This window comes from Microbacterium sp. LWH13-1.2 (genome assembly GCF_038397735.1).
GTDB lineage: Bacteria > Actinomycetota > Actinomycetes > Actinomycetales > Microbacteriaceae > Microbacterium.
In genome coordinates, this window is the sequence record NZ_CP151635.1 from 907840 (window position 1) to 1018873 (window position 111034).

The 111034-nt window shown below is 68.4% G+C and carries 104 protein-coding genes and 1 tRNA gene (2 of these 105 running past the window's edge); 58 read left to right on the plus strand and 47 right to left on the minus strand.

The annotated features are described in order from the left end of the window. The 4 genes from manA to MRBLWH13_RS04120 all read left to right on the plus strand — a co-directional run. A protein-coding gene (gene manA, locus MRBLWH13_RS04105; protein ID WP_341957039.1) for a mannose-6-phosphate isomerase, class I crosses the window boundary here: on the plus strand, positions 1-766 show its 3' portion. Its footprint begins 371 nt before the window's first position; the window shows 766 of its 1137 coding nt (coding positions 372-1137); the start codon falls outside the window, past its left edge; its stop codon occupies positions 764-766. A gap of 161 nt (positions 767-927) precedes the next feature. After that, positions 928-1245, plus strand: coding sequence for a WhiB family transcriptional regulator (locus MRBLWH13_RS04110; protein WP_341957040.1), 318 nt, complete (start codon positions 928-930; stop codon positions 1243-1245). Positions 1246-1392: 147 nt separating this feature from the next. Further along, complete coding sequence (locus MRBLWH13_RS04115) at positions 1393-4464, plus strand: glycosyltransferase (protein ID WP_341957041.1); 3072 nt, start codon at positions 1393-1395, stop codon at positions 4462-4464. Next, a complete protein-coding gene (locus MRBLWH13_RS04120) occupies positions 4461-5843 on the plus strand; it encodes a DUF5719 family protein (RefSeq protein ID WP_341957042.1) in 1383 nt (460 codons plus the stop codon). Before MRBLWH13_RS04115 ends, MRBLWH13_RS04120 begins: the two co-directional genes overlap by 4 nt. Positions 5844-5881: 38 nt before the next feature. Here MRBLWH13_RS04120 and MRBLWH13_RS04125 read toward each other — a convergent pair whose 3' ends face one another. Further along, positions 5882-6223 (minus strand): metallopeptidase family protein, encoded by a 342-nt coding sequence (locus MRBLWH13_RS04125; RefSeq protein ID WP_056308476.1) that lies wholly within the window; start codon positions 6221-6223, stop codon positions 5882-5884. Between the two features lie 165 nt (positions 6224-6388). Here MRBLWH13_RS04125 and MRBLWH13_RS04130 point away from each other — a divergent pair, with 165 nt between their 5' ends. From MRBLWH13_RS04130 to MRBLWH13_RS04145, 4 genes are all read left to right on the plus strand, one after another. Further along, positions 6389-6595 carry a DUF3499 family protein gene (locus tag MRBLWH13_RS04130; RefSeq protein WP_311243201.1) on the plus strand — a complete coding sequence of 69 codons (207 nt, stop codon included), beginning with the start codon at positions 6389-6391 and terminating at the stop codon, positions 6593-6595. A gap of 82 nt (positions 6596-6677) precedes the next feature. After that, on the plus strand, positions 6678-7637 hold the full coding sequence (locus MRBLWH13_RS04135) for an efflux RND transporter periplasmic adaptor subunit (RefSeq protein ID WP_341957043.1): 960 nt from the start codon (positions 6678-6680) through the stop codon (positions 7635-7637). After that, a complete protein-coding gene (locus MRBLWH13_RS04140) occupies positions 7634-8422 on the plus strand; it encodes an ABC transporter ATP-binding protein (protein ID WP_341957044.1) in 789 nt (262 codons plus the stop codon). The genes MRBLWH13_RS04135 and MRBLWH13_RS04140 overlap by 4 nt, the downstream gene beginning before the upstream one ends. After that, positions 8419-9633 (plus strand): ABC transporter permease, encoded by a 1215-nt coding sequence (locus MRBLWH13_RS04145; RefSeq protein ID WP_341957045.1) that lies wholly within the window; start codon positions 8419-8421, stop codon positions 9631-9633. Before MRBLWH13_RS04140 ends, MRBLWH13_RS04145 begins: the two co-directional genes overlap by 4 nt. Positions 9634-9663: 30 nt before the next feature. Here MRBLWH13_RS04145 and MRBLWH13_RS04150 read toward each other — a convergent pair whose 3' ends face one another. Then, positions 9664-10473 carry an RDD family protein gene (locus tag MRBLWH13_RS04150; RefSeq protein WP_341957046.1) on the minus strand — a complete coding sequence of 270 codons (810 nt, stop codon included), beginning with the start codon at positions 10471-10473 and terminating at the stop codon, positions 9664-9666. Positions 10474-10489: 16 nt separating this feature from the next. Between MRBLWH13_RS04150 and MRBLWH13_RS04155 the strand changes: the two genes are divergently transcribed. Then, positions 10490-11482, plus strand: coding sequence for a stage II sporulation protein M (locus MRBLWH13_RS04155; protein WP_341958212.1), 993 nt, complete (start codon positions 10490-10492; stop codon positions 11480-11482). A gap of 26 nt (positions 11483-11508) precedes the next feature. Here the strand turns inward: MRBLWH13_RS04155 and MRBLWH13_RS04160 are convergent, their stop codons facing one another. From MRBLWH13_RS04160 to MRBLWH13_RS04185, 6 genes are all read right to left on the minus strand, one after another. After that, complete coding sequence (locus MRBLWH13_RS04160) at positions 11509-12264, minus strand: aquaporin (protein ID WP_341957047.1); 756 nt, start codon at positions 12262-12264, stop codon at positions 11509-11511. A 65-nt stretch (positions 12265-12329) separates the two neighbouring features. Further along, on the minus strand, positions 12330-13637 hold the full coding sequence (locus tag MRBLWH13_RS04165; RefSeq protein ID WP_341957048.1) for a DUF58 domain-containing protein: 1308 nt from the start codon (positions 13635-13637) through the stop codon (positions 12330-12332). Beyond that, on the minus strand, positions 13638-14561 hold the full coding sequence (locus tag MRBLWH13_RS04170) for a MoxR family ATPase (protein WP_311243464.1): 924 nt from the start codon (positions 14559-14561) through the stop codon (positions 13638-13640). It lies immediately after the preceding gene. Positions 14562-14663: 102 nt separating this feature from the next. Beyond that, entirely contained in the window at positions 14664-15857 is a 1194-nt protein-coding gene (locus MRBLWH13_RS04175; protein WP_341957049.1) for a DUF4350 domain-containing protein, read from the minus strand. Then, positions 15854-16495, minus strand: coding sequence for a DUF4129 domain-containing protein (locus MRBLWH13_RS04180; protein ID WP_341957050.1), 642 nt, complete (start codon positions 16493-16495; stop codon positions 15854-15856). Before MRBLWH13_RS04180 ends, MRBLWH13_RS04175 begins: the two co-directional genes overlap by 4 nt. Continuing rightward, entirely contained in the window at positions 16492-17970 is a 1479-nt protein-coding gene (locus MRBLWH13_RS04185) for a hypothetical protein (protein ID WP_341957051.1), read from the minus strand. Before MRBLWH13_RS04185 ends, MRBLWH13_RS04180 begins: the two co-directional genes overlap by 4 nt. 96 nt (positions 17971-18066) lie before the next feature. Here MRBLWH13_RS04185 and mtrA point away from each other — a divergent pair, with 96 nt between their 5' ends. From mtrA to raiA, 5 genes are all read left to right on the plus strand, one after another. Further along, positions 18067-18747 (plus strand): MtrAB system response regulator MtrA, encoded by a 681-nt coding sequence (mtrA, locus tag MRBLWH13_RS04190; RefSeq protein ID WP_056308458.1) that lies wholly within the window; start codon positions 18067-18069, stop codon positions 18745-18747. Between the two features lie 6 nt (positions 18748-18753). Continuing rightward, positions 18754-20433: an MtrAB system histidine kinase MtrB gene (gene mtrB / locus MRBLWH13_RS04195; RefSeq protein WP_341957052.1), complete on the plus strand. Its 1680-nt coding sequence runs from the start codon at positions 18754-18756 to the stop codon at positions 20431-20433. After that, the gene (locus MRBLWH13_RS04200) at positions 20430-22148 is read left to right on the plus strand and encodes an LpqB family beta-propeller domain-containing protein (protein WP_341957053.1); all 1719 of its coding nucleotides are present in this window, start codon (positions 20430-20432) and stop codon (positions 22146-22148) included. Before mtrB ends, MRBLWH13_RS04200 begins: the two co-directional genes overlap by 4 nt. 136 nt (positions 22149-22284) lie before the next feature. Further along, entirely contained in the window at positions 22285-22968 is a 684-nt protein-coding gene (locus MRBLWH13_RS04205) for a phosphoribosyltransferase family protein (protein WP_341957054.1), read from the plus strand. A gap of 94 nt (positions 22969-23062) precedes the next feature. Then, a complete protein-coding gene (gene raiA / locus MRBLWH13_RS04210) occupies positions 23063-23719 on the plus strand; it encodes a ribosome-associated translation inhibitor RaiA (RefSeq protein ID WP_341957055.1) in 657 nt (218 codons plus the stop codon). A gap of 67 nt (positions 23720-23786) precedes the next feature. On the opposite strand, the gene MRBLWH13_RS04215 is transcribed toward raiA, so the two are convergent. Next, positions 23787-25127: a hypothetical protein gene (locus tag MRBLWH13_RS04215; RefSeq protein WP_341957056.1), complete on the minus strand. Its 1341-nt coding sequence runs from the start codon at positions 25125-25127 to the stop codon at positions 23787-23789. Positions 25128-25190: 63 nt separating this feature from the next. Beyond that, positions 25191-25793 carry a PadR family transcriptional regulator gene (locus MRBLWH13_RS04220; protein WP_341957057.1) on the minus strand — a complete coding sequence of 201 codons (603 nt, stop codon included), beginning with the start codon at positions 25791-25793 and terminating at the stop codon, positions 25191-25193. 164 nt (positions 25794-25957) lie between these two features. Here MRBLWH13_RS04220 and secA point away from each other — a divergent pair, with 164 nt between their 5' ends. Both secA and MRBLWH13_RS04230 read left to right on the plus strand, forming a co-directional pair. Further along, the gene (secA, locus tag MRBLWH13_RS04225) at positions 25958-28768 is read left to right on the plus strand and encodes a preprotein translocase subunit SecA (protein WP_341958215.1); all 2811 of its coding nucleotides are present in this window, start codon (positions 25958-25960) and stop codon (positions 28766-28768) included. A gap of 70 nt (positions 28769-28838) precedes the next feature. After that, on the plus strand, positions 28839-30065 hold the full coding sequence (locus MRBLWH13_RS04230) for a pyridoxal phosphate-dependent aminotransferase (protein ID WP_341957058.1): 1227 nt from the start codon (positions 28839-28841) through the stop codon (positions 30063-30065). Here the strand turns inward: MRBLWH13_RS04230 and MRBLWH13_RS04235 are convergent. Beyond that, positions 29989-31230: a P-loop NTPase gene (locus MRBLWH13_RS04235; RefSeq protein WP_341957059.1), complete on the minus strand. Its 1242-nt coding sequence runs from the start codon at positions 31228-31230 to the stop codon at positions 29989-29991. The genes MRBLWH13_RS04230 and MRBLWH13_RS04235 overlap by 77 nt on opposite strands. Beyond that, on the minus strand, positions 31227-31850 hold the full coding sequence (locus MRBLWH13_RS04240) for a hypothetical protein (RefSeq protein ID WP_341957060.1): 624 nt from the start codon (positions 31848-31850) through the stop codon (positions 31227-31229). Before MRBLWH13_RS04240 ends, MRBLWH13_RS04235 begins: the two co-directional genes overlap by 4 nt. A 97-nt stretch (positions 31851-31947) precedes the next feature. Here MRBLWH13_RS04240 and MRBLWH13_RS04245 point away from each other — a divergent pair, with 97 nt between their 5' ends. After that, positions 31948-32226, plus strand: a complete 279-nt coding sequence (locus tag MRBLWH13_RS04245; RefSeq protein ID WP_056509054.1) for a helix-turn-helix domain-containing protein — start codon at positions 31948-31950, stop codon at positions 32224-32226. On the opposite strand, the gene MRBLWH13_RS04250 is transcribed toward MRBLWH13_RS04245, so the two are convergent. Beyond that, a complete protein-coding gene (locus MRBLWH13_RS04250) occupies positions 32214-32882 on the minus strand; it encodes a hypothetical protein (protein ID WP_341957062.1) in 669 nt (222 codons plus the stop codon). The genes MRBLWH13_RS04245 and MRBLWH13_RS04250 overlap by 13 nt on opposite strands. A 71-nt stretch (positions 32883-32953) precedes the next feature. Here MRBLWH13_RS04250 and MRBLWH13_RS04255 point away from each other — a divergent pair, with 71 nt between their 5' ends. Further along, positions 32954-33340, plus strand: a complete 387-nt coding sequence (locus MRBLWH13_RS04255) for an Rv3235 family protein (RefSeq protein ID WP_056509056.1) — start codon at positions 32954-32956, stop codon at positions 33338-33340. Positions 33341-33364: 24 nt separating this feature from the next. Next, positions 33365-34849 carry a histidine kinase N-terminal domain-containing protein gene (locus MRBLWH13_RS04260; RefSeq protein ID WP_341957063.1) on the plus strand — a complete coding sequence of 495 codons (1485 nt, stop codon included), beginning with the start codon at positions 33365-33367 and terminating at the stop codon, positions 34847-34849. A gap of 71 nt (positions 34850-34920) precedes the next feature. On the opposite strand, the gene MRBLWH13_RS04265 is transcribed toward MRBLWH13_RS04260, so the two are convergent. Next, positions 34921-35169, minus strand: coding sequence for a WhiB family transcriptional regulator (locus MRBLWH13_RS04265; protein ID WP_028503730.1), 249 nt, complete (start codon positions 35167-35169; stop codon positions 34921-34923). Positions 35170-35404: 235 nt separating this feature from the next. Here MRBLWH13_RS04265 and MRBLWH13_RS04270 point away from each other — a divergent pair, with 235 nt between their 5' ends. Then, positions 35405-35788 carry a hypothetical protein gene (locus tag MRBLWH13_RS04270; protein WP_341957064.1) on the plus strand — a complete coding sequence of 128 codons (384 nt, stop codon included), beginning with the start codon at positions 35405-35407 and terminating at the stop codon, positions 35786-35788. A gap of 25 nt (positions 35789-35813) precedes the next feature. On the opposite strand, the gene bcp is transcribed toward MRBLWH13_RS04270, so the two are convergent. The 3 genes from bcp to aroA are packed head-to-tail and all read right to left on the minus strand — an operon-like array spanning position 35814 to position 38689. Further along, positions 35814-36287: a thioredoxin-dependent thiol peroxidase gene (bcp, locus tag MRBLWH13_RS04275; protein ID WP_056308432.1), complete on the minus strand. Its 474-nt coding sequence runs from the start codon at positions 36285-36287 to the stop codon at positions 35814-35816. 9 nt (positions 36288-36296) lie between these two features. Next, positions 36297-37367 (minus strand): ribosome small subunit-dependent GTPase A, encoded by a 1071-nt coding sequence (gene rsgA / locus MRBLWH13_RS04280; RefSeq protein WP_341957065.1) that lies wholly within the window; start codon positions 37365-37367, stop codon positions 36297-36299. Then, positions 37364-38689, minus strand: coding sequence for a 3-phosphoshikimate 1-carboxyvinyltransferase (aroA, locus tag MRBLWH13_RS04285; RefSeq protein ID WP_341957066.1), 1326 nt, complete (start codon positions 38687-38689; stop codon positions 37364-37366). The genes rsgA and aroA overlap by 4 nt, the downstream gene beginning before the upstream one ends. 127 nt (positions 38690-38816) lie before the next feature. Here aroA and MRBLWH13_RS04290 point away from each other — a divergent pair, with 127 nt between their 5' ends. The 3 genes from MRBLWH13_RS04290 to MRBLWH13_RS04300 are packed head-to-tail and all read left to right on the plus strand — an operon-like array spanning position 38817 to position 41010. Continuing rightward, a complete protein-coding gene (locus MRBLWH13_RS04290) occupies positions 38817-39422 on the plus strand; it encodes a sigma-70 family RNA polymerase sigma factor (protein ID WP_341957067.1) in 606 nt (201 codons plus the stop codon). Further along, positions 39419-39664 (plus strand): zf-HC2 domain-containing protein, encoded by a 246-nt coding sequence (locus MRBLWH13_RS04295; RefSeq protein ID WP_053095677.1) that lies wholly within the window; start codon positions 39419-39421, stop codon positions 39662-39664. The genes MRBLWH13_RS04290 and MRBLWH13_RS04295 overlap by 4 nt, the downstream gene beginning before the upstream one ends. A gap of 41 nt (positions 39665-39705) precedes the next feature. Further along, positions 39706-41010: a GNAT family N-acetyltransferase gene (locus tag MRBLWH13_RS04300; RefSeq protein WP_341957068.1), complete on the plus strand. Its 1305-nt coding sequence runs from the start codon at positions 39706-39708 to the stop codon at positions 41008-41010. 87 nt (positions 41011-41097) lie between these two features. On the opposite strand, the gene MRBLWH13_RS04305 is transcribed toward MRBLWH13_RS04300, so the two are convergent. Further along, positions 41098-44781, minus strand: coding sequence for a multifunctional oxoglutarate decarboxylase/oxoglutarate dehydrogenase thiamine pyrophosphate-binding subunit/dihydrolipoyllysine-residue succinyltransferase subunit (locus tag MRBLWH13_RS04305; RefSeq protein WP_341957069.1), 3684 nt, complete (start codon positions 44779-44781; stop codon positions 41098-41100). Positions 44782-44939: 158 nt separating this feature from the next. On the opposite strand from MRBLWH13_RS04305, the gene MRBLWH13_RS04310 reads away from it, so the two are divergent. Both MRBLWH13_RS04310 and MRBLWH13_RS04315 read left to right on the plus strand, forming a co-directional pair. Further along, positions 44940-46394, plus strand: a complete 1455-nt coding sequence (locus tag MRBLWH13_RS04310) for a GuaB1 family IMP dehydrogenase-related protein (protein WP_341957070.1) — start codon at positions 44940-44942, stop codon at positions 46392-46394. Between the two features lie 75 nt (positions 46395-46469). Further along, the gene (locus MRBLWH13_RS04315) at positions 46470-46892 is read left to right on the plus strand and encodes a hypothetical protein (RefSeq protein ID WP_341957072.1); all 423 of its coding nucleotides are present in this window, start codon (positions 46470-46472) and stop codon (positions 46890-46892) included. A gap of 26 nt (positions 46893-46918) precedes the next feature. Here MRBLWH13_RS04315 and MRBLWH13_RS04320 read toward each other — a convergent pair whose 3' ends face one another. Next, positions 46919-47164, minus strand: coding sequence for a hypothetical protein (locus MRBLWH13_RS04320; protein ID WP_341957073.1), 246 nt, complete (start codon positions 47162-47164; stop codon positions 46919-46921). Between the two features lie 231 nt (positions 47165-47395). Between MRBLWH13_RS04320 and MRBLWH13_RS04325 the strand changes: the two genes are divergently transcribed. Together MRBLWH13_RS04325 and MRBLWH13_RS04330 are read left to right on the plus strand one after the other, a co-directional pair. Next, on the plus strand, positions 47396-48712 hold the full coding sequence (locus tag MRBLWH13_RS04325; RefSeq protein WP_341957074.1) for a hemolysin family protein: 1317 nt from the start codon (positions 47396-47398) through the stop codon (positions 48710-48712). After that, on the plus strand, positions 48709-49770 hold the full coding sequence (locus tag MRBLWH13_RS04330; protein WP_056509089.1) for a hemolysin family protein: 1062 nt from the start codon (positions 48709-48711) through the stop codon (positions 49768-49770). The genes MRBLWH13_RS04325 and MRBLWH13_RS04330 overlap by 4 nt, the downstream gene beginning before the upstream one ends. 84 nt (positions 49771-49854) lie before the next feature. Here MRBLWH13_RS04330 and MRBLWH13_RS04335 read toward each other — a convergent pair whose 3' ends face one another. Then, on the minus strand, positions 49855-50922 hold the full coding sequence (locus MRBLWH13_RS04335; protein ID WP_341957075.1) for an NADH:flavin oxidoreductase/NADH oxidase: 1068 nt from the start codon (positions 50920-50922) through the stop codon (positions 49855-49857). Between the two features lie 56 nt (positions 50923-50978). Here MRBLWH13_RS04335 and MRBLWH13_RS04340 point away from each other — a divergent pair, with 56 nt between their 5' ends. The 5 genes from MRBLWH13_RS04340 to MRBLWH13_RS04360 are packed head-to-tail and all read left to right on the plus strand — an operon-like array spanning position 50979 to position 55264. Next, positions 50979-51815, plus strand: a complete 837-nt coding sequence (locus MRBLWH13_RS04340; protein WP_341957076.1) for an NAD(P)H-hydrate dehydratase — start codon at positions 50979-50981, stop codon at positions 51813-51815. Then, positions 51812-53050, plus strand: a complete 1239-nt coding sequence (locus MRBLWH13_RS04345; protein WP_341957077.1) for a glycosyltransferase 87 family protein — start codon at positions 51812-51814, stop codon at positions 53048-53050. Before MRBLWH13_RS04340 ends, MRBLWH13_RS04345 begins: the two co-directional genes overlap by 4 nt. Positions 53051-53055: 5 nt before the next feature. After that, complete coding sequence (locus MRBLWH13_RS04350) at positions 53056-53388, plus strand: thiamine-binding protein (RefSeq protein WP_056509100.1); 333 nt, start codon at positions 53056-53058, stop codon at positions 53386-53388. Between the two features lie 9 nt (positions 53389-53397). Continuing rightward, positions 53398-54618: an MFS transporter gene (locus MRBLWH13_RS04355; RefSeq protein ID WP_341957078.1), complete on the plus strand. Its 1221-nt coding sequence runs from the start codon at positions 53398-53400 to the stop codon at positions 54616-54618. 28 nt (positions 54619-54646) lie between these two features. Next, on the plus strand, positions 54647-55264 hold the full coding sequence (locus tag MRBLWH13_RS04360) for an NUDIX hydrolase (RefSeq protein ID WP_341957079.1): 618 nt from the start codon (positions 54647-54649) through the stop codon (positions 55262-55264). Here the strand turns inward: MRBLWH13_RS04360 and MRBLWH13_RS04365 are convergent. The 4 genes from MRBLWH13_RS04365 to MRBLWH13_RS04380 all read right to left on the minus strand — a co-directional run bounded on the left by MRBLWH13_RS04365 (position 55261) and on the right by MRBLWH13_RS04380 (position 59706). Continuing rightward, positions 55261-56469: a homoserine O-acetyltransferase gene (locus MRBLWH13_RS04365; protein WP_341957080.1), complete on the minus strand. Its 1209-nt coding sequence runs from the start codon at positions 56467-56469 to the stop codon at positions 55261-55263. The two genes, MRBLWH13_RS04360 and MRBLWH13_RS04365, sit on opposite strands and share 4 nt — an antisense overlap. A gap of 86 nt (positions 56470-56555) precedes the next feature. Beyond that, positions 56556-57494 (minus strand): endonuclease/exonuclease/phosphatase family protein, encoded by a 939-nt coding sequence (locus MRBLWH13_RS04370; RefSeq protein WP_341957081.1) that lies wholly within the window; start codon positions 57492-57494, stop codon positions 56556-56558. Positions 57495-57651: 157 nt separating this feature from the next. After that, positions 57652-58974 (minus strand): bifunctional o-acetylhomoserine/o-acetylserine sulfhydrylase, encoded by a 1323-nt coding sequence (locus tag MRBLWH13_RS04375; protein WP_341957082.1) that lies wholly within the window; start codon positions 58972-58974, stop codon positions 57652-57654. Positions 58975-59115: 141 nt separating this feature from the next. Beyond that, complete coding sequence (locus tag MRBLWH13_RS04380; RefSeq protein WP_341957083.1) at positions 59116-59706, minus strand: helix-turn-helix domain-containing protein; 591 nt, start codon at positions 59704-59706, stop codon at positions 59116-59118. 34 nt (positions 59707-59740) lie between these two features. Between MRBLWH13_RS04380 and MRBLWH13_RS04385 the strand changes: the two genes are divergently transcribed. Genes MRBLWH13_RS04385 through MRBLWH13_RS04400 form a run of 4 tightly spaced genes read left to right on the plus strand, consistent with a single transcriptional unit; the run spans position 59741 to position 62827 of the window. Continuing rightward, positions 59741-60715 (plus strand): DMT family transporter, encoded by a 975-nt coding sequence (locus MRBLWH13_RS04385; RefSeq protein ID WP_341957084.1) that lies wholly within the window; start codon positions 59741-59743, stop codon positions 60713-60715. Next, positions 60709-61491: an SDR family oxidoreductase gene (locus MRBLWH13_RS04390; protein WP_341957085.1), complete on the plus strand. Its 783-nt coding sequence runs from the start codon at positions 60709-60711 to the stop codon at positions 61489-61491. Before MRBLWH13_RS04385 ends, MRBLWH13_RS04390 begins: the two co-directional genes overlap by 7 nt. Positions 61492-61494: 3 nt before the next feature. Further along, a complete protein-coding gene (locus MRBLWH13_RS04395; RefSeq protein ID WP_341957086.1) occupies positions 61495-62205 on the plus strand; it encodes a uracil-DNA glycosylase in 711 nt (236 codons plus the stop codon). Between the two features lie 4 nt (positions 62206-62209). Continuing rightward, the gene (locus MRBLWH13_RS04400; protein ID WP_341957087.1) at positions 62210-62827 is read left to right on the plus strand and encodes an N-acetyltransferase family protein; all 618 of its coding nucleotides are present in this window, start codon (positions 62210-62212) and stop codon (positions 62825-62827) included. Positions 62828-62836: 9 nt separating this feature from the next. Here the strand turns inward: MRBLWH13_RS04400 and MRBLWH13_RS04405 are convergent, their stop codons facing one another. The 6 genes from MRBLWH13_RS04405 to MRBLWH13_RS04430 form a co-directional block, all read right to left on the minus strand. Beyond that, positions 62837-63631 carry an ABC transporter ATP-binding protein gene (locus MRBLWH13_RS04405; protein ID WP_341957088.1) on the minus strand — a complete coding sequence of 265 codons (795 nt, stop codon included), beginning with the start codon at positions 63629-63631 and terminating at the stop codon, positions 62837-62839. Continuing rightward, positions 63628-64419, minus strand: a complete 792-nt coding sequence (locus MRBLWH13_RS04410) for an ABC transporter ATP-binding protein (protein WP_341957089.1) — start codon at positions 64417-64419, stop codon at positions 63628-63630. Before MRBLWH13_RS04410 ends, MRBLWH13_RS04405 begins: the two co-directional genes overlap by 4 nt. Continuing rightward, a complete protein-coding gene (locus MRBLWH13_RS04415; protein ID WP_341957090.1) occupies positions 64416-65285 on the minus strand; it encodes an ABC transporter permease in 870 nt (289 codons plus the stop codon). Before MRBLWH13_RS04415 ends, MRBLWH13_RS04410 begins: the two co-directional genes overlap by 4 nt. After that, positions 65282-66229, minus strand: a complete 948-nt coding sequence (locus MRBLWH13_RS04420) for an ABC transporter permease (RefSeq protein WP_341957091.1) — start codon at positions 66227-66229, stop codon at positions 65282-65284. Before MRBLWH13_RS04420 ends, MRBLWH13_RS04415 begins: the two co-directional genes overlap by 4 nt. Positions 66230-66242: 13 nt before the next feature. Next, positions 66243-67757, minus strand: coding sequence for an ABC transporter substrate-binding protein (locus MRBLWH13_RS04425; protein ID WP_341957092.1), 1515 nt, complete (start codon positions 67755-67757; stop codon positions 66243-66245). Between the two features lie 94 nt (positions 67758-67851). Then, the gene (locus MRBLWH13_RS04430) at positions 67852-68778 is read right to left on the minus strand and encodes an alpha/beta hydrolase (protein ID WP_341957093.1); all 927 of its coding nucleotides are present in this window, start codon (positions 68776-68778) and stop codon (positions 67852-67854) included. Positions 68779-68949: 171 nt separating this feature from the next. Here MRBLWH13_RS04430 and MRBLWH13_RS04435 point away from each other — a divergent pair, with 171 nt between their 5' ends. Genes MRBLWH13_RS04435 through MRBLWH13_RS04445 form a run of 3 tightly spaced genes read left to right on the plus strand, consistent with a single transcriptional unit; the run spans position 68950 to position 70649 of the window. Beyond that, positions 68950-69426: a carboxymuconolactone decarboxylase family protein gene (locus MRBLWH13_RS04435; RefSeq protein WP_341957094.1), complete on the plus strand. Its 477-nt coding sequence runs from the start codon at positions 68950-68952 to the stop codon at positions 69424-69426. Next, a complete protein-coding gene (locus MRBLWH13_RS04440) occupies positions 69423-70145 on the plus strand; it encodes a tyrosine-protein phosphatase (protein WP_341957095.1) in 723 nt (240 codons plus the stop codon). Before MRBLWH13_RS04435 ends, MRBLWH13_RS04440 begins: the two co-directional genes overlap by 4 nt. 33 nt (positions 70146-70178) lie before the next feature. After that, positions 70179-70649 (plus strand): SIP domain-containing protein, encoded by a 471-nt coding sequence (locus tag MRBLWH13_RS04445; protein ID WP_341957096.1) that lies wholly within the window; start codon positions 70179-70181, stop codon positions 70647-70649. Here the strand turns inward: MRBLWH13_RS04445 and MRBLWH13_RS04450 are convergent. From MRBLWH13_RS04450 to MRBLWH13_RS04465, 4 genes are all read right to left on the minus strand, one after another. Beyond that, the gene (locus MRBLWH13_RS04450) at positions 70607-71089 is read right to left on the minus strand and encodes a Fe-S oxidoreductase (protein WP_341957097.1); all 483 of its coding nucleotides are present in this window, start codon (positions 71087-71089) and stop codon (positions 70607-70609) included. The two genes, MRBLWH13_RS04445 and MRBLWH13_RS04450, sit on opposite strands and share 43 nt — an antisense overlap. After that, positions 71086-71889, minus strand: a complete 804-nt coding sequence (locus tag MRBLWH13_RS04455; RefSeq protein WP_341957098.1) for an arginase family protein — start codon at positions 71887-71889, stop codon at positions 71086-71088. Before MRBLWH13_RS04455 ends, MRBLWH13_RS04450 begins: the two co-directional genes overlap by 4 nt. A 66-nt stretch (positions 71890-71955) precedes the next feature. Next, positions 71956-72699, minus strand: coding sequence for a PspA/IM30 family protein (locus MRBLWH13_RS04460; RefSeq protein WP_341957099.1), 744 nt, complete (start codon positions 72697-72699; stop codon positions 71956-71958). Between the two features lie 56 nt (positions 72700-72755). Next, complete coding sequence (locus tag MRBLWH13_RS04465) at positions 72756-74804, minus strand: TPM domain-containing protein (protein WP_341957100.1); 2049 nt, start codon at positions 74802-74804, stop codon at positions 72756-72758. 122 nt (positions 74805-74926) lie between these two features. Here MRBLWH13_RS04465 and MRBLWH13_RS04470 point away from each other — a divergent pair, with 122 nt between their 5' ends. The 5 genes from MRBLWH13_RS04470 (at position 74927) to MRBLWH13_RS04490 (ending at position 79016) form a co-directional block, all read left to right on the plus strand. Further along, the gene (locus tag MRBLWH13_RS04470) at positions 74927-75766 is read left to right on the plus strand and encodes a DUF3097 domain-containing protein (protein ID WP_341957101.1); all 840 of its coding nucleotides are present in this window, start codon (positions 74927-74929) and stop codon (positions 75764-75766) included. Positions 75767-75808: 42 nt separating this feature from the next. Further along, positions 75809-76534, plus strand: coding sequence for a tRNA (guanosine(46)-N7)-methyltransferase TrmB (gene trmB / locus MRBLWH13_RS04475; RefSeq protein ID WP_341957103.1), 726 nt, complete (start codon positions 75809-75811; stop codon positions 76532-76534). After that, a complete protein-coding gene (locus tag MRBLWH13_RS04480; RefSeq protein WP_341957104.1) occupies positions 76531-77424 on the plus strand; it encodes a CPBP family intramembrane glutamic endopeptidase in 894 nt (297 codons plus the stop codon). Before trmB ends, MRBLWH13_RS04480 begins: the two co-directional genes overlap by 4 nt. Before the next feature lie 27 nt (positions 77425-77451). Further along, a complete protein-coding gene (locus tag MRBLWH13_RS04485; RefSeq protein WP_341957105.1) occupies positions 77452-77844 on the plus strand; it encodes a DUF1304 domain-containing protein in 393 nt (130 codons plus the stop codon). A 95-nt stretch (positions 77845-77939) separates the two neighbouring features. Further along, entirely contained in the window at positions 77940-79016 is a 1077-nt protein-coding gene (locus tag MRBLWH13_RS04490) for a DNA polymerase IV (protein ID WP_341957106.1), read from the plus strand. Between the two features lie 18 nt (positions 79017-79034). Here the strand turns inward: MRBLWH13_RS04490 and MRBLWH13_RS04495 are convergent, their stop codons facing one another. The 3 genes from MRBLWH13_RS04495 to MRBLWH13_RS04505 form a co-directional block, all read right to left on the minus strand. After that, positions 79035-79436 (minus strand): RidA family protein, encoded by a 402-nt coding sequence (locus MRBLWH13_RS04495; protein WP_341957107.1) that lies wholly within the window; start codon positions 79434-79436, stop codon positions 79035-79037. A gap of 86 nt (positions 79437-79522) precedes the next feature. Next, positions 79523-82123 carry a X2-like carbohydrate binding domain-containing protein gene (locus MRBLWH13_RS04500; RefSeq protein WP_341957108.1) on the minus strand — a complete coding sequence of 867 codons (2601 nt, stop codon included), beginning with the start codon at positions 82121-82123 and terminating at the stop codon, positions 79523-79525. A 58-nt stretch (positions 82124-82181) separates the two neighbouring features. After that, positions 82182-84389 (minus strand): alpha-galactosidase, encoded by a 2208-nt coding sequence (locus MRBLWH13_RS04505; protein ID WP_341957109.1) that lies wholly within the window; start codon positions 84387-84389, stop codon positions 82182-82184. A 166-nt stretch (positions 84390-84555) separates the two neighbouring features. On the opposite strand from MRBLWH13_RS04505, the gene MRBLWH13_RS04510 reads away from it, so the two are divergent. The 3 genes from MRBLWH13_RS04510 to MRBLWH13_RS04520 all read left to right on the plus strand — a co-directional run bounded on the left by MRBLWH13_RS04510 (position 84556) and on the right by MRBLWH13_RS04520 (position 88222). Beyond that, on the plus strand, positions 84556-85545 hold the full coding sequence (locus MRBLWH13_RS04510) for an ABC transporter permease subunit (RefSeq protein ID WP_341957110.1): 990 nt from the start codon (positions 84556-84558) through the stop codon (positions 85543-85545). Beyond that, entirely contained in the window at positions 85542-86519 is a 978-nt protein-coding gene (locus MRBLWH13_RS04515; protein WP_056510167.1) for a carbohydrate ABC transporter permease, read from the plus strand. The genes MRBLWH13_RS04510 and MRBLWH13_RS04515 overlap by 4 nt, the downstream gene beginning before the upstream one ends. 74 nt (positions 86520-86593) lie before the next feature. Continuing rightward, complete coding sequence (locus MRBLWH13_RS04520) at positions 86594-88222, plus strand: extracellular solute-binding protein (RefSeq protein WP_341957111.1); 1629 nt, start codon at positions 86594-86596, stop codon at positions 88220-88222. A 151-nt stretch (positions 88223-88373) separates the two neighbouring features. Here MRBLWH13_RS04520 and MRBLWH13_RS04525 read toward each other — a convergent pair whose 3' ends face one another. The 6 genes from MRBLWH13_RS04525 to MRBLWH13_RS04550 all read right to left on the minus strand — a co-directional run bounded on the left by MRBLWH13_RS04525 (position 88374) and on the right by MRBLWH13_RS04550 (position 95003). After that, positions 88374-89540 carry an ROK family transcriptional regulator gene (locus tag MRBLWH13_RS04525; protein WP_341957112.1) on the minus strand — a complete coding sequence of 389 codons (1167 nt, stop codon included), beginning with the start codon at positions 89538-89540 and terminating at the stop codon, positions 88374-88376. A 22-nt stretch (positions 89541-89562) separates the two neighbouring features. Beyond that, a complete protein-coding gene (locus tag MRBLWH13_RS04530; RefSeq protein ID WP_341957113.1) occupies positions 89563-90555 on the minus strand; it encodes an acetylxylan esterase in 993 nt (330 codons plus the stop codon). Further along, positions 90536-92962: a glycoside hydrolase N-terminal domain-containing protein gene (locus MRBLWH13_RS04535; protein ID WP_341957114.1), complete on the minus strand. Its 2427-nt coding sequence runs from the start codon at positions 92960-92962 to the stop codon at positions 90536-90538. Before MRBLWH13_RS04535 ends, MRBLWH13_RS04530 begins: the two co-directional genes overlap by 20 nt. A 100-nt stretch (positions 92963-93062) precedes the next feature. Beyond that, entirely contained in the window at positions 93063-94040 is a 978-nt protein-coding gene (locus MRBLWH13_RS04540) for a zinc-binding dehydrogenase (protein ID WP_341957115.1), read from the minus strand. Between the two features lie 46 nt (positions 94041-94086). Then, positions 94087-94509 carry an organic hydroperoxide resistance protein gene (locus tag MRBLWH13_RS04545; RefSeq protein ID WP_056308348.1) on the minus strand — a complete coding sequence of 141 codons (423 nt, stop codon included), beginning with the start codon at positions 94507-94509 and terminating at the stop codon, positions 94087-94089. 26 nt (positions 94510-94535) lie between these two features. After that, entirely contained in the window at positions 94536-95003 is a 468-nt protein-coding gene (locus MRBLWH13_RS04550) for a MarR family transcriptional regulator (protein WP_341957116.1), read from the minus strand. A 133-nt stretch (positions 95004-95136) separates the two neighbouring features. Here MRBLWH13_RS04550 and MRBLWH13_RS04555 point away from each other — a divergent pair, with 133 nt between their 5' ends. After that, positions 95137-95538: a hypothetical protein gene (locus tag MRBLWH13_RS04555; RefSeq protein ID WP_341957117.1), complete on the plus strand. Its 402-nt coding sequence runs from the start codon at positions 95137-95139 to the stop codon at positions 95536-95538. A gap of 50 nt (positions 95539-95588) precedes the next feature. Continuing rightward, the gene (locus tag MRBLWH13_RS04560; RefSeq protein WP_341957118.1) at positions 95589-97220 is read left to right on the plus strand and encodes a DHA2 family efflux MFS transporter permease subunit; all 1632 of its coding nucleotides are present in this window, start codon (positions 95589-95591) and stop codon (positions 97218-97220) included. On the opposite strand, the gene MRBLWH13_RS04565 is transcribed toward MRBLWH13_RS04560, so the two are convergent. Beyond that, the gene (locus MRBLWH13_RS04565) at positions 97206-98042 is read right to left on the minus strand and encodes a LuxR C-terminal-related transcriptional regulator (RefSeq protein WP_341957119.1); all 837 of its coding nucleotides are present in this window, start codon (positions 98040-98042) and stop codon (positions 97206-97208) included. The genes MRBLWH13_RS04560 and MRBLWH13_RS04565 overlap by 15 nt on opposite strands. A 91-nt stretch (positions 98043-98133) precedes the next feature. Here MRBLWH13_RS04565 and hxlB point away from each other — a divergent pair, with 91 nt between their 5' ends. Next, entirely contained in the window at positions 98134-98715 is a 582-nt protein-coding gene (hxlB, locus tag MRBLWH13_RS04570; RefSeq protein ID WP_341957120.1) for a 6-phospho-3-hexuloisomerase, read from the plus strand. A gap of 22 nt (positions 98716-98737) precedes the next feature. Continuing rightward, complete coding sequence (hxlA, locus tag MRBLWH13_RS04575; protein WP_341958219.1) at positions 98738-99361, plus strand: 3-hexulose-6-phosphate synthase; 624 nt, start codon at positions 98738-98740, stop codon at positions 99359-99361. A 70-nt stretch (positions 99362-99431) separates the two neighbouring features. On the opposite strand, the gene MRBLWH13_RS04580 is transcribed toward hxlA, so the two are convergent. After that, a tRNA-Arg gene (locus MRBLWH13_RS04580) sits at positions 99432-99504 on the minus strand. Between the two features lie 16 nt (positions 99505-99520). After that, positions 99521-100330, minus strand: coding sequence for an SGNH/GDSL hydrolase family protein (locus tag MRBLWH13_RS04585; RefSeq protein ID WP_341957121.1), 810 nt, complete (start codon positions 100328-100330; stop codon positions 99521-99523). Between the two features lie 70 nt (positions 100331-100400). On the opposite strand from MRBLWH13_RS04585, the gene argS reads away from it, so the two are divergent. Together argS and MRBLWH13_RS04595 are read left to right on the plus strand one after the other, a co-directional pair. Further along, a complete protein-coding gene (gene argS, locus MRBLWH13_RS04590; protein ID WP_341957122.1) occupies positions 100401-102065 on the plus strand; it encodes an arginine--tRNA ligase in 1665 nt (554 codons plus the stop codon). A 37-nt stretch (positions 102066-102102) separates the two neighbouring features. Next, the gene (locus tag MRBLWH13_RS04595; protein WP_341957124.1) at positions 102103-102954 is read left to right on the plus strand and encodes a DUF2993 domain-containing protein; all 852 of its coding nucleotides are present in this window, start codon (positions 102103-102105) and stop codon (positions 102952-102954) included. 2 nt (positions 102955-102956) lie between these two features. On the opposite strand, the gene MRBLWH13_RS04600 is transcribed toward MRBLWH13_RS04595, so the two are convergent. Next, positions 102957-104012 (minus strand): YihY/virulence factor BrkB family protein, encoded by a 1056-nt coding sequence (locus tag MRBLWH13_RS04600; protein ID WP_341957125.1) that lies wholly within the window; start codon positions 104010-104012, stop codon positions 102957-102959. Positions 104013-104161: 149 nt separating this feature from the next. Between MRBLWH13_RS04600 and lysA the strand changes: the two genes are divergently transcribed. The 5 genes from lysA to prfA all read left to right on the plus strand — a co-directional run. Then, positions 104162-105571, plus strand: coding sequence for a diaminopimelate decarboxylase (gene lysA, locus MRBLWH13_RS04605; protein ID WP_341957126.1), 1410 nt, complete (start codon positions 104162-104164; stop codon positions 105569-105571). A gap of 64 nt (positions 105572-105635) precedes the next feature. Then, positions 105636-106943 carry a homoserine dehydrogenase gene (locus MRBLWH13_RS04610; protein ID WP_056308286.1) on the plus strand — a complete coding sequence of 436 codons (1308 nt, stop codon included), beginning with the start codon at positions 105636-105638 and terminating at the stop codon, positions 106941-106943. Then, complete coding sequence (gene thrB / locus MRBLWH13_RS04615) at positions 106940-107875, plus strand: homoserine kinase (RefSeq protein WP_341957127.1); 936 nt, start codon at positions 106940-106942, stop codon at positions 107873-107875. Before MRBLWH13_RS04610 ends, thrB begins: the two co-directional genes overlap by 4 nt. A 196-nt stretch (positions 107876-108071) precedes the next feature. After that, the gene (gene rho, locus MRBLWH13_RS04620; protein ID WP_341957128.1) at positions 108072-110045 is read left to right on the plus strand and encodes a transcription termination factor Rho; all 1974 of its coding nucleotides are present in this window, start codon (positions 108072-108074) and stop codon (positions 110043-110045) included. An 11-nt stretch (positions 110046-110056) separates the two neighbouring features. Next, positions 110057-111034, plus strand: partial view of a peptide chain release factor 1 gene (gene prfA / locus MRBLWH13_RS04625; protein ID WP_341957129.1) — the 5' portion only. It continues 102 nt past the right edge of the window; only the first 978 of its 1080 coding nucleotides appear in the window; its start codon is at positions 110057-110059; the stop codon falls past the right edge of the window.

The following is a 111034-nucleotide window of genomic DNA, read 5'->3' on the forward strand; positions in this document are numbered from 1 at the left end:
CCTGAGCGGACTGCGTCCTCTCGCCGGCACCCGGCGCCTGCTGTCCGCTCTGGGGGAGAGCGCGGGCGTCGTCGAGCTGTCCTCTCGACTCGATGCCGGCGGAGACGTGCTTCGCGACACGATCGGCTGGCTGCTGTCCGGCGAGGCGCAGCCCGTGGTCGACGACGTCGTCGCCGCGGTGCGTGCGGCGGTCGGCACGGATTCGGGGGAGTGGGGCACCACCCTGGAGGCGGTCGCGGCGATCGCGGACACCTACCCGGGCGACCCCGGCGTGGTGGTCGCTCTGCTCATGAACCACGTGGTGCTCCGTCGCGGCGAGGGGGTCTTCCTCCGCGCGGGTCTTCTGCACGCCTACATCTCGGGCCTCGGCGTCGAGATCATGGCGGCGAGCGACAACGTGCTGCGCGGCGGGCTGACTCCGAAGCGGATCGATGTGCCCGAACTGCTCTCGATCCTCGACACGACGACCGGCGAGGTGCCGGTGCTGCGCCCGGCGGAGGTCGGCGCGATCACCGAATACCCGGTGCCCGTGGCGGACTTCGCGCTGAGTCGCGTCGCTCTGAAGGGCGACGAGGTGTCGGTCGATGTCAGCGGGCCCACCATGGTGCTCGTCACGGCCGGTCGAGTGGAGGTCCGCGGGCATGACGGCGAGTCGCTCGTCGTCCCGATCGGGACGACGGCTTTCGCGACGCCCGACGAGGGTCGGTTGGCCCTCTCGGGGCAGGGGGAGGCGTTCATCGCGTCTCCGGGTGCAGCCACCAGCTGAGCGGGTGCCGGATGCCGACACGACACGCCGTACGAGGCTCAAGAACCTTCAAGACCTGATTGAGGGTTTACGATCCGCGACTTGACCGATGGGAATGACACGGGTGTAATTAGTTGAGCACGGCCCGCCGAGGGGGCGGAATACAGGGGTTGGAGAGCGAGATGACGGGTTACCGTTCAGACGTACCGGAGAACTGGTTCGTCGATCCGATCAACCTCGGTGTTCCCGGGGTCCGGAAGGCCGAGGTCGACGAAGAGAACGCTCTCGCCTGGCAGAGCGACGCTCTCTGCTCGCAGACCGACCCCGAGGCCTTCTTCCCGGAGAAGGGCGGCTCGACCCGCGACGCCAAGCGCATCTGCACCTCGTGCGATGTCCGCGGTGAATGCCTCGAGTACGCGCTCAACAACGACGAGCGTTTCGGAATCTGGGGCGGGCTGTCGGAGCGCGAGCGCCGCAAGCTCAAGCGCCGCGCAAGCTGACGATCTTCATCGGCGCCGCATCCTGACCACGGTCAAGATGCGGCGCCGTTGCCGTCTCCGGCGGACTGTGCCGTCGCTCATGGCTTCGCGGCCACGCCGGGGCCGCTGGTCCGCGGAATACCGCGGCGCGCATAGGCTGACCAGGTCATGCCAGCCCGAGTTCATGCAATCATCGTCGCGCGCCCCGGTTCCTCCGCCCGCGCGCAGCTGCTCCGCACACTGGACGCTCTGCGCTCCCAGACCACACCGGCGGCGGCGATCACCCTGGTGGTGTGCGGCGATGCCACATCGGCGCGTGAGAGCGAGGCGGTGGCGGCCGCGGTCGAGGGGATCATCCAGGCCCGCAGCGGCACATCCTTCGCCGACGCGGTGGAGCTCGCCCGACCCCGCATCCTCGAGGGGAGTGCGGTCTGGCTGCTCGCCCACGATACGGCGCCGCACGAGCGCGCACTCGAAAGACTCGTCGGAACGCTCGAACGCTCGCCGTCCGCAGCGATCGTCGCTCCCAAACTCGTGCAGACCGACAACGAGCGGGAGATCGTCTCGTTGGGCGTGAGCATGACAACCCTCGGACGAACGGTCGAACTGGCCGCCGGCGAACTCGATCAGGGTCAGCATGACGGCACGGATGACGCGCTCGGCGCGGACATCCGCGGAATGCTGATCCGCGGCGAGGTGCGCGATGCGCTGCGACCCGACCCGGCACTCGCCGGAGCTGATCAGGGACTGGATCTCGGCGTCCGTGCGCGACTCGGTGGTGGACGCGTCGTGCTCGCGCCGTCGGCTCGGGTCTCGGTCTCGCCGGGCGGCCCCGGCACGCTGCCGCACGGTCGCAGCAAGCGCGCGTTCGCGACGAGGCTCGCCCAGCTGCATCGTCGCCTCGCCTACGCACCCGCCGTCGCCGTGCCGCTGCACTGGCTCACACTTCTTCCGCTCGCGCTCTGGCGATCGGTGACGCACCTCGTGGGCAAGCGCCCGGAGGCGGTCGCCCCGGAATGGGGCGCCGCTGTGACTGCGATGTTCCGTTTCGCGGCGATCGCCCGCTCGCGGGGCAGCATCCGCGCGTTCCGCACCTCCAGCTGGTCGAGCATCGCGCCGCTCCGAGTGAGCAGCTCCGATCTGCGGCGGCGCCTCGACGACGGGCACGGCAGTGAGGGCGGAGCCGTCAGCGAGCTCCGGTTCTTCTCGGGTGGCGGTGCCTGGGCCGTGCTCGCAGCACTCGTGGTGAGCATCGCCACGTTCACCACCATCCTCGCGTGGCCTGTCCTGGGTGGGGGCGCGCTCCTGCCTCTGCGTGCGACCGTCGAAGCGCTGTGGAGTGACGCGGCCTGGGGGCTGCGCGGCCTCGGCGCCGGAGTGGTCGGCCCTGCCGATCCCTTCGCCGCGGTGATCGCCGTTCTCGGATCGCTGTGGCCGGGAGCCCCCTCGTTCTCTCTCGTGCTCCTCTGGGTGCTCGCGCTTCCGCTCGCCGTGCTCGGCGGATGGTTCGCGGCCACGAGAGTGACGGACCGCGCGGGTCTCCGCATCTTCGCCGGAATCGTCTGGGCGCTGGCCCCCACCTTCCTCACCGCCCTGGTCGACGGTCGTCCCACGGGTGTGCTGGTGCACCTGCTCCTCCCATGGCTCTTCCACGCTGCCGTCGTGGCGCATCGCTCGTGGGGCGCGGCCGGTGCAGCATCGCTCCTGTTCGCCGCCGTGACCGCCTGCGCCCCCTCACTCGCGCCTGCGCTCCTGCTGCTGTGGGTCGTCGCACTAGGCATCACCCTCGCCGGTGCGCGCATCCGCGGAGCGATCCGCCTGCTCTGGGTACCGGTGCCCGCCGTCGCTCTCTTCGCACCTCTCGTGCTCTGGCAGCTGCGTCACGGCAGCCTCGTCGCCGTGCTCGCCGACCCCGGGTCCATCTGGGCCGGTCCCCAGGCGACAGCGGATGCCGCAGGTCGGCTCGCGCTGGCCACGGGCTTCCCCACAGGGGACATGGCCGGCTGGGGCTGGGCATCGTGGCTCGGGCCGGAGATGGCACCCTGGGTCGCCCTGCTGCTCGCGCCACTCGCACTGCTGGCTCTCGTGTCTGCGGTCGCGCCTCGCTGGCGCGCCGGCATCACCCTCCTCGTCGTCGCCCTCTCCGGCCTCGCCACCGCATTCCTCGCCGTGGGCGTCACCGTCTCCTTCGCGCAGGGAGTGCCGGTCGCCATCTGGCCGGGCGCCGGGTTGAGCCTTGCGTGGATCGGCGTGACGGGGGCGGCGCTCGTGACCCTCGACACTGCGCTCACGATCCCTCGTCTGCGCGTTCTGAGTGCCGCCGTCGCGGGGCTCGCGATCGCGGTGTGCGCGGTTCCGTCGCTCGCCGCGTTCCACTCGGATTCCTCGGCGCTCCGCGACGGTCCCGCCTCGACTCTGCCCGCGTACGTCGCCGCGCAGGCTGGTGCGGATCGGCCCGTCGGCACGCTCGTGCTCACGCCGCAGAACGACGGCGGCCTCGCGACCGAGGTGGCCTGGGGTGGAAGCGAGACGTTGAGCGCTCAAACGACCATCCTGTCGACGGCGACTGAGCTGCGAGGCACGGACCTCACCACCCTCGCGGTCGACCTTCTCTCCGCGCGCGACTTCGACGCCGCGGCGGAACTCGGGGAGCAGGGCATCTCCTACGTCCTCCTGGCGAAGGTGTCCGACGACGAGTCGGATCGCGCGCGCACGCTGCGTACCGTCGCGGTGACGTCTCTCGATCAGCGTGCAGGCTTCGTCCAGGCGGGTACCACCGATCGCGGCGTGCTGTACCGGCTCGAGGCGGACGCCTCACCCCGTGCTCCGCTCTCCGCCGGGCAGGAGGCGACCGCTCGACTCGTGATCACGCTTCAGCTGGTCCTCGTGTTCGCCGCGCTCCTGCTGTCGGTCCCGACCCGTGCGTCTCGACGCGCTGCCCGCGCCAAGTCGCGCATCGTCGGGCGCGCGGCGGAAGAGCCGCTCGTGCTGCCCAGACACCCGGAGGATCACGACGAGCATGATTCGCCCGTGGTCGCGGCCGCGGTGCCGGAGAGTCCGTCCGAACCGGATGAGGCTGGGGATGCCGCCCACTCCGCCGCGCCCGCCGAACCGGCCGGTGCGGCGGGCGCTGCCGACGGAGAGTCCGCAGAGGACGCGCCCGCTGCGGAACCCGCCGCGGATGGATCAGAGGGGGACCCCGACGAGGGATCCCACCACGACGAGGAGGCGCGACGATGAGCACCAACCGTGCATTCCGGGTGGCCGCCACCGGCGCTCGGGTCCTGACCGGCGCCGTCGTCGCTGCAGCATGCGTCATCGGCGCCGTGGTCGCGGTCACCGCGCCCTGGCCCACCGTCACACACGAACCCGCCCAGGCCGACGTCACGCCCCTTCCCGGTGACACGGTGCTCGTCTGCAACGGCGACTTCCGCGCCATCGGGCGCACCCCCTCGAAATCGCTCGAGATGGTCTCCGCAGCTCAGCTGCGCCTGACCGCGGAGGGGTCGTCCGGGCGTCCGGAGTCGAGTCCGCTGTCCGCGAAGGACCTCGCCGACGGCGGTTCAGCCCAGCGTCTGGTCGGAGCGGTCGACGGCCGCGTGGCACCGCTGCTCGGCGCGACCGAATCGGTCACGCTCGCCGAGGACGACCTGTTCGGGCTCGCCGCCGCGCCGTGTCGGCCTGCCGGGCTCGAGTCCTGGCTCGTCGGCGGCACTGTGGCCACAGGCACGGAGGATCTCATCGTCCTCACCAACCCCGGTGTCGTGCCCTCGACTGTGACTCTCGGCGTCTTCGGGTCGGTCCGTGCATCGAGCACCGTGATCGTTCCCGCCGAGTCTCAGATCGCGCTTCCCCTGACATCGATCGCCGTCGGGTCCGATTATCCGGTCGTCCAGGTGACCGCCACCGGTTCGCCGGTGCGGGCCGTGCTGCAGTCGTCGCTCACTCGGACGCTCGACCCCGCAGGTGTCGACCTGCAGGATGCGGTGGCGGCACCGCAGCGCAATCCCGTGATCCCGGGAATCCAGGTGTTCGAGAACGAGGGCGACAACTCCGACATGGCGGTCGTGCGGTTGCTCTCGCCGGATGTGGATGCCGAGGCGGTCGTGACCCTCAGCAAGCTCGGTTCTGCCGCGACCGCTGCAGAACTCACCGTTCCGCTCACCGCCGACGTGCCGACCGAGCTCTCGCTCTCGACTCTCGCGCCGGGAGAGTACACCGCGCGGGTCGAGTCCGATGCTCCCGTGCTGGCAGCCGTGCGGCAGCAGGACGGTGCGGGTCCGCAGACAGACTTCGCCTGGGCGTTGCCGGCACCGGAGGTCGAGGACGACGTCTATATGTCGATCCCGGCCGGTCCGTCGCCCCAGGTCGTGCTCGTGAACAGCGAGGACTCGGATTCCACCGTGCAGCTGACCGCCGTCGACGGCGGAGAGCCCATTGACGTGACGGTTCCCGCGGGATCGTCGGCGGCGGTGCCGGTGAAGGAACGCACCGTGTACGCCCTGTCGACGTCGGGTCCTGTGCACGCGTCCGTGGCGATGACGGCCACCGGGGCGCTCGCGGTCTGGCCGGTGTGGCCTTCGGCGGGAGCCCAGCAGAGCATCACCGTCTATCCCTGACGCGAGGGTCGGGCGGAGGCGGCTCTGGCTCTGCGACCTCAGTGGTCGTGGCCGCCGAGATCCCAGGGCTCGCGTCCGACGTACTCAGCAGCGGCCCGGAACACGGCGCTCTCGATGGCCATCCGTCGGTGGGCGCCGTCGTCGTGCCCAGGCGGGAGCAGCCGCTCGATCGGGAGACGGAAGAGCACGATTCGCTGCTTCTCGTGATCGAGGTGCCACCGCGGAACCTCATCCGTCGCCTCGAACGCCGGCATCGCGCCGATCTCGAACCGCACCTCCTGCAGTTCCGGCCAGGTTCCTCGGAGGAACTCCACGGCCGTGCCCACGGTGAGGTCGAACCGGTCGATACGACCGTCGAGCGGCGCCAGGGGAGGACGCACGACCTCGCTGCGTCCCAGACGGCCATGACGCCCGTGTCGAGCACCGCGACGCGGAGCGGCGGAGGTGCGGGGACGACGAGGCATAGCGAAAGTCTAGGCCGAGTCTGCGGGCCCGGGCGGCGCGGCGTCCTTCCCTCGCGGGAAGGGGCCCGTAACCTGGCGGGAATGGACGCAAGACTCTGCTCGAAGGTCGGCTGCGCGCGAGAAGCCGTGGCGACGCTCACCTACGACTACGGCGATCAGATGGCTGCCCTGGGCCCACTCGGCCTGGCGAATCATCCGCACGCGCACGATCTCTGCGCGCAGCACGCGGATCGCCTGTCGGTACCCGCCGGTTGGCTCGTGGTGCGGCATGAGGCGCTGCGCGCCTGAACCGATCCGACCGGAACAGCGCTCGGGACACGCCGCCGACCGGGCCGGTGTCCCTTCGGCATCCCGGCTACGCTGACCGCGGATGCGCCAAGGCGGCGCGGCCGGAAAGGCAGCCGTGATCGTCTGGCGACGCTGGATCTTCCCTCTTCTTCTCGTGCTCGTTTTCGGGGCATGCGCAGCGGCACTGGTGAAGATCGCGTTCTTCCCCGACCGCACCGAGGCGACGGTCAGCCCGGAGTCGTCGATCAGCGATCCGGTCGTTCCGGTCGAGCGCGGCTCCGTGGTGAACGCGCTCACACTGAGCGGCAACGTCGCGCGAGATGATTCGTTCCCCGTGCGCAACGAGATCGCAGGAACCGTCCTCGCGGTCCACGTCGCGGAGGGGGCGTCCGTCGCCGCCGGACAGAAGCTCTTCACGATCAGGCAGGACGAGCCGAAGAAGGACATCGACATCGTCGCGGCCGAGGCAGGCGACATATCGGAGATCGCCCTCGTGAAGGGCCAGGTCACCTCGGCAGGGACCGAGAGCTACACACTCACCCCTGCGCGTTACCACCTGCTCGCGACGGTGGAGCCCGCGCAGCTGTACCGTCTGGTGAACGCGCCCGCCGAGGCATCCGTGAGCATCACCGGGGGGCCTGCGCCGTTCACGTGCACCGGGGTGCGTGTGCAGGTGAGCCAGGAGGGCACCGCGAGTGTGCGCTGCGCGGTCCCGGCCGCTCAGGTCGTGTTCGCCGGGCTCCCCGCGACGATGGACCTCGCGCTCGGTCAGGTCGACGACGCACTCGTCGTTCCGGTCACCGCGGTTCAGGGCGGTGCGGGCACGGGGAACGTCTGGGTGGATGCGGGTGACGGAAGTGAGCCCGAGGAGCGGCCGGTGACCCTCGGAGTCAACGACGGCACCATGGTCGAGGTCGTCTCCGGGCTCGAAGAGGGCGAGTCGATCAGGCAGTTCGTGCCCGGCTTCGTCGCTCCGGTGGAGGAGTTCTGCTACGAGGTCGCACCGGGCGTCGAGCAGTGCGACAGCGGGACGAGCTGGTGACGCTCGTCGCTCTGGCCGACGTGACCAAGAGTGTGCGGCTGCCCAACGACTCGGAGCTGGAGATCCTCCGGGGCATCACGCTCGAGGTGCGTGCCGGTGATCACGTCTCGATCGTCGGCCGGTCGGGCTCCGGAAAGTCGACGCTGCTGAACATCCTCGGGATGCTCGATGCTCCCACGAGCGGTTCCGTCTCCTTCGAAGGCCGAGAGGTGCGACGCATGCGCTCGGGACGGCTGGATCGCCTGCGCGGCGACAACGTCGGTTTCGTGTTCCAGCAGTTCAACCTGCTCCCCGGGCGCACCGCGCTCGACAACGTCATGATGCCGCTCGGTCATGCCAAGGGGCGACTCTTCTGGAATCGACGACAGATCGCGGCCGACATGCTGGAGCGGGTCGGCCTCGGTCACCGCATCGAGCAGGTCGCCGACCGGCTCTCCGGCGGCGAGCAGCAGCGTGTGGCGATCGCCAGAGCGCTCGTGCGTCGCCCTGTGCTGATCCTCGCCGATGAGCCTACCGGTGCCCTCGACATCGACACGGGGGCAACCGTCATGTCGCTTCTCGACGAGGTCGCGACCGAGACGGACGCGGCGCTCGTGACGATCACCCACGACCTGCATGTCGCCGCCCGCGCACGCAGACACTATCGTCTCGATGCCGGCGTGCTCGAGACCGCCGACCTCAGCCGCGCCTTTGAAGCGTCGACACTGGCGGCATCCGTGCCGTCGGGTCTGGCGGCGGTACCGTCGGCTTCGGTGCCGGCGACGCGCCGGGAGGCCTCATCATGACCGGGATCCTCGGCGCGCTCTCCGACGCGTGGGCGGAGATCCGGGTGCACAAGCTGCGGGTGCTGCTCAGTCTGATCGGCATCGCGGTCTCGGTGGCAGCGCTCACGGGAGTCGTCGCACTCTCGGAGTACCAGAGGCAGTTCCAGGCAGAGCAATCGGACCGATGGGGCGGACGTGCGGCGACGCTCGTCATCGGCATGAGCACCGCCGACGGTCTGCCCGTCGACGTCGACGCCTTCGACGAGCGGTTCACACGGGTCGCGGAACGCTTCGGATTCAGCCACACCGCGCGCATCGCGCAAGGGATGGCCGTTCCCGTTCAGCTGCCGGACGGCATCGTCGACGTCAACGCGCGCCTGATCGATCCGCTGTACTCCCAGATCCACCGGGAGCAGCTGTTGGAAGGCCGCTGGCTGCGCGATGACGATGTCGAAGCCCTCGCGCCGCCGGTCGTGATCACGGAGGCGCTCTGGGATCGGATCGGTCGGGTGCCGGTCGCACAGCATCCGACCCTCACTCTCTCAGGAGCGGCTGGCGGCACCTATCAGGTCGTCGGCGTCGTGCCGCGACAGGGTTTCGGCGACGAGGAACTACGCGTCGACATCCTCTACGACGCGTATCGCGCTCGGGTCGATGCCCTCCCGGAAGGAGCATGGCCGCAATACGAGGTGTGGCTCGGGCAGACGGAGGTCGATGCCGTCGCCCCCGTGCTCGCGATGGACCTTCGGGCAGGGCTGCCGGAGGGCCAGACAGTCTCGGTGAGCCGTTCCGATTGGGCGGCGCAGCCGGGAGCCCTCGACGCGCAGGCGACGTTCGAGATGGTCACGGGCGGCATCGCCGCAGTCATCCTCGCGCTGGGCGCTCTGAGCCTGATCAATATCCAGCTGGTGGCGATGCGCCAGCGGGTGCGTGAGATCGGTGTCCGGCGCGCGTTCGGGGCGACATCCGGTCGAGTCTTCTTCTCTGTCTTCCTCGAGAGCCTCGTCGCGACCACCGTCGCCGGGCTCGTCGGCATCGCGATCGTCGTCGCCGTGCTGCGTTCGGAGTGGGTGGTGACCTCGCTGTTCTACGGCATCCAGGACATCCCGCCGTTCCCGATGCGGGCCGCGTTCGTCGGTCTCGCGGCGTCGATCATCGTGGGCGCGGTCTCGGGATTCATCCCGGCGCTCGTCGCGCTGCGGGTGAAGGTCATCGACGCGATCCGGTTCTGACAGGCACAGGGTGGCCCCGACGGGAGGGGATCAGACCCCGACGCGCCGCCCCGTGAGCTTCTCCGCGCGACGATCGGCGTTCTGCAGCGCTCGGCGTTCCCGCTCGCGGCGCAGGACCGTGATCCCGACCAGCACGACCTCGGGCGCCGCCGCGGGCATCGGCGATACGAAGGGAGAAGCCTCGGTGAGGAGATCCTGCGCGACCCGCGCGCGGGCTGCGGGCACCATTCGCGGTGCGCTCTGCAGGAACTGCGAGATCCGGCGGGCGAGACGATCAGGCAGGCGGGCGACGTCCGCGATCTGAGCCCAGCCCGCGAGCATAGGCGGGAGGACGGGGACCTGCGGGATCAGCTTCGGAGCCCGCACGCGCTGACTGTACGTGCCGGCGACCATATCGCCGAGGCGCTGGGAGCGGGCGCTGAATGCGCCGGCGAGCACCGCGACGCTGCCGAGCGTCATATAGATCTCCAGCACCCCGAGGAGGGCGCGGATGAACGCATGGCGGAAGCCGGTCGCCCCTCCATCGATGCGAACGATGCGTCCGCCGACCGCGAGCTTGCCGAGGCTTCGCCCCTTGAGTGCGACCTCCATCGTGATCGGGAGCACGACGAAGCTGACGACGATCGATGCGATCGTCGCGATCGTGTCGGTCGCCTCGTCGAGAACGCCGAGGTCCAGCAACCAGAGCCGCAGGAACAGCGTCAGGAGGAAGACGGCGAAACCGACCAGAAGATCGATGATCGCGCCAGCGGCTCGAAGTATGAAACCGATCGGCTGCACGTCGATCGCCACGGCTTCACCGGAGAGCACCTCGTCGGATGTATCGAGCGGGGCAGACATGAGTACAGTAAATCAGGTGGATGCCGATGCGCTGACAGATGCACGCCGCGCCGAGTGGGAGCGGTTGGAGCAGTTGAGTCGCGCCCGGCTCGACGGCGAGGGAGTCGACGAGATGATCGTCCGCTACCGCGCGGCATCCGCGGATCTCGCCGAGCTCAAGACCTCGGTCGGTGAATCGCCGCAGGGAGCGTACCTGTCGACCATCCTCGTGCGAGCGCGGCTGCGTCTGACGGGCGCATCCGACAGCATCCTCACCCAGACGGCGCGCTTCTTCTCCCGGCAGCTTCCCGCCGCGCTCTACCGTCTGCGCTGGACGACTCTCATCATCGCCGTCTCGTTCATCGCGATCGTCGTCGGGACCGCCGCCTGGATCTCGTTGGATCCGGCGCTGCTCGCGACCCTCGGGCCACCGGATGCGCTCGAGCAGTACGCCGACGAGAGCTTCACCGGCTACTACACCGAGAACCCCGCCGCGGTGTTCATGGGGATGGTCTGGTGGAACAACGCCTGGATCGCGCTGCAGTGCGTGCTGTTCGGCATCACGGGGCTCTGGCCGATCAACGTGCTGGTGCAGAACGCGATGGGACTGGGCGTATCGGCTGCGGTGATGACCGCACACGACCAGGCCGACGTCATGATCCTCTACATCCTTCCCCACGGTCTTCTCGAGATGACGTCGATCTTCGTCGCCGCCGCAGGAGGGCTGCACCTGTTCTGGTCGTGGGTCGCGCCGGGCAACCGGTCACGCGGTGAGTCCCTCGCAGCGGAGGGCCGGTCGCTCGCGACCGTTGCGATCGGACTCGTCTTCGCGCTGTTCGTCTCCGGACTGATCGAGGGATTCGTCACCGGCTGGGCGCTGCCCTGGCCCGTCAAGATCGGCATCGGAGTGGCGGCGCTCGCCGCCTTCCTGATCTACATGCTCGTGATCGGCGGACGTGCATACCGCCGAGGCGAGACCGGAGATCTCGTCGAGTACGAAGCGGGGACGCCGCGACTCCTGGCGGGTTGACCGGGGTTCGTCCGACTTCTTTCCCGTCAGCGGGCTCGGTCAGCCGCGCTCGCGCTGCTGCGGTCCGGTACGTCGAACAGCCCTCGATACGCGAACCCTGCGAGCAGCGCACCGACGACGGGGAAGACGATGAACACCCACAGCTGGGTGAGCGCCTCCGTGTTCCCGTACAAGGCAGTGGCGATGGATCGGGCGGGGTTCACCGAGGCGTAGTCGATCGGCAGGATCACCAGGTGGATGACCGCGAGAGTGAGGCCCGCGACGACACCGCCGAAGGGGGTGCCGCGCACCGGGTGCGTCACCCCGAGGATCACGAGGACGAGCACCGCGGCGAAGAGCGCCTCGACGATGATCGCGGCGCCGAGGCCGAACCCCGCGGGAGAGGCGGCGGCGAAACCGTTGCTGGCGAATCCCTCGACGCGTTGCGCCTCGAGCCAGCCGTCGGGACCGAACAGGCCGATCAGGAATACCAGGGTCGAGGCGATCAGGCCTCCGACGCACTGGGCGACGATGTATGCGGGGACCTCGCGCCACGGCATCCGACCGGCCGCGGCGACCCCGATGGTCACCGCGGGGTTGAAATGCCCCCCGGAGATCGGTCCGAACGCATAGAACGCGGCGGTGAGAGCGAAACCCGCCGCGAGTGCGATGCCGACGAATCCGATGCCTTGATCGCCCGTCTCGGTACCTGCACCGAAGCGGGCCGCGAACATCGCGGCTCCCACGATGGCGAGGACGAGTGCGGAGGATCCGAACGCCTCGGCGGTCAGTCGGACCGTCATCGTGGAGGTTCGTCTGCTCGCGTCGCTCATGATCTTCGTCATTCCTTGCGTCCGGTCCGGTGTGCTCACAGCCGTCCGGCTGCCTTCAGCTCGAGGTACCTGTCGGCGATCCGCGGGGGCAGGGTCTCGGGGTCGGCTGCGATCGCTTCGCCGCCGGCACGTCTGACCGCATCCGCCACGTTCTCGGCGTCTCGCATCGTCCGCTCCGCAGCAGCCGCGAGATAGATCTCCTCGCGTGATCCGCGCTGCCGTGCGAGATCGGCGATACCGTCGTCGGTCACCGACCCCACGAGGATCGATGTCGCCCGCGAGGCATCCGGGAAGGCTCCGAGGAACCCTCGGGCGGACTCCGCCGCATCCTGTGCGGTCAACACGACGATCAGCGCGGGGCGCGTCGTGAGTGTGCGCACGGCAGCGAAAGCGCCGTGCCAGTCGGTGTCGACGAGACGGGCATGCACAGGCGCCATCGCGTCGGTCAGTGCGGGGAGGAGGGCGTTGCCCTCGACGCCGGTGACGCGTGCGCGCACGACACGGTCGTACATGAGCAGATGCACATGATCGCCCGCGCGGGCGGCGAGAGCGGCGAGCAGCAGAGATGCCTCGAGTGCGGCGTCCACTCTGGTGCCGTCGCCGACGCGTGCGGCTGCCGTGCGGCCGGTGTCGATGATGATCACGACGTGACGGTCGCGTTCAGGGCGCCATGTGCGCAGCATCGTGGTGCCGGCGCGAGCCGTGGCGCGCCAGTCGATCGAGCGCACGTCGTCGCCTCGGACGTACTCGCGCAGCGAGTCGAACTCCGTGCCCTGACCGCGGACCTGGATGCTGGTGTTCCCGTCGAGCTCACGCAGGCGCGCGAGTCGGGAAGGCAGATGCTTTCGCGACGAGAACGCGGGAAGAACGCGGATGGTTCCGCGCACCCGGTGGCGCGCCTGTCGACCGGCGATCCCGAGGGGGCCCTGGGATCGGATCATCACGAACTCGCTCGACAGCTCGCCGCGGCGACGGGGGAGAAGGGGGATGGAGACGCGGCGACGCTCGCCCGGAGGCACGCTGAGGCGCTGACGGTCTCGCGTCGCGCCTGCCGTCGGCTGCCAGGCATCACGGATCAGCGCGTGCAGTGTGCGGGATCCCTGGTTCTGGAGTGCGACGCTCACCGGCACGAGCTCACCGAGCCGAGTGCGTGCCGGCACCCGTCTGGTGACGACGACCGAGCGCGGGCTGGGCGCCAGCAGCACGTCGAGCACGATCAGGAGAACGCAGAGTCCCACCCAAATGCCGAGCGCGGCGTACGGCGGATAGCCCGCGAGGCCTGTGAGGACGAGCGGGACGATGCCGACGGCGACGGCGAGGGCGAGACGGCCGGTGACGAACACCTAGATCGGCACCCTGGTCTGCTGCACGACCGAGGTGAGGACGGCATCGGCCGAGACGCCCTCCATCTGGGCATCCGGCCGCAGCTGCAGGCGGTGGCGCCAGACCGGCACGAGCATCGTCTGCACGTGGTCGGGCGTGACGGCCGACGAGGCGTTGAGCCAGGCCCAGGCCTTCGCTGCGGCCAGTAGACCGGTCGATGCGCGGGGGCTCGCGCCGAGCTCGACGGAGGGCGACTGCCTCGTGGCTCTGGCGAGATCGACGACGTAGCCGAGTACGTCATCCGTGACATCGACGCGGCCGGCCGCGGCCTGAGCCGCTCGGATCTCGTCCGCCGTCACCGTGGCCTCGACGCCTGTGAGCTCGCGCGGTGAGAAGCCCGACGCGTGCTTGCGGAGCACAGAGACCTCAGCGTCGCGCTCGGGCATGCCGACGACCAGCTTCATCAGGAAGCGATCCAGCTGCGCCTCGGGCAGCGAATATGTGCCCTCGTGCTCGATCGGGTTCTGCGTGGCGGCGACGAGGAACGGATCGGGGAGCGCGCGGCTGACCCCGTCAGCCGACACCTGACGCTCTTCCATGGCCTCCAGCAGAGCGGCCTGGGTCTTCGGGGGTGTGCGGTTGATCTCGTCGGCGAGCAGGATGTTCGTGAACACGGGCCCCGCGCGGAAGTCGAACTCTCCCGTGCGCGCATCGTAGACGAGCGATCCCGTCACGTCGCCCGGCATCAGGTCGGGGGTGAACTGCACTCGCTTGGTGTCCAGGCCCAACGCGCGAGCGAAGGAGCGGACCACAAGGGTCTTCGCGACACCCGGCACGCCCTCGAGCAGCACGTGCCCTCGTGCGAGCAGCGACACCAGCAGACCGGTCACCGTGCCCGCCTGGCCGACGACGGCCTTGTCGACCTCGGTGCGCACGCGGTGCATGGCCTGACGCAGCTCGGCGTCGTTGAAGTTCTCAGCGGTCACGTGGTGTCCTCGGCTTCCGTTCGGATGGATGGACGGCGGGTGGATGGGACGGTCGCCGGATCATTCCGGTCTCCGTTCGACGGTGGTCGAGGCGTCGACGGCGCTCTCCAGTTCCTGCAGCCGACGGGCCAGGTCGATCAGCGACGGATCGTCGGTGGGCGAGGGTCCGGCGAGCAGGTCGTGCAGAGTCCCGCGCGGGATCCGGAGCCGGTCCGATGCGGCATCCGCTATCTCCTCCGCCGTCGCGTTCACGGCGAGTCCGAGTCGGCGCGCCAACCTGCGCCTGCTCCCGTCGCGGATGGCCTCCGACGCATGCGCGGCGTCCCCCGCTTTCGCCGTCAGACGGGCGCGCCCGTGCATCGTCTCCGACGCGCGGACGGTCACGGGGAGGGTCTCGGCGACGAGCGGGCCGAAGCGCTGGCCTCGCCATAGCGCGGCCGCGAGCCCGGCGATCATCAGCAGCAGGATCGCGGGCGTCACCCAGCCCGGAGTGAGCGAACCCAGGCTGTCCGGCATCTCGCCTTCGATGTCCGTGTCGCCGAAGCTCGGGATGTACCAGACGACGCGGTCGGTCTGGCCGAGAAGGGCGAGTCCGAGTGCAGCGTTGCCGTCGTCCGCGAGGTAGGCGTTGCTGAACAGGCGGGCGCCTTCGACGACGATGCGAGTCGTACCGTCGTCCTCGTCGACGAGCACGGCAGAGGCGTCTTCGGTGCCGAAGCATCCTTCGACGCCGTCAGCCGGGGCGAACATCCGGTCGGGACGGATCGTGCCGACGTCGGCGAACTCCGGGATGGAGCAGTCGGCCTCCACCGGACTCGGGTTCGCTGCGGCGTTGTCGCCCGCGCGCAGGAGGGTGAGAAGGTGCGTGCTGCTGGAGAGGAAGACGACCCGGTCGGCAGGGGCGATCAGCTCGGTGATCCCGTCGTCGGTCAGGGTGTACGGGTTCGCCATGACGAGTGTGGAGTTCTCGTCGAGTGCTGCCCGGGCCTCGGCGCGGGAGCGGAAGACCGAGACCTCGACCCCTTGCTCCTCGAGGATCTGGGCGAGCGCCATCGCCCCGGAGTCGCTGACGCTCTCAGGATCGAGCGAGCCTCGTTGATCGGGCATGCGGACGGCGACCTGGGTTGCCACGAACACGCCGCCGAGCACGAGCGCGGCGACGATCGCCCACCCGAGAAGAGACTTCAGGCGTCGCCCGCGTGGGGCACGCTCTGCCGTGGATGCCGGTGCATCGCGCTGCTCGATGACGGTCACGCGTTCGCCGTCTCCGGTCGCAGGGCACTCAGACGATCATCGGTCGCGGCGAGCTCGGCATAACTCGACTCGGTAGCGGGGCGCCGCAGATAGCGCACGTCGTCGAATGAGACCGCCGCATCACGGACGGGCGTCGTCTCAGCGGGGAACACGACGGCGACCACTCGGGCGATCGCCTGTGCGGTCGCGCCGGGGGAGGGATCGATGAGGTCTCGCTCCAGAAGCCCTCTGGCGAGCGCTCGGAAGCGCAGGATCGTGGCCTCATCCCAGTCGCCTGCGCGCGCGCAGCGATCGGCGTCGGCGCGCAGCTGCGTCGCGGATCGGTCATCGTCGGCGCCGAGGAGGTCACCTCGTGCGCGCCGGATCGACTGCGCACGTCGCGGGCGTCCCCAGATGATGAGCGCGGCGACGAGCGCTCCGAAGACGATGATGCACACGATGATCAATGCGGAGGGACCGACGTTCGCGCTGTTGTCGGAGTTGAACAGATCGGCGAGGAATCGTCCGATGTCGCGCGCGAGCATGTCGAACCACGTCGGCTTCGCATCGGCGTAGCGCGGGTCGGCGAGTTCCTGCTCCGCCCACTTCCGTGCTTCCTCCCCGTCAGGGATGAGCACGTCGTCGAGAGGACGGATCATGCCGACCCTTCGCCGCCCGCACCGGGCGCGGCCCACGTCGAGTCATCGGACTCGGCAGGGCGCGTTGCGGGCGGGGAGTATGGGGGCGGAGGCGTGAATGCGGCCTGCACCTGGGGCGCGGCCGGTGGCTGGGATGCTGCCGGCCGCTGAGCATAGGGCGGCAGGGGAGCGGGCTGCTGCGGGGCGGGAGCTGGCTGTCCCTGGTACGGCTGCCCCTGGTACGGCTGTCCCTGGTACTGCGGTGCGGCAGGCGGCTGTCCCTGGTACGGCTGTCCCTGGTACGGCGGCGCTGCGGGGTACTGCCCCGGATACGGCTGTCCTGGGTACTGCTGGGCCGGGTACGACTGCATCTCGTAGCCCGTCGTCATCATCGCCCACTCCGGGACCTGCTGCGGCGGCGGGGCGCTCGACACAGCGCGCTCGGGGTCGACGATGAACGGGTCGCCGAGCTGCTCGTCGGTCCATCCGAGGTCGCGACGCTCGACATGACTGATGAGCGACTGGTCGAGGCCCTCGTAGCGCATCCGACTGTCGAGGTACACGAGAGTGCCCGCGCTGCTCTGCACGACGAGGGTGATGGCCTGCAGCACGAGAAGCAGGATCTGCGGCGCGAGGAGGGCGAAGACGAACGCCATGATCCCTGCGGTGTCGGACGAGCCCGTCGGCGCGATCACCGAACCGAGCATCGAGCCGACCAGCGAGACGGGCAGGTTCACCACCTGCATCGCGACACCCATGATGGCGCCGATGAGGAACGTGACGCCCCAGGCCACCCAGAACCGGCCTCGCGTCAGGCGCCACGACCGCACGAGCGCGTCGCGGAACTTCGCCCTCTCGAGAACGAGGATCGACGGGACGAGGAGCAGCTTCGTCGTCAGCCAGACGACGAGCGGGATGGTCGCCAGTACGAGCAGCACGACGAGGATCACGATCCCGCCTATGGCCTCGGCTGAGGCTCCGAGCCCGCCGGCGATGAAGCCGGCGATCACGAGGAAGACGATCACGATGATGCCGAAGATGAAGATGATCGAGAGCGAGGCGAATCCGGCCAAGCGCCAGAACGACGGGATCATCTTGCGCCAGAGAGTCCCGAGGGTGGCCTTCACCCCGATCGCTGCGAAGCCGATCTCGGCCGCGACGACGCCCTGCATCAGCGCGGTGAACGCGATGGATGCCAGGCCCACCGCGATGCCGGCCACGATGTTCATCGCGATGGTGCCGGCGAAGATGGCCTCGAAGTCCGGCGAAGCGGCAGACAGCGATTCGAGTCGCGTGAACGTCGTGACGAACACGAAACCCATCACCGTCGCACTGAGCACCACCACGGCCAGCTGGATCACGACGCCGAAACCGAAGAGCACCTTGGGGTTGTGACGCAGCGCCGCGAACGACCTCGTCAACAGCATCCCGAACGTCATGGGATGCAGGGGGATGATGCCCTTCTTGGGGGCAGGGGTCCACGTCTGGCCGCTCACCGGCACTCCCTCCGTCGTGCGCTCCCATCGTGTCACAACACCGGTCGGGCGCGTAGACATGAGGGTCGTGGTACTGAGTGCCATAAGGTAACAGTTATGACCTCACGCATTCTTGTGGTCGACGACGACACCGCGCTCGCCGAGATGATCGGCATCGTGCTGCGCACGGAGGGCTTCGAGCCGGTGTTCTGCGCCGACGGCGCACGGGCCGTCGAGGAGTGGCGCACGCAGCGTCCCGATCTCGTGCTGCTCGACCTGATGCTCCCGGGCATGGACGGAATCGAGATCTGCGCGCGGATCCGTGCCGAGTCGGGAGTCCCCGTCATCATGCTCACCGCCCGCAGCGACACCGCCGATGTCGTCCGCGGCCTCGAGGTGGGGGCGGACGACTACATCGTCAAGCCCTTCAACCCGAAGGAGCTCGTCGCCCGCATCCGCACCCGACTGCGCCCCTCGCCTCAGACGGTGGGGGAACAGCTCCGTGTCGGTGACCTCACCGTCGACGTCGATGCGCATGAGGTGCGAAGGGGCACGGCTCCCATCGCTCTCACGCCCCTCGAGTTCCAGCTGCTCGTCGCCCTCGCCTCGAAGCCGCAGCAGGTGTTCTCGCGGGAGATGCTGCTCGAGCAGGTCTGGGGCTACCACTACAAGGCGGACACCCGCCTGGTGAACGTGCATGTCCAACGCCTCCGTGCGAAGGTCGAGCTCGACCCGGACAACCCCAAGATCGTCATGACGGTGCGTGGCGTCGGCTACCGTGCCGGGAGCGCGGGCTAAAGCGCCATGGCCGCCACCGCAGCGACCACCACGGCGGTCGCTGTCATCCGCGACTGGCGCGGTTGGCCCACCGTCACCCGGGCCCTGTGGCGACGGTCCCTGCGGTTCCGGACGCTGACGATCACGCTGCTGCTCACCTCGACCGCGATCCTGATCACCTGCGTGACGATGGCGCTCGTCATTCAGAACGACCTGTTCGAATCGCGCAAGAACGAGGCGCTGGAAGATGCGGCGCGTTCGGTGAATCAGGCGCAGACGACGCTCGATGCCACAGCCCTCGGTGACGACCCCGCAGCACTTCGCGAGCTGTGGGACAGCGTGCAGGAAGACCTGGGGCGCAACTCCACAGCGGAGGGGTTGGCCGGATTCCGGGTCGACGGCGGCGCGGCCCCCGTCTCGCTGAACGGCTTCACCGCGGGCCTCAGCGCCAACAGCATCAGCCCCGCCCTCCGGAACCGGGTGGTCAAGTTCGACGACTGGCAATCCTGGCAGTCCGCGTCGCTCGACGTCGACGGCAGAACGGTGCCCGGCGTCATCGTCGGACAGCAGCTGCAGGTGCCCGAAGCAGGCCCGTTCGAGGTGTACTTCGCATACGACCTCGCCGATGCCGACAACACCCTCACCTTCGTGCAGCGGACGCTCTGGATAGCCGGCATCGGGCTCGTCGCGATCGTCGCCGCGATCTCGTTCGTCGTGCTGCGCACCGTCTCGACCCCGATCGTCGAGGCAGCGGAGACCAGTGCCCGCCTGGCGTCGGGTGATCTCGCCGTGCGTATCGACGTGCACGGCGAAGACGAGATCGCCACGCTCGGGCGTTCCTTCAACGCCATGGCAGACAGCATCGAGTCCCAGATCAAGGAGCTCGGCGAACTCTCGCTCGTGCAGCAGCGGTTCGTCTCCGATGTCTCGCACGAGCTGAGGACGCCCCTCACCACCATCCGGCTCGCGGCCGACATGTTGAATGATCAGCGGGGGGAGTTCGACCCGACCACCGCACGGACCACGGAGCTCCTGCACGCTCAGGTGCAGCGGTTCGAGACTCTCCTGTCCGATCTGCTCGAGATCAGCCGTTACGATGCCGGGTCCGTGCAACTCGAGCTCGAGGCGACGAGCCTCGCTCACCTCGCCGAGGACATCATCGAGCAGATGCAGCCGCTCGCCGACGGGCGGGGCAGCGAACTGCGCCTCGTCGCGCCCGGCGGATACTCTCCTGTCGATATGGATCCACGGCGGGTGAGGCGGGTCCTCCGCAACCTGATCGGAAACGCGATCGAGCATGGCGAGGGGCGCCCCATAATCGTGACAGTGGACAGCAATCAGCACTCGGTGGCTGCGGGCGTCCGCGACTTCGGACTCGGGATGGACCCGGCGGATGCCGAGCGCGTGTTCGACCGGTTCTGGCGAGCCGACCCGTCACGCCAACGCACGATCGGAGGCACCGGTCTCGGGCTCTCCATCGCCCTCGGCGACGCGACCCTGCACGGCGGCACGCTCGGTGTGTGGTCGGAGCTCGGCGTCGGCACCAACTTCGTGCTCACCCTCCCGCGCCGCGGCGATGCCTCGGACGGACCGTCGCCGATCCCCCTCGAGCCGCAGGAGTCGCTGGGCGAGATCGGCGATGCGACGCAGCCCATCCAGCTCGCCGATCTTCCGGCCGAGCTGTTCGACCGAGGGAGCCTCGAATGATCTCGCGGACTCGACGCGCACTGCGCGGGGTGGCCGTCGCCACGGCCGCGCTGCTCCTGTCGGCCTGCTCGGGGCTTCCGACGACGGGCGACGTGCAACCGGGGCTCGCACTCGGAGCATCGCCCGAGGACCAGGATTTCCTCCCGCTCGCCTCCGGGCCCGCTGAGGGGGCAGGACCCGCGGCGATCGTCGAGGGCTTCATGGAGGCTGCGATCACGCCGGCCGACAACTGGGACACCGCACGCAAGTTCCTCACCCCGGATCTCGCATCGACCTGGCGCCCGAACACCGGGGTCTCGATCGACATCAGCGGCGCGACCCGCTCTTTCACCGCGAGCGTCGACGACGATGTGGATGCCCGAGACGGGGACTCGGCCGAGGTGAGGGTCAGATTCGACCAGGTGGCGAGCGTCGACGCGACCGGAGCCTACTCCGAGGCCTTCGGGGCATCGAACTCCGCATTCGTCGTCGTGTTCGATGATGGGCAATGGCGCATCGCGGAAGCTCCCGATGGCGTCGTGATCGACGAGTCCCGGTTCTCCCGGGTCTACGACGATTACGCGCTGCAGTATTACGACCAGACCTGGGAGCGACTGGTGCCGGACGTGCGGTGGTTCCCGCGACGCGCCACGGTCGCGACCACGATCGCGCAGTCGCTGATCGGCGGGGCACCGAGCCCGTGGCTCGACCCCGCGGTCCAGAGCGCATTCCCGCAGGGTGTGCAGCTCGCGCGGGACGCCGTGCCGATCGATCCCGATCAGGTGGCCGACGTGGCGCTGAACCGCGCGGCGCTCGGGCTCGATGCGACGACGCTCGCGCGCATGCGCACGCAGCTGCAGGAGACCCTGAATGCTGCGGGAGTGCAGGTCGATCAGGTGCGCTTCAGCGTCGATGGACGCACGCTCGACGCCGGCGTCGTCAGAGTGATCGAGGATCCGGCCGACGCGGGCAGCCTCGTGTTGAAAGACGGGGAGTTCGGCGCGCTCGTCGGCAGCGAGATCACGCCGATCCCGGGTGTGTCCGAGGAGATCCTCGGCGTCACGCAGCCCATCAGCGCGATCGATGTCGCGATCGACGGCTCGCACGCAGCGGTGCTGCTCGCCGACGGGCACGTGTACGTCACGGGCGAAGACGGGTTCAACGAGCTCGACGCCAGGGCGTCGCTGATCCGCCCGTCCATGGATCCGTACGACTACACGTGGTCCGTGCCGTCGAACGCGCCGTCGGCGCTCCAGGCGATCGGCAGCGACGTGTCTCCGCATTCGATCGCGGGTGCATGGCCGGATGCATCGTCCGTCTCCGCAGTGCGCGTCTCGGCCGACGGCGCTCGCATCGCAGCGGTCGTCGTCATCGGAGGCGAGCGCTGGGTGGTCGTGTCCGCGATCGTCAGAGACGAGGCGGGGGTGCCGACCGAGCTCGGTCCCGCAGAACCTCTGGCGCAGCTCGACGCCGGTGTCAGCGGGCTCGTCTGGCTGGGCGCCGACCGTCTCGGCCTGCTGACGGACCCCGATGATCGGATGGTCCTCACTCAGATCGTGGGAGGGCCCGGTGCATCCGAGGTCGCCCCGACCGGGGCCGTGTCGATCGCGGGATCCCGTGCTCCGGCGGGCGTGCGAGTGCTCAGCGTCGACGGCGGGGTGTTCGCGCGGAGCGGCTCCGCATGGAGCGAGTCGATCGACGGGGTCACGCTGCTGGCGACCCGGGCGGGTCACTGAGTCTTCTGCACCGTCTGGCTCTTCTGCACGGTCTGCCTCTTCTGCACTGTTCGCCGAAGTAGGCGGATGCTGACAGCGCCCGGGCCGCAGCGCGGTGGAGGGCTCTGCAGCGTCCGTGTGTCGACAGGATCGACGGATGTGCTCGCTCGCTTCCTTCCACGGCGTCGGCGCGGAGTTGCTGGCCCTCCTGCTCGCGGCGACGTGCGCGGGCTGCGACGAGCCGGAGACGATGCTGTGCGCGTCGTGCCGTGATGCGATCCGGCCGGCACAGCGAGAGTGGATCTCGCCCGGCGGCCTGCGGGTTCGGGTCGCGATGGCTTTCGATTCGGTCGCAGCCAGATGCATCCGCCGGCTGAAGGACGACGGCGAGACGATGCTCGCCCGTCCGCTGGGGGAGTCGCTCGGTGCGGTGCTGCGCGGAGTGCTGGCGGAGTCGCCGCGCGAGTCCGTCATCGTGCCCGTGCCGACGATGCGTGGTGCCTACCGAAGGCGTGGCTACCGGGTGCCCGACCTCCTGATCCGGCGGGCAGGAGCCGTACCTCGCAGCCTGGTGAGCACGCGCGGTCGGCGCACGGATCAGCGGGGGCTCGACGTCGCTGACAGGGCGAAGAACGTTCGAGGCACCATGCATGTGCGGCGGGCGGGTCACGGGCGAGCCGTCGTGCTCGTCGACGACGTCGTCACAACGGGGGCGACCTTCGACGAGGCCGCGCGTGCGCTCCGCGACGCCGGCTACGACGTCGTCGCGGCGGTCGCTCTGGCGGCCACGCCACGTCACAGCGAACGGATCGCGAACGCATCGGGGACACGCAGGAAATGACCCGTGACATCCGACCTCAGGCCGACTACCGTTGGGGGTCACAAGGCGACCACGGTCCGCCCTTGGCCGGGAGGACCGGGACAAGGAGGCAGCAATGGAAACGAGCATCGTTGGCGTCGGGGTGGGTATCACCGACCGATTCCGCACCGTTGTCGAGGAGAAGATCGCCAAGATCCAGACGTTCGCGTCGCGGGCGCAACGACTGGACGTCAAGGTCACCCATCGGGTGTATCGAAACGGGCATGTGCCTGATGAGACGGTCGAGCTGACTCTGGTCAGCAAGGGGCCGGTCGTCCGGGCAGAGGCCACCGACGGCGACAAGTTCGTCGCCCTCGACCTCGCGGTCGACAAGATGGCCGAGCAGCTGCGCCGGGCCAAGGAGAAGCGAGTCGACGGCCGACAGCATCCCCGCGGGGCGCACTTCGAGAAGGAGAGCGGAGCGCTGGAGGGCATCGACGTCCAGCCGGCCTCCGTCGACGTGCTTCGCGCAGTCGCGACGGGCGCAGTGCCCATCCAGAACGACGAGGACGAGGTCTACTCGCCCGTCGTCATCCGCACCAAGAACTTCGGTGCCGAGTGGATGACCGTCGAAGAGGCGGTCGACCGGATGGAACTCGTCGGACACGACTTCTTCCTGTTCGTCGACGTGCGCACCGACCACCCGAGCGTCGTCTACCGGCGCAAGGGCTGGGACTACGGAGTGATCGCTCTCGAGACGACGGCGCCGCCGTCCGAGGCTCTCGCCTCCTGAGACTGACATGCGAGAACGGCCCGGCTCCCGAAGGAGCCGGGCCGTTCTCGCGTCTGCGCCGTGCGCGTCAGTCGAAGATGCCGTCCAGGATGCTGCCGATCACAAGGCCGCCGAGGATGCCCGAGGCGATGTCGCCACCGCCGCCTCGTCGGCCGCCACCGCTCCAGCCGCCGCCACCCCACCCGTCGCCTCCGCCACCCCAGCCCTGGTCCTGCGGGCGGGACGAGTCGATGTCCCGCTGCGCGAGCTGGAGCGCCTCAGCGGCGAGGTGCGCGACGCGTCGGGCGCTCGCGAGTGCCTCGTCGCGGGTCTCCTCGGCGGGCAGCAGGTCGGAGAGATCCACGCGAAGACGCTCGGCCTCGGCGAGGCGGGTGCGGGCGTCCGCACCGATCCACCCGCGATGCCCGGCGATGAGTCCGCGGGCGACACCCAGTTGGCGGTCTGCGTCGTCGATGGCATGCTGCACCTGCTGAACACTGGGAAGCGGGTGCTCAGCGCGGTGCCGCGCCGTGGCGATCGCATCGTCGAGGGCGGTGTTCGCCTCGCGGAGCTGCGACAGCTCGGCGAACGGGTCACCGGGGGACCCGGCGGGGGAGAGGGCGCTGAGAGCGTCCTGCAGGGCGGTCACCGCGGTGGCGACGGCGGGGGTCTGCGGCGCTGTGCGCGCGGCGATCAGATCGCTGCGCGAGTCGGCGACGACCTCGGCGAGTGTCGACTCCGCACGCAGCGCCTCGATCTCGAAGTCCTCGACCGCGTCGAGCAGTGCGGATGCGCGCCGAGTCGCTTCGGTCGCCGTCTCGAGCGCGACGTTGGCCTCCTCGTTCTGCTTGGCCGCTCGGCGTCGCTCGGAGACTGCGGCGCCGTGTGTGGCGAAAGCGATGAGCTGCTCGGCTTCGGCGGCGCTGGCGGTGATCTGATGCATCGCCGAGTCCGCGTAGCGCGCGGAGAGACGGGCGACCGTCTCGTTCGTGTGAGGGATGCGCGAGCTCAGCTCGGCGGCGTCCTTGCGCACCTGGGCGATGACCTCCGGCGCACGGCGGACCTTCGCGACGGAGGCGGCGAGGTCGGTCGTCTTCTCGTCGAGCAGATCCTGCGCCCAGTCGCAGAGCTGGACGATGCGTGCGTTGCGGGCACGCAGCTCCTCCGCGGTGTCAGGGATCTCGTCGTGATTGAGCTGGTGCATCTGGAACGCCTCGCGCAGATGCGTGCGCACCGCGCTCAGTGCCTTCTTCAAGTCTCCGGTGAGCTGCCCTCCGAGCTCGGCCTCAGCGAACGCCAGCTCATCGGAGGTGCTTCGGATCCGCTCGTCGGCTGCGACGAGCGCCTGCTCGGCACGACGCGCCAGATCGGCATCCTGTGCGGCCAGTTCTTCCTGCTCGCGCTTGCGTCTGCCCCATATTCCAGCCATAGGACTGATCCTAGTTTCCCGAACGAGAGCGCTGGCTGTGCATCCGCTCCAGGCGAACGTCGATCAGACGAGGGCGGCGACGGATGGACGCGCCGGTCGCCCGCGTTTGGGGCGGTCGGATGTCAGTTCGAGCGCGAGCGCGTGCTCAGGATGCGCGGCGAGCCGATCGCGCACGTGATCGAGCCAGCGCAGCTCGGCATCGGCCGCGAAGATCATCGAATCGACGACGAGCGACCAGGCGAGGCCTTCAGGTGTGCGGTCCTCCCGTGAATCTCTGACTTCGCGGAGTGTCCCGAGATGACGTCGAGAGGCCCCGCGCTGCGTTGCGATCACGTCCGTGGCATCCGCGCCGGGAAGCGTCGCCGCGACGGCCAGCTTGATCGCGAGCTCGTCCCTGGTCGCCAGACCCCGCTCCACGGGTGCCGCGAGCCATCGGTCGACCTCGGTCATCCCGGCCTCGGTGATCTCCCAGTAGACGTGTCCCTGTGCATCAGCGTCGCCACGGTCCACGAGCCCGTCGCGTTCGAGACGCTCGAGCGTGTTGTAGATCTGTCCGACGTTGAGCGGCCAGACCGACCCCGTGCGCCGATCGAACTCATGCCGCAGCTGATAGCCGTAACAGGGACCCTGAGCGAGGATCGCGAGCAGGCTCTGGCGTACCGACATGTGTACCTCCGTGTGTCGTGGATCAATATATACATACTCGGAAACGCGAAGCGGGTGCGCCATGCAGACCACGTGCAGGTCACGGACAGGTAACATGGCAAAGTATGCCTGGCATGCGCCCGACCAGCGGCGCCGCCGGAACCATCGACAGGGAGATGACATCTGTGGCCAATCCTCTTGAGAAGCTGCTGCGCGCGGGTGAAGGGCGGGTCATCCGTCGTCTGAACCAGGTCGTGAAGGCCGTCAACGCGCTGGAAGAGGACATCTCCAAGCTCACCGACGACGAGCTGCGCAACGAGACCGTCGAGCTGCGCGAGCGCTTCGCCAAAGGCGAGTCCCTCGATCAGCTGATGCCCGAGGCCTTCGCCGCGGTCCGCGAGGCCGCCAAGCGCACGCTCGGCATGCGCGCGTACGACGTGCAGATCATGGGTGGTGCTGCTCTCCACCTCGGCAACATCGCCGAGATGAAGACCGGTGAGGGAAAGACGCTCGTCGCGACCTTCCCGGCGTACCTCAACGCGATCGCGGGGGAGGGCGTCCATGTCATCACCGTCAACGACTTCCTCGCCAGCTACCAGGCCGAGCTCATGGGCCGCGTGTACCGCGCCCTGGGCATGTCGACGGGCATCATCGTGTCCGGCCAGACTCCGGCCGTGCGCCGGGAGCAGTACGCGGCGGACATCACCTACGGCACGAACAACGAGTTCGGCTTCGACTACCTCCGCGACAACATGGCGTGGCGCAAGGACGACCTCGTCCAGCGCGAGCACTACTTCGCGATCGTCGACGAGGTCGACTCGATCCTCATCGACGAGGCGCGTACGCCGCTCATCATCTCCGGCCCGTCATCGGGTGAGGCCAACCGCTGGTTCGCCGAGTTCGCGAAGATCGCGCGCACTCTCGAGGCCGGAGTCGACTACGAGGTCGACGAGAAGAAGCGCACGGTCGGCGTGCTCGAGCCGGGTATCGAGAAGGTAGAGGACTACCTCGGAATCGACAACCTCTACGAGTCGGCGAACACCCCTTTGATCTCGTTCCTCAACAACTCGATCAAGGCCCTGGCGCTGTTCAAGAAGGACACCGACTACGTCGTCATGAACGACGAGGTCATGATCGTCGACGAACACACCGGTCGCATCCTCGTCGGACGCCGCTACAACGAAGGCATCCACCAGGCGATCGAGGCGAAGGAAGCCGTGCCCGTCAAGGCCGAGAATCAGACGCTCGCCACGGTCACGCTGCAGAACTACTTCCGCCTGTACGACAAGCTGGCCGGCATGACGGGTACCGCCGAGACCGAGGCGGCCGAGTTCATGTCGACCTACAAGCTCGGGGTGATCCCGATCCCGACGAACCGGCCGATGGTCCGCAAGGACCAGTCGGACCTCGTCTACAAGAACGAGACCGCCAAGTTCGCCCAGGTCGTCGAGGACATCGCCGAGCGCCACTCGAAGGGGCAGCCGGTCCTCGTGGGCACGGTGAGCGTCGAGAAGAGCGAGTACCTCTCGCGACTCCTCGCCAAGAAGGGCGTCAAGCACGAGGTCCTCAACGCGAAGAACCACGCGCGCGAGGCTGAGATCGTGGCTCGCGCGGGTCGCCTCGGTGCCGTGACCGTGGCGACGAACATGGCCGGTCGTGGAACCGACATCATGCTCGGCGGAAACGCCGAGTTCCTCGCCGTGCAGGAGCTCAAGGGCAAGGGGCTCGACCCCGTCGAGACGCCTGAAGAATACGAGATCGCGTGGGATGAGACGTACGAGGCCATGAAGGCCGTCGTCACCGAGGAGGCCGAGAAGGTCATCGAGGCCGGCGGGCTGTACGTGCTCGGCACCGAGCGCCACGAGTCGCGTCGCATCGACAACCAGCTGCGCGGTCGCTCCGGCCGTCAGGGAGACCCCGGCGAGAGCCGCTTCTACCTGAGCCTCACCGACGATCTGATGCGGCTGTTCCAGTCGGGAGCCGCCGAGGCGATCCTCGCGCGCACCAACTTCCCCGACGACGTCCCGATCGAATCCGGTCTCGTCTCGCGCGCAATCCGCAGTGCGCAGTCGCAGGTAGAGTCCCGCAACGCGGAGATGCGCAAGAACGTCCTCAAGTACGACGACGTCCTGAACCGCCAGCGTGAGGCGATCTACGCCGACCGCCGTCACATCCTTCAGGGCGACGACATCGCCGACCGTGTCCAGCACTTCATCGAGGATGCCATCAGTGGGGTCGTCCGCGACCACACCGGCGAGGGGCACAACGAGAGCTGGGACTTCGATGCGCTGTGGACCGAGCTCAAGACGCTCTATCCCGTCAGCGTGACGATCGACGAGGTCGTCTCCGAGGCCGCTGGCCGCAAGGGCGGGATCACTGCCGACGGCCTGACCCGCGAGCTGCTCTCCGATGCGAAGATCGCCTACGAGACCCGCGAGGAGTCGCTCGGTGACGCGGCCACCCGTGAGCTCGAGCGTCGAGTCGTGCTGCAGGTCCTCGACCGTCGCTGGCGCGACCACCTCTACGAGATGGACTACCTCAAGGACGGCATCGGCCTGCGTGCCATGGCACAGCGCGATCCGCTCATCGAGTATCAGCGCGAGGGCTACGCGATGTTCCAGTCGATGATGGGCCAGATCAAGGAGGAGTCGGTCGGCTACCTCTACAACCTCGAGGTCGAGGTCCGTCGTGCAGGCGACGCGCAGACCGCAGAGGTCGAGGCCAAGGGGCTGGCGGACGGCGGAGGAGAGCAGCGTCTCGAGTACTCTGCGGCGAACGACGCCGGCGAGGTCGAGGTCCGAGACGATCGAGGCCGGGTTCAGCAGGCCGCGACCGACAAGCTGCGTCAGGCCGCCGCCGCTCGACAGGCGCCGACCGAGGCAGCCGAGCCCGCGCAGGAGGCCGCCCGTGGTGCTTTCGGTCAGCGCACCGAGGCCCCCGCGCCGGCAGCGGGGAACCGCGAACAGCGCCGCGCTCAGGGCAAGAAGAAGAAGTAGGCGCGACGCGTCGAGAGGGGCCGGATCCGAGTGGATCCGGCCCCTCTTCCTGTCGCTGTAGGCTTGCGCAATGAGACCAACGCGCCACTTCGACCAGTCGTCGAAGCTCAAGAACGTCCTGTACGAGATCCGTGGAAACACGCTCGTCGAGGCGGCGCGGCTCGAGGCAGAAGGCCACCGGATCCTCAAGCTCAACACGGGGAACCCCGCGATCTTCGGGTTCGAGGCGCCCCACCAGATCGTGCACGACATGCTCGCCGCGCTCCCCACTGCGCACGGGTACAGCGACAGCAAAGGCATCATCTCCGCTCGTCGTGCCGTCGTCAGCAGGTACGAGGAGATCGAGGGATTCCCGCGCTTCGACCCCGAGGACGTCTTTCTCGGAAACGGGGTGTCCGAGCTCATCACAATGACGATGCAGGCGCTTCTGGACGAGGGCGACGAAGTGCTGATCCCCGCACCCGACTACCCGCTGTGGACTGCCATGACGAGCCTCGCCGACGGCACCCCGGTGCATTACCTGTGCGATGAGGACAACGGCTGGCAGCCCGATCTCGAAGACATCCGCTCGAAGATCACCCCGCGGACCAAGGCGCTCGTGATCATCAACCCCAATAACCCGACGGGCGTCGTGTACTCACGTGAGGTGCTCGAGGGGATGGTGCAGATCGCGCGAGAGAACCAGCTGCTGCTTCTCTCGGATGAGATCTACGATCGGATCCTGTTCGACGGCGCCATGCACATCCCGACGGCGACACTGGCCCCCGACCTGCTGTGCTTGACCTTCAACGGGCTCTCGAAGACCTATCGCGTCGCCGGGTACCGTTCCGGTTGGGTCGTGATCACCGGGCCGCAGTCGCACGCGAAGGGGTTCCTCGAGGGGATCAATCTTCTCGCCTCGACTCGTCTGTGCCCCAATGTGCCTGCGCAGTACGCCGTGCAGGCAGCGCTCGGAGGGGTGCAGTCGATCGACTCGCTCATCGCTCCGACCGGTCGTCTGCATGAACAGCGCGACATCGCCTGGGAAGGGCTCGAGTCGATTCCCGGCGTGTCCTGCGTCAAACCGGAGGGCGCGCTCTACGCGTTCCCTCGTCTCGATCCGAACGTGCACGAGATCAGGGACGACGCGAAGCTCGTCTACGACCTGCTCGTCTCGGAGCACATCCTGCTGGTGCAGGGGACAGGGTTCAACTGGCCGACCCCCGATCACCTCAGACTCGTCACTCTTCCCGAGCCACGCGTGCTCGCAGAAGCCGTCGAGCGCCTCGGGAACTTCCTCTCGAGCTATCGGCAGTAGCGGTCTCCGACGCCACCGGGGTGCGCGCAGACGCGAAACGTCGCACCCCGGCGACGAGGCTGGAACGCGGCGTGAGGTCTGCCATCGGCTGCGCATGGAGCAGGGCGGCATCGGCGGCGCGCTGATCGAAGGGCAGGAACGTGACCTCGGTGATCCCGGCGAACCGTTCGAGGGTGCGTCGGACCTGTCCACGAGCATCGATGCCGAGGGGGCCAGGGCGCACCCGGTTGACCATGACCCTGATCGGCGTCGGTGAGGTGAGGCGGCGCAACTCGGAGTATTCCCGGATGAATCGGCTGATGCCGAGCGGGTCGGCCGCCGCGACGGCGATTATCTCGTCGGCCTCCTGCAGCGCGGCGACGGTCGCGGCGTGCCTGCGTGGGCCCGTGAGGTCGTACGTGGCCTCGTCGTCGGCGTCGAAAGCGCTCGACACATCGACGACGGTCTCCTCGGCCCAGACACGGCAGGCGCGCAATGTTGCCTGCAGGCGCTGAGCGCCGAGCTCTGGCCAGCGCCCCGGGCGGTTGATGCCGCCGAGCACCTCGATCTCACCCGCGCTCGTTGCGAGGATGCTCGCCAGGCGGGTGAGCTCTGCGGAGTCCAGGGCGCCCAGATCGGCACGTCTGCAGGCGGCCGCGACACCGGGAGCATCGTCGGCGAGGCCCAGGAGCAGCGCGAGTGACGGCGCCACGGTGTCAGCATCCACCAGAGCGGTCCGTCGGCCGATCCGGGTGAGTTCGACGGCGAGCTGGATCGCTATGGTCGAGCGCCCGGGCGCCCCTGACGGCCCCCAGACGACGGATACGCGATGCGGGGCGGAATGAGCGCCGACGGCGGCATCAGGGACCTCGGCGGCCAGCACTCCCGCGACCTCCCATCCGCTCGCATCCGCCGGCAACGCGGCAGCGAGGCCGAAGCGGGCGAGCGCCCTGCTGTCTCCGTCTCCGAGCGAAACTATTCGAACCCCCGCCCGATCGCACGCCGCGACCAGGTCGGGGGTCAGTACGGCGCGAGTTGCCGCGACGATCACGGCATCGACGCCGCTCGGAAGCGGCAGGAGCCCGCTCGGCGGGACGACGGAGACCACCTGCACGCCCTCGATCTCGAGTTCGGCGGCCAGGTCCGTCGCGCGTGACTCGGTGATCGCCACGACGACCGAGGTCATGGGCGCGCCCCTATCGGGACCACCGACAGCACGGATCCCCCTGTGATCGCTCCGAGCACCTCTGCCACCTCAGCGCGATCGACGACGACCTCCACCATGGTGGCGTCGGTGGCGAGCATTCCGTCGGTCCGGGTGACCGATGCGACGATGGCCTCCGATACGAGGATGCGTGGGGTGGCTTGAGCGTTGTTCTCGTCGCCGGCGGGACGCGCGTGCCACAGCTCGACGACGCTGCCCGTGGCGACGTCTGCAGGGACGCCGGTGCTGCTGTCGACGACGATCGTGGTGGTTCTGCTGGCGTCCGCATCCTCTGCAGCGGTCTCGGACATGAGCTCGCCCGCGGCGACGGTGCGCGAAGCCACCTGCCCGGGATGAAGATCCTGCGGAGCGAGATACCGATCGGTGATCGCGCCGAGACCGACTTCGACGATCTGGAAGTCGCCGGAGACGAGCGCTTCACCGCGGACGATCGTGCGGTTCGCCTGAAGCACGGGTGTGGTCGCTCCCGCCGAGGAGACGACGGCCCAGACACCGCCGATCGACAGGACGACGAGCGCGATGCCGATCAGGAAACGGACATCGCCCCAGACGGCTCGACGAGTACGGGCGAACTTGTGCATGCCGACATGGTCACAGAATTCGCGCCGGCTGGTCGAGACTTATCCACAGCGCGGTCCCGGTGGTGGCGGATCCGCGCGGTGGGGGGACAATGGGAGGATGCATGACTCGTCCCCGACCGCGCAGCGCTACCTCGCGCCTGCGCAGGTGGCTGAGCTGCTGAGCATCGACGTGGACGAGGTCATCGAGCTCGTCTACCAAGGGCGTCTTCGTGGTTCCCAGCTCGGCTCTCCGGCACGGTGGCGGATCGAGGAGCCGAGCCTCTCGGAGTACCTCGCGGAGCAGTCCGAAGAGGCGCGACGTATGGCGCTGTGGCGCCAGGCGAACGAGGCGAGCTTTCCTGAGGTGTGGGGCACCTCACACAGTCAGGGCATGTGATCCCCGACCGTCTGCACTGACGTCACGGCTGTGAACGGGACGATGCGGAAGCCCCGCACTGCCTGCGTGGTGCGCGCTTCACCCGGATCGTGAAGGGCGATGTCCAGATGATCCGCGCCCGCCCTGTCGACGGTGCCGTGGAAGTCGGAGCCGTCGACGCTGATGATCCGGACCGGCACTCGACGACGACCGAGGTCGCGGAGGACGAATCCCAGCGACATGCGCTCTCGGAGCACCGGGGCCGCGGCTTCTGAGTCGTCGAGGCTGGCCAGCAGCAAGCCATGGTCGACGCTCAGGCCTCGGACCGCGTGCAGGGGGAGGATGCGCGTCGAGCGGGCGATGCTCGTCTCCGCCGCCTCGACGATCGTGGCCGCGACCCAGTCGGAACCCAGAGAATGCAGTCGCGCGCGAATGCGTGTGCCGCCAGGCAGATCGATGGTCGCCGGAGCAGCTGCCGCGCACAGCACCCGGAGTCGACTGCGGAGTTCGAGGCGGGAGACCCGCAAACGCTCCGACTCGGCGTCGAGCGCTGCGCGCTCGCTTTCCCATTCGGCCGCGAGCTGGCCTTCGAGGTCTTCGAACAGTCGATCCCAGTGCACGCGCCCCACCGTAAATGATGTGCACACGAGCATGTACGAGTTATCCACATAGATCACGGAATCGGCAGGATCGCTCTGTGGGTGCGTGCTCTACTTGGCGCAGTCTTCCCCGATCGAGAGTGCCACAGATGACGCTTCACGAGTATTTCGCGCCCCAGCCCACCTCGAGTGCGGAGCTTCCGGATCCGCAACCACTGCTGCGGAGTCTCACGCAGGGTGTGCTCGAGGTTCTCGCCGGGGTCAGAGAAGTCGATCAGCTCGCACGCTGGTTCAACGAAGACGCGTACCGGAGTCTGGTGACGCGTGCGAACCTGTCGGCAAGGGCGCGCAGCGCGAGGGGGGTCTCGCCTGCGCGCCCGACATTCGAGATACTGTCCATCCGCGCGACCCAGCCGGTGGATGGCAAGGTCGAGGCCGTCGTGGTCGTCGCAGGACCTGGGCGCACACGCGCGGTGGCGATCCGGTTGGAGGGACTGGACCGTCGGTGGCGGGCGACGTCGTTGGCCGTTCTCTGAGCACACGCACTCTAGGCTGGTGAGGTGTCAACCCTCAGTGATCTCGCCCATGCCCAGGGCCGTCTGACCGACAACGACGTCGAGTGGCTGCATCGTCTCGCCGGCGATGGTCAGCTCCTCGCAGACCTCTCCTCGGCCGACATCGTCGTCTGGATCCAGACGGAGGACGGCTCGTTCATCGCCGTCGCGCACGCGCGTCCGAGTGGTGCGGCGACACTGTTCTACCGCGACATCGTCGGGGAACGGGTGCGTCCGCAGTGGCGCACGCAGGTCCAGGGCGCGTTCGAGTCGGCGGAGATCGTGGACTCCTCGTCTCCGGACTGGTTCGAGGAGACGCCCACGCGTGTGCGAGCCGTGCCGATCGTCAATGAGCGTCACGGTCGAGAGCATCCGACCGTCGTCATCGGAGTGGTCACACGCCATACGAACCTCGGCGAGGCGCGCACGCCGTCGCGGCAGCAGATCACGTTCGACGAATGCGCGAACGACATCTTCCGAATGATCGCCGACGGCAGCTTCCCCGATCCGGCAGCTCCGACCTCGCCGCGCCGCGGCGCCCCTCGCGCATCCGACGGTCTGATCCGCATCGATGTCGACGGCATCACGACATTCGCGAGCCCCAATGCCCTTTCGGCATTCAATCGCATGGGATTCGACGACGAACTCGAGGGGGAGTCCCTCGCCGAGGTCACCACCCGGCTCGTGCCCCCGTCTCGTCAGGTGGACGAGTCGCTGCCGGTCGTCGTGACAGGGCGCGCCCCCTGGCGCACCGACATCGAGGCGCGAGGCGTCACGGTGTCGCTGCGCGCGATTCCCCTCAAGGATCACGGCACGCGCATCGGCGCGATCGTCCTGTGCAGGGATGTCTCGGAGCTCCGCCACCAGGAGCAGGAGCTCATCACGAAGGATGCGACGATCCGCGAGATCCACCATCGCGTGAAGAACAACCTGCAGACCGTGGCATCGCTGCTGCGCATCCAGGCTCGGCGCACGCACTCCGACGAGGCGCGCGACGCCCTGACCCAGGCCATGCGCCGCGTCGACTCGATCGCCGTCGTGCATGACACCCTGGCACAGGGGCTGACGCAGAAGGTCGACTTCGACGAGGTCTTCCACCGTGTGCTGAAGCTGGTGGCGGAGGTCGCGTCGGCTCCGAACACCCGCGCACGCACGCAGTCGACCGGACGCTTCGGGGTGCTGCCGAGCGAGTACGCGACACCGCTGGCGCTCGCGCTGACAGAGGTCGTCACGAACGCGGTCGAACACGGTCTCGCGGGGCAGGAGGGCATGGTCACGATCGATGCGCACCGCACCGAGGAGAACCTCCGGGTCACTGTGCGCGACACCGGCAAGGGTCTGCCCGAAGGGCGGATCGGCCAGGGGCTCGGAACGCAGATCATCCGGACGCTCATCCAGGGCGAGCTCAGCGGTTCCATCGAGTGGCGGGGGAGTGATGGCGGGGGCACCGAGGTCGTCATCGACATCCCGCTCCGCTGGCTGACCAAGTAGACGAGCCGGTCCACGCCACCGGGTACGAAAAAGCGGCCCGAGACGAATCGTCTCGGGCCGCTTCTCTCTGCTCAGGAAGCGCGGCGGGCGCGAGCGGCGCGGCGTTTGAGAGCGCGGCGCTCGTCTTCGGAGAGGCCGCCCCACACGCCCGAATCCTGGCTGGACTCGAGGGCGTACTGCAGGCAGATCTCAGTCACCGTGCAGGTGGCGCAGACGGTCTTCGCCTTCTCGATCTGGTCGACGGCCGGACCGGTGTTCCCGACAGGGAAGAACAGCTCGGGGTCGACAGTCAAGCAGGCGGCCTTGTCGCGCCAGTCCATGGGGGCTCCTCGGTGTGGATTGCGTAGATCATCGCGAAGCGACGACTCGGATTTCGGGTGCAGATCGGGTTCGGCTACCCTGTATGAGATACGGACGGATGCCCGCATTCTGTGATGCGAGCACGAAGCCCGCCCCACGCCGCTGTGGGAGCACATGACGCTGTCTATTCTGTTACATGAAACCGGCGAAATCAAGGGTTTCGCCGGTTCTCATTCGATTCTCAGGAGACACATCGTGCGCTCACCCGGCCTTGCTCTGGCAGCTGCGGCAGTCCTCGCGGCGGAGGGTGCCGCTCTGATCGTCTTCGCTCTGATCGAACTCGTCGGCCTCGGTGCCGGCGATGCAGCATCCCTGCCGACAGCGCTCGCGCTGATCGTGCTCACGCTGATCGGGGCCGGTGCTCTCGTGGCGTTCGCGATCGGCACTCGGTCCGGTCGCTCCTGGGCGCGTTCCGGCGGCATCGTCTTCCAAGTACTGGCGCTCGCGCTCGCGCTCGCATCGCTGACGCTCCAGCCGATCGCGTGGGTGTTCACCTTCGCGGTCGGAATCCCCGCGCTGCTGGGATTCGTTCTTCTCCTCGCGAGCACGCGCGCCGAGAATCAGCGCCCTGTCGACTGAGTACCGGTCTCAGGCCGAATAGGGCTCAGGCGTCGATGCCGAGCAGCTTGCGCAGACGCGCGACGTGCCCGGTGGCCTTGACGTTGTACTGGGCGAGAGTGATCGTGCCCTCTTCGTCGAGGACGAAGGTCGAGCGCAGCACGCCCTCGACGACCTTTCCGTAGTTCATCTTCTCGCCCCATGCGCCGTAGGCCACGTGCACGGCGTGGTCAGGGTCGCTCAGCAGCGTGAACGTGAGTCCGTCGCGCTCGCGGAACTCTGCGAGCTTCGCCGGCTCGTCGCGCGACACACCGACGACTCGGTACCCGGCGCCCTGCAGCGAGGAGATGCTGTCCCGGAAGTCGCAGGCCTGAGTCGTGCAGCCGGGAGTCATCGCGGCCGGGTAGAAGTACAGCACGGTCTTCTGTCCGCGCAGGTCCTCGAGTCGGACGGTTTCGCCGTCCTGGTCGAGGAGGGCGAAGTCGGGGGCAGCGGTTCCGGGTTCGAGGCGCACAGTCACGTCCCCAGCCTAGCGGCCGGGTGCCTGCTCGGCCTTGTCAGCGAAGGTCTGCAGCAGCCGCTGCAGCGAGTCGAGGCGCGCGCGCCCCGTCTCGTTGAGTTCGCCGCTCTCGGCCGCTTCGATGAGGGCGCAGTCGGGAGCATCCGCGAGATGGGTGCAGCCTCGGGGACAGTCCCGGGCGATGAGCGCCAGCTCGGTGAAGGCGGCGAGGATGTTCGCCGGATCGACGTGGCCGAGGCCGAAGGAGCGGACTCCGGGGGTGTCGATGACCCACCCTGTGCCTTCAGGTCCTTCGTAGCGCAGCGAGACGGTCGAGGAGGACGTGTGACGCCCTCGTCCGGTCACCTGGTTGACGTGGCCGGTGGCGCGCAGCGCGCTCGGCACGAGGGCGTTCACGAGCGTGGATTTGCCCACACCGGAGTGTCCGACGAACACCGTCGAGTGGCCGACCAGGGCCGCGCCGATCTCGTCGACTGGCATCTCCTCCTGTGCGCTGGTGAAGACACGCAGGTCGAGTCCATCGAAGTGCGACAGGAAGGCGGTGGGATCGGCGAGGTCGGTCTTGGTGACGACCAGGAGGGGGCGGATGCCGGCATCCAGCGCAGCCACGAGGTAGCGGTCGACGAGTCGTGCTCTCGGCTCGGGGTCGGCGGCGGCGACCACGACGAGCATCTGATCCGCGTTCGCGACGATCACCCGCTCGACCTGGTCGGTGTCGTCGGCGCTGCGCCTCAGCAGAGAAGTGCGATCCGCGATGCCGATGATCCGCCCCAGCGTCCCGTCTTCGCCGGAGATGTCACCGACGACCTTCGCGTGATCTCCCGTGACGATCGGGTTGCGACGGAGCTCTCTCGCACGTGCCGCCGTGATCATGCGCTCTTCGGAGGTGTCCTCGTCGATCAGCACGGAGTACCGGCCGCGGTCGACGCCCAGGACGCGTCCGATCTGCGCATCGTCGTGTGCGGGGCGACGTTTGGTACGAGGCCTGTTCGCCTTGGGATTGGGGCGCGTGCGGATGGTGCTCTCGTCGTACTCCTCGAAGCCGTCTTCGAGGTCGTCGGAGTCGTCGAGCCAGCTCACGCGGATGCGCCCCGCAGCATCCGCTCCCAGAGAAGGGTGAACTCGGGAAGCGTCTTCGACGTCGTGCCGATGTCGTCGATCTCGACACCGGGCACACGGAGACCGATGAGGGCTCCTGTCGTCGCCATCCGGTGATCGTGATGCGCCGCCCATCCGCCGCCGTGCAGCGAGCGCGGAATGATGCGGAGGCCGTCGGAGAGCTCTTCCGCCTCGCCGCCGAGGGCGCGGATGTTGCCGATGAGGGCGGCGATCCGATCGGTCTCGTGCAGCCGGATGTGGCCGATGCCGCGGATAGTCGTGGGGCTCGAGGCGAACGCGGCCAGCCCGACCAGCGTCGGGGTCAGCTCGCTCGCCGCGGAGAGGTCCATGTCGAGTCCATGGATCTCTGAACCGGCCTTGACCGTCAGCGTGCCGCTGTGGCGGCCCACGTGCGCGCCCATGGCCTGCAGGATCTCGGGAAGAAGCGCTCCGGGCTGCGTGGAGTGCACGGGCCACCCGGGTACCGACACCGAGCCCCCTGTGACGAGTGCCGCGGCGAGGAACGGTGCCGCGTTCGAGAGATCGGGCTCGATCGCGATCTCCTTGGCACGGGGGACACCGGCCTCGACGAGCCACTCTCCGGTCGCGGGACGTTCGATGCGGATGCCGCGCCGGCTGAGCGCCTCGATCGTCATGTCGATGTGGGGGAGGCTCGGAAGGTGCGACCCGGTGTGGACGAGATGGAGTCCGACGTCGAAACGCGGGGCGGCGAGCAGCAGCCCCGAGACGAACTGGCTCGAGGCCGAGGCGTCGATCTCGACGCGCCCGCCGCGGATGCGACCGTGGCCGCGGATGGTGAACGGCAGCGCCCAGGTGCCCTCGTCGTCGATGTCGACCCCGAGGTCGCGCAGTGCGCTGATCAGCCCGCCCATGGGCCGGTGCAGCGCCGTCTCATGGGCGGTGATATGCACGTCGTGCTGCGAGAGCCCTGCGAGCGGGGTGATGAAGCGCATCACCGTGCCTGCCTGACCGCAGTCGACCGTCGTGCCGCCGACGAGCTTCGCGGGCGTGATGACGAGGTCCGGTCCGAACTCCCCGTCGCCCTCGACCTCTTCGATCCCCACGCCGAGAGCGCGCAGAGCGTCGACCATGCGACGGGAGTCGTCGGAGTGCAGAGGAGCGATCAGGCGGCCCGGGCCGTCGGCGATCGCGGCGATGATGAGCTCGCGATTCGTGAGGGACTTCGACCCCGGAATCGTCACGGTGGCACGGACCGCATCAGTGGTGGATGGCGCGACATAGACGCCCTGGACAGGGGAGGGGGAATACCTGTTGGCGCTCATCGGTTCCCACCTTAGTAAACGCGAGTGTCCGCCAGAGAGAATGGCGTCCGCTCGATGAGAAGGAGAGAGCATGCTCGCAACGCTGGAACGCGAGTCCGTGGACCTCAGCGGCCTAGACTGGCCGGTGATGGATGACACGGCAACCGCAGAAACGGTCAGCGACCCTCGGCGCGAATTCGAGGAGCAGGCGATCCCTTTCATGGATCAGCTCTACGCCGCGGCCATGCGCATGACCAGGAACCCCGCCGATGCAGCGGATCTCGTGCAGGAGACGTTCGTGAAGGCGTACGGCTCGTGGGCGACGTTCTCGCAGGGAACGAATCTCAAGGCGTGGCTCTACCGGATCCTCACCAACACGTACATCAACATCTATCGCAAGAAGCAGCGCGAGCCGTTCCAGGGCACGATCGACGAGCTCGAGGACTGGCAGCTGGGTGGTGCGGAGTCGACCACGGCGTCGCACGGCCGATCGGCCGAGGCTGAGGCGATCGACCACATGCCGGCATCCGTCGTGAAGGACGCGTTGCAGGCTGTACCCGAGGACTTCCGGTTGGCGGTGTACCTCGCTGACGTCGAGGGGTTCGCCTACCAGGAGATCGCGGACATCATGAAGACACCCATCGGCACCGTGATGAGCCGCCTGCATCGTGGCAGGCGGATGCTGCGGGAGCTGCTGGCTGAGTACGCCGCGGAGCGGGGAATCTCCGCGGCCGACCCGAGGAGCAAGAAATGACCGACTGCGGCTGCGACAAAGCCCGCAAGGATCTCGAGGAGTACCTCCGCAACGAGGTGTGCAACACCGAGCACACCGAGATCCGTGAGCATCTCGAGAACTGCCCGTCCTGCCGGGACGAGGCGCTCGTCGCGACGACCCTCACGGAGGTCGTGGCCCGAGCATGCAAGGAGACGGCCCCCGAGGAGCTGCGCGACCAGGTGTTCGCGCGACTGCGAGAGGTCCAGTCGGCTCAGCACTGAGGGCAGTCCGCCCGAGCCATGGCTGCCCGTAGGGTGGTTGTATGACGGTCATCGACTCACGAGACATCCCGGCTGACACCGAATCCACCGAGCGTCTCGCGGCTGGTTCGCTCACGTATCGCGTCGTCGACTCGTCCGACGAGACTCGCGCTGAGCTCTTCCAGCGAGCGACCACGCGAGGGTTCCTCGGTGCAGAGCCGTCGGCGGAGGAGCTGGCCTTCGGAGGGGAGACCTTCGACGCCCGTCGCAACACGGGCGTCTACGAGACCGCCGCGGCCGACACGATGCCGGTCGCGACCATCGACTCATGGGTGACTCCGGTGACGCTCCCCGGCGGCGGAGAGCTGCCGATGTGGGCGATCAGCGGCGTCACCGTCTCCGCCACGCATCGACGCCGGGGGATCGCCAGGGCTCTTCTCGAGGGCGAACTGCGCTCCGCAGCGGCCGCGGGAGTGCCGATCGCCGGTCTCACCGTCTCCGAAGCGACGATCTACGGCAGGTACGGCTTCGGCTCGGCGCTGCCGATGGCGAAGTTCACCGTGGACACGCGCCGCGCCGGGTGGGCAGGGCCCGCCGTCGAGGGGCGTGTCGAGTATGTCGATCGGGAAGCCCTCGCCGAGGCGCTGGGCACAGTGCACGACCGCGCACGGAGCGCGCGCTCCGGACAGATTCCCGGCTGGCCGTCGCGGTGGACGGGGATCGCGGGGCTCGCGCCGGGCAACACCGACGGCGCGAAGGTTCGCGGAGTCCGCTTCGTCGATCGGGACGGCGAGGTGCGCGGAGCGATGGCGATCGCACTGCGCGACGGCAGCGGATCGTTCCGGTTCGCCCTCGACGTCCGGCTGCTAGTGGCGGAGACCCCGGAGGCGACGGCAGCCCTCTGGCAGTTCGCTCTGCAGCACGACCTCGTCGACGAGGTCACCGCGGATCTCCGTCCGCTGGACGACGCTCTTCCCTGGCTCGTGCGCGACCCGCGCGGTGTGACGCAGACCGTTCACGACCACGGCTGGCTGCGGATCCTCGACATCTCGAGCGCGCTCATGGCGAGGACATACTCCGCGCCGCTCGACGTGGTCATCCGCGTCGGCGACCCGCTCGGCTTCACCGCGGGCGACTGGCGACTGCGTGTGGATGCTCAGGGCGCTGCGTCCATCGAGGCGGTCGACGACGCGGACACGGTGGATGCCGAGCTCGACATCTCCGCGCTCTCGATCCTGTACGCCGGCGGTGTCCGCGCCGCATCGCTGCACGGCGCAGGACGCATCGTCGCTCACCGCGATGTCGTCGAGGCTCTCGACCGGGCGTTCGTCTCGTTCCCCGCGCCGGCGCTCGACATCTGGTACTGACGCGGCGTCATACCGGCATCCGCCGCGCTTACGAAGAAGGAGCCTCGACGGTGTCGTCGAGGCTCCTTCTTCGTGCGGTGGGGTCGTTCAGCCCAGGGTGAGGGCGTCGCGGAGCAGCTTCGCCTGCTCTGCGGCGTGCACCTTCGACGACCCGGTGGCAGGAGATGCGGATGCCGGACGCGACACCGGACGGAAGGTCCGGTCGCCGGGCACGTCGGCGAAGGCGAGCGCGAGGAACGGCCACGCTCCCTGGTTCTCCGGCTCCTCCTGAACCCAGACCAGTTCCGCGTTCGGGTAGGAGTCGGTGATCGCCTTGAGTCCTTCGATCGGCGTCGGGTACAGCTGCTCGAGCCGGACGAGGGCGATCTCGGGGTTCGGGTTCTTCTCGAGTTCTGCGCGCAGATCCCAGTGCACCTTGCCCGAGTGCACGAGCACGCGCCTGACCGCAGTGCGATCGAGATCGCGCGAATCGTCGAGGACGGGCTCGAAGCGTCCTTGCGTGAAGGCCTCGACCGGGCTCGTCGCACCGCGCAGACGCAGCATCGCCTTCGGGGTGAACACGATCAGCGGCTTGCGCGGACGAGCATAGGCCTGACGACGCAGCAGATGGAAGTACGAGGCAGGCGTCGACGGACGCGCGACGATCATGTTGTCCTGCGCGCACATCTGCAGGAATCGTTCGATGCGCGACGACGAGTGATCCGGGCCCTGACCCTCGTAGCCGTGGGGAAGGAGCAGCGTGACGCTGGACTGCTGGCCCCACTTCTGCTCGGCCGCCGAGATGTACTCGTCGATCACCGACTGCGCGCCGTTGACGAAGTCGCCGAACTGCGCTTCCCACAGCACCAGTGCCTCGGGCGCTTCGACCGAGTAGCCGTACTCGAATCCGAGCGCCGCGTACTCGCTCAGGAGGGAGTCGTAGACGAAGAAGCGACCCTGCGAATCGGAGAGGTTCGACAGCGGCAGCCACTCCTGGCCGTTGGCGCGGTCGTGCAGAGTCGCGTGACGCTGCACGAACGTGCCACGGCGCGAGTCCTGACCGGCAAGGCGCACGGGGGTTCCCTCGACGAGAAGCGAGCCGAAGGCGAGCAGCTCTCCGAAGCCCCAGTCGATGTTGCCGTTGCGGCTCATGTCGAGACGCTTCTCCAACTGCTGCTGCAGCTTGGGGTGCACCGTGAAGCCCTCGGGCTTGTTCACGAACGCGTCGCCGATGAGCTGGATGACCTCGTTCGAGACGCCGGTGATCTCGGGGGCGCCTACCTGCTCGTCGGCAGGCGGAGCATCCTGGACGACAGGCGTCGTACCGGTCTCGGCGGCGTGCGTCTCGGCGAACGCGATCTCCAGACGATTCTGGAAGTCGGCCTTCGCCTCGTCGTACTCCTCCTCGGTGATGTCGCCTCGACCGACGAGCGACTCGGTGTACAGCTTGCGTACGGAGCGCTTGGCCTGGATCAGGTCGGTCATCAGCGGCTGGGTCATCGAGGGGTCGTCGCCCTCGTTGTGGCCGCGGCGGCGGTAGCAGACGAGGTCGATGACGACATCGCGGTGGAAGCGCTCACGGTACTCGAAGGCCAGCTGTGCGACGTGGATGACGGCTTCAGGGTCGTCTCCGTTCACGTGGAACACCGGAGCCTGAATCGTCTTCGCGACGTCGGTGGAGTACACCGAGGTACGAGAGTCGTTCGGGAGGGTCGTGAAACCGACCTGGTTGTTCACGACGACGTGGATCGTGCCACCCGTGCGGTATCCGCGAAGCTGCGACATCTGCAGCGTCTCGACGACCACGCCCTGGCCAGCGAAGGCGGCGTCGCCGTGCACGAGGATCGGCAGCCAGGCGAAGGTTCCGATCGGCTTGCGGTCCTGCTTGGCGCGCACGATGCCCTCGAGGACTCCGTCGACGGTCTCGAGATGAGAGGGGTTCGCAGCCAGGTACACCGGCAGCTCGGACCCGTCGTCGGCGACGAACGTGCCCTCGGTGCCGAGGTGGTACTTCACGTCACCGGATCCGCGCTGGTTGCCCGGCGTCTGCGTGCCCTCGAACTCCTGGAAGACGTGACCGTACGTCTTGCCGGCGATGTTCGTCAGGACGTTCAGACGTCCACGGTGCGCCATGCCGATCGCCGCACCCTCGAGGCCTGCGGTGGCCGCACCCTGGAGGATCTCGTCGAGCAGCGGGACGAGCGATTCGCCGCCCTCGAGAGAGAAGCGCTTCTGACCCACGAACTTGGTCTGCAGGAAGGTCTCGAAAGCCTCGGCCTCGTTGAGCTTGCGGAGGACGCGGAGCTGCTCGTCATGACCGGGCTTCTGGTACTTGACCTCGACCTTCTCCTGGAACCAGCGACGCTGCTCGGGGTCCTGGATGTGCATGTACTCGATGCCGAGCGTGCGGCAGTACGAGTCGCGCAGGACACCGAGGATGTCGCGGAGCTTCGCGATGCGTCGTCCACCGAATCCACCCGTCACGAACTCGCGGTCGAGGTCCCAGAAGGTGAGGCCGTGGCTCTCGATCTCGAGGTCGGGGTGCGAGCGCTGCACGTACTCGAGCGGGTCGATGTCGGCCATCAGGTGGCCGCGCACGCGGAAGGAGTTGATGAGCTCCTGCACGCGGGACTGCTTGTCGACGCGCTCGGCGAGGTCCACCGCGATGTCGGGGTTCCAGCGGATCGGAGCGTACGGGATGCGGAGGGCTGCGAAGATGTCGTCGTAGAAGCCGCGCTGGCCGATGAGCAGCTCGTGCACCTTCTTGAGGAACTCGCCCGAGCCCGCGCCCTGGATGACGCGGTGGTCATAGGTGCTCGTCAGCGTGATCGTCTTGCCGATAGCCAGCTCGTTGAGCGTGCGCTCACTCGCTCCCTGGAACTCCGCCGGGTATTCGAGGGCGCCGGCGCCGATGATGCAGCCCTGGCCCTTCATGAGACGAGGCACGGAGTGCACGGTGCCGATGCCACCCGGGTTCGTCAGCGAGACCGTGGTGCCCTGGAAGTCCGCCGCGGTGAGCTTGTTGTTGCGGGCGCGGGTGACCAGGTCTTCGTAGGCGACGAGGTACTCGCTGAACGAGAGGGTGTCAGCGCGCTTGATGCTCGGGACCATGAGCGCGCGCGTGCCGTCGGGCTTGGGCAGATCGATCGCGATGCCGAGGTTGACGTGCGCGGGTGCCACCACCGACGGCTTGCCGTCGATCTCGGCGTAGAACACGTTCTGGCTGCGGAACTCGTCGAGGGTGCGGATGAGCGCCCACCCGATCAGATGGGTGAAGCTGATCTTGCCGCCCCGGGTGCGAGCCATGTGGTTGTTGATGACGATGCGGTTGTCGATCATCAGCTTCGCAGGCACGGTGCGGACGCTGGTCGCGGTCGGGACGGTCAGGGACTCGTCCATGTTCGCGGCGAGAGTCTTGGGGAGGCCGCGGAGCGGCGTGACCTTGTCTTCCTCGACGGGCTCGGCGGACTCCGGTGCCTCGGCCTTGGGGGCGGGCTTCGGCGCCTGCGCCGGGATGGGCGCCGCCGCAGCGGGCTTCGTCGTCGTGCGTGCGACGGGCTGTGCGCCGATGACGGGGATCGGGGCGGTCACAGGGTGCGCGGGCTGCTCTGCAGCGGGTGCGGGAGCTGAGGTACCGGTCGCGGCATCGGACTGGTACTTCTCGAGGATCGGCCACCACTCCTTGTCGACGGAGTCGCGGTTCACCTTGAACTGCTCATAGAGCTCTTCGACGAGCCAGGAATTGGCTCCGAACCCCCCGTCGCCCCCGACGCCGGTCACCTGGTTCGACACGCTGGATCGCCCTCTTTCATCGCTGAATCCCATATGTGCACGCCACGACGCAGGATGCGTTCGGGCCCGCACACTCTCGATCTCCAAGCCTAACGTGTTTCCACACGCAATCGTCGAAGGCGTGCGCCTTCGACGCCCGATCTGAGTAGCGTGGAGATATGGAATTCTCCGGCGAGTCGCCCACAGTCGATCTGACCTATTCCGACGTGTTCCTCGTGCCGCGCCGATCGGCCGTCACCAGCCGTCTGCAGGTCGACCTCGCGCCGCAGGACGGCACCCCCGCGACGCTTCCGCTGGTGGCATCCAACATGAACTCCGTCACGGGTCCACGTCTCGCGGCCGTCCTCGCACGGCGGGGCGGGCTCGGAGTGCTGCCGCAGGACATGCCCCTGCAGGATCTCGATGCCGCGATCCGCGACGTCAAGGCGCAGCCGGTGCTGTGGGACACGCCTGTCGTGCTTCCCCCTGCGGCGTCGGTGTCGGACGCCCTGCGCCTGATGCCGCCGACAGCCGGGCACGGGATCGTGGTCGCATCGGGGTCGGCTCCGCACCACGTGGATCAGATCCTCGGAGTCCTCCCCGCCACACGGCTTGCGACGGCGCTGCCGGATGCGCAGCTGGGCGATCTCGTGCACACCGGAACTCCGTCGCTCGACGCGGATGACATCGGGTCCGAGCGCCATGCGTTCGATGTGATCACCGACGCGGGCGTCGAGATGGTGACGATCGCGCACCACGGGCATCTCGTCGGTACGCTCAGCGCCCGCAGTGCGCTGCGCTCGACCCTGTATCGTCCCGCGGTCGACCGCGACGGCCGACTCGCGGTCGCCGCAGCCGTGGGGATCAACGGCGATGTGGCCGCGAAGGCCGAGGCGCTCGCCGCCGCGGGGGTCGACGTGCTCGTGGTCGACACCGCGCACGGGCACCAGGAGGGCATGCTCCGCGCTCTGAGTGCCGTGTCGGAACTCGGGCTCGGGATCCCGATCGTGGCGGGGAACATCGTCACCGCCGACGGGGTCAAGGACCTGGTCGAGGCGGGTGCCTCCATTCTCAAGGTCGGAGTGGGTCCCGGTGCGATGTGCACCACCCGCATGATGACGGCAGTCGGACGCCCGCAGTTCTCCGCGGTGCTCGAAACGGCTGAGGCGGCACGCGAACTCGGTGCGCACGTCTGGGCCGACGGGGGAGTGCGCTACCCGCGCGACGTCGCTCTCGCGCTCGCCGCCGGCGCCGCATCCGTCATGGTCGGGTCGTGGTTCGCGGGCACGATCGAGGCCCCTGGCGAACTGCAGAGCGACGCCGAGGGTCGTGTCTTCAAGGAGTCGTGGGGCATGGCATCCACGAAAGCCGTGCAAGCGCGGTTCGGACGCCTCGACGCATACGAGCGGGCTCGCAAGGAGCTCTTCGCGGAGGGGATCTCCTCATCGAAGATCTACCTCGATCCGCTTCGTCCCGGCCTCGAGGACCTGCTCGACATGATCACGTCCGGCGTGCGCTCGTCGTTCACCTACGCCGGGGCGTCGTCCGTTGCGGAGTTCCACGAGCGGGCGCTGGTCGGTCTGCAGTCCGCCGCCGGGTACGAAGAGGGCAAGGCCCTGCCCATGATGTTCTAGTAACACGAGGAATGTGGCGGGCACGCTCCGAGATGCGTCGGCGCGCATCGTCGGGTTCCGGCAGAGTTGGAGATCATGGACGAGGCAGCGTACGTACCGAATGAGCTGCTTTCACGGCTTGTCGGTGAACGGATGTACTCCGTCGAGTTCGTCGTCAACGACTATGTGCAGTTGAGATTTGAAGGCGCAGAAGCCATGCCTGTTGTGCTCAACTGTTACGTCTGGCCAGTCATCGAGTTTGCTGGCCAGGTTTGGCGTGAAACAGATCTTGGGTATGCCGACGCACTAAGAAAATTGACGCCCGGCATTGTCAGGTCTACTTCAGAGGGGTCTGGCTCGGGTATCCGAATCATTCTTGACACGGGCACCGTGGTGATTGATCCCGCATTGGGCGACGTCTACGTCGAGATTGCGGAGATCATGGGGTTCAGCGACGGATCGTGGATGGTCTGGCGACCGGGCGAAGACAGCTTTGAGGACTTGGTGTCAACCGCGTAGCGGTCGGCTGCCGCTAAGGAAGCCGACTACTCCTTCGGAGGCATCACGCCGAGTGTGACGAGGACAAGAAACAGGAGCCCCACTGCGACGAAAAGCACACCCCCGACGCGGTTGAGGTGTACTTGGAAGCGGCGCATCCTCTGCGTCATCATGCGTCGCTGTCCCCGCCTCTCTGCGAACGCTTCGATTGCGTCCGGTCGTAACGCGAACAGAAGCCCCATCAGGATGGCGAGGACGCTCCAGACGAGGATGAAGAGGGCAGGTCCGGACATGAGCCGAGCGTATCGGTCAAAAGGCAGCAGACCCGATCGTCCTCACGCGCCGACACGCGTATGTTCCCGCACGCGTGTCGCTCCCGCGTAGTTGGGCAAGGCCCTGCCGGTCAGCTGGTAGCCGCCCTCGCCCGCAGAGCGATCCCGTAGAATCGTGCTCACTATGGACGACCCTCCCAGTTGTAGTACATCGCCCCACTGCCCGCCCCTCGCCCGCGAGGGGAATCGTTGATGGATTACATCCTGCTGGGCGTGGGGCTTCTGCTCACTGTCGGCACCGGATTGTTCGTCGCGAGCGAGTTCGCTCTGGTCAATCTCGACCGTGCCGATCTCGAGGCCCGGCAGGCTCGGGGCGAATCCCGTCTCTCCCTGACGATCAGCGCCCTCAAGCACACGTCGACCCACCTGTCGTCGGCGCAGCTGGGTATCACGCTGACGACGCTGCTGACCGGTTACACGATGGAGCCGGCACTCTCGAACCTGCTCGGTCCCACACTCGTCGCCTGGAGCATCCCCGAGGCGGCCGTCGGCCCGATCGCGACGATCGTCGCGATGCTGGTCGCCACCGTGCTCTCGATGATCCTCGGCGAGCTCGTGCCCAAGAACTTCGCGCTCGCGCTTCCGCTCGCGACGGCGAAGCTCGTGATCCCGTTCCAGGTCGCCTTCACGACGATCTTCAAGCCGGCCGTGGTCGTGCTCAACGGCAGTGCCAACGGAGTGCTCCGCAGCATGGGGATCGAGCCGAAGGAAGAGCTCTCGGGCGCCCGCAGCGCCGAGGAGCTGTCCTCCCTGGTGCGGCGTTCCGCGAGCGCCGGCCTGCTCGAGGCCGACACCGCGAGCCTCCTCGACCGGACGCTCACCTTCTCGCGGCTGACGGCCGCCGACGTGATGACCGCTCGCCCCAGCATGCATGCGCTCGCCGCGGGCGATTCAGCGGACGACGTCATCCAGCTCGCCCGGCGCACAGGACACAGCCGGTTCCCGGTCTACGACGACGATCTCGACGACATCACGGGCGTCGTGCACCTGAAGGCGGCGATCTCGGTTCCCCGCGACCGACGGGCGGAGGTGCCGGTCGGTGCGATCTCCACCGATCCGCTGCGGGTGCCGGAGACGGTGCATGTGGATGCGCTGATCTCGGAACTCCGAGCCCGCGGATACCAGCTCGCGGTCGTCGTCGACGAGTACGGCGGCACTGCCGGACTCGTGACTCTCGAGGACCTGGTCGAGGAGCTGGTGGGAGAGGTGTCCGATGAGCACGATCGGACGAGAGCCGGCGTCGTCCGGGGCCGCGACGGCATCACCTTCCCCGGAGAGCTGCGACCGGACGAGCTGCGCCATCGTGCGGGCGTCGAGGTGCCGGAAGGCGACGTGTACGACACTGTGGCCGGGTACGTCATGAGCGTGCTCGAGCGCGTGCCGTCGGTCGGCGACGAGGTCGCCCTCGACACCGGAAAGCTGCAGGTGGTGCGCATGGACGGACGCCGCGTCGACCGCATCCGATACGTTCCGAGTCCCGGCGAACCAGGAGAGGTGGTCTCCCGATGAACGACTGGGGAGGACTGGCCTGGCTGGTCGTGCTGCTCGTCGCGAACGCGTTCTTCGTGGGCGCCGAGTTCGCGGTGATCTCCGCGCGCCGTTCGCAGATCGAGCCGAAGGCCGATCGAGGATCGCGCGCCGCGAAGACCGCTCTGTACGCGATGGAGCACGCGACCCTGATGCTCGCGACGTCGCAGCTCGGCATCACGATCTGCTCGCTGCTGATCCTGAACGTCTCGGAGCCGGCGATCCACCACCTGCTCGCCGTGCCGCTGCACGCGATCGGCTGGTCGGATGGCGTCGTCGATGCGGTGTCGTTCACGATCGCACTGCTGATCGTGTCGTTCCTGCACGTCGTGTTCGGCGAGATGGTGCCGAAGAACCTCGCGTTCTCGATCCCGGATCGCGCCGTGCTGATCCTCGCGCCGCCGCTGGTGCTGGTGTCGAAGATCTTCATGCCGGTGATCTGGGTGCTCAACGCGGCTGCCAACGGCGTGCTGCGGCTGTTCCGGGTCGAGCCCAAGAACGAGGCGGCGTCGACGTTCACCCTCGACGAGGTGGCGACGATCGTGGATCAGTCGCGCCGCGAGGGCGTTCTCACCGACACGGCGGGCACGGTCGCGGCGGCCGTCGAGTTCACCGACAAGAAGGCCAGCGATGTGGCCGTGCCGCTCAGTGATCTCGTGACGCTGCCGCAGTCGACCACGCCTGATGACATCGAGAAGGCCGTCGCCCGCTACGGCTTCTCGCGCTATGTGATCGTCGACGGTGACGACGTACCCGTGGGGTACGTCCACCTCAAGGACATCCTGCGCGCTTCTGATGGCCCGGATGCCGCCGAGAAGCTCGTCGAGCCGCTGCCGTCCAAGCGCATCCACCACATGGTGCCCGTGCAGGAGGACACCGATCTCGAGGATGCTCTGGCGGTCATGCGCCGTGCGGGCCGGCATCTGGCGAAGGTGCGGGATTCCCAGGGGCGCACCACCGCCGTGCTGTTCCTCGAGGACATCCTCGAAGAGCTCGTCGGAGAGGTGCAGGACGCGACCCGTCGCATCCGCGGTCACTAGCCACCGCATCACGACATCGCGACATCACGATGAGGCCCTCCGATCTCGTACGGATCGGAGGGCTTCATCGTCTTCCCGGAGCAGTCAGCGCCAGAGCGCGCGCTCGTACTGCGGAGGCCACGACACGTCGGCGCCGAGCTCGTGGGCCGCGCGCAGCGCGAAGTGAGGGTCGCGCAGCCATTCTCGGCCCGCGAAGATCGCGTCTGCTGCGCCATCGGCGAGCACTTTCTCGGCCTGCTCGGCGGCGGTGATCAGCCCGACTGCGGATACCGGGATGCGTCCGCCCTGGCGGACGGTCTCGGCGAGCGGCACCTGGTAACCGGGGAACACACTGATCTGCTGATGTGCGACCAGGCCTCCGCTGGAGACGTCGATCAGGTCGGCCCCACGCGCGGACGCCCACTCGCCGACGGTCGCGGCCTCGTCTGGCGTGAAGCCGCCGTCGGCGTGATCGGTCGCGGAGATGCGCACGAACAGGGGCACATCGTCGCCGGCGACGCCGCGCACGGTCTCCACCACGCGCAGGAGGAGGCGCGCCCTGTTCTCGAGAGTCCCTCCGTACTCGTCCTCTCGGAGGTTCGACAGGGGGGAGAGGAACTGGTGCAGGAGATAACCGTGCGCCCCATGGATCTCGAGGACGTCGAAGCCGGCGTCCAATGCCCTGCGCGACGCAGTGGCGAAGCCGTCGACCACGGCCTCGATGCCGTCGGAGTCGAGCGCGACCGGGGAGGCGAAGCCCTCGTAGGCGACGGCGGACGGTGCGGTCGTGGTCCAGCCGCCCTCGCTCTCGGGCACGGACCCGCGCTCGTCGGCCCACGGCCACCACGTCGACGCCTTGCGTCCGGCGTGCGCGAGCTGGATCCCGGCGGACGCGCCGCGCGCGTGGATCGCCTCGACGATCGGCTTCCACGCATCACGCTGCTCGTCGTTCCAGAGCCCGACATCGCGCGGGGAGATTCGGCCCTCCGGCACCACGGCGGTCGCCTCGGCAACGATGAGGCCGGCGCCGCCGGACGCGAACTGGGCGAGGTGCGTGTGGTGCCACTCCTGCACGACGCCGTCGACGGCGCTGTACATGCACATGGGTGATACCCAGAGACGGTTGCGGAACGTGGCAGATCGGATGCTGACGGGGGAGAAGAGAATGCTCACCCTCCGACGCTACTGCGCAGATGAGGTGGGGAGGGTCGTCGCACTAACGTGGAGTCATGTCCGATGTGCGCGAATGGTCCCGTCACGACTCCGTGCGGTGCGTGCGGGTTCCGGGGCCGGAGGACGACAAGTACTCGCGCGGTGTCGTGGGATTGCGTACCGGCTCATCGACCTACCCCGGCGCCGCGGTGCTGGGCGTCGAAGCCGCGTGGCGCACGGGCGCGGGTTTCGTGCGGTACATCGGAGACGGGCGTGCGGCGGACGCCGTGATGGCGCGTCGCCCAGAGACCGTCGTCAGCCCCCAGGCGGCCGGCGCGCGTGTCGGAGCGTGGGTCATCGGATCGGGGACGGACCCGGCGATGCGGACGGCCGACGATGAGCGTGAGCTGCGGGGCATCCTCGACGGCGAGGGGCCGGTGGTGGTCGATGCCGGTGCATTGGATCTTGCCGCAGGATCGCGAGCGCCGCTGCTGCTGACCCCGCACGGGCGCGAGTTCGCCCGGCTGCAGGAGCGGATCGGATCGGCTCCGCAAGAGGACCGTGCGCGCGCGGCGGCGGATGTCGCGATACGGCTCGGCGCGGTCGTGCTTCTCAAGGGCGCGCAGACGCTCATCGCGGACCCCGACGGCTCGGTGATCCGCGTGGATGCGGGCACCGGGTGGATGGCGACGGCGGGCACCGGCGACGTGCTCGGCGGCGTGCTCGGCGCGCTGCTCGCCGCGAACCCTGATGCTCCGCGCGCGGAGGTCGCGGCATCCGGAGCCTGGCTGCACGGGCACGCGGGGCGGATCGCCGCAGGCATCGGTGCACACGGCGGCGGGCACGGGCATCCGATCGTCGCCCTCGATGTGGCGGAGGCGCTTCCTCTCGCGATCGCGGACGTCCTCGCGTGAGCCGCAGCAGGGCCATGCGCCCCCTCGCGCTCTGGAGCGCCTTCGTGCTCGTGCACGTCGTCGTCGCGGTGGCGGGATGGTTCTACCCGAGCCAGCCGATGGGCGATGTCGTGCTGGTGTACGAGCCCTGGTCATCGGCGGCGCTCTCGGGCGGTCCGATCGTCGGGATCACCGAGACGTGGGTGTATCCCCAGCTCGCGCTCGTGCCGATGCTTCTGGCGAAGATCCTCTCCGTGCCGCTGATCACGGTGCTCGGCGTCTCCGAGGCGTACCTGATCGCCTGGGCCGTCCTCGTCACCGTGTTCGACGCGATCGCATTCGCCGCGCTGATCGGGCGTTCGCACTCTCAGCCGCGAGAGACAGCCGCGTGGTTCTGGACCGCCGCACTGCTGCTCCTCGGACCGATCGCGCTCTACCGGATCGATGCGATCACGGTGCCCCTCGCGGTGATCGCGGGGCTCTGGCTCACCCGTCGACCGGCTGCCGCGGCCGCGCTGCTCGCGATCGGCGCCTGGATCAAGATCTGGCCCGGAGCGCTGCTGCTCGCGGCACTCGTGGCGGCGAGAAGCCGCATGCGGATCCTGCTCACCGCTGCGGCCGTGACGGCCGGCGTCGTCGCGCTTCTGTTCCTGCTCGGTGCCGACACCGAGATCCTCGGATTCCTGACCCAGCAGACCGGACGCGGCCTGCAGATCGAGGCGGTCGCAGCCACGCCGTTCCTGTGGCTCGCGGCGGTCGGTTCCGCTCGCATCGAGTACAGCTTCGAGATCCTCACGTTCCAGATCGACGCGCAGGGAGCGGATGCCGTCGGCGCGGCGCTCACACCTCTGATGGCGGTTCTCGTCGTCGTCGTCACGGTCGTCGGCGCGGTCAAGGCGATGCGAGGAGCATCCTTCCCTCGCCTCTTCCCGCCGCTCGCGCTGTCACTCGTCACTGCGCTGATCGTGATGAACAAGGTCGGCTCGCCGCAGTTCCAGACCTGGCTGATCCCGCCGGTGATCCTCTGGCTCGTGCTCGACCGCGCGCGAGCCGCCGTTCCTGCCGTCCTCGTGCTCACTCTCTGCGCGCTCACGTGCCTCGTCTACCCGCTGAACTACGACGCACTGCTGCGAGCCGAGATGCTCCCCGTCGCGATCCTGACTCTGCGGAACATCCTGCTCGTCGTGGCCCTGGTCGTCGGCATCCGCGCCGTCGTCCGAGTGCCCGCACACCGACCCTCAACGAACCGGGAGTGAAACCCATGCTGATCGCCTTCTCCGTCGCCCCGAGCGGCACCCCCTCCGACGGATCGGAGCGCTCGGACGCCTCCGTGCACGACGCGGTCGCCGCCGCAGTCCGCGTCGTAAGGGAATCGGGCCTTCCGCACCGCACGACAAGCATGTTCACCGAGATCGAAGGACCGGACTGGGACAGCGTGATGGACGTGGTCAAGCGTGCGACGGAAGCCGTGATGCCGTTCGGCTCGCGGGTGTCGCTGGTGCTCAAAGCCGACATCCGCCCCGGTTACTCCGGAGAGCTCGATGCGAAGATCGAGCGACTCGAAGCGGCGATCGACGAGTCCGACACCCCGTAGACTCGACGGGTGAATCCCTCGACTGAATCGAGGGGTGCGGCGAAGTGGGCGCTCCTCTCCCTCGCCATCGGCAGTTTCGGCATCGGCATGACCGAGTTCGTCGTCATGGGCCTGCTGCCCAACATCGCAAGCGAGCTCCTGCCCACCCTGTGGGCCAGCAGCCCCGAGGACGCGCTGAGCCAGGCCGGCTGGCTGATCTCGCTCTACGCCCTCGGCGTCGTGGTCGGCGCGCCGACCATCGCGGGCTTCGTCGCGCGATACCCGCGGCACCGCGTGATGATCGGCCTCGCGGTGGCGCTGACCGTCTTCAACGCGCTCACGGTGGTCCTGCCGACGTTCGAGCTCGTCGGCGCGTCTCGCTTTCTCGCAGGTCTGCCGCACGGTGCCTACTTCGGCATCGGGGCCCTCGTCGCCGCCGAGGTCATGGGACCGGGAAACCGCGCGAAGGGTGTCGCCTTCATCCTCACCGGTCTCACCGTGGCGAACGTCGTCGGGGTGCCGCTGGGAACCTTCCTCGGCCAGATGTGGGGATGGCGGGCGGCTTTCGCCGTCGTCACTCTCGTGTTCGCGTTCGCGACGGTCTGCATCGTCTTCTTCGTGCCGGAGCACCCCGGTTCGCCCGGGCGGACGATGCGTGAGGAGCTCGGTGTCTTCCGCATCCCGCAGGTCTGGTTCACCCTCGGGGTGGGGGCGATCGGCTTCGGCGGATTCTTCGCGGTCTACAGCTACATCGCCCCGCTCGTGACGGATGTCGCCGGCTCACCCGAGTGGGCGGTTCCGATCATCCTGGTGCTGATGGGGCTGGGGATGACGCCCGGAAACCTCGTGGGCGGACATCTCGCCGACATCGACCTCCGCCGCACGCTGCTGTTCGGGCTCGCTGCGATGGCGGTGGTGTTCGCGCTTCTCGCCGTGTTCTCGTTCTGGATCATCACGCTCGCGCTGCTCGTGTTCGTCGTCGGCTTCGTGTCGTCGGTGCTGAGCCCGACCATCCAGACCCGGCTGATGGACGTGGCGGGAGACACCCAGTCGATCGCGGCAGCCATGAACCACTCGGCGCTCAACATCGGCAACAGCCTCGGTGCCTTCCTCGGCGGTGTCGTGATCGCTGGCGGATGGGGCTTCACCGCCCCCTCGTGGACCGGCGCGGCGCTCGCGGTGGCAGGGCTGCTGATCGCGCTCCTGTCGTATCGGGCGGAGGCCCGCAGGCCCGCGTTCGCTCCTGCCTGAACCGGTGTCGCGGTCGTAGAGTGAGCGTGTGAGCGAGCCTGACGACCTCCCCGTGGCAGGGACGGCTGTACTGCTGCGCGCCGCTGAACGAGGCTTCGAGGTGCTGATGATGCGCCGACCCGACCGCGGATCGTTCCCCGGTGCCTGGGTCTTCCCGGGAGGCAAGGTCGAGCAGCACGATCGCCGGGACGGCGATGATGAGCAGGACCACGCGCGTCGCGCTGCCGTCCGCGAGACGTTCGAAGAGGTCGGCCTCGTCATCACCGATCCTGTCGTCGTATCCCGGTGGCAGCCGCCAGTCGAGGCGCCGGTCCGCATCAGGACCTGGTTCTTCCTTGCAGACGCCCCGGACGCCCAGGACAGCGCGCTGCGGATCTCTGCCGATGAGGTGGTGGATGCGGCGTGGGTCACGCCCGCTGACGCGCTGCGGAAGCACTCCGCCGGAGAATGGATGCTCTTTCCCCCGACCTGGGTGACGCTGCATCAGCTCACTCGGTTCGAGAGCACCGAAGAAGCGCTCTCTGCGGGTGGCGTCGCGAGGCACTTCTCGACGAGGGTCGTCGAGTCGGACCTGGGCACCGCCTTCGAGTGGGAGGGGCTGCGTCTCGAGACCGGCTCGCTGCCGTGGCGGATCGTTCCGAGCTAGCTGTCGAGCAGTCGGCGCAGATGCCTGCCGACCGCTTCGGTCTCGATGAGGAACCCGTCGTGACCGAAGTCGCTGCTGAGGACGACCGCCTCGTCGCCGTCGAGGGTGTTCGGGATGCTCCGCGCGATGCGGTGCTGTCCGTCGACGGGGAACAGCCTGTCGCTGTCGATCCCGAGCACGAGGGTGGTGGCGGTCACGGTGCGGAGCGCCTCCTCGACCCCTCCGCGGTCGCGTCCGACGTCGTGCGAGTTCATCGCCTCGACGACCGTGACGTAGCTGTTCGCGTCGAAACGCCGGGTGAACTTGTTGCCGTGGAAGTCGAGGTACGACTCGACCGCGAATCGTCCGCCGTGCCCGAGAGGCGACACACCTGACTGCCACGAGCGCTGGAACCGCTGATTGAGTTCGATGGGGCTGCGATAGCTCAGCAGCGCCATGCGTCGAGCGAGAGCGAGGCCACGGTGCGGACCGTCTCCGTCCGCCAAGTCGTAGTACTCGCCGCCCTGGAAGCGCGGATCCATGCGGATCGTCTCGAGCTGCACCGTGTTGAGGGCGATCTGGTCGGCGGTCGTCACCGGGGGCGACGAGAGCACGGCGAGGCGTTCGACGCGCTCGGGGTGGGAGACCGCCCATTCGAGTGCGTGCATGCCGCCCATCGAACCGCCGACGACGGCTGCCCAGACGTCGATGCCGAGAGCGTCTGCGAGCCGCACCTGGGCTGCGACCTGGTCGCGGATCGTCAGGTACGGGAAGCGCGATGCCCACTCGTATCCGGACGGCGCGATGCTCGCGGGTCCCGTGGACCCCTGGCATCCGCCGAGCATGTTCGGAGCGATGACGAACCAACGGTCGGTGTCGATCGGCGCACCGGGTCCGACGATGTCGTCCCACCAGCCGGTCGTGGGGTGCCCGGCCCCGGCTGCGCCGCGCACGTGGCTGTCGCCGGTGAGAGCGTGCAGGATCAGGACCGCGTTGTCGCGCGCCGCATTGAGCTCTCCCCAGGTCTCGTAGGCGAGGCGGATGCCGGGGAGCTCCGAGCCGCTCTCAGTGGGGAAGGCACCGAAGGAGGCGAAGCGGCGTCCGCCGGCGGGGTCTCCGTCGCGCCAGGCGCCGGTCGCGGGTGGTCGCGCGCGGAGCAGACGTACGTCGGCCTCCGTCACGGGCGCCGAGGGCACCGTGTCTTCAGAGGTCGTCTGCCAGTCCATGCTTCCATTCTCGCCCGGCAGGCGATGCGTCGGACGAACGTTACGGTTCCCGGGTGCGTCGTGTGGAGGCCGCGGCGCGATGGCTCTCAGCCGGCCACCGTCGTGACCGTGGCGAGGTGATCGCTGTTCCCGACGCGGGCCGTCGTCGATTCGAGCACCGTCAGTCCTCGCACGAAGACATGATCGATGCGGGCGAGGGGAAGCGCTGCGGGCCAGGTGAGGCCGAGGGTGCCATCGGTCGGTCTGACCCACTCCAGCCGCGAGCGGACGGCGCCGAGAGCGGGGTCGGCTGATGCGGCGTTGAAGTCGCCCACAACCACGATCGACTCCGCGGGGTCGGAGGCGACGGCGTCGGCGATTCCCGAGAGCATCGTGTCGCGCTCCTGCTGCACGCCGGGACGCACGGACGCCGCGTGCATGACGTACACGGCGACGTCGGCATCCGGCGCGTTCACGACGACTCGGAGTGCACGCTTCCAGTCGAGCCCGAGGGTCAGCGGCTGCGCGTCCGCGATCGGATAGCGGCTCCAGACGGCCACCGTGCCGATCGCGTACGAGTGCGGATAGGTGGAGGCGAGAGTCTCGCGCGCGGCCTGGAGGCTGTCGCCGTCGAGCTCGGTCAGGGCGATCACGTCGGCGGACATGTCGGCGAGCTCCGCTGCCGAGGCCGCCGCTCCACCCGAGTGGGCGCGCACGTTCTGGCTGACGATCTCGATCGGCGCGCTCTGCGGAGGCGCGGCTGCGGCGAGCCCGGGAGCCGACGGCAGCATCGCGAGGGTCCACACGAGGACGGGTGCGAGCAGGACCAGCGTGACGCGATGCGCCAGGATCAGCGCGAAGACGACGAGCACGGCGAGGGCGAGCCCGCACCACGGCAGGGCAGCGGCGGCAGCGGTGCCGACGACACCGGGGACCCAGGTGCAGACGATGCCGACGAGAAGCACCAGACCGGCCACGGCGATGATGCGGCCCGCACGCGCGGACGAGCGCCGACGTGCGGTCGGTGTCGAGGTGACGTCGATCATGAGCTCCTCCGGGCAGGCTTCCCATTCTCGATGCAGACGTCTGTGCGCCAGCCGAGCGCTCGGCCCCCCCGCCCCCCGCGCGCAGGGAGGGTCGGCCCCGGACGCGGAGATGCCCCGAGCCGCAGCCCGGGGCATCTCCTGACTTCTGAGCGCCGGATCAGGCGCGAGCGGCCTCCGACACGCGGCGAGCCGCGGCGAGAGCCTCGTCGAGGTCTGCCTTGAGGTCCTCGATGTTCTCGATGCCGACGGACAGGCGCACGAGGCCCGGCGTGACGCCGGCCGTGAGCTGCTGCTCGGGCGTGAGCTGCGCGTGCGTGGTCGACGCGGGGTGGATCACGAGCGAGCGCACGTCGCCGATGTTGGCGAGGTGGCTGAACAGCGACAGGCTGTTGACGAACTCGCGACCGGCCTCCACGCCGCCCTTCAGCTCGAACGACAGCACCGCGCCGACGCCCTTGGGCGCGTAATGGTTCGCCTTGGCATACCAGGGGGAGGAGGGGAGGCCCGAATAGTTGACCGAGGCGACGTCATCGCGGCCGTCGAGCCATTCGGCGATCTCCTGGGCGTTCTGCACGTGGCGCTCGATGCGCAGCGAGAGCGTCTCGATGCCCTGGATGAGGTTCCAGGCGCTCTGCGGTGCGATGGCCGATCCGAGGTCGCGCAGCAGCTGCACGCGCGCCTTGATGATGTAGGCGAGCGGGTCGCCGACGGCCGCCGTGTAGCTGGCACCGTGGTACGAGGGGTCGGGCTCGGTGAGACCGGGGAATCGCTCGATGTTCTTCGACCACTCGAACGTGCCACCGTCGATGATCGCGCCGCCGATGGTGGTGCCGTGGCCGCCGAGGAACTTGGTGACCGAGTGCACGACGATGTCGGCGCCGTGCTCGAACGGACGGATCAGGTACGGGGTCGCGATCGTGTTGTCGACGATCAGCGGCACGCCGCCCTCGTGAGCCACGTCGGCGACGGTGCGGATGTCGAGGATGTTGATCTGCGGGTTGCCGATGGTCTCGGCGAAGAACAGCTTCGTGTTCGGGCGGATCGCGCGGCGCCACTCTTCGGGGTCGTCCTGGTTCTCGACGAACGTGACCTCGATGCCGAGCTTCGCGAGCGTGTACTTGAACAGGTTGTACGTGCCGCCGTAGATCGAGCTCGACGACACGATGTGGTCGCCGGCCTGCGCGATGTTCAGGACGGCGAACGTCGATGCCGCCTGGCCGCTGGAGAGGACGAGGGCGCCGGTGCCCCCCTCGAGCGCGGCGAGGCGCTGCTCCAGGACGTCCTGGGTCGGGTTCTGGATGCGTGTGTAGATGTTGCCGAACTCGGCCAGGGCGAACAGGTTCGCCGCGTGGTCGGCGCTGTCGAACACGTAGGACGTGGTCTGGTAGATCGGAGTGGCGCGGGCCTTGGTCACCGGGTCGGGAGCAGCGCCGGAGTGGATCTGCTTGGTCTCGAAACGCCAGGTCTCGGGTGCGGACATGTGTTCCCCCTGGAACTGTTGAAAGGTCGATTCGACTGATGTCGTTGCAAGCGACAGTACGGAAAATCGGACGTTGTCAACAGTGAGTGGGAAATGTGACGTAATGAACACGGCCGCGCGCGGCCAGAGGAGGTCGACCGCTCAGTCCTGCGCCAGCAGCGCTGCCGCCCAGGTACGCGCGATCGCGAACGGCTCGGCGAAAGTCGCCATGCCCACCGTGACGATCGCGCCCTCGTAGAGCAGCATCATCGCCTGGGCCGTCGCGCGGGGATCGCGCACGCGGGCCTCGGCGCAGAGCTCCTCGAAGACGTCGAGCAGCCAGATCTTCTGTCGGGAGACCTCGGGGAACACCGGGTGGTCGTCGTTGCCCTCGCCGATCTCGGCGCGGGCGTTGATGGCGCTGCATCCCTTGGGGCTGTTCTCGTCCGACCATGAGATCGCGGCGTCGAAGATCGCGAGCACGCGCTCGGGTCCGGGCTCCGGCACTCGGGCGAGTTCTGACGCGACATGGTCGCGCCACCGGGCGTCACGGTGCTGCAGATAGGAGACGACGAGGGCCTCCTTGGATCCGAACCGGTCGTAGAGAGTCTTCTTCGTCACGCCGGCGGCTTCGGCGATCGTGTCGACGCCCACGGCATGGATGCCTCGCTCGTAGAAGAGCTTCGAAGCCGCGTCGAGGACGCGTCGTCCTCCCGGGGTCAGGGGGACGAGTTCCGGAACCGGCTGCGTCATGGGAACGACTATACCAGTCTGTATAGTGGTTCCCATGAGTAAACAGATCGGTGTACTTCGTGCCGTGGGGGCGGTCGCCGCCTCAGCCGCCTTCGTCGTGTCCTGGAGTTCGGGGTTCATCATCCCGGCGTTCGCCACCGTCGAGGTGTCTGCGCTGACGCTCCTCGTCTGGCGCTTCGTGCCGCTCGCCGTGGTCCTCCTCGCCGTCGTCCTGATCACCGGCGCGGGCAGGGGAGTGAGCGGCCGTGATCTGCGCGCTCAGGCATCGATCGGACTCTTCGCGCAGTTCGGTTACTGCGTCGCGGTGTACGGGGCCGTCGCCGCGGGCATCGCGACGGGGACGGTCGCTCTGATCGACGCCGTGCAGCCGCTCGTGGTCGCCGTCCTCGTGGGTCCGGTGCTCGGTCTGCGCGTCAGAGGTTCGCAGTGGGTGGGACTCGTGGTCGGGGCGGTCGGGGTCCTCCTGGTCGTGCGCTCGCAGTTCGGATCCTCGGCTGCTCCGCTGATCGCCTATCTGCTGCCTGCCGTCGCGATGGTGTGCCTCATCGTCGGAACGCTGCTGCAGCGGAAGTCGTCGGTGGAGACCGGGGTGCTCCTGACCCTCACGGTCCACGTCACGGTGACTGCGGCGCTGCTGGTGGTGATCGCGGCGGTGGCAGGTGCCCTGACCCCGCCGTCGTCGGCGTCGTTCTGGCTCGCGGTCGTCCTGACCGCCGTGTTCCCCACCCTGGCGGCGTACGGCCTCTACTGGTGGCTTCTGCGGCGGGTGGGCATCACCGCGCTTCAGGCGCTGCTGTTCCTGATCGCGCCGACCACCTCACTCGCGGGCGGCATGCTGCTCGGGGAGCCGCTCACCCTCGTCACCGTCATCGGATTCGTGCTGTGCGGAATCGGGGTCGCCGTCGTCCTCATCGGCGACTCCCGCCCCGACGATCATGACCGGAAACCGCGACCCGACGGCGTGCACCCGCGTTCACGGCCGGAACATCGTACGGTGGAGGCATGGTGAACAGGCGTGCAGTGGTGACCGGTGCGAGTTCCGGGATCGGGGAGGCGACCGTGCGTGCTCTGCGCGCGCGAGGTTGGGGAGTGGTCGGGGTCGCCCGACGTGCATCCCGTCTGGCCGTGCTCTCGGAGGAGACCGGAGCGTCGGCGATCGCCTGCGACCTGACGGATCCGGATGCCGTGGCGGCGCTGATCGGAGAGCTCGAGGCCTCAGGGCCCGTGCACGCGCTCGTGCAGGTCGCCGGTGGAGCCCGCGGCACCGACCGTGTGGAGAACGCATCCACCGACGACTGGCAGTGGATGTACGACGCCAACGTCCTGTCCAGCCAGCGGTTGGTCGCGGGCATGCTGCCGCTGCTGCGCCGCGCGGCAGCGGCGGACGGACACGCGGATACGGTGTTCGTGACTTCGACCGCCGCGCAGGTGGCCTACGCGGGAGGCGGTGGCTACAACGCGGCGAAGGCTGCGCAGTCGATGCTGGTGCATGCCCTGCGCCTCGAGTTGAACGGCGAGCCCATCCGTGTCTCGGAGATCGCTCCCGGGATGGTGCACACCGAGGAGTTCACGCTCAACCGTCTCGGTGGCGACGCGGTTGCCGCAGAGGCGGTGTACTCGGGGGTCGAGGCACCGCTGCTCGCCGAGGATGTGGCCGATGTCATCGCCTACGCCCTGGATGCGCCGGGTCACGTGAACCTCGACCTCATCACGATGCGCCCCGTCGCGCAGTCCGCGAACCACCTGCTCGCGCGCGGCCCGCTGCGGGTTCGCCCGATCGACTGATCGATGGCTGCCCGCACTCTCGTCGAACTCGCCGCCGACGGCCTGATCGACCCCGAGTGGGCCGCTGCTCTGGCTCCGGCCCAGGAGGCGATCACGGCGTTGGGCGAGCGCCTCCGTGAGGAACAGGCTGCGGGTCGCGGCTATCTTCCGGCCGGGGAGCATGTGCTGCGCGCGTTCCGACGCCCCATGTCGGAGGTCAAGGTGCTGATCACGGGTCAGGACCCGTATCCGACTCCCGGTCATCCGATCGGGCTGTCATTCGCGGTGGACGGCGACGTGCGTCCGCTGCCTCGGAGCCTGGGCAACATCTACAAGGAGCGCGAGAGCGACCTCGGCATCACTCCCGCGCCTCACGGCGACCTCACGGCGTGGAGCGACCAGGGTGTGCTGCTTCTGAACAGGGTGCTGACCGTGCGCCCCGGTGAGGCGGGCTCGCATCGTCGGTGGGGGTGGGAGGCGGTCACCGAGCTGGCGATCCGCAGCCTGGTCGCGCGCGACAGGCCCCTCGTCGCGATCCTGTGGGGCAAGGACGCCGAGAACCTGCAGCCGCTGCTGGGCGACACGCCCGTGATCGCCTCAGCACACCCCTCGCCGCTGTCCGCCCGCCGTGGCTTCTTCGGTTCCCGGCCGTTCTCGCGTGCGAACGAGCTGCTCGAACGTCAGGGCGCGACCCCCATCGACTGGCACGTCGACGGGGAGCCGCGTCTAAGCTGATCGCATGCAGTTCGAGCCCGGTGATCGCCGCCGTGTGCTGCCGCGCCATCTGCGCCCGCAGCCCGAGCCCGACGTGTTCTCGTACTCGATTCGCGCTGCGCGTGCAGGAGACCTCCCGTACGTGCGCGAGATCTACAACCACTTCGTGAGCAACTCCGTCGTGACCCTCGACGAGAGGCGCAGCAGCATCCCGTACTGGCGCGAGAAGTTCGCCCTGCTGAGCAAGCTCGGCCTGCCTTTCCTCGTCGCGGTCTCGCCGGCGGGCGTCGTGATCGGCTATGCGCTCGCCCAGCCGTGGGCAGGGAAGAACGCCTACCGCTACACGGTCGAGGATTCGATCTATCTGGGCCCGGGAGCCGGTGGCAAGGGACTCGGAGCGGCTCTGCTGCAGGCCCTCATCGACGCGTGCGAGCAGCTCGGCATCCGCGAGATGGTCGCCGTGATCAGCGACACCAAGGCCGACGCGTCGATCCGACTGCACGCCAAGCTCGGTTTCGTCGAGGCCGGGCGCATGGGCCGTGTCGGGCACAAGTTCGGTCGCGAGCTCGGCACCGTCTACATGCGCCGCGCGCTGCGCCCCACGAGGCGCCGCCGATTCTTCAGCACGAGTTCGGGTCGGTGATCGCCGCGGTCATTCCGGAGGAGCGGGAATGACCGGGATCGCGGCCAGCAGGGTCTTCGTGTAATCGTGCGTCGGGTGTAGAAGCACCTCTTCGGTGGAGCCCCGCTCGACGATGCTGCCGTCCTTCATCACGACGACCGTGTCGCACAGGTTCTGCACCACTCCGATGTCGTGCGAGACGAGAATCAGGGTGAGGTCCGAGGAACGGCGCAGCTCGATCAGCAGGTCGAGGATCTGAGCGCGCACCGTGACGTCGAGCGCGGACAGGGGCTCGTCCCCGACGAGGATGCGCGGCCCGTGCACGATCGCCCTCGCCAGGGCGATCCGCTGACGCTGCCCGCCCGAGAACTCGTGGGGATACCGGTCGGCCATGGCCGGCTCGAGGCCCACCTGCTGCAGCACTTCTCGGATCCGAGCTCCGTGGTCGCCGTCGATGCCGAGGGCCCACAGCGGCTCGCGGATGATCTGGGCGGCCGTCATCCGCGGATCGAGTGAGGCATACGGGTCCTGGAACACGAGGCCGGTCTGTCTCCGCAGCCAGTGCAGGGAACGGGCGGATGCCGTGGCATCCACCGCCTTGCCGTCGACCTCGACCGTGCCGGACGTCGGACGATCGAGTCCGAGCAGCAGCCGGACGAGCGTGGACTTGCCCGATCCTGATTCGCCGATGATTCCGACCGACGAGCCCTCGGCGATGTCGAGGTCTGTGGGCGCCAGCGCGGTCTGCATCCTGGTGCGCTCGAACGTCGAACGCTTGGGCACCACGAAGTCGCGGCGAAGGGATCGCGCCTCGATCAGGCTCATCCGATGCCCCCGTCCGGGCGCCAGAGCGTGGCGGTCGCGTCGCGGAGGAGACCCTGCGTCACCGGAGACGAGGGAGCGCTCAGCAGCGTGCTCACCGGTGCAGCCTCGACCACATGGCCGTCCTCGAGCACCACACCCCGAGTCGCGACCTGTGCGAGCACGGCGAGGTCGTGCGTGATGAACACGAGCGACATGCCCTGCTCGTCGACGAGGCTCAGCAGCAGCGACAGGATCTCGGCCTGGATGGTGACGTCGAGCGCGGTCGTCGGCTCATCCGCGATGAGCAGTCGAGGGCGGCAGGCCAGGGCCGTCGCGATCGCCACGCGCTGCCGCTGGCCGCCTGAGAGCTGATGCGGGTACCGGTCGACGATCCACTCCGGATCGGGGAGTCGCACGCGAGCGGCTTCCTGGATGGCGCGTTCGCGCGCCTCGCGCCGGCCCATGTCCTCGTGGATGCGGATCGACTCGGCGATCTGCCGGCCGACGGTTCGGATGGGATTGAGGGCTGTGCGCGGCTCCTGGAACACGATCCCGATCTCGTCGCCGCGGAGCTCGGCGAGCTCTCGGTCGCGCATGCCGATCAGCTCCGTGCCGTTCCAGCGGATGCTGCCGCTCGCCGTCGCACCGTCGGGGAGAAGTCCGAGGACCGCGAGCGCGGTGAGCGACTTGCCGGAGCCCGATTCGCCGATCAGGCCGACCCTGGCGCCGTCCGGCACCTCGAACGAGACGCCGTCGACGACGGGGCGACCGTCGATCCGGATGACGAGGTCTTGGACGACGAGACTCATGCGACCACCGCCGGTGTGTGGATCTCCGCCGCGCGGTGTCGGAGCGTCGGGTCTGTGGCCTCGCGCAGGCCGTCGCCGAGGAGGTTGAGCGCGAGCACTGTCAGCGTGATGGCGAGCCCCGGCCAGATGACCGAGAGCGGGTGCACGCCGATGTAGCGCTGCAGGTCGGCGAGGAGCAGCCCCCAGCTCGGTTCGGTGACCGAGGCGCCGAAGCCGAGATACGAGAGTCCGGCCTCGGCGAGCACGGCGACCGCCATCGACCACGAGAGCTGCACGATGAACACGGGGGCGACGTTCGGCAGCAGGTGGCGCACGAGGCTCTGCGAGGTCGTGAGTCCTGACGCCCGGGCGGCGAGCACGAAGTCGCTCTGCTGCACCCGGCGCAGTTCGGGGCGGGTGACACGCGCGATGTTCACACCGAAGCCGATGCCGACGGACCAGATGACGACCCAGAGCGAACCGCCCCAGACCGAGGAGATCATCATGGCGATCAGCAGCACGGGAAATGCGATCAGGATGTCGACGAGCACGGCGACCGTCTCGCGCAGCCACCGAGCGGTGAGCGCGCCGAGACCGGCGAGGGCGATGCCGACGAGAGTCGCGATGATCCCTGCTCCGACGCTGACGAACACCGTGGTCCGCGCGCCTGCCATGAGGAGGCTGAGGATGTCGCGCCCGGTGTCGTCGGTGCCCAGCAGGTGCGGCCAGCTGGGAACCGCCCAGCGGTTGCGGACGTCGGACTCCTGCGGGTCGAACGGCGTCCACAACAGCGCGACGAGCGCGGTGACCGCGATGACGGCGACGACGATCAGGCCGAAGCGCCCTGTGGAGGTGCGCCACAGCCTCGGGAGCCAACCTGGCATCATGCCTCCCTCTGGCGGGGATCGATCGCCCGATGGATCAGGTCGACGAGGAAGCCGACGACGAGGACGAAGCCGGTGAGCACCAGCAGCTCGCTCTGCACCTTGATCAGGTCACGCGTCCCGACATCGGCGACCAGCATCCGTCCGATGCCCGGCAGGGTGAAGAGCTGTTCGATGACGACGGAGCCCACGATGATCCCGGCGATCTGGAGCCCGAGAACCGTGATGATCGACAGGCCCACAGCGGGGATGCCGTGGGAGATGAGCGCTCGGGTGCGGGTGAGCCCCTTGGCCGCAGCCGTGCGGACGAAGTCCTGTCCTGCGGCCTGGAGCGTGGCGCTGCGCACGAAGCGCATGAGCATGGCGCCCTCGACGATGCCGATCGTGAGCGCGGGGAGCAGCAGCGACTCGATCGCCCGGAGAGGCGTGCTCCACCCTGTGCGGGGGAATCCCTGCGGGGGGAGCCACCCGAGCCACACCGAGAACACGACGATCAGCATCATCCCCGCCCAGACCACGGGCACGGCGGCGAGGGCCTGCGCGCCGACGCTGAGTGCGGTGCCGCTGCGACGGCCGCGCTGCACAGCGGCGAGGATTCCGAAGGGGACCGCGATGAGCACGGCGATCAGCAGTGACATGATGCCGAGCGGCACGGTCACCTGCGCCTTGAGCAGCAGCTCTTCCCCGACGGATGCACCGGAGAGGAGGGAGGTGCCGAGGTCGCCGCGGAAGATCCCCCCGATCCACTCGGCGTACTGCGCCGGCAGAGGACGGTTGAGGCCCAGCGACTCGCGGAGCGCCTCGACCTCGGCGGGGGAGGCCTGCGTGCCGGCGATGAGCTGAGCGACGTCGCCGGGGAACACCCGGAGAGTCAGGAAGATCAGCGCGCTCGACACGAGGAGCCCTGCCACGAGCAGGGCCCCTCGGACGAGCGCGTAGCGGATCACGAAGTGGGCGTCATCACTTCTCGGTGGCGACGGTGACGCCTGCCAGGTCGATGCGCGAGTTGATCGAGTCCTGGGGGAATCCGGAGACGAGCGGGCTCACCGCCGTGATCGTCGCACCGTTGTAGAGCCAGTCGGCCGCATGATCTTCAGAGACGATGCGGGCGGCCTCCGCCAGCAGCTCCGCCGACTTGTCGGGGTCGACCTCGGCGAGTGCGTCGGTGTAGAGGCCCTGCACCTCGGCATTGTCGTAGCCGAAGTAGTAGTCGGGGTCCGCGAAGTTGCCGAAGTCGCGGGGCTCGACGTGCAGCACGAAACTGAGGTCGTAGTCGTGGTTCGTGTAGACGTCCTCCAGCCAGGTGGGGAACTCGACCGAGTCGACGTCGAGTGTCACTCCCACCTTCTGGAAGTCGGAGATCAGGACCTTCGGAACGGTCGTGCCGTAGAAGTTCGGGATCGTGAGGGTCAGCTCGAGATCCTCCTGGCCGGCCTCGGCGAGCAGATCCTTGGCCTTCTCCGGGTCGTAGGAGACGACGTCTGCGAGATCTTCGTATCCGGGGTCGAGCTCGGGGATGGGTCCGTACAGGGTCGAGCCTGCACCGACGGCCTCGACGAGAGCCTCGTGGTCGATCGCGAGACGCAGCGCCTCGCGCACCCGGACGTCGTCGAGGGGAGCCTTCGCGTTGTTGAACGCGAGGGTCGCCTTGTCGGTCGTGCGACCCGTCGTGAGGGTGAAGTCGCCCTCGAGCTGCGATGCGAGGTTGGGATCCACGGCGGTGAGTACCTGGACGCCACCGTCGAGCGCGGTGTTCACCCCGGCGGTGAAGTCGGGGATGTACTGGAACTCGACTTCGGCCACTCCTGCGGGCTCACTCCAGTAGGCATCGTTGCGAGCGAACGTGATCGTGCTGCCCTTGTTCCAACGGGTCAGGGTGAAGGGGCCCGTGCCGTTCTCTGCGGTCTTCAGATCGGTGGTGTCGCCCGCCTGGAACACAAGCCCTGCGGGCCCGGTCAAGGAGAAGAGAAAATCCTGGTTCGGCTCGGTCAGCACGATCTGCACGGTCGTGGGGTCGGGCGCGGTGATGGAAGCCACCGAGGCGAACTCGGCGTTGCCCTGCAGAGTGGCGTCCGTGCGGACGGCTTCGAACGACGCGACGACGTCGGCGGACGTGAGGGCGGTGCCGCTGTGGAAGGTGATGCCGTCGTTCAGCGTGAACGTGTACGTGAGTCCGTCTTCGGACACCTCGTAGTCGGAGGCGAGTCGAGGGATGATCTCGTTCGCCTGGTTGCGGCTGACCAGACCTTCATAGATGTTGTCGATCAGGATCTGCTCGAGAGCAGCACCGCTCGTACGACGGATGTCGAGGTTCGTGGGCTCGAGGACGAGCCCCACCTGCAGCGTTGCGTCCGGATCCGGTTCGCCGATCGGCGCCGTGGTCTCGGGGGCCGCGGTGCCCGTGCAGGCGCTCAGGATGACGGCGCTCGCCGCGATCGCGGAGAAGAGCGCGAGCCGTCGCGTACGTCGGAACATGGGTTGATTCCTCTCGGTGCGGCAGTTGCTGTGTGCCGGTGAAACGAGCCTAGGGATGTGTCGGGCGGGTGGGGGCGGGATGTGGAACGGAGCGTCACATACCTATGGTCGCGATGCGGTCCGTGATCAGCGCGGCGAGCTGTGCGGGAGCGGTCTCCTGAACGTTGTGCGTCGCCTGGATCGCAACCACGCTCGCGTCGGGGAGACGGCGGGCGAAGTCATCTGCGTCGGCAGCGCTGACGAAGCCGTCGAGCGCGCGGACGAGCGTCACCGGGGCCGTCACCTGATCGAGGTCCTGCCACCCCGTGGCGTTGAGGACCGAGGGAGCGGAGACGTCGCCGGGGTCGTGCGCGGCAAGCGCCTGCGCGGCTAGGTGAGCGAAATGGTGCTTCCATTCCACGCGGCCGTCCGGGCGCACTCGCGTGTTGAGGAACACACCGCGTTCCGTGTCGGCGCGTGCACCGCCGAACCCGAAGGCGATCGCCCGATCGACCAGCTCGTCGCGGGTCGTGAAATCTGTCGGGCCCGCATAGAACTCGCGCAGAGCTGCCGGGCCCGCCGACGTGTCGATACCGGGAGTGATGTCCACGACGATCAGTTCGGCGACGAGGTCGGGACGCGCGGCGGCCAACGCCGCCCCGGTGAGTCCGCCGAGGGACTGTCCGACGAGGACCTGCGGTCGGTCGGTCCAGGCGTCGAGTGCCGCCGCGACATCCACCGCGAGCGTTCGCGGGGTGTAGTCGGCGTCGTCGCGCCAGGACGAGTCGCCGTGGCCCGCGAGGTCGATCGCCAGCACGGGCTGCTGCAGCGCGAGCACCGTCGTATCCCAGGTGTGCGCGTTGAGGCCGGCCCCGTGCAGGAGCGTGATCTGCGGCGATCCGCTGCCGTAGCGGACGCCGCTCACACGGCGACCGTCCGGCAGTGGCAGCGTCAGCCGCTCACTCGGGGGAACGGGAACGCCCAGCGCCTCGGCCTGTGCGGGAAGATAGCTGAACTCGGTGATGTCGATCGCCACCTCCATATTCTGCTCTGAAGAACACGTGAGCGGGAAATGCGAGATCAGAATGACAAGAGATTGCACGGTGTGAACGTGCATTAAATCGCTCGCAGGCGTAAGTGGTATGGCGATCTGCATTCTCGCCCTGCTCGGAGGGCTCGCCGCGATGCCGATGCAACGGAATATCATTGAGGCATGAGCGAGACGCGAGTGCACCTCTCCAAGACCGAGCCTGCCGCCTATCAGGCGCTCGATGCGTTCTCGAGGACAGTCGGTGAGATCTGCGCGACGAACGGCATCGACGATCGCCTCAAGGAGATCGTGATGATCCACTGCTCGCAGCTGAACGGATGCGGCTACTGCACGCGAATCCATGTCGACCGCGCAGTCAAGGCGGGGATCGACACGGACACGCTGATGCAGATCGCCACCTGGCGGGAGAGCGGCGTCTTCAGCGAACGGGAAGAGGCGGCTCTCGAGCTGGCCGAGGCGTTCACCTTCATCTCGGAGGACGGGATCTCGGATGACCTGTACAACCGCGTGGGTGCTGTCTTCACCGAGAAGGAGTATGCCGCTCTGAGCTGGGCCTGCGTGTCGATCAACGCGTTCAACCGCGTCGTCATCGCCGGCCGCTACCCGGTTCCGGCTCGCGCTTCGCAGGCGCAGGAATGACCGTCCTCGAGTTCGACGGCGTCAACAACGTCCGGGACGTCGGAGGCATGCCCGCCGACGGCGGACGCATCCGCTCCGGCATCCTCCTGCGCTCTGGCCAGCTGTCCGGGGCGACGAATGTCGGCGTCGAGGCGGTCCGTGAGCGGATCGCGCACATCGTCGATCTGCGCGACGGCGAGGAGGTCGCGGCCGAGCCGACCGAGATCGACGGCCCGGAGACGACGCACCTTCCTCTGTTCCTCGGGTCGGTGCGTTCGTTCTTCGAGACGGACACCAGCCTGGAGGATCTCTACCTGCACCTTCTCGAGGAGAGTGGTGAGAGGCTCGTCGCGGCCATCCGCATCATCGCGGCGGGGGAGCCGACGCTCGTGCACTGCACGGTGGGCAAGGACCGCACCGGGGTGACGGTGGCACTCGCTCTCGCAGCCGTAGGCGCCGACCGCGACGCGATCATCGCGGACTACGCGCTCACGGAGTCGCAGCTTCCTCCTGAGAGGTCGCAGCGGATCGCCGCCTACCTCCGTTCTCAGCATCCTGAAGCGGTGCACGCGGTGGCGCTGGCCACGCAGTCGCCTGCGCCGGTCATGCGGGCGCTGCTCGACGGCGTCGACGCGCGATGGGGGTCAGCGGCAGGCTACCTCCGAGCGAACGGGATGTCGGATGCCGAATTGGATGCGCTGCACACCGCGCTCGTGGAATCAGTCGCCGACCAAGGTTAGGCAACCCTTCACGTGGTGTACCATGGAAGGATCATGGAGACCTTCCTCGAGACCCGCAGCACGCGAGCAGAGCGCCGCGCCGCGCGTCGTCGCGCACACCACCTGGTGACGGCAGACGAGCACTCGCTCGCCGAACTCGAGGTCTTCCTCGCGACTCTGCCGCTGTGCGCATCCGGTCGGATCTTCATCGAGGTCGCAGAGGCCTCGGACATCGGCGTGATCGACGCGCCCGGCCGCATGACCGTGACGTGGCTCGCTCGGGCAGAACGCTCCGGCGCCCCCGGAACGGGCCGTGCGTGCGCACCGGGACAGGCGCTCGCTCGCGCGACGTGCGCCTGGGCCGACGAGATGCTCTGCGACGACGAACTCGAGACCCACATCACGCTGCTGGGCGGATACCTCGGTACCGCCGACATCGTCGAGCACCTCACTGGAGTGCTCGACCTCCAGCCCGCGCAGATCTACGCGCCGGAGCGTTTCGGGCTGCTTCCCTCCGAGCGCTGAGAAGCGGTCGACCGGCGCACGTAGTTGCCGTCTTCCAGACCCGCCTCGATCTCGAAGCGGTTGTGGAGGGGATTCCGCCCGGCGAACAGGTACAGCACCGGCAGCAGGATGCCGTAACGGAGCCACTGGGCCTTGTGCACTGCCTCATGGCGAAGGACGGCATCGGTCGGACGAGCATCGCCGGTGAGGAAGCACCCGCCCACGCACACCCCGCCGCGGTTGAACGTCCAGTTCGGCATGCCGCGGAAGACCCACAGGCCCGACCGGCGCTCGACGGGACCGGTGCTCCACAGCGATCCCCACACCCAGCCGACCGCGGTTCCCCACCAGTACCCGAGGCGACTGATCGGCGATCGCAGCAGGAATGACGGGATGCGGCGGTCGAATCGACGACCCCGCTCGAGGGCACGTTCTGCCGCAGGGCGCCAGTCCCCGGTCATGCCACCGCTCCGACCAGGCGCAGCAACGCCCCGAGATCCTCGACCGCGTCGGCCGGTGAACGCGGGGCGAATCCTGCGATCGTCGCGCCCGCCAGCGGAACGCGCGTGCGGAGAGCGCGAATCGCCGCGCTCAGGGTCGCAGGAGCGAGTCCGAACGGTGACGCGGAGGAGACGCCGGCTATCTCGGCCGGATCCAGCACATCGACGTCGATGTGCACCCAGACCCGGCTCGCGCCGGTGGCCACGACGGCGGCGGACAGAGCATCGGCATCGTCGAGGTCTGCCACCGAGAGCGGGGTGAGACCGTCGAGCGCAGCGACCTCGGCGTCGTCGAGATCGCGCATCCCGACGGTGATCACGCGGTCGCGCGGGATGCCGGGGGAGAGCGCGAGCTGCGGTTCGCCCTCTCCGAGCACAGCCCGCAGGGCCATGCCGGAGAACGCACCGGACGGCGACGTCTCGGGTGTGTTCATGTCGGCGTGCGCGTCGCACCAGACCACCGCGAGATCGTCGGTGCCGCCCGGAAGGGCGGCGAGCGCGGCGACAGTGACGCTGCAGTCTCCGCCCACGACGACCGTGTCGGCCGTCATCGCCCCATCGACGAGCTCACGAGTGCGCAACAGGGCGCTGAGTCGGCGGACGCCCGTGCCGAGGGACTCTCCGGCCTCGACCGGCACATCGAGCACGGTGGTCGACGCGCGCGGAAGATCACCGGCGATCGCGGATGCGCCGTCGACGAGGAGCATCGCGCGCGGTGCAGGGGAGCCCTGCCACTGCGGGACGACGAGGAATCGCACCATGGGTGCCTCCAGCTATGAAAGAGCGGGTGCCCCGGACGCGCTGGTCCGGGGCACCCGCGAGGTGTGTCAGGAACCTTCGATGGCCTGACGGGGGGCGGAGCCGCCCGCCTTCAGCTCGGCGAGACGTGCTTCGACCTCGGTGAGCTCGCCGAGGTCCTCGAGGCTCTCGAACTGCGCATCGAGGCTGGAGGCTGCGAGCTCGATCTTGCCCTGAGCGAGAGCCTCCTGGCGGCGGACCTTGTCTTCGAAACGACCCAGCTCGCTGGTCGGGTCGAGGACATTGATCGACGAGACCGCGTCCTGCACCTTGGTCTGCGCCTCGGCGACCTTGGCGCGGGCGAGGAGCTCGCTGCGCTTGTTCTTCAGCTCGCCCAGCTTGTCCTTCATGCCGTTGAGGCCGGACTTCAGCTTGTCGACGATCTCGGTCTGAGCGGCGATCTGGGGCTCGGCACCGGTGGCCTCGCGCTCCGCGCTGATCTGGCGCTGGAGTGCGATCTTGGCGAGGTTGTCGAACTTGTCCGCATCGGCGGCATCGCCGCTCGAGCGCATCTCGTCGGCCTTGCGGCTCGCGGCGAGGGCCTTGTTGCCCCACTCCGTGGCCGCCTGGACGTCCTCTTCGTGGTCGCGCTCGAGGAGGCGCAGGTTGCCGATGGTCTCGGCGATCGCCGATTCGGCGTCGGCGATGCTGTTCGTGTAGTCACGGACGAGCTGGTCGATCATCTTCTGCGGGTCTTCCGCAGAGTCCAGGAGCGAGTTGATGTTCGCGCGGACGAGGGTCGAGATACGTCCGAAGATGGACTGCTTGGTCATGCGTGGTTCCTTTCAGAGGGTCGGACTCGATGTTCTGGGGTCGTCATGTGTGCGGTTCAGAAGCGTCGCCCTCCCGAACGGCCGCTGCGGCCGCTGGAGCGGCTGCCGCCGCCTCCGCCGAAACCGGAGCTGCGGAATCCGCCGCCGCCGCTGGATCGCCAGCTGCTGCTCCGCGAGGAGCCTCCGCCTCCGCCGCCGCCGGACAGGAGGCCGCCGATGATGCCGCCGAGGATGTCGCCGCCGAGGCCGGAACCTCCCGAACCGGCACCTCCGCCGAAGATGCTGCCGCCACCGCCGCCCCAGCCGTTCTGATAGCTGCTCGGGCTCATCGCCGCGACATCGGCCTGCGCCGAAGAGGTCGCCTGGCGGGCGAGATCGAGGGCACGGCCCGCTTCGGTGAGCGCCGCCTCGGGGTCGGTGGCACGCAGGTTCAGTGCCTGCGTGAGGGTGGCCTCCGCCTGCGAGAGGCGGGTGCGCGCGGTGGATCCGACGGAGCCGCGCCGCGTCTCGATGTACTCGCGCGCGGCGCGGATCTCGGACCCTGCCTGCGTCAGCGTCTGCTCGAGCATCTGCTGCGCTCGTCGGGCTCGCTCGACGGCCTGGGTTCCCTGCGCGATCGCCGCGTCGATCTGGGCGTTCGCCGCCGTGAGCGCCTCGAGCACCCGCTGAGGGCTGCGTGAGTTGCCGGCGAGAGCGGCCTGCGCCTGCTGCAGCTGCTGCGAGGTCGCCGCGGCCGCCGAAGACAGAACGCCTCCGGTGTCGGGCAGATGCTGCGCGGTGGCGATGTCGGCCTGCAGCTCAGCGACCAGAGCCTGGGCCTGCGCCTCGATGCTGGCGAGTTCGGCGCCCAGCGCCGTGATCGCGTTCACCAGCTGGGTCGCCTGTGCGACGGACTGCTCGGCGGTGCGGATCGCGAACGCGGCCTCTCCTGAGCGCCCCGCACCGATCGCCTGTGCGGCGGCCTCGATGGAGCGGTCCGCGAGCGCGGCGCGCTCGCGGGCCTGTGCCGGGTTGTCGGCGACGGTCACGAGGGATGCCTGATCGAACGTGCTCGAGAGCGCCGCGAGAGCAGGATCAGCACTCGCGAGCAGCGTGTCGAGGGCTGCCCGCTCGCCCCGCACGCGTTCGAGCTCCGCCGGGGCGTTCTGCTCGAGCTTGCGAAGTGCGTCGAAAGCCTCGGTGTTGTCGTCGAGGACGTCGTCGATCTCGTCGCACAGCTGGATGATGCGGATGTGCCACGCGCGGCGGTCGTGGACGGTGTCCTCGATCTCGTCGTCGAGCTTCTGCTTGAGGTCGAAGGCCTCGGACATCTTCGCCTTGGCGGTCTCGACGGCTCCGCTGAAGGTCGAGGTGGCCGCCTCGCCGAACTGGGCGACGGCGAAGCCGAGCTCTTCCCTGCTCGACGTGATGGCATCGTCGGCCTGCACGAGGGCGGCACCCGCCTGGGTCCGGACCTGCTCGTCGGTGAGGGTGGAGAACGGGTCGCTCGGGTCCGGCTTCTCGGGCATGGCACCGCGGCGACGGATCTCGGCGTTGCGCCGAGAGCGACGCACGAGCGCGACGATCAGCCAGACGATGAGGCCGAGAGCGATGATGCCGACGACGATGAGCGTGGTGCGGAGCGCGCCGGCCCCGCCGTCGCCCTGGATCTCGTCGGCGGCGAGGATGATCGCCCCCTCCCAGTCGTTCTGGGCGGCCAGGCTCTGGATCTCGTTCTCGACGTCGTCGAGCTTGCTGTCGCTGAGCGGACCGTCGGGGGCCGCAGAGATGTAATAGCTCCGGCCCTCGACCGCGATGGCGAGCAGATACTGCTCGGACCCGAGATTGTTGTTCTCGGCGACGGTGTCGGCCCACTCGACGTTGTCGGTGGGGGAGGTGAAATCGTCGACCAGCACCACGAAGAGGTCGGCGGAGGAGTTGTCGCTGAGGGTTTGGAGTCGCGCCTCGACCGCATCCTCCTCGCTGGGAGAGAGGACCCCGGCGTCATCGGTCACGTACCCGGAATCGAGCGTGACCGGGTCGGTCGCGGAGGCGGCGGATGCGGAGAAGGCCCCCACTGCTGCAGCCGCGGTGAGTGCGGCCAGCGCGAGCCACCGTGTCTTCATCGTGTTCCCTCCGACCGGCAGCCGAGCCCCATGGCACGAGTCTATGCACACAGGCCGACACGCGACAGCATCCGAGCGGCGATAGCCGTTCGCCCTCAGCGGAGACACATACGCTGGAGGGCATGGACGACAGGTACGGATCGGATGTGCTCGCGACTGGTTGGCGGGAGCGCGCGGCGAAGCCGGTGCCACAGGTGCCTGCAGAGGTCGATCTCGTCGTCGAGGTCGCGGACGACGGCTACTGCGGTGCGGTCACACGCGTGCAGGGAGGGAACGTCGAGCTCGAGGATCGCCTAGGTCGCAAGCGGCTCTTCCCTCTCGGCGGCGGATTCCTGATCGACGGGGCACCGGTGCGGCTCACCGCCCCCGCCCCGAAGGAGCAGGGCACCAGGCGCACCGCGTCGGGATCGTTCGTGGTCGCCGATCAGCGTGCACGGATCGCGCTGCCCAGCCGCATCCTCGTCGAGGGAAAGCACGACGCGGAGCTTGTGGAGAAGGTCTGGGGAGCGGACCTGCGCGTCGAGGGCGTCGTCGTCGAATTCCTGCAGGGAGTCGACCTGCTCGACGAGTTGCTCGCCGCGGAGCCGCCGACCGCCTCCCGGCGCTATGGAGTGCTCGTCGACCACCTGGTTCCCGGCTCGAAGGAGTCGCGCGTCGCGGACGCGGTCGCCCGCGGTCCGCATGGCCGGCACGTGCGCATCGTCGGTCATCCCTTCGTCGACGTCTGGCAGTGCGTGACGCCGCGTGCGCTGGGGATCGCGAAGTGGCCGGAGATCCCGCGGGGCACCGACTGGAAGACCGGGATCTGCAAGGCTTTCGGCTGGCCGTACGAGACACAGGGCGACACGGGTCGTGCGTGGCAGCACATCCTGTCGAAGGTGCACACGTATCGAGATCTCGAACCCGCGCTGCTGGGTCGGGTCGAAGAGCTCATCGACTTCGTGACCGCTCCGGCCGACTGATCCCGGTCAGTGACTCGGGGCGCCGCCGACTACCCTGGAAGCATGCCCGAACCCCGCACCTTCCGTGACGAACCGGTGTCCTTCGTGCGCCGCAGCGGGCGTATGTCCGACGCGCAGGAACGCGCCTTCGACGAGCTCGGTCCGCGCTACCTGCTCGACGTGCCGCGCGACGTCGCCTGGACCTCGGTGCATCCTGAGGCGCGACTCGACCCGAGCGCCGAGTACGGCCGAGATGCCGATCTGTACGTCGAGATCGGCTCCGGGCAGGGACACGCGATCGTTGCTGCCGCATCGTCTCGTCCGGATGACGACTTCCTCGCCGTCGAGGTCTTCCGCGCGGGACTCGCCCGCACGATGCTCGATGCCGATCGCGAGGGCGCCCGCAATGTGCGCGTCGTCGAGGCGAACGCGCCGGAGGTGCTCTCGTCGTACCTGCCTGAGGCGGCGGCCGCCGAGGTCTGGATCTTCTTCCCCGATCCCTGGCACAAGAAGAAGCACACCAAGCGTCGGCTCGTGCGATCCGGATTCGGCGAGACCGCCGCGCGGGCGCTGCGCGACGGCGGCCTTCTGCGACTCGCGACGGACTGGGAGGACTATGCGCTGCAGATGCGCGAGGTGCTCGATGCCGATCCGCTGTTCGAGCGCGCCTTCGACGGCGAATGGGCCGAGCGTTTCGACGGACGGGTGATGACCGCCTTCGAGCGCAAGGGGATCGCCAAGGGGCGCGACATCCGCGATCTCGTGTATCGGCGGAAGTCGCGCGCGTGACCGACGTGCAGCGCAGGTCAGCGACCTGGCCCGCTGTGATCCCCGCACTTCTCGTCTGCGCGGCGGCGCCGGCCTTCTTCGTCCTCGAGACCGCCTGGCTCGGCTGGGCTCTGCTCGCACTCGGTGTCGGGGGAGCATGGCTCGTCGAACGCGGACGTCCCGTCGTCGCCGACCAGACCGTGAGCGTCGGATCCCGACGCGAGACGGCTCGTGTCATCGGGGTGAGCCGTCAGCCCTCACTCACCCGTGATCTCTCCCTGATCGCCCTGGGCATGCTCATCGTGAGTGTGATCCCGCTCGCAGCCGAGCTCGACAACCTCGCCATGCTGCGCTTCACGCTCGCTCTCGGTGGCGCGGTCGCGGTGCCGTACGTGGTGTCGCGCTTCGTGTTCCGCGACCGCGCCATCAGCTTTCCCTGGCGTGCGCATCGCCGCTGGGGTCGCCTGCAGTGGGGGTGGTTGGTCGCGGTGCTGGTGCTCGGCTGGCTGATCCTGCCGTTCTACTTCATCAGCAGCGGGGTGTACCAGAACTGGCCGGTCGTCGACTCGCCCGACCTCATCGCCCGTCTCTTCGTCGGCGTCGGCGCGGTCGGCATCTGGGACGAGCTGTTCTTCATCTGCACGGTCTTCGCCCTGCTGCGTCGTCACTTCCCGGATGCGCTCGCGAACGGGCTGCAGATGATCGTGTTCGTCTCGTTCCTGTGGGAGCTGGGGTATCGCGAATGGGGGCCGCTGCTGACGATCCCGTTCGCGCTGCTGCAGGGGTTCATCTTCATGCGCACTCACTCGCTCGCCTACGTCGTGACGGTGCATCTGCTCTTCGACGCGGTCGTGTTCGCCGTACTCGTGCACGCACACAACCCAGGACTCCTGCCGATCTTCCTGCTCTAGGCGTCCGAGGGTCGATACGATCGACTCATGCTCATCGTCGGACTCGTCCTCGCCGCGGCCGCAGCCGCATTCCACGTCTTCATCTTCGCGCTCGAGTCGCTGAAGTGGACCGAGCCCGAGACGAGGAAGATCTTCGGCGTCGCCAGCGAGGCCGATGCCATCACGATGAAGGCGCTCGCCTTCAACCAGGGGTTCTACAACCTCTTCCTGGCGCTGACCGCCCTGCTCGGTGTCGGCTTCGTGATCATCGGCTTCGCCACCGTCGGCCTGACCCTGGTGTTCGCGGGTACCGGCATGATGCTGGCGGCAGCGCTCGTGCTCGTGCTCTCCGACCCGTCGAAGCTGCGCGCGGCGGCGATGCAGGGCACCCTGCCGCTGCTCGCCGTGATCGCGACGGCCATCGGCGTCGCAATCGGCTGACCGCTCCGCCGCTGCTCAGCAGACTGCTCTGGTGAGCGCTCTGCTCAGCGCTCGCGAGGGGTGACAATCCGGCGGAGTCGGGCCACACTCGAGGCATGGCCGACTGGGTGCTGCACGTGGACATGGATCAGTTCATCGCTGCGGTCGAAGTGCTGCGCAGGCCCGAGCTCGCCGGTCTGCCCGTGATCATCGGGGGCCGAGGCGATCCCACCGAGCGTGCCGTCGTGTCGACGGCGTCGTACGAGGCCCGAGCGTTCGGCATCGGGTCGGGCATGCCGCTGAAGATCGCGGCGCGGAAGGCGCCGGAGGATGCCGTGTTCCTCCCTGTCGACCACGAGGCCTACGAATCGGCATCGACCGAGGTGATGTCGTCGCTGCGTGCCCTGCCCGGTGCGGTGCTCGAGGTCATCGGCTGGGACGAGTGCTTCCTCGGGGTCGAGACCGACGACCCTGAGAGCGTGGCACGTTCGGCTCGGGCCGCCGTGCTCGAGGCGACAGGACTGCACTGCTCGGTCGGCATCGGCGACAACAAGGTGCGCGCGAAGATCGCGACGGAGTTCGGCAAGCCGCGCGGGGTCTTCCGGCTCACCGTCGACAACTGGTTCGAGGTGATGGGGGACAAGCCGACCCGGGATCTCTGGGGAGTGGGGCCGAAGGTGCAGAAGAGGCTCGCGGCTCACGGCATCACGACGGTGCGGGAGCTCGCGGATGCTGACGAGGATCAGCTCGTCTCCGAGTTCGGCCCGCGGATGGGCGTCTGGTACCACGGACTCGGATCAGGGCTCGGGCCGACCGTGGTCGATCCGACTCCGTGGGTGGCGCGGAGCCATAGCCGTGAGACGACCTATCAGCAGAACCTCACCACGCCGGCCGAGGTCCACGCCGCGCTCGCTGAGCTCGCAGGTCACGCCTTCGACGACTGCGCCGACGAGGGGCGGCCGGTCGTGCGGGTGCACCTCAAGGTGCGGTACGCGCCGTTCGAGACGAAGACCTTCGGGCGCAAGCTCGCGGCACCGACCACAGAGCGCGACGACGTGATCGCCGTGGCGCTCGCCCTCGGATCCACTCTCGATCCGCAGCGAGAGGTGAGACTTCTCGGCGTGCGCGCGGAGATGACGATGCCTGACAGCGGCGACTCGGTTGAGCGCACGCCGGTGCGCGGCAGGATCTGAGTCGCCAGCCCGCGCTCATCATTCCCGGATGACGGCGGCCACCGCGCTCACCTCGATCAGAGCCCCCGGCACACCGAGCCCTGCGACGAGTGCGGCGGTGACCAGGGGAGGAGCGCCGTCTCGCGCGAGCGTCGAGGCGACGGCACCGTAGGCGGCACGGAGGTCGGCATCCTGGTGGATGAGGACGGTCCAGCTGACGACGTCATCGAGGCCCGCGCCCGCGGACTCCAGGGCGGTGCGAGCGTTCTGGACGGCCCTGAGCGACTGCTCGGCGGCATCCGTCGAGACGAGCGCTCCGGTCTCGTCGACGCCGTTCTGACCGCCGACGAGGATCGTCGTCGCCCCTGGAGGGATGACGGCGACATGGCTGAAGGCGGGACTCACGACGAGTCCTGCCGGCTGTGCGAGTGTGATCTCCATGCGCCGATTCTGCACCCGGACCCGGACATCCCCACCGTGGTGCGAGGGAAGTGACGGGGCGGGCTCGGAGCCCGCCCCGTCAACGCTCAGCCGACCTTCTTGACCGTGTACCGGAAGACATCCGTGCGGAGCACGTCTCCCGACGCCTTCACGATCTCGATCGTGTGCTCCTTGTCCTTCAGCCCCGAGACCGCGAACAGCTCCTGATTCGAGATCCGCGAGTCGGCGTGGGTGTCGATGCTCTCGACCTTCTCGCCGTCGATGTAGACATCGACCGCGCCCTGGTCCGGTCCCTTCGGGCCGAGCCACGAGACGCCCGTTCCACGGAACGTGAACGACACGGAATCGCCGTCCGCGGTCGTGGCGTGGACATCATCGAGGTGGTCTCCGGCGAATCCGAAGTCCAGCGTCGCGTCCCCGACGGGGAGCGTGGCGAGGTACGACGACGTCAGGGTCACCGTGGCTCCCGACAGCGTGTAGTCGACGTCGCGCTCGAGCGCCTCGCCGCCGACGCTGATCGATACGAGCTCGCTCGGGTCGCGCAGCACATCGACCGTGACGTCGGCGGGCGCGGCCTTGTTGAACGCCCCCGAGGTGGTGCTCAGCTGGCTGTCGAGCGTGACGACGAGCTTGTCGAGCAGCATGAACGACCCGGACTTCTTCACCACACGCAGCGTATGGCTTCCGCTCGGCAGATCGGCCACGCTGTACACGACCTGCTGCGAGAGCCGCCCGTCTGCGGCGGGCAGCGACGTGTCGACCGTCTCGACGAGCTGACCGTCGAGATACACCTCGACCTCACCCTGGGATTCGTGCTTCTCCGTGACGTACTGGATGCCGGTGCCCTGGAAGGTGTACTCGAAGGCCGCGCCGTTCGTCTCGACGTAGTGCACGTCGTCTGCGTGATCGCCGAGCCCTCGGTTGTTGCTGTACCCCCATGATCCGCTGTAGCCGATGCGGGAGTCGTTGTCGTTCAGCGTCACCGTGAGACCGGTTGCAGGAGGTGTGGGCGTTCCGCCGCCGGGGGTGTCGGACACTGCGACCGTGAACGGCTGGGAGGTCGCGGGGACCTCGTTGCCGTTGTTGCGCACCCAGTCACCGGCGTAGCCGACCCGAAGCGAGTCGTCGTTGACCGTGAGGACGGACTGCTTCTCGGGGGTCACCTTCAGCAGACGCACTCCGTGGATCGGCACGCTTTCGGCAGTGAAGCCGTCTGCTTCGGAGCCGAGGTTCTTGCCGGCCCAGAGGTCGCGCACCTTCGCGGATCCGTCGAGTCCGATGTCGGACCAGTCGACCGTGATGTCGGCGTCGGCGCGGCCGAGGTTGTACAGCGCGACGGTGTACGTGCCGTCAGGGTTCAGCGAGTACCAGACCTGCTGCTTCGTCGCCGTCGAGACCGGACGCGCGGGCACGCCCGCCTGGTTCACGGCGATGACCTCGCGGTTCGTGATCAGCTCCAGACCGTACTGGTCGAGGTCGGTCATGTCGTTGCCCAGGTACATCGGCGCAGCCGACGTCGCCCACAGCGTGGTCGCGGTGCGACGCTCGTCGCGGGTGAGCCCGTCCATCTTGCCGTTGCCGACGTTGAGGGAGTCGAGGTCGTTCCATCCGGCCGGACCGGCGTGCCGCCACCAGTCTGAGAGTCGCGGGAAGAGGCGAGCGACGTTCTCCCACGTGGTCAGTGCCTCATCGCCGCAATAGCACTCGACGTCCCAGTCGATGCGCCATCCGTCGGCGTACTGCTTCCAATACTCGGCGTAGTTGATGTCGACGGCCCAGGACAGCTCGAACCAGATGTCGTTGCGCTTGAGCGCCTGCGACCAGGCCGCGACCTCCTCGCGGGCATCCATCGACAGGTCGCCGATTCCCGATCCAGGGGTCACGCTGTCGAACTTGATGAAATCGATGCCCCATTCGCCGAGCAGATCGGCGATCGAGTCGATGTACTTCGTGGTGCACGGGTTGTCGAAGTCCAGGCGGTAGCCGAATCCCCAGTAGTCGCCCTGCTGCAGCGGCTGCTTGAGGAGGTTCTCGGTCGTGCAGCCGGGGGCGTTGTAGATCGGGAGGGCTTTCTGCGCCGTCTCCAGGCTCATACCGGGGATCAGATAGAGCCCGACCTTCTGGCCGTTGTCGTGCACATGATCGATGACCGCATCGAGCCCATCGGGGAACAGAGTCGTGCTGGGGGTCGGGCGACCGTATTCGTCCTGCCCTCCATTCCAGCCCGCGTCGATGTTGATGTACTCGTATCCGAACTCCTGAAGCTTGTCGTGCATGGCGTCGGATTGCGCCATGATCTGGTCGGCCGTGATCCATTGGCCGCCCTCGTACACCTGCATGCTGTAGCTGCTCCAGCCCATGTAGGGCTTGGCAGACAGAGGCGAGATGCCTTCGTCGGACGGCGCGGTGCGTCGAGCCTCCTTCGCCGGGGGCTGCTCGGGCGAGGTCGTCGATGCCGTCGGCGTCGGGGACTCGCCGGGAGCGGGGCTCTCGGTGTCTTCGACGTCCGGTGGCTGTGTCACGGCCTCGGTCGGGGTCGCCTCGGGCTCGGGCGCGGTCGAGGCCGAGGGCTCCGGGGTCGCCTCGGTGGCCCAGCCCGCGCCGGGGGCGAGGGTGAGCGCGAGCGCGGTCGCGGCGAGCGCCGCGGTGACCGAGGCCGCTCGTCTTCTCTGTCGATGGGTCTTCATTGCTTTTCCTCTCGTTCGACTGCTCTGTCGTGGGGATGGGAAGGAAGAGTGGGTAGTGTCAGCTGTCGGAGCGTCGGACCTCGACGAGCATCGCCTGCTGCGGGTTGAGGGTCGGCAGCGGAACACCCGCGACGACCAGCACTGAGCCGGGGATCTCGACGCCGTCGGCGACGGCATCCGCGACCCACTCCGGGTCGTTGCCCTGGTGTCGGCTCGCGGCTCCGAGATCCTCGCGGATCCTGACGGTGTACGTCGCCGTCGCATCGAGTCCGGGAAAGCGCACGCGCCCGGACTGTCCTGCGGCGGAGGTGGCGAAGCGGCTCCAGGTGAAGAGCGCCGCGGAGGCATCGTGGGCGACCACGCCGGCGAGTGACGTCGACGGATCGGCGAGATCGGCGTTCACGACTCTGCCGCTGTGCAGCAGTCCGCGGAACTCGCGGTAGAGGCCGGCCCAGCGCGTGATCACCGCCAGCTCGGTCTCGTCGACGGCCGTCAGATCCTGCTCGATCCCCGCGTGCGCCGTCAGCGCGGCGATCAGGCGGAACGAGAGATCCGTCGTTCGCGAGGTCGTATGCGAACGCGCGGCGCCGAGGTGTGAGCCGATCAGCTCGGGGGGAACGATGCTGCGTGTCCACCGCTCGATCTGGATGCGCTCGACCGGGTCGTTGCAGTCGGACGCCCAGACACGGTCGGTGCGCTCGAGGATCCCGAGATCGACGCGGCCGCCCCCGCCCGAGCAGGTCTCGATCTCGAGTCCTGGATGACGCCTGCGCAGTTCGTCGAGCAGCCGGTACAGCGCCAGTGTCTGACGGTGCACGCTCGGACGATCGCCGTCGTCCCCTCGGCTCACCGCCTCGAGGAGATCTCTGTTGTGGTCCCACTTGAGGTAGTCGATCGAGTGCTCGCGGACGAGCGCGTCGATGCGTCCGAGCAGATACTCGTACGCGTCGGGTCGTGCGATGTCGAGGACGTGCTGCGAGCGGGATTCGGGGCCGAGACCTTCGGCCGGCCCCAGGACCCATTCGGGATTCGCGCGCGCGAGGTCGGAGTCGAGGTTGATCATCTCGGGTTCGAACCACAGCCCGAACTGCATGCCATGGCTGCGCACCACGTCGACGAGCGGGCCGAGTCCGTGCGGCCAGACCGCGTCATCGACGTACCAGTCGCCGAGTCCGGCGTCTGCTTCGCGGCGCCCGCGGAACCAGCCGTCGTCGAGCACGATGCGCTCGACGCCCACCTGGGCGGCGCGCTCGACCAGCGCGGTCAGGCGGGGGAGATCATGATCGAAGTACACGGCCTCCCAGGTGTTGAGCACGAGCGGTCGCGGGGAGCGGGGGTGCGATGCCCGCGCCCGCAGGCGCCGGTGCAGCCGATCGCTGATCGCGTCGAGGCCGCGATCCGACCAGATGAAGAGCGCGGTCGGCGAGTCGTAGTGGTCGCCGTCCTCGAGGATGATCTCGCCCGGGTGCAGTTCCTCTCCTGCGCCGATGATCGAGCTGAACGCCCCGGCGCCCTCGGTGAGCCGCTCGGCGAGGTAGCGCTGCTCGCCGCTCCAGGCGAGGTGGACCGCCCAGACCTCTCCGTGTCCGAAGCCGAACCCTGCGGTGCCGGCAGCCACGAGGAAGGGGGAGTCATGTCCCGGCTTACCGCGGTGCGCCGCGCGCAGATGCGTGCCGAAGCCGAACGGCGACCGCTGCGGGGAGCGCTCGCGGCACCATTTTCCGGTGAAGTCGAGGATCTCCGTCGCACGCTCGGGCAGCGGGATCAGTGCGAGCACGGAATCCACCGTGTAGGCGGTCGATCCGAGCCGGGGGCTGAGGCGCGCGTCTCGGGCGACGGACGTGTCGACGGCCAGGACTCCGTGCTCGTCGAGTCGATAGCGCAGAGTCGTGCGGAGTCCGGTGACAGCGTCCTCGAACCGCAGCGCGATGCTCCCGCCGCCACGCACATCATCGATCTCGACGTCGTGCGCCCTGAGGCGCGGCCGTGGAGTGGTCGCGCGCCCCTGTGCATGACCGGCGAGCCCGGGTGTACCAGACCAACCCTCGTACTCGGTGGGCAGCGCGGAGAAGGTGCGGGGCACATCGGGGGAGTTGTTCAGCTGTGCTGGACCCGCGGTCAGGAGGAGCGCGGATGCAGTGGTCGGCGTGGGTGCGCCGAGATCGGCGCCCCAGTGCAGGATGCGGGGGATCGGCTGTGCGATCTCGAGGACGAAGGCGACGCCAGCGGCGCGGAGTGCGACAACGGTGTCGACACGGGAAGTCATGGGATGAAGACCCTCCGGATAGTTACTTGACAACGTCAATAAATCACGTTTGCGAGGGGTGTGCAAGCGCGGATCAGAAATCGGCCCCACGAAATCCGTCGTTTACTTTTGGCCGGGGTCGTGATTTTATTACGACGTAAAGTAATCCTGCCCTGGGAGGGCGATCATGAAGCTCAGTGCTGAGCAAGCACTCTCCGATGAGGTCTCGAAGCCGAGGCCTCCCGGCGCCACCGCGCGTCGTTCCACCGTCCGAACCCGATTCGCACGCAGCCTGCGCCGCTACTGGCAGCTCTACCTTCTTCTGCTGATCCCGGTGATCTGGTTCATCGTGTTCCGGTACGTGCCGATGGCGAACGCCATCATCGCGTTCAAGAACTACAACCCGATCGACGGAGTGTGGGGGAGCCCCTGGGTAGGGTTCGACAACTTCGCGAATCTGTTCCGCAACCCCGTCTTCCCGCGGCTCGTCGGCAACACCTTCATTCTCGCGGCGTACACCCTGATCGCGAGCTTCCCGCTGCCCATCATCCTCGCGCTCGCGCTGAACGAGGTGCGGCTGCGCTTCTTCACTCGCACCGTCCAGCTGGTGACCTACGCGCCGTACTTCATCTCCACCGTCGTGGTGGTCTCCATGACGATCCTGCTGCTGTCGCCGCGCGTGGGCCTGCTCGGACGGACGCTCAGCTTCTTCGGCGCAGGCCAGGTCGACCTGCTCGCCGACGCGGACTTCTTCCGCCACATCTATGTCGCGACGGACATCTGGACGACCACCGGATACTCCGCCGTGATCTATCTCGCGGCCCTCGCCTCGGTCGACACGTCGCTCTACGAGGCCGCGAAGATAGACGGCGCCTCGCGACTGCAGAAGATCTGGAACGTCGACATCCCGGCGTTGCTGCCGACGGCATCGATCATCCTGATCCTCGGCGTGGGCAACATCATGGCGATCGGGTTCGAGAAGGCCTTCCTCCTGCAGAACGCGCTGAACCTCTCGACGTCCGAGATCATCCCGACGTACGTGTACAAGACGGGCATCCTCAATGCGAACTTCAGCCTCGGAGCGACGATCGGACTCTTCAACGCCGCGATCAGTCTCGTGCTGCTGCTCGTGGTGAACGCGGTGTCCAAGCGAGTGACGGGAAACGGACTGTGGTGACCACGATCGATACCGAGGCGCTCCTCACTCAGGAGAGCGACGTCGCGAGGGGCAGGTCGCGTCGACCCAAGCGGGACCCGCTCGCACGAGGCGTCAAGGTGAAGGAGACGAAGGCTGACCGGGTCTTCATCGTCGCGGCCTACATCCTGCTCTCCGTGTTCCTGCTCGTGGTGCTGCTGCCGCTGCTCAACATCGTCGCGAGCTCGTTCTCGAGCCCGCAGGCCGTGTCCTCGGGTCGGGTGCTGTTCTGGCCGGTGGAATTCACGTTCCGCGGTTATGCAGAGGCGCTGGCCAACCCCGCCATCCTCCGCGGATTCGGCAACTCGCTCTTCTACACGGTCGTCGGCACGCTGATCAGCGTGCTCGGCACTGTTGCGATCGCATACCCCCTCTCGCGTGCCCAGCTGTTCGGACGCAAGGTCATCACCGGCGGAGTCGTCTTCACGATGCTGTTCAGCGGCGGCGTCATCCCGATGTATCTCGTGGTGCAGTCGCTGGGACTGCTCGACACCCGGTGGTCGATGCTGCTGCCCAACGCGATCGGCGTCTGGCAGGTGATCATCGCGATCGTCTACTTCCGGTCGTCCGTGCCCGATGAGGTGTACGAGGCAGCCCAGCTCGACGGCGCGTCTGAGTTGCGCATCCTCTGGACGATCGTCGTGCCTCTCGCGAAGCCGCTGCTCGCGGTGATCGCCCTGATGTACGCGATCATGCAGTGGAACTCGTACTTCGACGCACTGCTCTACCTGCGCAACGCCGACCTGCAGCCGCTCCAGCTCGTGCTGCGAGGTCTGCTCATCCTGAACGACTCGGGCGGTGGCGGCGATGTCGCAGAGCAGCTGCGGCGACGCGAACTCGCCGATCTGCTGCGGTACTCGACCGTCGTCATCGCCACCGTGCCGATGCTCGTCGCCTACCCCTTCGTCGCGAAGTACTTCAACAAGGGGATCATGGTCGGCGCCGTCAAGGGCTGACCCGCCGTCGAGACCCCACACGTCCACACCCATCCGCATCACTACCCCCTCAACCGGTCAAAGGAGATTCCGGAATGAAGAAACGCATCACACGAGGCGCGATCGCAGCGGTCACCGTCGTCGCGACGGGGCTGGCGCTCGCCGCCTGCACGCCGCCCAGCGACGACAACGGTCAGCTCGTCGCCTTCGGGCCCCAGGGTGACAACGGCTCACTCGCCGAGAACGAGTTCACCCAGCTGCTCGAGAAGAAGTTCGACATCGACTTCGACTGGCAGACGACCACCTACGACGGCAGCGTCGCGGGCGAGAAGCGACAGGTGTCGCTCGCGAGCGGCGACTACCCCGACGCGTATTTCCTCGTGCCGTGGGTCGACGCCTTCTCACGGAGCGAGATCCTGAAGTACGGGCAGCAGGGAGTGCTTCTGCCGCTCGAGGACCTCATCGACGAGTACGCGCCGAACCTGAAGGAGCGGTTCGAGGAGAAGCCGGATTGGGAGCAATCTGTCACCGCGCCCGACGGGCACATCTACGCGATCACGCAGTGGACGGAGTGCTACCACTGCAGCTATCCGTCGAAGCTCTGGATGAACACCACCTGGCTCGACAAGCTGGGGCTCGAGCAGCCGACGACTACGGAGGAGCTGCGCGAGGTTCTGCGCGCCTTCAAGAACGACGATCCCAACGGCAACGGCCGCCCCGATGAGGTGGCGCTCAGCGCCTCGGCCTCGGAGCCGGTCATCAACTACTTCATGAATGCGTTCACGTACGCGCCGTACGGCTCGCCCTCGAGCCCGCCGCCCATGGTGCTCGACGGCGGCAAGGTCACTCTGTCGGCGACGACCGACGGATGGCGTGCCGGCCTCCAGTACATCTCGTCGCTCGCCGACGAGGGGCTCATCGACACCGCGTCATTCACTCAGAACGGGGAGGCTCTGCGGGCCCTCGGTGACAACGCAGACGGCGAGATCCTCGGGGCCGCGGCCGTTCTGCACCCGTACGAGATCGTGACAGCCGATTCGCCAGACGGCCGAGACACGCACTACGACGCGGTGCCCCCGGTCAAGGGGCCCGACGGCACGCAGTTCGCCACCTACCGTTCGCCGGTCAGCCCGCTCGGCATGTTCGCCCTGACGAACAAGTCGACCGAGGAGGAGCGCATCCAGGCCATCAAGGTGATCGACTACCTCGTGACAGAGGAAGGCGACCGTCTCGGCGCAATGGGTCCCGAGGGCGAGGCGTGGGTGCCGGCCGTCGAGGGCGACGTCGCTCTCGACCCCGAGCTCGACCCGACGTTCAAGCCGCTCACGTACGACGAGACCTCGAACGCCTCATGGCGCTCGATGGGTCAGTACTGGGACTCGCTCGAGTACCGCAACTCGCAGGTCGTGCCGGAGGATGTGTACTCACCCGACGGATATGAGCGTCGACTGCTCAACGCGTCACAGGAGTACGAGCCCTACGCTCCAGACGAGAGCATGCTCTTCCCCGTCGAGAAGCTGTGGCCGGACCCTGACACCTCGGCGGAGCTCGCCGAGCTGCAGACGAACATCGCGACCTACATCACGCAGGCGCAGGCGGAGTTCGTGACCGGTCAGCGCGACATCGATGACGACGCCGCGTGGGACGCCTACGCCGCCGACCTCGAGGGTCTCGGGCTCTCTCGTTACCTCGAGCTGCAGCAGGACCTCTACGACGCGCTCTGAGCGCCGTTCGACGGATGCGCGGGGCGGAGTGATCCGCCCCGCGCCTCTCCGCGTCTCCGATGACGAGTGACCGGCGCAGTATCTGCGGCGAGCATGCAGAGAGGCGGATGCTTCGCGGCATCCGCCTCTGCCGGAGTCTCTGTCGTGGGCCTCAGCGCACGAGCGCCTGGATGGCGGTGGCGGCGGCGCCGCGCGCCCAGTCCTCGAAGGTGTGCGGGCGGGTGACGATGCGGCAGCGCACGGCAGCCCCGAACGCGTGGTTCTCGAACGCGTCACGCAGCGTCTTCTCGAAGAGATCGAAGTCGGACACGCCTTCTCCGCCGATGATCACGAGCTCCGGCCCGGTCAGATTCACGAGAGTCGCGATCGCCGTGCCGATGAGGCGCGCGGCTTCACGGAACGCCGTCTCCGCATCTGCGTCACCCGCGTGTGCGAGTGCCACGGCCTCGTCGATCGCGACGGGCCGACCGAGCGCTGCCGAGACGGCCGCTTCGATGGCTCCGGTCGAGGCGGCAGCCTCGACGCATCCGCGCCGGCCGCAGGGGCAGACGAGAGCCGGGTCGGCGAGGGGGAGATGGCCGATCTCGCCCGAGACGCCGAAGGCGCCGCTCACGACCTCGCCGTTGAGGTGCAGGCCGCTGCCGATGCCGCGACCGATCGTCACGATCGCGAAGGAGGCTGTGCCCAGGCCCACGCCGAACCAGTGCTCGCCGATCGTGAGAGCGTGCACGTCATTCTCGATGGTCACCGGCCAGGGGAATCGTGACTGGAGCAGATCCCCGAGCGGGACATCCGTCCAGCCCATGATGTTCGACTCCCGCACGACTCCGGTGGAACTGTCGACGTCGCCGGACACAGAGACGCCGATGCCGGCGATCGCCGATGCTCCGAGGCCCAGATTCTGCTCGAGCTCGGCAACGACCTGGCTGATGGCATCGATCACGGAGTGCGGATCGTCGGCGGCGAGGGCCTGCCTCGTGCTCGTGAGCACGGTGGTCGCGAGATCCGTCGCGACGGCGATGATCTCGTCGACGTTCACCTTGACGCCGATCATGACCATCGACTCGAGCACGATCGACACCGGGCTCACCGGCCGGCCGGGAGTCCCGTCGCGCTGCGAGGCCGGAGGGGCGTCGACCAGCCCGGCGGCCACGAGAGGTGCGACCGCCTTGGTGACCGCGGCCTGCGACAGCCCGGTCTGGCGGGCGATGTCGATGCGGCTGATGGGGCTGCGGGTCAGGATCGTCTCGAAGACCCTGGATCCCGCGTCGGACGCCGAGCGGATGAGGGTGGTGCGCGCGGCGGTGTCGTGGTCCATCAGGTCCTTCGGGTCGTGTCGGCTATCGTAGCGAATCCGCTGCGCTGCGGGCCGGGATGCCTGTCATGAGATGCTCGGCTGCGAACTCCAGCGCATTCTCCTCGTCGAGGTCGCCGCCGGCTTCATGTCCGTTGTGAGGCCACAGCACGACGCGCTTCTCGCCGCCGTAGGCGGTGAACGCGGGCAGCACGGTCTCCGGCGGGGCGATGCCGTCGAGGAGCCCCGTGCTCAGCAACGCCGGAGCCGTGGCCCGTCTGGCGTGGTTGATTCCGTCGAAGTAGCGCAGCGTGTCGAGCGCGGTGGTGGCGTCGCTGCGGCGGTCCGCGAAGTACTGAGTCAGGAGCGAGTACGGATGCTCGGAGCTGAGCGTCGCCGCGCGGTCGAGTTCGCAGAGGAACGGTGCCTGGATGATCGCGACGGCGATGTCCGGGACCAGCCCGGCGATCGCCAGGGCGATACCGCCGCCCTGGCTCGCTCCGACCGTGCCGACACGAGTCGGGTCGACCAGCTCGATCGAACGGATCGCGTCGATCGCGCGCACGGCGTCGGCGTAGACGCGACGGTAGTAGTACTCCTGCGGCGAGCGGAGGCCGCGGGTGAGGAACCCTCCCGCCGAGGGACCGCCGTCGGCGTGGTCGTCATCCGTGTCGCCGTGGCCCTGGCCTCGGGCGTCGACGACGAGGTGCGCGTATCCGGCCGATGCCCACCGAAGATCTCGGAGAGCGTGCCCTCGGCCGTTGCCGTATCCGAAGAACTGCACGAGACCGGGCAGCGGCCCGGAGGCGCCGCGAGGCGCACGGAGCCAGGCGCGGATCGGTGTGCCGCCGAAGCCGCGGAACGAGACGTCGAACACGTCGATCTGGGTGAGCCGCGTGGTGTGAGGAGTGACCGTGAGGTCGAGCGGGAGGCTTCTGGTCCCGGCGATCGTATCCGCCCAGAAGGCGTCGAAGTCGTCGGGCTCGGTCTGTGTGGTCGCCGCATCGACGACGTGGAGGTCACCGTGCACGTCGGTCATCCTGCGCGACGGGAGTCGCATCCGAGGCGAGAGCGAGCCCGATGTCGGCCGTCGAGCCCGCTGCGACATCGACTATCGACTCGCTGTCGGCGAGCGTGACGAGCACCGTCCTGTCCTCCGAACCGTGGTTGTGGAGTGCGGCGGACGCCATCTGCCCATCGCTCCACGAGAGGTCGAGGACGAGGCCCGGGCGGACCGCGATGCCGTGCACGTCGCCCAGGCGCCAGGACCGGGGGAGGGCCGGGAGGAGATGCACCCGTCCGCCGTGACTCTGCACGAGCATCTCGGCGATAGCAGCAGGGAAGCCCAGGTTGCCGTCGATCTGGAACGGCGGGTGCGTGCTGAACAGGTTGGGAAGGAGCCCTCCCCATTCCGAGCCGTCGACCGGTCCGTGGCGGGTGGCGTCGCCGTCGAACGGCGTCAGCGCCTCCTCGAGGAGCGACGCGGCGACGTCTCCTTGACGTGCGCGGGCACGCAGCGCGATCTTCCACGCCCAGGACCAGCCCATGGCCCCTGGACCTCTCGCGTCGATCAGGCGAACCGAGGCGTCGAACAGCTCGGGCGTGCCCTCGGGGGTCACGGTGTCGAGGGGGTACAGGCCGACGACGGGGGAGAGGTGCCGGTGCAGGGGTTCGTGCTCTTCGACCTCGGCCGACCACTCCAGCAATCTGCCGTCGGAGCCGACCTGCAGCGGGGTGAGGGCGGCCAGGGCCTCGCGCACCTCGGCCTCCAGAGCGTCGTCGATCTCGAGGTCGTCGATCGCCACGAGGGCGCGCTCGAACAGCGCGCCGATGAGCGCAAGATCCGACGTCGCAGTCAGCCCGAGGGCGGTGGGAAGGCCGTCGGCGGCGACATACGAGTTCTCCGGGGCAGTCGACGGTGAGGTGTGGAGCACGCCGTCGGCGTCAGCGACCAACCAGTCGAGGCAGAATTCGACGGCGCCGCGCATGACGGGCCAGATCCGCTCGCGCAGGAGGTCGCGATCGCCGCTGAACTCGTATGCATCCCAGAGGTTGTGCGTGAGCCAGACGCCGCCCATCATCCAGATCGCCCAGCTCGCGGCACCGTGGCCATCGCCGACGGGGAGGCTCCACCCCCACACATCGCTGTTGTGGTGCGCGACCCATCCGCGTGCACCGTAGAGCTCATGCGCGACGTCCGTGCCCGTGCCGGCGAGATGCTCGACGAGAGCGAGGAGCGGTTCGAACGCATCGGGGCTGAGGAGCACCGGCGCCGACCAGTAGTTCATCTCGGTGTTGATGTTGATCGTGTAGTTCGACGACCATGCCGGCTGAAGCTGATCGTTCCAGATGCCCTGGAGGTTTGCCGCCGGGCTCCCGGCCCGGGAACTCGATGCCAGAAGATACATGCCGTACTCGGCCGCGACGGTCGCACGCAGCAGCGGATCGGATCCGCGGAGCACATCTCTGTCGACGCTCCAGGTGCCCTCACGTCGACTGCCGATCGCGAATCGCGCGCGAGTGACGTGTCGCCGATCGGCGACATGCTCGGCGAGGAGGTCCTGGACGTCGCGCTGAGCCACGGCATCCGCCCTCTCTCGTGCGCTATCCCGGATCGCCTCTCGCGAGGCGGTCCGCCAGTCCCCGTCGGCGTCGGCCCACCACGACCCGGCGCGCGACGATGTGGACAGGGCGATCAGCAGGCGACGGGCCTTGCGGACGACGACGCGGTCGTCGGAGCGACGCACTTCACCGTCCGAGTTCAGTGCGACTGCCACGGCCGCGTAGGCATCGAAGTCCGCGTCGTCCTGCGCATAGCGCAGGGGCGGATCGACCGATTCCTCGTGCAGGGGAGCGCCGTCTACGGGGGCCTGCACATCGAGCAGCAGTGCGTCGGGTGAGTCGACGAGCCGACCGCGCAGGGGCGTGGACAGCTCGACGACCGTGTCGAACTCGACATCGGAGGTGAGCTCGATGATCAGCGCCTGGGCCGGCGCAGACACCCAGGAGCGACGCGTGAGGCCCCCGCCGGGGATGCGGAGGGTCTCGCTGAGCGTGGCAGTGTCGAGGTCGAGGATCCTGGCGGGAGTTTCGGGGTCGGCCTCGATGCCGTCGATCCGCACGTGAAGATCCGCGAGCGGGAGGAACTCCTGTGAGTACGGACCCTCGAATGCCATCAAGAGATCCTCGGCGAGCCGTACGTCGCCGGAGGCGAGCGCTGCCCGTACCTCAGCGAGGCGCTCGGGCCCGGCTCCGCGGGCACGCACGTTCTGCAGGGCGCGGGCAGGCCCGTCGGGGCTGCCCGACCAGACGGTCGAGTCGTTGAGTTGATAACGGCCGCCCGGACCGCCGAAAGCCATGGCGCCGATGCGGCCGTTGCCGAGCGGGGTCGCCTCCTCCCACAGGGTGGCGGGGGCGTCCCAGGTGAGGCGCAGTGTGTCGGTCATCGCACTCCGGTGTGTTCGATCGATCTCGATGTCACCGTCAGCGTAGGCGGCATTAATTGCCGCTGTCAAGTAATGTCCGACGCGCTGCGCCTCACTCGAATCAGAACTTCAGCAGCACCTTGCCGACACGGCCGGCCGTGTTGCTCGCACGCACGGCGTCTGCCGCGTCCGCGGCGTCGAAGACGCCGGCCACAGGAAGGGTGAGAGTGCCCTCCGTGACGCGCTGGATCAGCTCGCCGAACAGGGCGCCGCGTGTGGCGGCATCCATCGTCTGGATGACCTTGCTGCCCCAGAAGCCCTTGACGGTCGCCTGCTTGAAGATGACGTCTCCGGAGGCGATCTCCATCGTGGGGGAGTTCATGGCGCCGAAGGCGACGAGTGTGCCGCCCTCGCCGAGGAGCGACAGCACGTCGCCGGCGGACGATCCGCCGACCGAGTCGATGCCGAAGGCGATGTGCGCTCCGCCGGCGATCTCGGCGACCCGCTCGCGCCAGCCGTCGTCGTCGGTCGAGACGACGTTCTCGATGCCCTGCTCGCGGAGCTCGTCGACACCGGCCGAGCGGCGCACGAGTCCGATGACGTTGACGCCACGAGCGGCACCGAGCTGGGCGAGCATGCGTCCGACCGCGCCGTTCGCCGCATTCTGGACGATCCAGTCGCCCTTCTCGGCGCCCAGGAACTGCAGCAGGCTGATGGTGCTGAACGGCATCGAGACGAGCTGCGCCGCACTCTCGTCGCTGAGCGACTCGGGAACCGGGATGAGTCCCGCGGCGTTCGCGACCACGTACTCGGCCCAGGCGCCGAACGTGCCGCCCGTGGCGACCCGCTGTCCGACTGTCAGACTGTCGACGCCCTCGCCGAGAGCGTCGACGATGCCGAGGGCCTCGGTGCCGGATGCCGCGGGCAGCTCGGGCTTGAAGCCGTAGGTGCCCCGAATCGTCCAGAGGTCGTGGTTGTGGATCGGCGAGAGTACGATCCGCAGCCGCACCTGGCCGGGGCCGGGCTCGGGCGTGGGGCGGTCGGTGACGGTCAGAACCTGCTCGGGATCGCCGAAGCTGTCGTGGGTGAGAGCGCGCATGATGTTCTCCTTGTGGGATCGGTCGTGGTGGATGGTGTCGAGCGGATCAGTCGTCGGTGACGGTGATCGCGACGTCGATGTTGCCCCGCGTGGCGTTCGAGTAGGGGCAGACCTGGTGTGCCGCATCGGCGAGAGCCTGGGCCTGGTCGTGCGGGAGGTCGGGGATGACGACCTCGAGCTGCACGGCGAGGCCGAATCCGCCCTCGCCGTTCGAGCCGATCTGCACGCGGGCGCCGACCGACGAATCGGTGATCTTCACCTTCTGTGCGCGGGCGACCGTCTGAAGCGCGGAGTGGAAGCACGCGGCGTAGCCGGCGGCGAACAGCTGCTCGGGGTTCGCGCCGTCGCCGCTGCCGCCCATCTCCTTGGGGATTGCGAGATCGAGGTCGAGACGGCCTTCGCCGGTCGCGACGCGGCCGTTCCGTCCTGCTCCGGTGGCGAGTGCTTCGGCGGTGTAGAGAGCGTCCATCGTGTGGATTCCTTCCGGGATTGGGGTCAGTCGGCGTGCGGCGTGCGCGCAGAGGGTGCCGGCATGGCTGCAGAACTCTGCAGTCGTGCGGTGAGTTCGTGAAGCTCGGCGATCAGGCGGTGACGCTGGTCGTCGTCCTGCATTCCGGCGAGGGTGGCGATCGCGGTGTGCACCGGTGCGACCTCGGAGCGAAGCGCGGTTCCCGCGTCGGTCAGTCCGACGGTGACGACCCGCTCATCGGCCGAGCTCCGCGCCCGTGCGACGTAGCCCGCCTGCTCGAGGCGCCGGACGAGCGGGGAGAGGGTGCCCGAGTCGAGCTGCATCGCCTCGCCGAGCGAGCCGACCGTCTGCTCGCCCTCCATCCAGAGGATCGCGAGCACCAGGTACTGGGGATAGGTCAACCCCCACGGTGCCAGCAGGGAGCGGTAGGCCTGCGTCGTCGCGCGGGCGGCGGAGTACAGGGAGAAGCACACCATCTCATCGGTCACGGCCATCTCTTAAGTATTGCACGCGATTAGATTGTGCACAATTTAATCGCGACGAGAAGGTGGCACGGCGATGTCTCGACCTCGGTGACGCTGCGGGCGATGCTGCCGGCACCGTGCGGGCGAGCGCTAGGCTCCGAGCGTGAAGGTGCGCCCGGTCGATCTCGTCGACGTGTTCGTCTACCTCGTCGTGCTCGGCGCCTTCACGCAGCTCTTCCCCGAGGTCATCTCCGAGTCGTTCCTGCTCGCGCTGCTCACGGCGATCCTGCTCAAGCTGGTGCTCGAAGGGGTTCTGCTGGTCAAGAAGCGCATCACTGCGCGGATCCGCGGAGCGCGCAATCCCTGGATCCGCGTCCTGAACATCGCCATGCTCCTTCTGGTGCTCCCGGGGAGCAAGTTCCTCGTGCTCGAACTCGTCGATCGGGTCTTCGGCGACGCGGTCTATCTGGGCGGCTTCTTCCAGGTGACCGCGCTCATCATCGTGCTGATGCTGGCGCGAGGCGGTGTGCGCAGGATCTTCGAGCCTCCGTCTCGTCGCGTGTGATCTCGGAGGATTTCTCCCAGCCTTTCTCTTTGCTAGCTAAGCTAGTAGTCATGGAAAGATACTTTCGGTTGCGGTGGGTGGGCCTGGTCTTCATCAGCATCGCGGTCTCGCTGATCATCGTCGACTCGACGATCGTCAACGTCGCGATCCCCGCGATCGTCGATGACCTGGGCATCACCTCGACCGAGGTCCAGTGGGTGCAGGAGGCATACACGCTGGTCTTCGCCGCATTGCTTCTGGTGTTCGGCAGCCTCGCCGATCGATTCGGCCGTCGCCGGGTGATGCTCATCGGCGTGGCGGTCTTCGCGGCGTCGTCCGTGCTCGCGGCACTCGCGCCGGACGGCGGGATGCTGATCCTCGCCCGCCTCGCGCAGGGCGTGGGCGGAGCCATGATCCTGCCGACGACCCTGTCGATCATCAACGCCACGTTCCGCGGGCGCGAACGCGGCATCGCCTTCGCGGTGTGGGGGTCGACGATCGGCGGCATGGCCGCAGTCGGACCGTTGCTCGGCGGATGGCTGACGACCGCCTTCTCGTGGCGATGGGCCTTCGGCATCAACATCCCTCTGGGGATCATCATCGTCATCGGGGTGCTGCTCACGGTGGCCGAGTCGCGCAGTGATCGTGCCTCGAAGATCGATGCCGTCGGGGCGCTCCTGTCGGTGGTCACCATGGGAAGCCTCGTGTTCGGCTTGATCGAGGGGCGCACGTACGGGTGGTGGCTCGTGGATCAGCGTCCGCAGATCGGAGACTGGACATGGCCGCTGGACCTCTCGCCGATCCCGGTCGCCTTCGCGCTCGCCGTCGTGGCGCTGATCGCCTTCATCACCTGGGGTGTGCATCGTGAACGCACGGGGAAGTCCACCCTGCTGGCCCTCAAGCTGTTCTCCATACCCTCGTTCCGCAACGGCAACATCGCGGCGACCGTCGTCTCGCTCGGTGAGTTCGGCATCATCCTCGCTCTGCCGCTCTGGCTGCAGTTCGTGCTGGGCTTCGATGCGCTGCAGACGGGACTGCTTCTTCTGGCGTTGGCCGGAGGGTCGTTCGTCGCCAGTGGTGCTGCCGGTGCGGCCAGCGGAAAGATCGCTCCGGTCTGCGTCGTGCGTGCCGGGCTGATCGCCGAGATCGTCGGGGTCGCCGGCGTCGGCTTCGTCATCGCGCCCGACGCCTCGTGGGTGCCTCTGATCCCGTTCTTGTTCGTCTACGGACTCGGTGTGGGGCTGGCGACCGCTCAGCTGACCGGCGTCGTGCTGGCCGATGTGCCGGTCGCCGACAGCGGTGCGGCATCCGGAACCCAGTCGACGTCTCGCCAGCTCGGTGCGGCGCTCGGTGTCGCCGTGCTCGGCACGGTGCTCTTCACCAGCACCGCCGGAATACTCGCCTCCTCGCTCGACGAGAGGGGCGTCTCGGCCGATCAGCGAGACCAGGTCGTGTCGTCGGTCGTCGACAGCGCCGGCGCGGCGATCAGCGGGCTCGAGGCGAACCCCGAGACCGCGGCCATCGCCGACGATGCGAAGGCCGCCTTCTCCGATGGCACGCGCTTCGCCGCGTGGACGGCTGCCGGCTTCCTCACACTCGGTCTGCTCTCGACGATCTCCCTCGGCTCAGGAGCTCGGAGTCGCGACGATGAGGATGACGAGATGGCGTCCGACGCCGTCACCGAGGCATCACCGAGCGAGTGACGCCAGCTCCCCGCGAGTCCGGCATCCGGTCTTGCGCAGCAGGTTCGACACATGGAACTTGACCGTGTTGTCGCTGATTCCGAGCGTCCCTGCGATCTCGCGGTTCCGTGCCCCTCCGACGACGAGGCGGAGCACCTCACGTTCTCGGGCGGACAGCTCCGTCACGTCGCCCAGGGGCTCGGGTGCGGCGGGCGGGTCGAGGGGGAGGCGGATATCGATCGCGGACCCCCATCCTTCAGTGGACGACACGGCGAGATCTCCGTTCAACGCGACGACGCTCTCGGCCGCCGGACGAAGCGCATCGTCGCTCACCGAGAGTTCGCCTCGCCCGTCATCCCTGACGCCGATCAGCAGGTTCAGGCCGTCGCAGTCCCACTGGATGCGGACTCGACGCGCGGTTCCGTCGTCGACGATCGCGAGGACCGAGTTGCGCACGATCGCCCGCGCCGCGTGAGCGACCTCGCTCGGCAGCGCGCGTCCGGTCGTGGGCGGCTCGATGAACTGGAGGTCGAGGTTCCCGAACCGCTCCAGGGGGCGGAGATCCGACTGGAGGCGGGCGAAAGCGCCGACGACCGGTTCCAAGACGGCATCCTTGTGCTGATCGCTCGAGACGCGCAGCTGCACCAGCGCGCTCGCGGCCGCCTCGATCGCGAGGTTGCGTGCCGCTCGATCATCGAGTCGATCGGAACGCAGGATCGCGAGCAGCGATTCCAGGGTCACGGCATGCCGATCACTCAGCTCGGACAGTGCGCGGGCGCTCTCCTGCTGCGCGCGCCGGAGAGCAGGGGAGTCGATCGTCGGAGTCGCGTCGATGATGGTCACCTACCCATCATGCCCCACCCATCCTTTCGGGTAGGAGGACCCATGCGATCGGGCGGGGGCGGCCGTGGCAGCGTGGGCGCACGATGGAGGAATGGACGTGATGGAGGTCGGCCTCGGGCATTCCCTGGGGCTCGTGTCGAATGAGGTCAGTGTCGTTCTCGAATCGGTCATCCGCACCGACCCGGTCGCTCTCGGACGCGTCGCTGACCTGGTGGCCGAGGCGCCCCGGGTCTTCGTGCTCGGTGCCGGACGCTCCGGCCTGGCACTGCAGATGACAGCCATGCGGCTGATGCACCTCGGGCTCGACGTCCATGTGGTGGGGGAGACGACGACGCCGGCGATCTCGCGCGACGACCTCCTTCTCGTCGCGAGCGGTTCGGGAACGACGCCGGGCATCGTGCGTGCGGCGGAGACCGCGGTGGACGTCGGTGCGAAGGTGGCGACGATCACCACCGACGGTTCCTCACCGCTCGCCGCGCTGTCGGGGTCGGCGACCATCGTCGTGCCGGCGGCGGGCAAGCTCGATCGTTCGGGTGCGGCCTCCGCCCAGTACGCAGGCAGCCTCTTCGAACAGGCCGTCGTGCTGATCGGTGACGCGCTGTTCCACGCTCTGTGGGCACGGAGCGGTCAGGACGCCGACGACCTCTGGCCTCGTCACTCGAACCTCGAATGACCGCAGTAACGAAAGGAACATGATGAAGCTGCAATTCGCAATGGACACTCTCACGACGGAGGCCGCACTCGCGTTGGCCGCGGCGGCCGCCCCGCACGTCGACATCCTGGAGCTCGGCACTCCGCTGATCAAGAGCGCAGGGCTCAGCGCGGTCACCGCGATCAAGCAGGCCCACCCGGACAAGATCGTCTTCGCCGACCTCAAGACCATGGATGCCGGCGAGCTCGAGGCCGACATCGCCTTCGCAGCCGGAGCAGACCTCGTGACCGTTCTCGGCACCGCGGGCGACAGCACCATCGCGGGAGCCGTCAAGGCAGCGAAGAAGCATGGCAAGGGGATCGTCGTCGACCTCATCGGAGTGAAGGACAAGCCCGCGCGGGCGAAGGAAGTCGTCGAACTGGGAGCCGAGTTCGTCGAGATGCACGCGGGCCTCGACGAGCAGGCCGAGGAGGGCTTCACCTTCGACACGCTGCTACGTGACGGAGAGGCCTCGGGAGTGCCGTTCTCGGTCGCAGGCGGCGTGAACGCCACGAGCATCGGTTCGGTGCAGAAGTCCGGCGCGCAGATCGCCGTCGCCGGAAGCGCGATCTACAGCGCCCCGGACGTCGGCGTCGCCGCCGCCGAGCTCCGCGCAGCCATCGGCTGAGCCCCGGACTCAGCTGCCGGAGAAAACGAAGAATCCCGCCCATTCGGGCGGGGTTCTTCGTATGTGCGTGTGCCCCCGACTGGAATCGAACCAGCGACCTACGGTACCGGAAACCGGCGCTCTATCCACTGAGCTACGGAGGCGTACCGATCGACAATATCACTGCTCGGGAGTGGTCTCCGACCCACCGGCCTCGGTGACCGGCGCGTCGCCGAGTTCGGCGAGCGCGGCGGCGAGCTTCTCCGCCAGATACCGGTGACCGTCGGTGGAGGGGTGCTTGCGTCCGACCTCGACGTCGATCACCGACAGATAGTTCTGCTCGGTGATCCAGTTCCCCGCGATGGGGGAGATGTACGACCACCCGCGGGCTGCTGCGAGCTCTCCGAGATCCTTGTCGATACGGGCGGTTCCGGCGCCTACCGGCAGCTCGTGAGGTGCGGGGCCGAGAATGACGATGGTCGCGTCGGGGTACTTCGCGGACATCGCATCCCACGCGGCGGTCACGGCCTCGCGGTAACCGGCTTCGCCGTCACGCCGGTCGTTGATGGAACCCTGCATGATGATCAGGTCCGGCGCGAGCGTGGGGTCCAGACCGGCTATGCGCTCGCCGAAGACCGGACCGTCGAGTCCGGGCCTCAGATACCCGCTGCCTCGGACTCCGTCGACGATCGTCTCGCCGTCGAGCAGGTCGGCGAGCACATATGCGTAGCCGAGGGTCGGCTCGTTCGCGGCCGAGCCGTACGTCCAGGAGTCACCGAACACGAGGACCGTCGGATGCTCGGGGAGCAGCAGCGGCTCCGGGGCGATCACGACCGCCTCATCGTCTGCGGCAGCGGCTCCGACGGGCGCAGAAGACGGCACCGGAACCCACGGACGCCAGACGCCGAGGATGACCGCGGCGAGAGCCAGGATCACAGCGACGGCGAGGCCCGCGACGGGCAGGCGGTAGCGGGCGGATGCGGCCTTCATGGCATGACTGTAGATCACGATCCGGCCGTCGCAAATTCGGGGGCGTGACGCGCCGTAAACTGGGAGGCCTATGAACCCTGAAACGCTCGCCTCAGCCCTCCTCGCCGTCCTCGCACCGATCGCCGAGGAACGACGTCCGGGCGAGCCGCTCGCACTCGCCGCATCCGACATCGTGCTCGACCGTCCGCGCAACCGTGACCACGGCGACTGGGCCTCGAACATCGCGATGCGTCTGGCGAAGCCGTTCGGCACCAACCCCCGCGAACTCGCTCAGCAGATCGCCGACGGGCTCTCGAAGGTCGACGGCATCGCGAGCACCGAGGTCGCCGGCCCCGGGTTCATCAACATCCGCCTCGACGCCGCCGCCGCCGGCGCGCTGGCCAAGGTCATCGTCGACGCGGGCGTCGAGTACGGCCACAACGACACCCAGGCCGGGCAGAGCATCAACATCGAGTTCGTGAGCGCGAACCCGACCGGCCCGCTGCACATCGGGCACACGCGCTGGGCGGCCCTCGGTGACGCGATCGCGCGGGTTCTCGCGGCATCCGGTGCGACCGTCGCCCGCGAGTACTACATCAACGACGCCGGCGTGCAGATGGAGCGGTTCGCGAACTCCGTGCTCGCGGCGGCCAAGGGCGAGCCCACGCCCGAGGGCGGCTACGCCGGCAGCTACATCGGCGATCTCGCTGCGCGAGTCCTCGCCGCGCGCCCCGACCTGCTCGAGCTCCCCGACGACGAGCAGGTGATCGTCACGCGAGAGCTCGCCTACGAGTACCAGCTCGATGAGCAGAAGCAGTCGCTGTCGAAGTTCAACGTCGATTTCGACGTCTGGTTCTCGGAGCGCACGCTGCACGCCAAGGGCGCCGACGGCACGAGTCTGGTCGACCAGGCCGTCGATCGACTCCGCGAGCAGGGGCATGTCTTCGACGACGAGGGTGCCGTGTGGGTGCGCACCACCGACTTCGGTGACGACAAGGACCGTGTGATCCGCCGCTCGAACGGCGAGTACACCTACTTCGCCGCCGACGCCGCGTACTACCTCAACAAGGGCGACCGCGGCTTCGAGTACAAGCTCTACCTGCTGGGTGCTGACCACCACGGGTATGTCCATCGCCTCAAGGCGATCGCGGGAGCAGCGGGCGAGGACCCCGAGAAGAACGTCGAGGTCCTGATCGGCCAACTCGTCTCGGTCGGCGGCGCGCGCCTCAGCAAGCGTGCCGGCAACATCATCGAGATGGACGACCTGCGCGAATGGCTCGGCACCGATGCGCTGCGCTACTCGCTGGAGCGCTCGCCCGCGGATTCTCCGCTGGCGCTCGACCCGGAGCTGCTGCAGAAGCGCACGAACGACAACCCCGTGTTCTACGTGCAGTACGCGCACGCCCGCACGCACAACGTCGCGCGCAATGCCGCCGATTCCGGGGTCGACCGCTCGGAGTTCGCTCCCGAGACGCTCACGCACGAGACGGAGGGCGCACTGCTCGGTGCTCTGCAGGAGTTCCCGCGCATCGTGGCGTTCGCTGCCGAGGTTCGCGAACCGCACCGTGTCGCGCGGTATCTCGAGGAACTCGCCGGCCTGTATCACCGCTGGTACGACAACTGCCGCGTGATCCCCCAGGGCGACGACCCGATCGAGACCGTGCACCGCACTCGCCTGTGGCTCAACGACGCCGCGGGACAGGTCTTCCGCAACGGTCTCGACCTCCTCGGCGTGTCCGCTCCCGAGCGGATGTGACTCGGCTGCCATCCGCGCCGTAGGGCAGGATGGCAGCATGAGCGACGACAACCACACCCTCCCTTATCCCGCCGCTGATTCCGAGCATCCGACGCTCGTGATCCCGGGGGAGAAGGATGCCGTCGCCGTCGCACCCGCGAAGCGCAAGCGCACGCGGTGGCCGTGGGTGCTGCTCATCATCGTGGTCGTGCTGGCGCTGCTGGCCGTCGCAGCGGAGCTCGTGGTGCGTTCGGTCCTTCCCGGCATCGTCCGCGGAATCGTGATCGATCAGCTCGATCTGCCCGCCGACCAGGAGCTCGAGGTGCAGGCCGACGGCATCTTGATCCCGCAGCTGATCGGCGGAACGCTCGACACCCTTCATCTCTCGTCGGATTCTGTGACATTGCAGGGGATCACCGGCGCGGTCGACGTCACCGCGACCGGGGTGCCGTTGCGAGGCGGCGACCTCACCGGGGCGACCGGGACGATCCGGATCGACGAGTCGCAGTTCACGACCCTGCTCGCCGGCACCGATCTTCCCGTCGACACCGTGACTCTCGAGGCTCCGAACGCGACCGTCGCCGGAACCGTGAGCGTCCTCGGTATCGCGATCCCCGTCTCGCTCACCGTGACGCCCGGAATCGCCGAGGGCGACCTGGAGCTGACCCCCGTGGGGCTCACGATCGGCGGCCTCGAGGTCGACGCCGATCAGGTCGGATCCTCTCTCGGGTCGCTCGGCGATCGGCTCACCGAGACGCAGCGTGTGTGCATCGCCGACCAGCTTCCCGCCGGCATCACCCTGACGGGGCTCGAGATCGACGGCACGGAGGCGGTGATCGACGTGGACGTCGATGGTGCGATCGCGACCGACGCGAGCCTGCTCGACAAGGGCGTGTGCCCCCAGGGCTGAGGTCAGTCGGCGGTCGAGCCGGTACGGAACTCCTTCTCAGCCTTCTGGGCAGCGCGCAGCTCGGTGGTCGCGAGCGCGACTTCGGCCTCGGCGCGCTGTACGCGCCGCTGCGGGAACGTCGTCGCACCGAATCGGGCGTGCACGCGGTCGTGACGCTCTTCCTCCGACGTGACGATGTACGCGCAGGAGATCAGGATCACCTGGGTCGACAGGTTGAGCCAGATCAGCAGCGCCAGCAGCGAGGCGAACGACGCGAGCAGCGGATTGCTCGTAGCGCCTCCGATGAAGAGACCCGACAGCTCCTGCAGGATGAGAAGCCCGATGCCACCCAGCACCGCGCCGGTCCAGAGGGACCGTGCCGAGGGATGCGTTCCCGAGAGCAGCCGGAAGACACCGGCGATCAGGGCGGTGTCGAGCGCGAGCACGACGACGAGCGACACGATGCGGATGCTCCAGGTCGCCGCGGGGGAGTCGTCGGCGATGCCGAGCAGGCCTGAGATCCAGGTGATGCCGATACGCCCGATGAACGTGACTGCGGCTGCGGCCACGAATGCGAGGCCGATGCCGATCGCGAGCAGGAGGTTGCGCAGCATGACCCAGATGAAGAGGATGTCGGCCTGGGCCGTGCCGGCGAGGAGCCGCACGGCGGTGCGGAGGGAGCCGACGGCGGCGAGAGCCGACCCGGTGAGAGCGACGACCGAGATCGCACCGGCGATCGAGAGCGAGACGGGGGCCTCGAGGTCGGACGGGTCGATGATCCCGTCTTCGCCGATGAGCCCGGGCACCACGGACTGCACCGCCGCGATGATCGCCTTCCACGCGTCGGGATTGCCGGCGAGCCACAGTGCTGCGATCGAGAACCCGAGCAGGACGCCCGCGAACACGCTGAACAGCGCCCGGTACGTCACACTGTCGGCGAGCATCGGGCCTCGGCGCTCCGAGTACAGCAGGAAAGCGCGGACCGGCCGCCGCGTCAGCGCCCAGCGGATGGCCGCCGCGCTCACGCGCGCGATCAGGCCGGGACGGTCGGCGTCGGGTGCTGCGGAGTCGGTGCTCATGCCACCACCTTACGAGTGGCCGACAAGTGCTTTCAGGGGGTTGACGCCGGGCGTCACCATGACGGATGCGGCATGGAGGGTGCCCTAGAATCGGGGGCAACCTCGCAGTGCGCGTTCCCGCCCGAGACCCGTCCCACGATTGGTGTTCCTTGCTTTCCCCTGCCGATTCGCTCGCCCCGGAATGGCTCGTTGAGCCCGACGACGCGAACGATCTTCCGACCGCCGTGTGGCCCGCGTCCACGACCCGCGACTCCGACGGGGTCGTCCAGCTGGCCGGCATCGCCGCCACGGCACTCGCCCAGACCTACGGCACGCCGCTCCTCGTGATCGACGAAGACGAGGTGCGCACCCGTGCACGGGCGTTCAGACTCGCCTTCGACGAGGCTGCTGCCGAGCACGGCACGACCGCTCAGGTCTACTACGCGGGCAAGGCGTTGCTGACCACGACGATCGCCCGGTGGGTGGTCGATGAGGGACTCCGGATCGACGTCTGCACCGGGGGAGAGCTCGAGGTCGCTCTCGCGGCGGGAGTCGCTCCGGCATCGATGGGTTTCCACGGGAACAACAAGTCGGTCGCCGAGCTCGAACGCGCCGTCGAGGTGGGTGTCGGGACGATCATCGTCGACAGCGATATCGAGATCGAGCGGCTGGCGGCGATCACCGCTCGCACCGGCGCGACCCAGCGCGTGCTGGTTCGGGTCATCAGCGGTGTGCACGCCGAGACGCACGATTTCCTCGCGACCGCCCACGAAGACCAGAAGTTCGGCTTCCCGCTTGCCGAGGCGGAGCGGGCCGTCGCGCGCATCCGAGAGATCCCGGGCATCGACTTCGGCGGTCTCCACTGCCACATCGGCTCGCAGATCTTCGGTGTCGCCGGCTTCCGGGAATCCGCGTCCCGCGTGCTCGAACTCCATGCCGCACTCCTCGAGGGCGGACCCGTCCCGCAGCTCAACCTGGGCGGCGGCTTCGGCATCGCCTACACGAGCGTCGACGACCCGACGCCGATCGAGACGCTCGCCGGTGAGATCGTGACAGCGGTCGCCGAAGGCTGTGCGGCACGGGGCATCGCCATTCCGGCGCTGTCGTTCGAACCCGGACGCGCCATCGTCGGCACGGCCGGTGTGACGATCTACGAGGTCGGCACGACGAAGGACGTGGCGCTGGAGTCGGGTGCGACCCGGCGGTACATCAGCGTCGACGGAGGCATGAGCGACAACGCCCGTCCCGCACTCTACGGAGCCCAGTTCTCGGCCCGGCTGGCCTCACGAGTCGGCGTGGGTGCTCCGCAGCTCAGCCGCGTCGTCGGCAAGCACTGCGAGTCGGGCGACATCGTCGTCGACCATGAGTTCCTTCCGGCCGACGTCACGCCCGGCGATCTCCTGGCGGTGCCGGCGACGGGTGCCTACTGCGCGCCTCTCGCGAGCAACTACAACCACGTTCCCCGTCCTCCGATCGTCGCCGTTCGCGACGGTCGGTCGACGGTCATCGTCCGCGGCGAGACGATCGCCGACGTCCTCTCTCGGGATGCGGGCATCGAAGCGCCCCAGACCCACCGGTGAGCCGCGCGTCACGCGACGCGGCAGCCGACGACACACGACTGATCCACCCTCCTAAGGAGTAGCAATGACGACTGAGTACCGACGACTTCGGGTGGCGCTTCTGGGCGCCGGCGCGGTCGGCTCCCAGGTGGCCGACCTCCTGCTGCGCCATGGCGACGAGCTCGCCGACCGCGCGGGGGCCTCGCTCGAACTGGCGGGCATCGCCGTGCGCAACCTCGACGCGCCCCGTGAGACGGACCTGCCGAAGGAGCTGTTCACGACCGACGCCGAGTCGCTGATCCTCGGCTCCGACATCGTGATCGAGCTGATCGGCGGCATCGAACCGGCACGCACGAGCATCCTGCAGGCGATCGGCTCCGGCGCAGACGTCGTCACCGCCAACAAGGCGCTGCTCGCCACGCACGGCCCCGAGCTGTTCGAGGCTGCCGACCGTGTCGGCGCCTCCGTCTACTACGAGGCCGCTGCGGCCGGTGCGATCCCGATCATCCGCCCGCTGCGCGACTCGCTCGCCGGCGACCGGGTCGTCCGCATCATGGGCATCGTGAACGGCACCACCAACTACATCCTCGACCGCATGGACACCGAGGGCGCCGACTTCGCAGACGTGCTCGCCGACGCCCAGCGACTCGGCTATGCGGAGGCCGACCCCACGGCCGACGTCGAGGGGTACGACGCCGCGCAGAAGGCCGCGATCCTCGCGAGCCTCGCCTTCCACACGGCTGTCCCGCTCGACGCCGTGTACCGCGAGGGCATCACCTCGATCACCGCATCGATGATCGACGAGGCTCGGGCGGCGGGATTCGTGATCAAGCTGCTCGCGGTCTGCGAGCGCATCGAGGCCAACGGCGCGGAGTCGATCTCGGTGCGCGTCTACCCGGCGCTCGTCCCGAAGACCCACCCGCTCGCGTCGGTACACGGCGCGAACAACGCGGTGTTCGTCGAGGCGGAGGCGGCAGGCTCGCTCATGTTTTACGGCGCGGGCGCGGGTGGTGTGCAGACGGCATCCGCAGTCCTCGGCGATGTCGTCTCGGCGGCCCGCCGCCACATCGCCGGCGGCGTCGGCGTGGGGGAGTCCACCAGGGCGAACCTGCCGGTCGTGCCGATCGGCCACGTCACCACGCGCTACCAGATCACTCTCGAGGTCTCGGATGCCCCCGGCGTCCTCGCGACCGTCGCCGGCATCCTGAGCGACGGCGACGTCTCGGTCGCCACGGTCGTCCAGACGGTAGAGGGCGAAGACGAGCCCACCGCCCGCCTCGTCATCGGTACGCACCGTGCGACAGATGCGGCTCTCAGCGCGACCGTCGACGCACTCGCCGACAGCTCGGTCGTCGAGCGAGTCGTCTCGGTGCTGCGCGTGGAAGGCGAATGACGGTGGCGGAGGCGCGCACGGTCGAGGTGACCGTACCCGCCACCAGCGCGAATCTGGGCCCCGGCTTCGACACGCTCGGTCTCGCGCTGAGCGTCTACGACACCCTCGTGGTCACGGAGCTGCCCGTCGGCGAGCTCGAGATCGAGGTCTCGGGTTCCGGCTCGGCCGAGATCCCGCGTGACGCATCGAACCTGATCGTCCGGACTATCGCGCATGTCTACGCCGACGTCGATCGTGCGCTTCCCGGTCTGCGGATCGTCGCGGAGAACGGCGTTCCGCACGGCCGAGGTCTCGGCTCCTCCGGCGCGGCCGTGGCCGCGGGCATCCTCGCGGCCAAGGGCCTGCTCGAGGGCGACGTCGAGATCAGCGACGCCGACATGCTGCGCCTCGCGACGGAGATCGAAGGGCACCCCGACAACGTGGCCCCCGCCCTCTTCGGCGGACTCACGATCGCGTGGATGGGCGAGCGGGGCGCGCAGCACAAGAAGCTGCTCGTGCACCGCGGTGTCTCACCTCTCGTGCTCGTGCCGTCGTACACGATGTCGACGTCGAAGGCCCGCTCGCTCCAGCCGCCCCACGTCTCGACCGCGGATGCCGTCTTCAACCTCTCGCGCTCGGCGCTGCTCATCGCGGCTCTCACCCAGAGCCCCGAGCTGCTGCTCGACGCGACGGCGGATCGCCTTCATCAGGACTACCGCGCCGAGGCGATGCCCGAGACGCAGCGCCTCGTTCAGGCTCTGCGCGCTGCAGGCTTCGCCGCTGTGGTGTCCGGCGCCGGACCCAGTGTGCTCGTGCTCGCCGACGGACCCGGCAGTCGTCAGGACGCCGTGGAACTCGCCGAATCCACCACCGACACCCCGTGGGAAGCGCTGCTGCTCGCGGTCGACGTGCGTGGTGGTACAGTGGGGAATCGAGCGGAGGGCTCCACGTAACTGCGTGAATCTGGCCCCATTGCAACTCTGCAAGACCCGCACGCAAACCCCTGTGGCACTGCTCTCACCGAGAACTCGTTCTTTTCGAGAACCCAGTGCCGAGGCTGGCTGACGCCGAGCGTCAGCCCGTGCGACCGCGCGCAGCACCCGTTGTGCGCGTACCGCTCACGTCTCCGAGACCAAAGAGGGAGTACTCGTGGAGAATTTCTCCGAGACCCAGAACGACCAGGCGGCACCCGCCGCCGCTGCTCCGGCCAAGGCCGCGAGCTCCGACGCCGCGACCACCGCTGCGACCGAAGTGGCTCCGGCCCGCAAGCGCGCACCGCGCCGTGCGACCACCGCGACGGCGTCCGCCAAGGCTGAGAAGGCGGCTGCAGCCGACGCCGCAACCGACAGCGCACCGGCGAAGTCCGAGGCACCGGTGAAGTCCGAGGCTCCCGCGAAGTCCGAGGCGCCCGCCGCCGACGCTTCTGCCGCCGAGGCCGCACCCAAGGCGAAGGCTCCTCGTCGCAGCCGCGCGAAGAAGGCCGACGCCGAGCCCGCCGCCGAGGCGCCCGCAGCCGAGTCGTCTGCTGCTCCGGTCGCTGACGCCGCTCCGGCTGCCGATGCGGCTCCTGCCGCCGACTCGTCCGACACGCCTGCGAAGACCACCGGTCGCGGACGCCGCACCGCCAAGAAGCCCGTGGCCGACGCCGAGGCCCCGGCCGCCGAGAAGCCTGCCGAGTCTGCCCCTGCAGACTCCGCTCCCGCCGCCGATTCCTCCTCCGACTCCGCTGACGGCGGCGACGAGCAGGGTGGCCGCGGTCGCAACCGCAACCGCAGCCGCAACCGCGGACGCGGCCAGAACGGCAACGGCCAGGCCGGCGAGCAGCAGGCGCAGCAGCAGCCGCAGCAGCAGAACGCCTCCGATGACGAGGGCGGCAACGGCCGCAACCGTCAGCGCAACAAGCGCCGCGGCGGAGCGCCGACCGACGAGTTCGACACCGAGATCGGCGAGGACGACGTCCTGATCCCGATCGCCGGAATCCTCGACGTGCTCGACAACTACGCCTTCGTCCGCACGACCGGCTACCTCGCCGGCCCCAGCGACGTCTACGTCTCGCTCGGACAGGTCAAGAAGTACAACCTGCGCAAGGGCGACGCGATCGTCGGCTCGATCAAGCAGCCTCGCGAGGGCGAGCAGCAGGGCCGTCAGAAGTACAACGCCCTGGTCAAGGTCGACTCGATCAACGGCCTGTCCATCGACGACGCGGCCACCCGCGTCGAGTTCGGCAAGCTCACCCCGCTCTACCCGCAGGAGCGCCTGCGTCTCGAGACGGCACCTGAGAAGCTGACCCAGCGCATCATCGACCTCGTCGCGCCTGTCGGCAAGGGTCAGCGAGGTCTCATCGTCGCGCCGCCGAAGGCCGGCAAGACGATCGTCCTGCAGCAGATCGCCAACGCGATCGCCCAGAACAATCCCGAGGTCCACCTCATGGTCGTGCTCGTCGACGAGCGCCCCGAAGAGGTCACCGACATGGAGCGTACGGTCAAGGGCGAGGTCATCGCCTCGACCTTCGACCGCCCGGCGGAAGACCACACCACAGTGGCTGAGCTCGCGATCGAGCGCGCCAAGCGTCTCGTCGAGCTGGGCCGCGACGTCGTCGTGCTGCTCGACTCGATCACCCGCCTCGGCCGTGCGTACAACCTCGCGGCTCCGGCATCCGGACGCGTGCTGTCGGGTGGCGTCGACGCGTCGGCGCTGTACCCGCCCAAGCGCTTCTTCGGCGCCGCACGCAACATCGAGAACGGCGGATCCCTCACGATCCTCGCCACGGCTCTCGTCGAGACCGGCTCCAAGATGGACGAGGTCATCTTCGAGGAGTTCAAGGGCACCGGCAACAGCGAGCTGCGCCTGTCGCGTCAGCTCGCCGACAAGCGCATCTTCCCGGCCGTCGACGTCAACGCGTCGAGCACCCGCCGTGAAGAGATGCTGCTGTCGGCCGACGAGGTCAAGATCACCTGGAAGCTGCGTCGCGCTCTTGCGGGCCTCGACCAGCAGCAGGCTCTCGAGGTCGTCCTGGGCAAGCTCAAGGAGACCCACTCGAACGTCGAGTTCCTGGTGCAGATGCAGAAGTCGATTCCGACGCTCCCCTCGGGTGCGCACGGTCACGACAACAACATCCGCTGAGCGGAGCCGCTGTGTTCGAGTCCGTCCAGACTCTGATCGACGAGCATCGCCGGGTGCAGGAGGAACTCTCCGACCCGGCGGTGCACGCTGATGCTGCTCGAGCGAAGCGCGTCAATCGCCGCTACGCCGAACTGTCCAGGATCGTCGCCGCCCACGAGGCGTGGGTGGCGGCATCCGACGATCTGGACGCGGCGCGAGAACTCGCCCGCGAGGACGAGGCGTTCGCCGATGAGGTGCCCGGTCTCGAAGAGAGCGTTCAGGCCGCGCAGGAGAAGCTCCGGCGCCTGCTGATCCCGCGGGATCCGGACGACGCGCGCGACGTGATCATGGAGATCAAGGCGGGGGAGGGCGGTGCCGAATCGGCGCTGTTCGCCGCTGACCTGCTCCGCATGTACATCCAGTACGCGGCGTCGAAGGGCTGGAAGACCGAGCTCCTCGAGCGCAACGAGTCCGACCTCGGCGGTTACAAGGACGTCCAGGTCGCGATCAAGGGATCGTCGACCGACCCGGCTCAGGGCGTCTGGGCGCATCTCAAGTACGAGGGCGGCGTGCACCGGGTGCAGCGTGTGCCGGCGACCGAGTCGCAGGGGCGCATCCACACCTCGACCACCGGCGTCCTGGTGTTCCCCGAGGTGGATGAGCCCGACGAGATCGCGATCAACCAGAACGATCTCAAGATCGACGTCTTCCGCTCGTCGGGCCCTGGCGGCCAGTCGGTGAACACGACCGACTCGGCCGTGCGCATCACGCACCTTCCGAGCGGCATCGTCGTGTCGATGCAGAACGAGAAGTCGCAGCTGCAGAACCGCGAGGCCGCGATGCGCGTGCTGCGTGCGCGACTGCTCGCGAAGCAACAGGAAGAGCTGGATGCCGCGGCATCCGACGCGCGCAAGTCGCAGATCCGCGGCATGGACCGCTCCGAGCGCATCCGCACGTACAACTTCCCCGAGAACCGCATCGCCGACCACCGCACGGGATTCAAGGCGTAC

What these genes read in the sequence shown, in the direction of transcription:
- MRBLWH13_RS04115 (WP_341957041.1), top strand. Translation starts at nt 1,393, where the DNA reads ATGCCAGCCCGAGTTCATGCAATCATCGTCGCGCGCCCCGGTTCCTCC.
- MRBLWH13_RS04150 (WP_341957046.1), bottom strand. Translation starts at nt 10,473, where the DNA reads ATGTCTGCCCCGCTCGATACATCCGACGAGGTGCTCTCCGGTGAAGCC.
- MRBLWH13_RS04240 (WP_341957060.1), bottom strand. Translation starts at nt 31,850, where the DNA reads ATGCACAAGTTCGCCCGTACTCGTCGAGCCGTCTGGGGCGATGTCCGT.
- MRBLWH13_RS04370 (WP_341957081.1), bottom strand. Translation starts at nt 57,494, where the DNA reads ATGATCGACGTCACCTCGACACCGACCGCACGTCGGCGCTCGTCCGCG.
- MRBLWH13_RS04145 (WP_341957045.1), top strand. Translation starts at nt 8,419, where the DNA reads ATGACCGGGATCCTCGGCGCGCTCTCCGACGCGTGGGCGGAGATCCGG.
- thrB (WP_341957127.1), top strand. Translation starts at nt 106,940, where the DNA reads ATGACGGTGGCGGAGGCGCGCACGGTCGAGGTGACCGTACCCGCCACC.
- MRBLWH13_RS04550 (WP_341957116.1), bottom strand. Translation starts at nt 95,003, where the DNA reads ATGGCCGTGACCGATGAGATGGTGTGCTTCTCCCTGTACTCCGCCGCC.
- MRBLWH13_RS04110 (WP_341957040.1), top strand. Translation starts at nt 928, where the DNA reads ATGACGGGTTACCGTTCAGACGTACCGGAGAACTGGTTCGTCGATCCG.
- MRBLWH13_RS04315 (WP_341957072.1), top strand. Translation starts at nt 46,470, where the DNA reads ATGGACGAGGCAGCGTACGTACCGAATGAGCTGCTTTCACGGCTTGTC.
- MRBLWH13_RS04560 (WP_341957118.1), top strand. Translation starts at nt 95,589, where the DNA reads ATGGAAAGATACTTTCGGTTGCGGTGGGTGGGCCTGGTCTTCATCAGC.
- MRBLWH13_RS04600 (WP_341957125.1), bottom strand. Translation starts at nt 104,012, where the DNA reads ATGAGCACCGACTCCGCAGCACCCGACGCCGACCGTCCCGGCCTGATC.
- MRBLWH13_RS04470 (WP_341957101.1), top strand. Translation starts at nt 74,927, where the DNA reads ATGGACGACAGGTACGGATCGGATGTGCTCGCGACTGGTTGGCGGGAG.
- MRBLWH13_RS04180 (WP_341957050.1), bottom strand. Translation starts at nt 16,495, where the DNA reads ATGATCCGTCCTCTCGACGACGTGCTCATCCCTGACGGGGAGGAAGCA.
- MRBLWH13_RS04500 (WP_341957108.1), bottom strand. Translation starts at nt 82,123, where the DNA reads ATGAAGACCCATCGACAGAGAAGACGAGCGGCCTCGGTCACCGCGGCG.
- MRBLWH13_RS04245 (WP_056509054.1), top strand. Translation starts at nt 31,948, where the DNA reads ATGCATGACTCGTCCCCGACCGCGCAGCGCTACCTCGCGCCTGCGCAG.
- mtrA (WP_056308458.1), top strand. Translation starts at nt 18,067, where the DNA reads ATGACCTCACGCATTCTTGTGGTCGACGACGACACCGCGCTCGCCGAG.
- MRBLWH13_RS04120 (WP_341957042.1), top strand. Translation starts at nt 4,461, where the DNA reads ATGAGCACCAACCGTGCATTCCGGGTGGCCGCCACCGGCGCTCGGGTC.
- trmB (WP_341957103.1), top strand. Translation starts at nt 75,809, where the DNA reads ATGCCCGAACCCCGCACCTTCCGTGACGAACCGGTGTCCTTCGTGCGC.
- MRBLWH13_RS04405 (WP_341957088.1), bottom strand. Translation starts at nt 63,631, where the DNA reads ATGAGCCTGATCGAGGCGCGATCCCTTCGCCGCGACTTCGTGGTGCCC.
- MRBLWH13_RS04510 (WP_341957110.1), top strand. Translation starts at nt 84,556, where the DNA reads ATGAAGCTCAGTGCTGAGCAAGCACTCTCCGATGAGGTCTCGAAGCCG.
- MRBLWH13_RS04545 (WP_056308348.1), bottom strand. Translation starts at nt 94,509, where the DNA reads ATGGACGCTCTCTACACCGCCGAAGCACTCGCCACCGGAGCAGGACGG.
- MRBLWH13_RS04220 (WP_341957057.1), bottom strand. Translation starts at nt 25,793, where the DNA reads ATGTCGGTACGCCAGAGCCTGCTCGCGATCCTCGCTCAGGGTCCCTGT.
- MRBLWH13_RS04415 (WP_341957090.1), bottom strand. Translation starts at nt 65,285, where the DNA reads ATGATGCCAGGTTGGCTCCCGAGGCTGTGGCGCACCTCCACAGGGCGC.
- MRBLWH13_RS04435 (WP_341957094.1), top strand. Translation starts at nt 68,950, where the DNA reads ATGAGCGAGACGCGAGTGCACCTCTCCAAGACCGAGCCTGCCGCCTAT.
- MRBLWH13_RS04440 (WP_341957095.1), top strand. Translation starts at nt 69,423, where the DNA reads ATGACCGTCCTCGAGTTCGACGGCGTCAACAACGTCCGGGACGTCGGA.
- MRBLWH13_RS04385 (WP_341957084.1), top strand. Translation starts at nt 59,741, where the DNA reads ATGAGTAAACAGATCGGTGTACTTCGTGCCGTGGGGGCGGTCGCCGCC.
- MRBLWH13_RS04425 (WP_341957092.1), bottom strand. Translation starts at nt 67,757, where the DNA reads ATGTTCCGACGTACGCGACGGCTCGCGCTCTTCTCCGCGATCGCGGCG.
- MRBLWH13_RS04485 (WP_341957105.1), top strand. Translation starts at nt 77,452, where the DNA reads ATGCTCATCGTCGGACTCGTCCTCGCCGCGGCCGCAGCCGCATTCCAC.
- MRBLWH13_RS04460 (WP_341957099.1), bottom strand. Translation starts at nt 72,699, where the DNA reads ATGACCAAGCAGTCCATCTTCGGACGTATCTCGACCCTCGTCCGCGCG.
- MRBLWH13_RS04350 (WP_056509100.1), top strand. Translation starts at nt 53,056, where the DNA reads ATGCTGATCGCCTTCTCCGTCGCCCCGAGCGGCACCCCCTCCGACGGA.
- MRBLWH13_RS04505 (WP_341957109.1), bottom strand. Translation starts at nt 84,389, where the DNA reads ATGACTTCCCGTGTCGACACCGTTGTCGCACTCCGCGCCGCTGGCGTC.
- MRBLWH13_RS04525 (WP_341957112.1), bottom strand. Translation starts at nt 89,540, where the DNA reads ATGGACCACGACACCGCCGCGCGCACCACCCTCATCCGCTCGGCGTCC.
- MRBLWH13_RS04160 (WP_341957047.1), bottom strand. Translation starts at nt 12,264, where the DNA reads ATGACGGTCCGACTGACCGCCGAGGCGTTCGGATCCTCCGCACTCGTC.
- MRBLWH13_RS04340 (WP_341957076.1), top strand. Translation starts at nt 50,979, where the DNA reads ATGTCCGATGTGCGCGAATGGTCCCGTCACGACTCCGTGCGGTGCGTG.
- MRBLWH13_RS04295 (WP_053095677.1), top strand. Translation starts at nt 39,419, where the DNA reads ATGACCGACTGCGGCTGCGACAAAGCCCGCAAGGATCTCGAGGAGTAC.
- MRBLWH13_RS04540 (WP_341957115.1), bottom strand. Translation starts at nt 94,040, where the DNA reads ATGCGCGCTCTCACCCACGACAGCTTCGGCGATCCCGAGCAGGTTCTG.
- hxlA (WP_341958219.1), top strand. Translation starts at nt 98,738, where the DNA reads ATGAAGCTGCAATTCGCAATGGACACTCTCACGACGGAGGCCGCACTC.
- MRBLWH13_RS04450 (WP_341957097.1), bottom strand. Translation starts at nt 71,089, where the DNA reads ATGACCGGGGACTGGCGCCCTGCGGCAGAACGTGCCCTCGAGCGGGGT.
- MRBLWH13_RS04135 (WP_341957043.1), top strand. Translation starts at nt 6,678, where the DNA reads ATGCGCCAAGGCGGCGCGGCCGGAAAGGCAGCCGTGATCGTCTGGCGA.
- MRBLWH13_RS04490 (WP_341957106.1), top strand. Translation starts at nt 77,940, where the DNA reads ATGGCCGACTGGGTGCTGCACGTGGACATGGATCAGTTCATCGCTGCG.
- MRBLWH13_RS04170 (WP_311243464.1), bottom strand. Translation starts at nt 14,561, where the DNA reads ATGCACCGCGTGCGCACCGAGGTCGACAAGGCCGTCGTCGGCCAGGCG.
- MRBLWH13_RS04215 (WP_341957056.1), bottom strand. Translation starts at nt 25,127, where the DNA reads ATGGCTGGAATATGGGGCAGACGCAAGCGCGAGCAGGAAGAACTGGCC.
- MRBLWH13_RS04130 (WP_311243201.1), top strand. Translation starts at nt 6,389, where the DNA reads ATGGACGCAAGACTCTGCTCGAAGGTCGGCTGCGCGCGAGAAGCCGTG.
- MRBLWH13_RS04205 (WP_341957054.1), top strand. Translation starts at nt 22,285, where the DNA reads ATGTGCTCGCTCGCTTCCTTCCACGGCGTCGGCGCGGAGTTGCTGGCC.
- MRBLWH13_RS04530 (WP_341957113.1), bottom strand. Translation starts at nt 90,555, where the DNA reads ATGACCGACGTGCACGGTGACCTCCACGTCGTCGATGCGGCGACCACA.
- MRBLWH13_RS04330 (WP_056509089.1), top strand. Translation starts at nt 48,709, where the DNA reads ATGAACGACTGGGGAGGACTGGCCTGGCTGGTCGTGCTGCTCGTCGCG.
- MRBLWH13_RS04200 (WP_341957053.1), top strand. Translation starts at nt 20,430, where the DNA reads ATGATCTCGCGGACTCGACGCGCACTGCGCGGGGTGGCCGTCGCCACG.
- MRBLWH13_RS04465 (WP_341957100.1), bottom strand. Translation starts at nt 74,804, where the DNA reads ATGAAGACACGGTGGCTCGCGCTGGCCGCACTCACCGCGGCTGCAGCA.
- raiA (WP_341957055.1), top strand. Translation starts at nt 23,063, where the DNA reads ATGGAAACGAGCATCGTTGGCGTCGGGGTGGGTATCACCGACCGATTC.
- MRBLWH13_RS04230 (WP_341957058.1), top strand. Translation starts at nt 28,839, where the DNA reads ATGAGACCAACGCGCCACTTCGACCAGTCGTCGAAGCTCAAGAACGTC.
- MRBLWH13_RS04265 (WP_028503730.1), bottom strand. Translation starts at nt 35,169, where the DNA reads ATGGACTGGCGCGACAAGGCCGCCTGCTTGACTGTCGACCCCGAGCTG.
- MRBLWH13_RS04310 (WP_341957070.1), top strand. Translation starts at nt 44,940, where the DNA reads ATGGAATTCTCCGGCGAGTCGCCCACAGTCGATCTGACCTATTCCGAC.
- MRBLWH13_RS04320 (WP_341957073.1), bottom strand. Translation starts at nt 47,164, where the DNA reads ATGTCCGGACCTGCCCTCTTCATCCTCGTCTGGAGCGTCCTCGCCATC.
- MRBLWH13_RS04365 (WP_341957080.1), bottom strand. Translation starts at nt 56,469, where the DNA reads ATGGACTGGCAGACGACCTCTGAAGACACGGTGCCCTCGGCGCCCGTG.
- MRBLWH13_RS04255 (WP_056509056.1), top strand. Translation starts at nt 32,954, where the DNA reads ATGACGCTTCACGAGTATTTCGCGCCCCAGCCCACCTCGAGTGCGGAG.
- MRBLWH13_RS04380 (WP_341957083.1), bottom strand. Translation starts at nt 59,706, where the DNA reads ATGACGCAGCCGGTTCCGGAACTCGTCCCCCTGACCCCGGGAGGACGA.
- MRBLWH13_RS04400 (WP_341957087.1), top strand. Translation starts at nt 62,210, where the DNA reads ATGCAGTTCGAGCCCGGTGATCGCCGCCGTGTGCTGCCGCGCCATCTG.
- MRBLWH13_RS04325 (WP_341957074.1), top strand. Translation starts at nt 47,396, where the DNA reads ATGGATTACATCCTGCTGGGCGTGGGGCTTCTGCTCACTGTCGGCACC.
- MRBLWH13_RS04535 (WP_341957114.1), bottom strand. Translation starts at nt 92,962, where the DNA reads ATGACCGACACACTGCGCCTCACCTGGGACGCCCCCGCCACCCTGTGG.
- mtrB (WP_341957052.1), top strand. Translation starts at nt 18,754, where the DNA reads ATGGCCGCCACCGCAGCGACCACCACGGCGGTCGCTGTCATCCGCGAC.
- MRBLWH13_RS04235 (WP_341957059.1), bottom strand. Translation starts at nt 31,230, where the DNA reads ATGACCTCGGTCGTCGTGGCGATCACCGAGTCACGCGCGACGGACCTG.
- MRBLWH13_RS04290 (WP_341957067.1), top strand. Translation starts at nt 38,817, where the DNA reads ATGGATGACACGGCAACCGCAGAAACGGTCAGCGACCCTCGGCGCGAA.
- MRBLWH13_RS04375 (WP_341957082.1), bottom strand. Translation starts at nt 58,974, where the DNA reads ATGTCCGCACCCGAGACCTGGCGTTTCGAGACCAAGCAGATCCACTCC.
- MRBLWH13_RS04610 (WP_056308286.1), top strand. Translation starts at nt 105,636, where the DNA reads ATGACGACTGAGTACCGACGACTTCGGGTGGCGCTTCTGGGCGCCGGC.
- MRBLWH13_RS04585 (WP_341957121.1), bottom strand. Translation starts at nt 100,330, where the DNA reads ATGAAGGCCGCATCCGCCCGCTACCGCCTGCCCGTCGCGGGCCTCGCC.
- MRBLWH13_RS04445 (WP_341957096.1), top strand. Translation starts at nt 70,179, where the DNA reads ATGGAGACCTTCCTCGAGACCCGCAGCACGCGAGCAGAGCGCCGCGCC.
- argS (WP_341957122.1), top strand. Translation starts at nt 100,401, where the DNA reads ATGAACCCTGAAACGCTCGCCTCAGCCCTCCTCGCCGTCCTCGCACCG.
- MRBLWH13_RS04455 (WP_341957098.1), bottom strand. Translation starts at nt 71,889, where the DNA reads ATGGTGCGATTCCTCGTCGTCCCGCAGTGGCAGGGCTCCCCTGCACCG.
- MRBLWH13_RS04410 (WP_341957089.1), bottom strand. Translation starts at nt 64,419, where the DNA reads ATGAGTCTCGTCGTCCAAGACCTCGTCATCCGGATCGACGGTCGCCCC.
- MRBLWH13_RS04300 (WP_341957068.1), top strand. Translation starts at nt 39,706, where the DNA reads ATGACGGTCATCGACTCACGAGACATCCCGGCTGACACCGAATCCACC.
- MRBLWH13_RS04495 (WP_341957107.1), bottom strand. Translation starts at nt 79,436, where the DNA reads ATGGAGATCACACTCGCACAGCCGGCAGGACTCGTCGTGAGTCCCGCC.
- MRBLWH13_RS04430 (WP_341957093.1), bottom strand. Translation starts at nt 68,778, where the DNA reads ATGGAGGTGGCGATCGACATCACCGAGTTCAGCTATCTTCCCGCACAG.
- MRBLWH13_RS04520 (WP_341957111.1), top strand. Translation starts at nt 86,594, where the DNA reads ATGAAGAAACGCATCACACGAGGCGCGATCGCAGCGGTCACCGTCGTC.
- aroA (WP_341957066.1), bottom strand. Translation starts at nt 38,689, where the DNA reads ATGAGCGCCAACAGGTATTCCCCCTCCCCTGTCCAGGGCGTCTATGTC.
- MRBLWH13_RS04395 (WP_341957086.1), top strand. Translation starts at nt 61,495, where the DNA reads ATGGCTGCCCGCACTCTCGTCGAACTCGCCGCCGACGGCCTGATCGAC.
- hxlB (WP_341957120.1), top strand. Translation starts at nt 98,134, where the DNA reads ATGGACGTGATGGAGGTCGGCCTCGGGCATTCCCTGGGGCTCGTGTCG.
- MRBLWH13_RS04390 (WP_341957085.1), top strand. Translation starts at nt 60,709, where the DNA reads ATGGTGAACAGGCGTGCAGTGGTGACCGGTGCGAGTTCCGGGATCGGG.
- MRBLWH13_RS04595 (WP_341957124.1), top strand. Translation starts at nt 102,103, where the DNA reads ATGAGCGACGACAACCACACCCTCCCTTATCCCGCCGCTGATTCCGAG.